Origin of the sequence: Enterobacter cloacae (assembly GCF_011078175.1) — a bacterium.
Lineage (GTDB): Bacteria > Pseudomonadota > Gammaproteobacteria > Enterobacterales > Enterobacteriaceae > Enterobacter > Enterobacter cloacae_Q.
Genome location: NZ_JAALCJ010000004.1, coordinates 393,542 through 476,960 on the forward strand (window position 1 = coordinate 393,542; position 83,419 = coordinate 476,960).

Below are 83,419 nucleotides of genomic sequence, written 5' to 3' on the forward strand. Positions count from 1 at the left end.
CCTTCAGCCTGTGGAAGAAACGCTCTGTCTGGCTGTTGCTGCTGTTTGTTGCGGAAGCATATACCAGTTCCGTGATCCAGCATTTTGAAGAGGCGCTGGAATCTGCCATCGCGCTGGCGTTCTTTATTCCCCTGCTGATTGGCACCGGCGGAAATAGCGGGACGCAGATCACCTCGACGCTGGTGCGTGCCATGGCGCTGGGTGAAGTCCACCTTCGCGATGTGGGTCGCGTGCTGCGCAAAGAGATGAGCACCTCGTTAATGATTGCCGCCACGCTGGGCCTGGCGGGCTGCGTTCGCGCCTGGATGATGGGCATTGGGATGGAAATCACGCTCATCGTTAGCCTGACGCTGGTCTGCATTACGCTGTGGAGCGCCATCGTCTCGTCGGTGATCCCGATGGTACTGAAACGCTGCAAAATCGATCCGGCGGTGGTCTCCGCACCGTTTATCGCCACGCTAATCGACGGCACCGGGCTGATTATCTACTTCAAAATCGCGCAGTATACGCTGGGGCTGGAATAACGAAAAAACCCTGCGATATTGCTATCGCAGGGTTTTCGAATTTGGCGGAAGCGTAGAGATTCGAACTCTAGAACCCTTTCGGGTCGCCGGTTTTCAAGACCGGTGCCTTCAACCGCTCGGCCACGCTTCCAAAGTGAGGCGCACTATAAACATCTCTGAGCATGATGTAAAGCATGAAATTGCATTACGTTAAGCATCTTCGTCATTCTCTTCCAACCCGCTGACTTTTTCATCATCGACTGGCTAATAAGCGTGATGACATTGTTCTGATGCATGAGACAAAAGCCAACCGCACGGTGAGAATCGTTAATATTATCTGTTCGCCGATGCATTTTACGGCTCACCCTTTTCTGCAACTGATGCACTTTTATCGGGCGTTCAGGGCGGCAAAACAGAACGCAAACGCGAGCAGGCTCTTTTTCATCCACACTATCCCGGGTCAGAAATCTTATTTTTATCAGGTAACCCACGTATCCCAGGTGGGTATGTTGCGAATACTCCAGCCTTTCGTTTCTACAACAAGCGACGGTGAGCGTGTTGCTCTCAGCCATAATATATGTATTATGTTATAACATAACAATTTCGGATTGTGTTCTATGTTACTAAAACAAGGGTTATTTCTGGCTTCACTGCTCTCCATGGCGCCTGCCGCTTTCGCAGCACCCTCCTGGCCACGCACAATAGAAAATTGCGGCGTAGAGCAGACCTTTGCGCAGCCTCCTCAGCGCGTCGTGACCGTAGGTCAGCATGAAACAGAGGTATTGCTGGCTCTGGGGCTGGAGAAAACGATCGCTGCGACGTCGGTCTGGTTCGGTGAACTTCCGGCTCCTCTGGCGGATGCCGGGAAAAACGTTCCCCGGCTTACAGAAAATTCGCCCTCCTTTGAAGCCGTGGTGGGACAGAAACCTGAGCTCGTTCTCGCGCAGTATCACTGGCACATTGGTCCGCAGGGTGAAGTGGGAACACGTGAGCAGTTTGCGTCGCTGGGAATTAATACGTGGATTTCCCCTGCCGACTGCACGGATAAAGCGGTAACGGAAACTTCAAACGCAGACGGGGCACGAAGCGTGCCGTTTTCACTGGCGGAAATTACGCGAGAAGTGACCGAACTGGCGGCGATTTTTGATGTTTCCGCGCGAGGTGAACAGCTCAATCATGCGCTGGCGGAACGTATCGAAAAGGCCCGGGCGCGCGTCTCAGCGAAACCGCTTCACGTCGTATTCTGGTTCTCCAGCAGCCGTCTGAATGGCGACCCCTGGGTGGCGGGAAATTACGGCGCGCCTGGCTGGATCAGCCGCACGCTGGGGCTAAAGAACATTATTGACTCTCACGACGAATGGCCAGCTGTAACGTGGGAACATATTGCCCAGTCGCAGCCGGACGTGATTGTTATCGCTGAGATGTCCCGCAGACTCTACCCTGCCGATGACGTTGCAGTAAAAGAAGCATTCTTGCGCAGTGATCCGGTGACGAAGAACATGCCTGCGGTCAGGAACAACCACATTATTGTGGTGCCGGCGATGTCGTTAAATCCTTCACTGCGTAACGTCGATGCGGTTGAGCTTATCAGCGATCGGCTGGCTTCTTTCCGGGATGAACAATGAGCCTTTTTGCTTTTGACCGCCGCCAGCAAACATTACTTGCGACAGGCATCATGGCGCTGCCGCTGATGCTGGTTTTTGCCGCCAGTATCGGTGATATGCCGGTGTCGTATGCCGGGACCGGGAAAGCGATCCTCAACGGACTGGGGTTGACCTCTTATGTATTGCCTCTAACGGAGGAAGGTATCGTCTGGCAATATCGCATGAGCCGGGCAGTGATGGCTGCGTGCAGCGGTGGCGGCCTGGCGCTGTGCGGGCTGGTGTTACAGTCGATACTGCGTAACCCTCTGGCTGAGCCGTACCTGCTGGGGATTTCGGCGGGCGCATCGTTGGGTGCTGTCTGTGTAATGCTGCTCGGTATCGGGGGAAGCGTGATTGGCGTGAGCAGCGGCGCGTTTGTCGGCTCGTGCGTCGCCTTTGCGCTCATCATGGCGATTACAAACGGAATGAGTGAAAGCCCGTCGCGCATTTTACTGGCCGGCATTGCGGGAACTCAACTCTTCAACGCCATGACCGCGTACGTTGTCAGCACGTCCGCCAATGCCGAGCAGTCCCGTAGCGTCATGTTCTGGCTACTGGGGAGTCTGAGCGGCGTGCGCTGGCCTGACGCGCTGCTGGCGCTGGCCGTTACGCTTGCGGGTTTACTGGTGGTATTGCTCTTTTCACGGGCGCTGGACACCTTCACCTTCGGGGATGAGGTCTCCACTACGCTGGGGATCCCGGTTACCGCCGTGCGCATTGTTTTATTGCTGACCTGTGCCGTCGTCACCGCAACGATGGTGAGCGCCATAGGCGCAGTGGGGTTTGTGGGACTGGTCATTCCCCACGTGACGCGCATGCTATGCGGGCCGGGTCATCGTCGCTCGATCCCGCTGACGTTTCTCATCGGCGCTCACTTTATGATCCTCGCCGATATTGTCTCACGCACGCTGATTGTGCACCAGGTTTTGCCCATCGGGGTGGTCACTGCGCTGGTGGGCGCTCCCGCCTTTGTGGCGTTGCTTTATCAAAACCGAAAGGAGCATCCATGAATATTACCGTGGCCGGGTTAACCGTAACCCGACAGGCGCAGACGGTGCTGAAGGATATCGATCTCGACCTGCCATCCGGGCAGATTGTCGGCCTGTTAGGGCCAAACGGCTCGGGCAAGTCGACGCTGCTGCGCTGTCTCGCCGGACTGTTTCCACGACTCAGCGAACGCGTGGCGCTTAATGGCACAACGCTTGGCATGATGCCGCTGAAAACACGCGCACAGAACATGGCGTTTGTTCCGCAACATGCTGAAGTCGACGGAGAACTGACCGTTGAGGAAATCGTTAGACTGGGGCGGACGCCCTACCGGAAAATATTCCAGCGGACCACTCGCGACGATGAGGCTGCGGTTGAACAGGCGATGACCCTGATGCAGTTATGCAGCTTACGCCAGCGCCAATGGCAGTATTTGTCTGGCGGAGAGCGTCAGCGAAGCCAGATAGCCCGCGCGCTGGCCCAGCAGCCGCGGGTGCTGTTGCTCGATGAACCAACGAACCACCTTGACATTCAGCACCAGCTGGAGCTGATGCGGCTCGTTTCACAGCTGCCGCTTACGGTGGTAGTTGCACTGCACGATCTCAATCTTGCGGCCAATTATTGCCAGCGACTGATCCTCCTGAAGGCCGGGCAGATCGCAGCCACGGGCGCGCCCGAAGCGGTGCTGACGCCGGCACACATCGAAGATACCTGGTGCGTGAAAGCGCAGGTCTGCAAGGCCGACGCCGGGATCACGATAAGCTACAACATGGTGGCATGACGGAAGACTGACGCAAAAGCAAAAACCCCTGCGATATTGCTATCGCAGGGGTTTCGAATTTGGCGGAAGCGTAGAGATTCGAACTCTAGAACCCTTTCGGGTCGCCGGTTTTCAAGACCGGTGCCTTCAACCGCTCGGCCACGCTTCCTAAGTGAGGCGAACTATAAACACCTCACCGCGCGCTGTAAAGAGTGCGCGCATTCGTTCGCTTTAAAAATAGCCAAAATGCGTTTAATCGGTTGAATAGACGACAGATTGGCCATTTTGACAGCACAATATCCACCGCGGATCGTTAGTGCTTTTTGATGTACATATCTTTGGTGTAGTAGTACCCGAGCTTGTCTGGCGTGAAGCCCCCTACCCACGGTTTCACCAGGTGCGTGCGCACGTAATGATAGACCGGGATCGCCGGTACATCGCGTCCCAACAGATCTTCTGCCTGCTGGTAGAACCTACCGCGCTCCTCCGCCGTTTTCGATTTCGCCGCGTTCACCAGCGCCCGATCGTAGTCCGGATTGCTGTACTGAGTGGTGTTCTGGCTATCCCCGGTACGGAAGGTGTTCAGGAAGGTTGCCGCATCGTCGTAATCGGCAATCCAGGCGTAGCGTACCGCGTCAAAGTTATGGGTGTGCATGGTATCAAGCATGGTTTTCCACTCCTGATTTTGCAGCTTCGCCTCCACCCCGAGGTTCTTCTTCCACATTGAGCTGGCGGCAATGGCAATACGCTGGTGCGATTCCGAGGTGTTATAGAGGAGATTAAAGCTGAGCGGATGACTGTCGTTAAATCCGGCTTCGGCCAAGAGCTTTTTCGCCTCGGCAATGCGTTTATCCATCGGCCAGCTGGCATAATCCGGGTTCTGAAGCTTAACGCCGCCAATATCCGGCTGGCTGATGAGCCATGCCGGGCGCTGCCCCTGCCCTAATACTTTCCCGGCGATAATCTCTTTATCCAGCGCCAGGTTCAGCGCCTTGCGCACGCGGGCGTCGTTGAACGGTGGCCGGGTGGTGTTGAACTGATAATAATAGGTGGCAAGCTGCGGTGAAACGTCCAGCTCGCTCCCCAGCGTTTTCTTTAACTGTGCAAACTGGTTGATCGGCACCGTGTAGACAATGTCGATTTCGCCCGCTTTATAGCGGTTTACGTCTGCGGCTTCAGAGGAAATGGGCAGATAGGTCACCTTGTTAATGACGGTATGTTCGTTATCCCAGTATTTCGGGTTCCGCACCGCCACAATGCGTTCGTTAACCACCCACTGTGACAGTTTATAGGCCCCGCTGCTGACGAAGTGCTCCGGTTTGGTCCACTTATCACCGAAACGGCCTACCAGGACTTTATCAATTGGCACCAGAGACGGGTGAGCCAGCATCGCCAGAAAAGCGGCATTTGGCTGCGTGAGCGTCACTTCCAGCGTGGTGTCATTGATGGCTTTCACGCCCAGCGACTCGGGGGCTTTTTTGCCTTCTGCGATATCAGTGCCGTTGACGATACGCATACTGCCGGGGTAGCTGGCATACGGAGAGGCGGTTTTCGGGGCGACCAGTCGCTGCCAGCTCCAGACAATATCTTCCGCGGTGATGGGCGTTCCGTCGCTCCAGGTAATGCCCGGGCGCAGATGGAAAGTCCAGACGGTGTTGTCTTTATTTTCCCATTTCTCCGCCAGGCGCGGCTGGATTTCACCTGCCGGAGAGACGCTGACCAGCCCGTCGAATAAATCGCTGATAATATTGAATTCGATATCGCTTTCGACTTTATGCGGGTCGAGCGAGGCGGGTTCACTTCCGTTGTTCCTGACCAGTTCCTGCTTATCTGCCAGCTGGGTTCCTGCCGGCACGTTAGCCGCCCAGGTTGCCGTGCTGGCGCACAGGATCCCTGCGGTTAACAAAGAGAGCGTAAAGTGTATGCGTGTTTGTGGTTTCATTTCCTTCGCCTTATTGTCTGTTTTTATGACGATCCGGAAATAACTCTTAGCGGCCTTAGGGAAATAACGCAATATTTTTCAGTAACCTATAAGAGGTTGATCTGAATACGCATTGCAAACCGCATTTCATTCTAAAGAAAAATGCTTTATCAGAATAAAAAACCAGCATAATCCCCAGGCGGCTGAGTAAAGATGGGTAAAACCACTTTGCGTCTGCCGCGCCGTTTCCTATTCTTTGCGCTAATTACATCTGTCATAAGAGAGTGACTCATGGATCGTATAATTACTTCTTCACGCGACCGCACATCGCTACTCAGCACCCATAAAGTGCTGCGCAACACCTATTTCATGCTCAGCCTGACGCTGGCGTTTTCGGCAATCACTGCGACGGCCAGCACCGTGCTGATGCTGCCTTCTCCGGGCCTGATCCTGACGCTGGTGGGTATGTATGGTCTGATGTTCCTGACCTACAAAACCGCAGATAAACCAGTAGGTATACTCTCCGCGTTCGCCTTTACGGGCTTCCTGGGCTACATCCTGGGGCCAATTCTGAACGCCTATCTGTCTGCCGGAATGGGCGACGTGATTGGTATGGCGCTGGGCGGTACCGCACTGGTGTTCTTCTGCTGCTCGGCCTACGTGCTGACTACCCGTAAGGACATGTCCTTCCTTGGCGGTATGCTGATGGCGGGTATCGTGATTGTGCTGGTCGGTATGCTGGCGAACATTTTCCTGCAATTGCCTGCGCTACATCTGGTAATTAGCGCGGTGTTCATCCTGATTTCATCCGGCGCAATCCTGTATGAAACCAGCAACATCATTCACGGCGGTGAGACCAACTACATCCGCGCGACCGTGAGCCTGTATGTGTCGCTGTACAACATTTTTGTCAGTCTGCTGAGCATCCTGGGCTTCGCCAGCCGCGATTAACCCACCGTGCTGTGAACATGGCCCCGCTTATGCGGGGCTTTGTTTTTTTGGTAAACTGATGCGGTTTTTGACTAACGCGTGAATGAATATGTTGAGTTTTGAAGGCAAAGAGATCGAAACCGATAACGATGGTTATCTGAAAGAGAGCAGCCAGTGGAGCGAAGCGCTGGCGGAGAAAATTGCGGAAAACGAAGGAATTACCCTCTCCCCGGAACACTGGGAAGTGGTGCGCTTTGTGCGAGAATTTTACCTTGAATTCAACACGTCGCCGGCTATCCGCATGCTGGTCAAAGCCATGGCGAATAAATTTGGCGAAGAGAAAGGCAACAGCCGTTATCTGTATCGCCTGTTTCCTAAAGGCCCGGCTAAACAGGCGACAAAAATTGCCGGCCTGCCAAAGCCGGTTAAATGCATTTAATAGCGAATACTGAAGTCAGCGTATTCCCGGCCGGGTTGATGCGGTTCCGTTAAGACCTTATCAACCCGCGCGCTGCGCGGCCCACCTGCTTTCAGCCACGCCACCAGCTTGTCGACCTGCTCCGCTTCGCCGCAGGCAACCACTTCGACGCTTCCATCATCCATATTTCGCGCGTATCCCGTTAGCCCAAGCTGAAGAGCCTCACGCTGGGTGCTGTAGCGGAAACCCACGCCCTGAACAACGCCGTGAACCCAGGCAATAGTGCAGACTTTAGACATTCTTCTTCTCCTTAACGTAGCGTTTTCGGTAAACAGCCGTAGTGTTGCCGAAAACGGGCGGTGAAACGAGAGCTGGACAGATACCCACATTGTAATGCGATTTCGCCGATCGGTAATCGGGTTGACTGTAGCTGTGACAGCGCCACGCCCATCCTCACCTCCTCCACAATCTGGCGAAAACTCTGTGACTCCTCGCGTAACCGCCTGCGCAGCGTCGGTACGCTTAAGGCCAGACGGCTGGCGACATCCTGCGCGGTCCAGGCTCTGGCGGGCGACAGCATAATGAACTGTCTGACCTGCTCGGTCAGGTTATTGTTTCGCTCAATAAGCAGCGGACCTGCCACGCCGTCATGCAGCAACGCCAGCAAAAGACCGAAGGCCTGATGTTTTTGCAGCGCCTCCGGTAAATCCTGACGCACGGCGTGCAGCAGGTTACCCCACATAAACACCAGCCCCTCGCTCAGCGGAGCGCAGAGCGAATGCAGCGTCGTGCGCGGCCAGGATTTCAGATAATGCGCTTTAAACTCAGCAATAATTTCCGGGGATAACATCAGCAAGTCCGAGTGGAACAGACCGTTTACAGGCTGGTTAATGATCTCCATCGCCGTATTGGCAGGGATAATAATGAGCTCACCCCGGGTTGCCACCAGGCGGCTGTCGTCCTGCACAATCACCTTACTGCCGTGAGTGATATGGCAAATCGCCGGAAAAAAGAGTTTAACCTGGTGCAGGCGATGCATTTTACTGGCACTCACTTCACCCGCCGTGAGATGTTTATGTCGAAAATGGAACTCCTGCACCCCGCCATCCTTATCTGCTGTAGGTTGCTGTTAACTGAGCCTTTGCCAGAGCGTGACTATTGAGCATAAAGCCGACCAGTGCGCCGCTGGCATTCTTGTCGACGGGCAGTTTATCTACGTCCAGTGCCCAGACGGTCATCTGATAACGGTGAGGCTTATCGCCTGCGGGCGGACATGCGCCGCCGAATCCAGAATAACCGAAATCATTACGCCCCTGCACAGCGCCAGCAGGTAATTTTTCGCCATTAGGGTTACCGGCATCAGTGAGCAGCGTCATTGTCTTTGCGGGAATGTTAGCTACGGTCCAGTGCCACCAGCCGCTGCCGGTAGGCGCATCCGGGTCATATACCGTGATAGCAAAACTTTTCGTACCGGCAGGCGGATTTTTCCACGCCAGCTGTGGGGACTGGTTACCACCGCGGCAGCCGAATCCCTCAAACACCTGCTGTGGCGCCAACCGCCGGTCGCCGGAAATATCCCGGCTGGTCATGCTGAAAGGCGTTGCGGCTAAAACCTGAAAACTCATTGCCGCCAGAGCGGCTATTGTGATGACGCTGTGCTTTTTCATGGGGGTTTCCTTTGATGAACCGGAATCCCACTGTATATCCCGCCGCGGTGCCGTAATGTGCTTAAGCGATTTGATTTTGTGCCGAAACGCTCAACGGCATCCGCAGATGATTGCGCCTTGCTGAATGTGGTAATCTACGCGCCATTTCCCTGAAATCGACAGAACAGCAAATTATGAGTGTACGTTTAGTGTTAGCCAAAGGGCGCGAGAAATCCTTACTGCGCCGTCATCCCTGGGTCTTTTCCGGCGCGGTTGCCCGTATGGAAGGCAAAGCCAGCCTCGGTGAAACCATTGATATCGTTGACCATCAGGGGAAATGGTTAGCGCGAGGCGCCTACTCGCCATCCTCCCAGATCCGCGCCCGCGTCTGGACGTTCGATAAAGATGAAACCATCGATATCGATTTCTTCGTCCGTCGTCTGCAACAGGCGCAGCAGTGGCGCGAGTGGCTGGCAAAGCGTGACGGGCTGGACAGCTATCGTCTGATTGCCGGAGAGTCCGACGGACTGCCGGGCGTGACCATCGACCGCTTCGGCAATTTCCTGGTGTTGCAGCTGTTGAGCGCCGGGGCGGAATACCAGCGTGCCGCGCTGATTAGCGCCCTGCAAACCCTGTTCCCGTCATGCGCCATTTACGACCGCAGCGACGTGGCGGTGCGCAAAAAGGAAGGCATGGAGCTGACGCAAGGCCCGGTCACCGGCGAACTGCCGCCTGCCCTGCTGCCTATCGAAGAACATGGCATGAAGCTGCTGGTGGATATCCAGGGCGGCCATAAGACCGGTTATTACCTCGACCAGCGTGACAGCCGTCTGGCAACGCGCCAGTACGTTGCCGATAAGCGCGTGCTGAACTGCTTCTCCTATACCGGCGGCTTTGCGGTCTCTGCCCTGATGGGCGGCTGTTCTCAGGTAGTGAGCGTCGACACCTCCCAGGAAGCGCTGGACGTGGCAAAGCAGAACGTCGAGCTGAACAAGCTGGATCTGAGCAAAGCGGAGTTTGTGCGCGACGACGTGTTCAAACTCCTGCGTAAATACCGCGACCAGGGCGAGAAATTTGACGTCATCGTAATGGACCCGCCGAAGTTTGTGGAAAACAAAAGCCAGCTGATGGGCGCCTGCCGTGGCTATAAAGACATTAACATGCTGGCGATCCAGCTGCTGAACCCGGGCGGCGTGCTGCTTACATTCTCCTGCTCTGGCCTGATGACGACAGATTTATTCCAAAAAATCATCGCCGATGCCGCAATAGATGCGGGTCGTGATGTACAATTTATAGAGCAGTTCCGTCAGGCCGCCGATCACCCGGTGATCGCTACCTACCCGGAAGGGCTGTATCTGAAAGGGTTTGCCTGTCGCGTCATGTAACTTGAAAAGAGAAATATTGCCCGCACATAGTGTGTATGTAATGTTTCCCGGGAGGTGACTATGATTGCCAGCAAATTCGGTATCGGCCAGCAGGTCCGCCACACCTTGCTTGGATATTTGGGTGTGGTCGTGGATATCGACCCGGAGTATTCCCTTGATGAACCGTCAGCAGACGAGCTGGCGGTTGACGCAGAGCTTCGCGCCGCGCCCTGGTATCATGTAGTCATGGAGGGCGACGATGGTCAGCCTGTCCACACCTATCTTGCCGAGGCGCAGCTGAGTGGTGAACTACAGGATGAGCATCCGGAACAACCCACGATGGACGAGCTTGCTCAGACCATCCGCAAACAGTTACAGGCACCAAGACTGCGAAACTAAAGGTGTAAAAAAGCCCGTCAAGCGGGCTTTTTTTTTATTTTGCCAGCCCCAGACGGGGGATATCGATTGCCGGACAGCGATCCATCACCACCTTTAACCCGGCATCGCGCGCCAGCACAGCCGCCTGCTCATTAATCACGCCCAGCTGCATCCATAGCGTTTTCGCGCCGATGGCGATCGCCTCCTGCGCCACGCCCCAGGCCGCCTCTGAATTACGGAAAACGTCCACCATATCGACCTTTTCCGGCACATCCCCAAGCGTCGCATAGCCCTGCTGACCCAGCAGCGTTTTCCCCGCCACTTTCGGAGAAACCGGGATCACGTGGTACCCCTGATCCAGAAGGTATTTCATGACCCGATAGCTTGGACGATCCGGTTTATCGCTCGCGCCGACCAGCGCGATAGTGCGCGTGGACGTCAGAATCTCGACAATGTCGTTCTCTTTCATGCTCTTCCTCCTGGCTTTTTTTAAAGTGTACGTCAAAGCGGTTAGCTCAACCACGCATCCCATTCAGAAGTATGAGGGCAAAACGGCAGAATATGTCTATATGTTAGTAAACGTGATTACCGAAAACTTTTGATACATTCTTACCGGGTAGTTTGTCTACAGGAGTCTGCTATGAAAACCGGCATTGCCTCGGCTGTGGTTGCGTTAATCATGCCGGTTTGTGTTTTCGCAACCACCCTCAGACTCTCAACCGACATAGACCTGCTGGTGCTGGACGGGAAAAAAGTCTCCAGCTCCCTGCTGCGGGGCGCAGACAGCATCGAACTGGATAACGGTCCGCATCAGGTGGTTTTTCGGGTAGAAAAAACGATTCGCCTCGCCGACAACGAACAGCAGGTGTACATTTCGCCTCCGCTGGTGGTGAGCTTTAATACTCAGCGTATCAGCCAGGTCAATTTCAGTCTTCCGCGTCTCGAAACAGAAAAAGAGTCACTGGCGTTTGATGCTTCCCCGCGCATTGAACTGGTGGACGGGGATTCCATGCCCATCCCGGTAAAGCTGGATTTCCTGGCGCTGACAAAAAGGCCAAAAGGTATAGATTACGAAGCAGACACGGAGATCTATAACAGGGCCAGCAGGCGCGCCTCCCTGCCCCAGTTTGCCACCATGATGGCGGATGACAGTACCCTGCTTTCGGGCGTATCGGAGCTGGATGTACTCCCCCCTCAGTCGCAGACGCTTACTGAGCAACGCCTCAGGTTCTGGTTCCAGAATGCCGATCCGGACACGCGCGCGCGTTTTCTGCAATGGGCAAAACGACAACCTTCGTCATGAGCCACATTTTTTTGTCCTTTCTCTTGCAGCATCAGTCAGTTCCCGTCATCGTGTAGCGAGGTAACCTCACGGATATGATTATGGAACTGACAACACGCACACTTCCGGCGCGCAAGCACATTGCTTTGGTTGCGCACGATCACTGTAAACAAATGCTGCTTAACTGGGTTCGTCGCCATCAGCCTCTGCTACAGCATCATGCCCTTTCTGCCACAGGGACAACCGGCAACCTCATCCACCGCGAAACCGGGCTGGAAGTGAATGCCATGCTGAGCGGCCCGATGGGGGGGGACCAGCAGGTAGGCGCTCAGATTTCGGAAGGCAAAATTGACGTTCTGATTTTCTTCTGGGATCCGCTGAATGCGGTTCCGCATGATCCGGACGTTAAAGCGCTGCTGCGTCTGGCGACGGTGTGGAACATTCCGGTTGCCACCAATCTTTCAACGGCAGATTTCATCATTGGATCGCCGCAGTTTAACGATCCGGTTGAGATTTTGATCCCGGATTATCCGCGTTATCTTGCGCAGAGACTGAAGTAGTTTTTTTGCCCGGTGGCGCTGCGCTTACCGGGCCTACAGAATTTGCCCGCGTCGTTACGGCTTTCTCGCCACCGGTACGTCAATACGCTTTAAAATATCGACAAACACCGACGGCTCCTCCTTGTTGAACAACAGCCACACGCGATGGCGCGCGCGGGTTATCGCCACGTACAGTAAACGCCGCTCCTCGGCATCCGGGAAATCTTCCGGAACAGGTAATAACGCCTCTTCCATCACGGATTCCCGCGCCGGGGCCGGGAAACCGTCGCTGCCCTCTTTTAGCCCCACCACAATCACGTAGTCGGCCTGCTGCCCTTTACTGGCGTGAATGGTCATAAAATCGAGCTGTAGTTTTGGCCAGCGCGTCGCCGCTTTTTCCAGCGCCGTCGGCTTGAGGTGGTGATAACGCGCCAGCACCAGAATTCGTTCATCCGGTTTCGCATAGCCGCTCAGTTTATCCAGCAGCGGTTCCAGCTGATCGTCCGCCAGCAGCGTGACGGCCTTTTTATCCCCCGACATCAGGCTGTTAAGCGGCTTCGACAGCTGATGCGGGTTCTGCTGAATAAAACGGTTGGCAATTTCACCAATCCGCGAGTTGAAGCGGTAGGTGGTGTCCAGATCGCTGCGATCGCCTTCCCCAAAATAGTGGTGGAAGGCCGTCGTGAGGGAAAGTTGCGCCCCGCTGAAACGGTAGATAGCCTGCCAGTCATCGCCCACGGCAAACAGCGACGTGTGTTTATTCTGCGCCCGCAGCGCCGAAAGCAGCGCAGCGCGCTGCGGCGAGATATCCTGAAACTCATCCACCAGAATGTGTTTCCACGGGCTGACGAAGCGCCCTTTCTCCAGAATGATAATGGCCTGATGGATCAGCCCGGAAAAATCGACCGCGTTTTCGTCTTTTAGCGCGGTTTTCCACGCTTTCAGCAACGGCGCCATCAGTTTAACCCGCTTAGAAAACACGGCGCGGATAGACTCCGGTGCGCTTTCTATCATCTCCGCCTGAGAGCCGCCGTGCATGCGCATCAGGCTTACCCACCGGTCAAGACGAGAGCCCAGCCGGCGCGCCAGCTTTTCATCCTGCCAGAAGCTGCCCTCCGGCACCTCCCAGTTGAGCTCCTCTTCAAGCCACTGACGCCAGCCTTTCGCCTGCGCCTTTTTTTCACTGCACTGCTGACGCCATGCCTTGATAAACAGCGCCTGGCGAGCCTGAGCGTCGTTCTCCAGCTTGCTGACAACAGGGACTTTTTTGCTGCCCTGTTGAATGATGTGTAAAGCGAGGGAGTGGAACGTGCGCGCCGAGATATCCTGGGTATGCAAACGCGCCTGAATGCGCTCATCCATTTCCTGTGCCGCCTTGCGACCAAAGGCCAGCAGCAAAATCTGGTCGGCAACCGCCTCGCCCGTTGTCAGAAGCCAGCCCGCGCGGGCCACCAGCACCGACGTTTTGCCGCTCCCGGCGCCTGCAAGTACTAATAAAGACTGCTCGCCATTCACCACGGCGCGCGCCTGGGCAGGATTGAGGGGCGATGACTCCACCGTACTGAAGAAATCGGCATATTGCGTAAGCATCGCCTCAGTCCAGGCCTGGTTATGCGCCAGACGGCTTTTCTCGATATCACTCAGCCATGCCTGACACTTCCGCCACGCCTCGCGGCAGTGATCAAATTCCTCAAGCCGCGCCACGGGTAAAGGTAACGCCGTCAGCGCCTGAGCGATTTTTTGCTGAAGCCCTTCAGTGTGCTGGCGCGTCAGCCACCTCTGTTGCGTTTTGCTTAGCGCGATATCGTCCAGCACCTGATGCAGCACCTGTGCGGCAATCACGCTCATCTCCTGGCTCCACTCTTGCCAGCGCGTGTTCAGATGATGGTGGAAGCGTTGGGTTTCCGCCCACTCGGTCCCGTGGAGTCGCACCACTTTCTCTGCCGGCAGAACGAACTCGAGCTCCCCCCATACCAGACCTCGCTTGCAGTGTATGGCCAATAGCTGATTAAACGGAATAAGGTATTCGTGGCGCTCACCGGAGACTTTCACTCCCGCATTGAGGAGGACAACCTTGTCGTAAGGGTGCTGCGCCAGGCGTTTGCCCATTGAAGTTGCTTTCAGTTCCATATCCTGCCGGATCCACGAGGTAATAATTTGTCAGACAGTTTAACTGCCAGTTTTAAGGTGCTCCAGCCCAAAAAACGTTACAATCACCGGGCGTTAATCATATCGAAGGAAATGAGGGTTTATGCGTACCGTTCTGAATGTGTTGAATTTTGTCCTTGGCGGTTTTGCCACCACCCTTTCCTGGCTTTTTGCCACCCTGGTGAGCATCGTGCTCATCTTCACCCTTCCGCTGACGCGCTCCTGCTGGGAAATCACCAAACTTTCCCTCGTTCCTTATGGAAATGAGGCCGTACACGTGGATGAGCTGGAGCCGGAAAGAAAAAATGCCCTGATGAATACCGGCGGCACGCTGTTGAATATTCTGTGGCTAATCTTCTTTGGCTGGTGGCTGTGTCTGATGCATATTTTCGCCGGTATCGCCCAGTGCATTACGATTATTGGCATTCCGGTTGGCATCGCGAATTTCAAAATTGCCACCATCGCCCTGTGGCCGGTAGGACGCCGTGTTGTCCCGGTCGAAGTGGCACAAGCTGCGCGTGAAGCTAATGCCCGTCGTCGTTTTCAGTAAAAAGGACTGGCCGCTCTCATGCTAAGCCCCCTGCTTCGTCGCTATACGTGGAACAGTAACTGGCTATATAACGTCAGGATCTTTATTGCCCTCTGCGGCACCGTCGCTCTACCGTGGTGGCTGAATGATGTGAAGCTCACTATCCCCCTCACGCTTGGGGTGGTGGCCGGCGCGCTGGCGGATCTCGACGACCGCCTGGCCGGTCGCTTGCGTAATCTGGTCATCACGCTGGTCTGCTTCTTTATTGCCTCCGCGTCCGTCGAGCTGCTATTCCCCTGGCCCTGGCTGTTTGCCTTAGGGTTGACGGTCTCCACCAGCGGCTTCATTTTGCTCGGTGGTCTCGGGCAACGCTACGCCACTATCGCGTTCGGCGCCCTGCTGATTGCCATTTACACCATGCTGGGTGTCTCACTTTACGATCAGTGGTATCAACAACCAGTCCTGCTGCTGTTGGGCGCTATCTGGTATAACCTGTTGACCTTAACCGGGCATCTTATTTTTCCGGTCCGTGCATTACAGGACAACATTGCCCGCAGTTACGAACAGCTGGCCCACTATCTGGAGCTGAAATCCCGGCTGTTCGATCCGGATATCGAAGAGGATAGCCAGGCGCCCCTGTACGATCTGGCGCTGGCAAATGGCCAGCTGGTCGCCACGCTGAATCAGACCAAAGCCTCTCTGCTCACCCGTCTGCGCGGCGATCGCGGTCAGCGCGGTACCCGGCGCACACTACACTACTATTTTGTCGCCCAGGATATCCACGAGCGCGCCAGCTCATCGCATGTACAGTACGCTGACCTGCGCGAGAAATTCCGCTATAGCGACGTGATGTTCCGTTTCCAGCGTCTGCTGTCGATGCAGTCTCAGGCCTGCCAGCAACTTGCGCGCTCAATACTGCTGCGCACGCCCTATCAGCACGATGCTCGCTTTGAACGCGCATTCAGTCATCTGGATGCGGCGCTCGATCGCGTTCAGGCCAGTGGGACATCGCCGGAACAGTTCAAAGCCCTGGGATTCCTGCTCAACAATCTGAGAGCCATTGATGCTCAGCTCGCCACCATTGAGTCTGAACAGGCGATGGCGATGCCCGGCAATGACGCTGAGAACCAGCTTGCCGATGACAGTCTGAACGGCTTCAGCGATATGTGGCTGCGCCTGAGCCGTCATTTTACCCCGGAATCCGCCCTCTTTCGCCATGCGGTGAGGATGTCGCTGGTACTTTGCGTGGGCTATGCCTTTATCCAGATAACGGGACTGCACCACGGCTACTGGATCCTGCTGACCAGCCTGTTCGTCTGCCAGCCGAACTATAACGCTACCCGCCATCGGCTCGCGCTGCGTATTGTCGGGACATTAGTCGGGGTCGCCATCGGGCTGCCGGTGCTCTACTTTGTGCCGTCCGTAGAAGGGCAACTGATCCTGATTGTGATTACCGGTGTACTGTTCTTCGCCTTCCGCAATGTGCAGTATGCCCACGCCACGATGTTCATCACGCTGCTGGTACTGCTCTGCTTCAATCTGCTGGGTGAAGGCTTTGAGGTGGCCCTCCCCCGCGTGATCGACACGCTTATCGGCTGCGCCATTGCCTGGGCGGCGGTGAGCTTTATCTGGCCGGACTGGCGTTTTCGAAATTTACCACGCGTGTCAGACAGAGCCATGAACGCCAACTGCCGCTATCTTGATGCCATTCTTGAGCAGTATCATCAGGGTCGCGATAATCGTCTGGCCTATCGGATTGCCCGTCGCGACGCGCATAACACGGACGCAGAGCTGGCTTCAGTTGTCTCAAATATGTCAACAGAGCCGCGCGCCACGGCAGAAATCCGGGAAACGGCCTTCCGCCTGCTGTGCCTGAACCACACGTTCACGAGCTATATCTCTACCCTTGGCGCCCACCGAGAGAAGCTGACGAATCCGGGGGTTCTGGCGCTGCTGGACGATGCCGTTTGCTACGTTGATGATGCGCTTCATCATCAACCTGCGGATGAGCCACGGGTGCACCAGGCACTGGATGAACTGGCGCAGCGTATCGCACACCTTGATCCAGGCACCGACAACAAAGCTCCGCTGGTCCTACAGCAAATTGGCCTGCTTATCGCTTTGCTGCCGGAAATTTGTCGACTGCGACAGCAGATCGCTACCTGGCGGAATGATGGCCCTGTGACTCAGGCAGCGCATTAAACCACTCCGTAAGCTCCCGGCGAATATCCGCCGGGAGTGCCGCTTCATGTAACCCTTCGATGGCGCCTTCAAGCGCGAACAATACCCGGATACTCAGCGCTTTATTCTTAGAGCGCATTTTCAGCCAGCTCGTCTTCGCCCCCAACTGTCGTAGCATTTCTTCATTGGTGATGCCCGCCTCCATAAGCAGGACCTCAATTTGAAAGGTCAGGTTCGGCAGATCTTTAAGCCGGTTACGCTGATGGCGCTGGTAGCGCTCTTTCCTGGCGGCATCGAGCGCAAATGAGGAGAGCTGAAGCAGTTTTTCCCTGTTTTGCCATAGACCTTCATCCACACGGTAGTAATTCAGCAGCACAGGGCGTCCTCGTTTCATCAGGGTCAGAAAAGAGGAGGCATTTTTTACACAGTATTTTGCACTTTGCTCACACGCGCGAAGGTACAACTCGCCATCAGACACCATCGCGAACACAGCTTCATCTACGGCAAGGGTATAACCGCCAAACAGGGCGCGATGATGAATTTCACCCAGCGGAGAGAGGTATTCCTGCGATTGATAAATCCGCTCATAGGATATCTTTTTCATGATAATTCCATTAAAAATCATACAGTAAACACGATATTTCTCACTAACGGATCCGTTAGCAGGAAAATAGGCAACTTATTGCCGTTGGGCAAGATGATTTTTTCAGGTTCAGCAGGAATGGATGAAATTTGCGAGTCGCTTTCCGAAAATTAGATTGATCTTTATGCATACAGGGGTTACTGTATATCCATACAGTAACTACAGGGCTGGAATGAATATGTACACTTCAGGCTATGCAAATCACTTAACACCTTTTTCTTCTGCCGCGGGCAATGCTGCGCAGAATTCTATCGGGCGTGTATCGACAGGGCTTATCAGTGAAGTGGTTTACCGTGAAGACCAGCCGCTGTTAACACAACTCTTACTCCTGCCGCTTTTGCAGCAGCTCGGGCAACAGTCTCGCTGGCAGCTCTGGCTGACGCCACAGCAAAAATTAAGTCGCGAATGGGTTCAGTCGGCTGGCCTGCCGTTGGCGAAGGTGATGCAGATTAATCAACTCTCCCCTTGCGATACGGTCGAGTCGATGGTCCGGGCATTACGTACCGGGAACTATAGCGTCGTGATTGGGTGGCTGCCTGAGGATCTGTCCCAAGAGGAACATTTACGTCTGACTGAAGCTGCTGAAGAAGGTAATGCAATGGGTTTCATCATGCGGCCGGTTCGTGGAGATTCCTATCGCAGAGGACAACATCCCGGGCTAAAAATTCACTCAAATGTATACCATTGAGTCATTTTAAGAGTTTTCCTGGAATTTTTTTCGACCGCAGTATGCAAAAAAAGTTCAACGCGCCAAAACTGCGGCAAGGCTTGTCTGACGCGGTTCTCGTTAATTTTACTGCACAAAATTCATTCAAAAATTGTTAAATATTAGGTATACGGAACTTTTTTTTTCATATGCCTGACGGACTTCACACTTGTAAGTTTTCAGCTACGTTGTAGACTTTACATCGCCAGGGGTGCTCGGCCTAAGCCGAAGATATCGGTAGGTTTATATTTGACCACGCCCCCCGGTGAAGGATTTAACCGTGATTCCTCCGTTGGAGATATTCATGGCAAATTTTGGATGATAACGAGGCGCAAAAAATGAAAAAGACAGCTATCGCGATTGCAGTGGCACTGGCTGGCTTCGCTACCGTAGCGCAGGCCGCTCCGAAAGATAATACCTGGTATGCAGGTGGTAAACTGGGTTGGTCTCAGTTCCATGACACCGGTTGGTACAACAGCAGCCTGAACAACGATGGCCCTACTCACGAGAGCCAGCTGGGTGCAGGTGCGTTCGGTGGCTATCAGGTTAACCCGTATGTTGGCTTTGAAATGGGTTACGACTGGTTAGGTCGTATGCCTTACAAAGGCGACAACGTAAATGGCGCTTTCAAAGCTCAAGGCGTACAGCTGACCGCTAAACTGGGTTACCCAGTAACTGACGATCTGGACGTGTACACCCGTCTGGGCGGCATGGTATGGCGTGCAGACTCCAGCAACAGCATCGCTGGTGACGACCACGACACTGGTGTTTCTCCAGTATTCGCTGGCGGCGTTGAGTGGGCAATGACCCGTGACATCGCTACCCGTCTGGAATACCAGTGGGTTAACAACATCGGTGATGGTGCTACCGTTGGCGTTCGTCCAGACAACGGCATGCTGAGCGTTGGTGTTTCTTACCGTTTCGGTCAGCAGGAAGATGCGCCAGTCGTAGCTCCAGCACCGGCTCCAGCTCCAGAAGTACAGACCAAGCACTTCACTCTGAAGTCTGACGTTCTGTTCAACTTCAACAAAGCGACTCTGAAACCAGAAGGTCAGCAGGCACTGGATCAGCTGTACACCCAGCTGAGCAACCTGGATCCAAAAGACGGTTCTGTAGTGGTTCTGGGCTTCACCGACCGTATCGGTTCTGACGCTTACAACCAGGGTCTGTCTGAGAAACGTGCTCAGTCTGTAGTTGATTACCTGGTATCTAAAGGTATCCCAGCTAACAAGATCTCCCCACGTGGTATGGGCGAATCTAACCCAGTGACCGGCTCTACCTGTGACAACGTGAAACCACGCGCTGCACTGATCGACTGCCTGGCACCAGATCGTCGCGTAGAGATCGAAGTTAAAGGTATCAAAGACGTTGTAACTCAGCCTGCGGCATAAGTTATCGTCTTATAAAAAAACCCCGCCATGCGGGGTTTTTTATTATCTGAAGAAAGGCAAAAACGTTATTTTTTACCTAACAGTGCCTGTAGATCGTTCTTCAGCGTCGACATCTGGCTGGCATACTTCTCTTTGTGCTCGGCATCTTCAATCAGCTGCACCACTGTTTCCGACAGGGTTTTCCCGCGCCGTTGCGCAAGCCCGGCCAGACGCTGCCAGACCATAAACTCCAGGTCGATGGATTTCTTACGGGTGTGCTGATGCTCGGCATTGAAATGCCGTTTACGACGCGCACGGATAGTTTGCTTCATCCGGTTCAACAAGGCCGGATTAATGTGTTTATCAATCCAGCCGTTAACCTGTACCGGTTCGTTTTCGAGGGTCAGCAACATATCCACAGCTTCTTGTGCCGCACTGGCTTCGATGTAGCAGGTGATCAGCTCCCCTTCTCGGTGCTTTTTGACCAGGTACTTCCATTTCCAGCCGCTTTCGAGGTTTTCCAGTTGTTGATATTTCATTGCGATCTCAGTGTTACCGTGTAACTCTGTTCAGAATATCAGTTTTTTGGCAATCTGCTGAAAAGAAATCATATCCTGTGAAACACAGCAAGCGATCCGCATGACGAAAACCCGAATCCTGATTGGGCAGAGTGCGCCGCTTACGGTATACTCCACGCTTTTACTTCTGACTAAAAAACATCAACTTTGACCATTACGAAACTTGCATGGCGTGACCTGGTTCCGGATACCGAGAGCTATCAGGAGCTGTTTGCACAGCCAGACCTCACAAAAGAACACAAATACATACTTAGCGATACACAACCGCGTTTGCATTACGCGCTGGAACAGATGTCGTCCCCATGGGCTACATCTCCTTTCATGCTGCTCAAAGCCCCGGAAGAAGCCGAGTATCTGACGCTTCTCGGTGATGCCATGCGCCAGTTGCAGCCAAAAACGAACGCCGTTTTTGGTGGTCAGTATCATATTGCCGGACGTGACGTGACGTACGAACCTGCCACGCAGCCAGACGGACTGTTCGCTGCAAAAGGCGAGGTGATCACCGCCAACTGGGTGGAAGCAGAACAGCTGTTCGGCTGCCTTCGTCAGTTCAATGGCGATGTATCACTGCAACCGGGGCTGGTACACCGAGCGAATGGCGGCGTGTTGCTCATCTCCCTTCGCACCCTGCTCGCACAGCCTCTGCTGTGGATGCGCCTGAAAATGGTGGTGACGCAGCAACGTTTCGACTGGGTAGGCTACGACGATTCGCGTCCGCTGCCTGTTTCCATTCCGTCTATGCCGCTGTCGCTGACCGTCGTGCTGACGGGTGACCGTGAATCTCTGGCGGATTTCCAGGAAATGGAGCCAGAACTCGCGGAGCAGGCGGTTTACAGCGAATTTGAAGACAATATTCAGATCGCCGATGCGGATGACATGGCGCAGTGGTGTCAGTGGGTTATGGCCGTGGCGGAACGTTTCTCGCTCCCTTCCCCTGCGGAGGATGCGTGGCCTGGCTTAATTCGCGAAGCCGTACGCTACACTGGCGATCAGGAAACCCTGCCGCTCTGCCCGCTCTGGATCGGTAAACAGCTGCGTGAAGTGGGCGTTATCTGCGGCAACGGTCCGTTTACCGGTGAGCAGCTTAGCCAGATGCTGGCCCAGCGTGAATGGCGTGAAGGTTATCTTGCTGACCGTATGCAGGATGAAATTCTGCTGGAACAGATTCTGGTGGAGACCGAAGGCGAACGTATCGGGCAAATCAACGCCTTGTCCGTCATCGAGTTCCCCGGACACCCGCGCGCCTTTGGCGAGCCTTCCCGCATCAGCTGTGTCGTGCACATTGGCGACGGCGAATTTACCGATATTGAACGCAAGGCCGAACTGGGCGGAAACATTCATGCCAAAGGCATGATGATCATGCAGGCATTCCTGATGTCTGAACTTCAGCTGGAGCAGCAGATCCCCTTCTCTGCCTCGTTGACCTTTGAACAGTCCTACAGTGAAGTCGACGGCGACAGCGCCTCAATGGCGGAGCTGTGTGCCGTGATCAGCGCGCTTGCGGACGTGCCGATTAATCAGAATATAGCGATTACCGGGTCCGTGGACCAGTTTGGTCGTGCCCAACCGGTGGGTGGACTGAATGAGAAAATCGAAGGCTTCTTCGCTATCTGCCAGCAGCGCGGTTTAAACGGTAAACAGGGCGTGATTATTCCGGCGCCTAACGCTCGCCATTTGAGCCTGAGCCAGGCGATTCTGGATGCGGTTGAGCAGGAACAATTCACCGTCTGGGCCATCGAAGGGGTTGAGGATGCACTACCCTTACTGACGAACCTAGTCTGGGACGGCGAAGGCCAGACAACCCTGATGCAGACCATTCAGGAACGTATAGCTCAGGCGACACAGCAGGATGCTCGTCATCGTTATCCGTGGCCGTTACGCTGGTTAAGTTGGTTTAGTGCGAACTGATCGGACTTGTTCAGCGTACACGTGTTAGCTATCCTGCGTGCTTCACTAAAATAAGGCTTACTGAGAACATGGTAGATAAACGCGAATCCTATACTAAAGAAGACCTTCTTGCCTCTGGTCGCGGTGAACTGTTTGGCGCGAAAGGCCCACAGTTACCGGCCCCAAATATGCTGATGATGGACCGTGTCGTGAAAATGACCGAAACCGGCGGCAACTTTGATAAGGGTTACGTAGAAGCAGAACTCGATATCAACCCGGACCTGTGGTTCTTCGGTTGTCACTTTATTGGCGATCCGGTAATGCCTGGCTGTCTGGGCCTCGATGCCATGTGGCAGCTGGTTGGCTTCTATCTGGGCTGGCTTGGCGGTGAAGGCAAAGGCCGTGCGCTGGGCGTCGGCGAAGTGAAATTCACCGGTCAGGTTCTGCCTACCGCGAAGAAAGTCACCTACCGTATCCATTTCAAACGCATCGTTAACCGTCGCCTGATTATGGGCCTGGCGGACGGTGAAGTGCTGGTAGATGGTCGTCTGATCTATACCGCGAACGACCTTAAAGTGGGTCTGTTCCAGGATACCTCTGCTTTCTGATAAGCGCTTTTAGCCCCCTCCAGAAAGGCGAAACCTCCGCATTGCGGAGGTTTCTTTTTAAAGAGACGGTATCAAGCAAGTACTGCCCTGTCTCCGATGGCTTCTCGCCAGCCCCCTAGCCATTGGGACCTTTGATTCAGGGCCTGATAGGGACACATTTCTTTAGAACGTCCGGCGATGCCAGCCTGATAACCACGTTGATGAGCCCTTTCCAGGCGATCTCGTTTCTGTCTCTTCATGCCTCGTTTCCCTCATTCTTTTGTCTGGTGGAAAGAAAACAGTGGTTGCAATATGTGCAAGCACAGTTAACGAATACCCCGAATCGACGTCAGCGTCAACGTTCAAAATTCATACGGGTGTCATATTTGTGAGCTACATGGAAGATCGTTTGTACAAAAAATGTGACGCGGGACAAGTAACAACCTGAACGCAAAACGAAAAAAAAGCCGCAATCAGCCAGAAGCTGAGTGCGGCTTTCGTCGATGAATTTTACTTATGGCAGCCGGGAAATCTCTCTTGCGATAGCAGCCGACTCCTGTGCCCACCCCTGCGCAAGCACTTTCACCATGTCGTCATAGCCATCTTTCTGCTGCTTCAGTTCCAGATGGAAAGGACGCTTAATCAGCTGACCCTGGTGATTCAGCAGCCATTCCCCGCTGATAACAACGGCACCATCATAGCGGCCATGGAATCCCGTCACGTTAACATTCAGGGTGTCCTGATCGCTTCCCAGAGGCTGCGAGGCGACTACCCAACCAGGGAGCTGGCTGCTCAGATTCGCCACCAGCGTATTGCGTAGCTGCTGATCCAGCGGGCTGGCCCACAGGTTATTGTTGGCGATAACGTACTGCACATCGCTGGTCTGGTAGACCACCCCGTTGCCCGCCAGATAATCTGGTACGGCAACCTGTTCAACCCACAGCAGACGGCTGCCCTGCGAGGCGCTGCTCTGCGCACCGGACTGGGCGCTTAACGGCAGCTGGTAGTAGCTTTTGTTATCGCTTCCAGAGCTACAGGCCGTTAATACCAGCGCGCCTGCGATGATTAGCCATTTTTTCATTGTTTCGCCCTCTTAGGCTCAGGATCCTTTTTGTCTTTCGCTTCAAATACCAGCGCGTTGCTCTTTTCATTGAGCGTTTTCAGAACGGGCTGTAGCTCGCGTAAAACCTGATCAAGACGTTGCATATCCGCCACCATCTTGTTGTAGGCCGCTGAACCCGGCTGGAAGCCCTGCATACTGCGATTCAGTTCGCGCAGCGTTTTCTGCATATCCTGCGGCAGCTGCTGCATGGACTGGTTGGCAGTGATCTTGTTGATATTATCCAGCGTGGTTTGCAGACGTTGCATCGTCGCCTGGCTCTGACGCAGTGACCCTGTCGCAGCCTCAAGCATTGGATTTAGCGGCAGATTGTTGATCTTATCCAGCGTTTCCATCAGGCGCTGTTGGATCTGCGCCAGGCCACTGCTGACCGTAGGAATGATTTTGTAGCCGCCAAATTCACGGATCCCCGTCATTGGTGGCGCTTTTGGATAGAAGTCCATATCGACATACAACGCCCCTGTGACCAGGTTGCCGGTTTTCAGCGAGCCGCGCAGACCGCGATTCATCAGATCGCTGATATGATCTCCAATATCCTGATCCTGACCAATCTGGTTTATCAAACGCTCAGGCTCAATGCGGATCAGCACCGGAATACGATAATCATCATCAAGCATCTGCTTAAGTCCCGGAACAAAGTAAGGCACTTGTCCCACTGTCCCCAGACGGATACCGCGGAACTCAACTGGCGCCCCTGGCTGCAAGCCGCGTACTGAGTCCTTAAAGAACATCAGGTAGTCGATGTGATCGGTATAGAGTGCATCCTGAATGCTTTTTTGATCGTCAAACAGTCTGAAGGCGGTTTTCTCCGCCACCGGTTGTCCCAGATCCATGCCTTCCGGCACGTCAAAACTGACGCCTCCACCAAACAGCGTGGTGAGGGAGCCCATCTCAACGCGCATCCCCGCAGAGGTGAGATCTACCGCGATCCCGCTGTCTTTCCAGAAACGAACGTTGCTTGTCACCAGGCGGTCATTAGGCGCATTGATAAAAAGCTGATAGCTGATGGTCCGTTTTTGCGGATCGAAGGTGCTGGTTTCAACCGAACCGACGCGATACCCACGGAACAGCACCGGATCGCCCGGCGTGAGCTGGCCCGCTTTTTTGCTGTCCAGAATAACGCGGATCCCTTTTGCATCCGGCGGCGCAAGCGGCGGTGAATCCAGCAGCTGATAGTTTGCTGGCTGGACGCCTTTGTTGCCGGGCTGGAGTTCAATGTAAGCCCCTGACAGCAACGTCCCTAATCCGCTTATCCCCTCTCTACCGACCTGCGGTTTTACTACCCAAAAAACGGAATCTTCATGGAGCAGTTTTTCCATGCCGGCATTCAGGCGGGCCTTGATTTCAACATGCGTCAAATCATCCGTCAGGGTCGCGCTTTCCACGACACCCACATCCACGCTACGGCTCTTGATGGTGGTTTTCCCCCCCTCAATCCCCTCTGCGTTGGTGGTAATTAGCGTGACTTCCGGTCCCTGATGGCTGTAATGATAAAACAGGATCCATGCACCGATCAGCGCGGTCACGATGGGGAAAATCCACACCGGCGACCAGTTTCTGACCTTCTGCACTTTAGCCTCTCCACTCTTATTTTCCATGCTCTTACTCTTCCTCATGGCTTGAATCGGGCTCACGATCCCACGATAAACGAGGGTCGAAGGTCATGGCCGCAAACATGGTCATAATGACGACCAGCGCAAACATCAGCGCTCCCATCGCGGGATAAATACTCATCAGCCCCCCCATGCGCACCAGCGCTGAGAGAACCGCAATCACGAACACGTCAATCATCGACCAGCGGCCAACAAATTCCACGACCTCATAAATCAGATGCATGCGCTCGCTGTCTCGCTTACCGTGTCCTTTTGCATCCCAGCAAAGCCAGGCAATGGCAATCATCTTTAAGGTCGGAACCATAATACTGGCGAGGAATATGACGCCTGCTACAGGGTAAGACCCCTCGCTCCACAGCAAAATCACCCCGGCCAGTATGGTCGAGGGCATTCTGTCGCCGAGCAGATCGGTGATCATGATCGGCAAGATATTGGCGGGCAGATAGAGCATGACAGAGGTCACCAGCAGCGCCATGGTCCATTGCAGGCTATTTTTACGCCGGACGTGACCTTTTGTTTCACAGCGCGGACACACCTCAACATCCGCGGGCAGCACGGCGGTGCAGCACGAGCAGGAGCGAAGCCCCTGACGGATACCCGGTACGCCCACCTTTACCGTCTGCGAGAGCGTCGGCGCCGGGGCAATATCGTCCCAGGCCCAGCGTCGGTCAACGCACTGGAACGCGCGCAGTTGTAGCACGCAGTACAGACACCACGGAATAAAGCTGCTGCCAATCCCCACATCGCCGTAGGCCATCAGCTTCACGAAGCTGACCAGAATACCCGCGAGAAAAATTTCCGCCATCCCCCAGCTTTTCAGCTGGAACAGGATCCGCGCGAGCTTGATTTTAAGGACAGTGGGCATCCTGACGCGGTTGACCAGCAGCAGAATGACGACCAGGCAAAAAGCCGGAACGATCTGCACGAAAAGAAGAAAGAAGGTGCCAAGGCTGGCGTAATCTTCCGAGAACATCACGCCTGGAATTTCCAGTAAATCCACCTGGCTGGTCATCCCGCCCACTTTCATATAGATGAAAGGGAAGAGATTGGAGAGCAGTAACATGAATAAGGCTGCCAGCGCATAAGCAGTAGGACGCTGCCTTGGCGCGTCCCACTCGGTCGTCAGCGTAGCGCCGCAGCGCGGGCAGGCAGCCTTATGTCCGTGACCAAGCTCTGGCAACGCCACGAGCATATCGCATTGCGAGCATAATATATGCCGATCGGCATGGTGCTGGTCACACATAGATTATCCCTGTTTATGCGCCGTTTTTCAGAGACTCAAGGTACTCCCAGCGCTCAAATGCCTCTTCCAGCGCCTGTTCAGCCTGGGAGAGCTCAGCCAATACTTTCTGAGTATAGTCGTGAGGCTGCGTAAAGAATGACGCATCAGCGACCTGAATTTGCAGTGCTTCCAGTGCAGCTTCCAGCGCTTCCAGACGCTGCGGCAGCCCCTCCAGCTCGCGCTGCAAGTTATAACTCATTTTAGCCGGAGACTTTTTGACAGTTTCTGCTTTTGCAACAACAGGTTCAGCGACATTTTTCGTCTTCGCCTGTTTTTGCGCCAGCGACTGTGATTGCTGTCCACGCGCGTCATGATAGCCGCCCACATATTGACCGATGCGTCCTTCACCTTCGAAGATCCAGCACTCGGTCACGGTGTTATCGACAAACTGACGATCGTGGCTGACCAGCATCACGGTTCCCTGATAACCATCAATCAACTCTTCCAGCAGTTCCAGCGTTTCGACATCCAGATCGTTAGTCGGTTCATCGAGAATCAATAAGTTACTGGGTTTCAGGAACAGACGCGCGAGCAAAAGACGGTTACGCTCTCCGCCGGACAGCGCGCGCACCGGCGTCATGGCGCGTTTCGGGTGGAACAGGAAGTCCTGAAGGTAGCCCAGCACGTGACGCGGCTTGCCGTTAACCATTACCTCCTGTTTACCCTCAGCGAGGTTATCCATCACCGTACGGTCGGGATCCAGCTCAGCGCGGTGCTGGTCGAAGTACGCCACTTCCAGTTTAGTACCGCAGTGGATACGACCGCTGTCGGCCTGGAGTTGGCCGAGCATCAGTTTCAGCAGCGTGGTTTTACCGCAGCCATTCGGGCCGATCAGCGCAATTTTGTCGCCGCGCTGAACCTGAGCGGAGAAATCGTTCACCAGCACTTTGCCGTCAACGGAATAGTTCACGTTTTCCATTTCGAAGACAATCTTGCCCGAGCGGGACGCCTCTTCCACCTGCATTTTGGCGCTTCCCATGACTTCACGGCGTTCGCTACGTTCGCGGCGCATCGCCTTAAGGGCGCGAACGCGGCCTTCGTTACGGGTACGACGCGCTTTGATGCCCTGACGGATCCAGACCTCTTCCTGCGCCAGCTTGCGGTCGAACTCGGCGTTTTGCAGCTCTTCCACGCGCAGGTTCTCTTCTTTCTCCAGCAGATAGGTATCGTAATCGCCCGGGTAGGTCACCAGCTTGCCGCGGTCGAGATCGACAATGCGCGTGGCCATGTTACGAATGAACGAACGGTCGTGGGAGATGAAGATAATGGTGCCATTGAAGGTTTTCAGGAACCCTTCCAGCCAGTCAATCGCTTCGATATCCAGGTGGTTCGTCGGTTCGTCCAGCAGCAGCACCTTAGGCCCGCTCACCAGGGCACGGCCCAGCGCCGCTTTACGCAGCCAGCCGCCGGAGAGTGCCGACAGCTCCATATCCGCTTCCAGGCCAAGCTGGGCCAGCACTTCGTTAATGCGGTTTTCCAGCTGCCACAGGCCGTGGTGATCGAGCATCTCCTGCACTTTTGCCAGCTCGTTGAGATTTTTGTCGCTCGGGTCCGTCATCACCAGATGCGAAATCTCGTGGTAACGCTTGAGGTATTCTGCCTGCTCTGAAATTCCTTCGGCCACAAAATCGTACACGCTGCCGGTGACGTTGCGCGGCGGATCCTGTTGCAGACGAGAGACAATCAGATCCTGCTCGTAAACAATACGGCCGTCGTCCAGCCCCTGCTCACGGTTAAGGATTTTCATCAGCGTCGATTTACCTGCCCCGTTACGGCCGACCAGACAGACGCGCTCGTTATCTTCGATATGCAGCTCTGCATTATCGAGTAGCGGTGAGTCGCTAAAAGAGAGCCACGCGCCGTGCATACTAATTAAAGACATTTATTTTTCCTTTCAGACCGCGGAAATTAGCCAGCAGTTGTGGATTTGACGGTTACGGGCAAAGTCCTGAGACAGCGTTTTTTGGCTGATTTCTTGTGCTTTCAATCCCAGTTCGGCCAGGCCGTCGTGATCCATGCGGAATCCGCGCTTGTTGTTCGAGAACATAATGGTGCCGCCTTTACGCAGCAGACGCTTCAGGTCGGTCATCAGGCGCAGGTGGTCGCGTTGAACATCAAAGCTATCCTCCATACGCTTAGAGTTAGAGAAGGTCGGCGGATCGATAAAGATCAGGTCAAACTGCTCGTCGGTATCACGCAGCCAGCCCAGCACGTCGGCCTGCAACAGGCGATGCTGACGGCCGGTTAAGCCGTTAAGACGCAGATTGCGCTCTGCCCACTCAAGATAGGTGCGAGACATATCTACCGTGGTGGTGCTACGCGCGCCGCCGAGCCCCGCATGAACGCTGGCGCTGCCGGTATAGGAGAACAGGTTAAGGAAGTCCTTACCTTTGCTCATCTGGCCCAGCATACGGCGGGCAATACGGTGATCGAGGAACAGGCCGGTATCAAGGTAATCGGTCAGGTTAACCCACAGGCGCGCGTTATATTCGCCCACTTCGATGAAGTCGCCCTTCTCGCCCATCTTCTGATACTGGTTTTTGCCTTTCTGACGCTCACGGGTTTTCAGCACCAGCTTGTTTGGCGAAATGCCGAGTACGGCGATGGTGGCCGCAATCACATCCAGCATACGCTGACGCGCTTTTTGCGCATCGACGGTTTTCGGCGGGGCGTATTCCTGAACCACCACCCAGTCTGCATAGCGGTCAACCGCCACGTTGTATTCCGGCAGGTCAGCGTCGTACAGGCGATAACATTCGATGCCTTCCTGCTTCGCCCACTTCTCAAATTTCTTCAGGTTTTTGCGCAGGCGGTTGGCGTAATCTTCCGCCACGCCTGACGGTTTGCTGTCCGCTGCAATCTCTGCCAGATGGTAGTTTTTCTGCACGCAGTCCAGCGGGCCGTTTTTCGCCTTGAACTGGCGATCGGCACGCAGTTGCAGGCAGCTCAGCAGCTCCGGCGAGGCGCTAAACAGAGAGAGGTTCCAGCCGCCAAAATGCGTTTTCATATTGCGTCCCAGCAGACTGTGCAGCGCAATCAGCGCCGGCTCGCTGTCCAGACGCTCACCATACGGCGGGTTGCTGATCACCGTACCGTACGGGCCTTTTGGCAGCGGGTTGGTCAGGTTCGCCACGTCTTTCACCTCGAAGGTCACCAGTTCACCGATACCGGCGCGACGGGCGTTGCTGCGCGCGCGTTCAATCACACGTGCGTCGCTGTCCGAACCGTAAAAGTGAGAGGTGTACTCCGCCAGCCCTTTACGGGCGCGGGTCTGCGCGTCGTCTTTGACCTCTTTCCAGATAGCTTCATCGTGCTGCGCCCAGCCTTTGAAGCCCCACTGTCCACGATGCAGTCCTGGCGCACGGTCGGTGGCCAGCATCGCGGCTTCAATCAGCAGCGTACCGGAACCACACATCGGATCGAGCAGCGGCGTACCTGGCTGCCACCCGGAGCGCATCACGATAGCGGCAGCCAGCGTTTCTTTGATCGGTGCCATCCCGGTGCGATCGCGATAGCCGCGCAGATGCAGGCCTGCGCCGCTCAGGTCCAGGGAAACACTGGCCGTATCGCCGTTCAGCCAGACGTTGATACGCAGATCCGGGTTTTCACGGTCAACGTTCGGACGTTCTTTATTACGACGCGTGAAGCAGTCCACAATGGCGTCTTTGACGCGCAGGGCACCGTACTGGCTGTTGCGGATCTCGTCGTTGACGCCGTTGAAATGCACCGCAAAGGTGGCGTCCGGCGTGAAGATCTCTGTCCAGTCGATCATCTGTACGCCGGTGTAGAGATCAAGATCGCTGTAGACCTTGCACTCTTTCATCGGCAGCATGATGCGCGACGCCAGACGGCTCCACATCAGGCTCTGGTAAATAAGCCGCGTGTCGCCCTCAAAATGGACACCACCCTGAACCACCCGGCACTCTTTCGCGCCCAGGGCTTCCAGTTCAGTTTTTAACAGCTCTTCCAGCCCACGGGCCGTACTGGCAAACAGAGAATTCATATCGTCACTTTTACTCATAGAAAATTGTCGCGCATTATAGCTAATATGGCGTGTATGTCATAAAGTTGAAGGCTTATTTTCTTTAGCGGGAGTGTACAGTGGCGACGTTATCCAGGCTTTTTATTCATCCGGTAAAATCGATGCGCGGTATCGGCGTTTCTCACGCGCTGGCCGATATGAGCGGATTCGCCTTCGATCGGATTTTTATGGTCACCGAGCCCGACGGTACGTTTATCACCGCACGTCAGTTCCCGCAGATGGTTCGCTTTATCCCTTCCCCGCTTCATGACGGTTTGCATTTGACCGCGCCGGACGGCTCAAGCGTCGTGATCCGCTTTGCTGATTTTGCGCCAGTTGATGCGCCAACGGAAGTGTGGGGCAATCACTTTACCGCGCGTATTGCGCCAGATAACATCAACCATTGGCTGAGCGGCTTTTTCTCCCGTGACGTTCAGCTGCGCTGGGTTGGGCCCGCGTTGACCCGTCGCGTAAAACGGCACGACGCGGTTCCTCTCTCCTTCGCGGATGGTTTTCCCTTTCTGCTAACCAGCGAGGCCTCACTGCGTGATTTACAGCATCGTTGCAAAGCCAGCGTGCAAATGGAACAGTTTCGCCCGAATCTGGTGGTGACCGGAGCGGATGCCTGGGAGGAAGATACCTGGAAAGTGATCCGTATCGGCAGCGTTATTTTTGATGTCGTGAAGCCGTGCAGCCGCTGTATTTTGACCACCGTCAGCCCGGAGAAAGGCCAAAAACACCCTTCCGGCGAACCGCTGAAAACCTTGCAGTCATTTCGTACCGCGCAGGATAACGGTGATGTCGACTTCGGCCAGAACCTGATCCCCCGCTCCAGCGGCGTGATCCGCGTGGGCGATGAAGTCGAAATTCTTACCCGCGGGCCTGCCAGAGTGTACGGTGCAGGTCAGGAAGAAGAGAGGGTTGACGTTGTGACCAACGTCGCTACCGCAGTAGATATTCACTGGGAAGGCAAAGTTATCCGTGGTAACAATCAGCAGGTACTGCTGGAACAGCTGGAGCAGGCGGGTATCCGCGTACCGTATTCCTGTCGCGCGGGAATTTGCGGATGCTGTCGCATCAAACTGGTCGATGGTGAAGTGAGTGCCCTGAAGAAATCGGCAATGGGCAGTGACGGCACGATCCTGTGCTGTAGCTGCGTGCCAAAGACGAACGTACAGCTGGAAGCTTAAACCGCCTGTTCAAGGCTGAAGGAATCGACGCGCAGTTGTGGTTTCAGCCTGTCATTCATCACTTTGATAGCATCACCTAACTGCATGACTCGCCCGGCAATAGTCACCCCGGGTTGGGCCAGCAGACAGAGCGCGGCATTTTCACCGGGTTCAACCACCAGCAAATTCACCTCTTCTTCGGTATCGCTCAGATTGACGCTCGCCGCATCGCCGGTAGCCGGGTTCCAGCTCATGCCGTGCGCGAGGAAATGCCAGCTTTTCGGCATTTGTGGTTTCAGAAAACGGATCGCCACCAGCGCATTAAGTACCAGTTCAGCGCGCTGTTCTTTGGAGAGATCGAAGTCGCGGCATTTTTCTTCAAAAGAGAAATAGAGGGCAGCGTCGTCAACGCAAAAGCCTGAGGGAGCAAACGCGTCTGGCGTTAACATTCGGCGCGCAAAACGAGAGCGAAACAACATGCCATTGGCTAAGTCAAGCATCATACGGTCATGCTCGTCACAAAAATACCAGCGCCAGTTATCGTCAGGTTTAATTCGCATGTTTTTCTCCCGTCCCCTAAACGTCCTGTACTAAAAATGTCCTGTTTGCCGCTTCGCTTATAACCCTAGTAATAAAAGACTATAATGCCTAAATAAGCAACAATGACGGAATATAAAACAACCAGGGCTGGAAATAAAGCCCTGGTTGTCTGATTAAGAGAAAAGATTAGATATACGTGACGATTTCTTTAATCAACGGCGGACCTTTAAAAATAAAGCCAGAATAAATTTGTACCAGTGATGCACCTGCTGCCATTTTCTCACGTGCAGCGATGACGGAGTCAATGCCACCCACGCCAATAATCGGCAGTTGGCCTTTTAATTCCGCGGAGAGTGCGCGAATAATTTCGGTGCTTTTTAATTGTACTGGACGACCGCTTAATCCACCCGCTTCGTCACAGTTTTTCATTCCCTGAACGAGAGAGCGATCGAGTGTCGTATTGGTCGCAATCACACCATCAATATTATGGCGAACTAAACTGTCGGCAACCTGGATCAATTCTTCTGCCGAAAGATCCGGGGCGATCTTAACCGCCACCGGGACATATTTATGGTGGATAGCCTGTAGCTCCGCTTGTTTATTTTTAATGGCGCTAAGAAGATCGTCGAGCGCTTCGCCATATTGCAGGGAACGCAGCCCTGGGGTGTTAGGCGAGGATATATTCACCGCGATATAACCGGCATAGGCATAGATTTTTTCCATACAAATCAGATAGTCATCTTTGCCTTGCTCAACCGGCGTATCTTTATTTTTGCCAATATTAATACCCAGCACGCCATCAAAATGGGCTTTCTTGACGTTCTCAACCAGATGATCGACGCCAAGGTTATTAAAGCCCATGCGGTTGATCAGCCCCTCGGCTTCAACCAGGCGGAACAAACGTGGCTTGTCATTTCCCGGCTGCGGACGCGGCGTCACCGTCCCGATTTCGATCGAGCCAAAGCCCATCGCACCGAGTGCATCAATGCATTCGCCATTTTTGTCCAGACCGGCCGCCAGACCCAGTGGATTTTTGAACGTGAGGCCCATGCATTGAACGGGTTTTTCTGGCACGTTTTGACGCACCAGTGCGGCCAGTGGCGTTCCTGTAATACGGCGTAACTGCTGAAATGTAAATTCATGAGCGCGCTCAGGATCGAGCTGGAAAAGGGCTTTACGAACGAAGGGGTAGTACATGAACTCTCCTGGATTCCCGGTGTGCAAACCGGGAGGGGATTATGTGCGATCCCGCCCGGAAAGGAAATTGACCTGTGGCAAAAAAAGCCTTCTAAAACGCAATCGTTTACTTATCGGCAAGCTTCTTATGCATTTTTCTGCATTCATCCTGAGGATAAATCATTTAGTGGAATAACCACGCAATGTCACACTCCTGAAAATTGTTATGAATGTTAGGCAAAAGCACACAATTAGTTATAAGGAGCAACCATGCGCGTCATTACCCTGGCCGGAAGCCCCCGCTTCCCCTCTCGCTCCAGCGCTCTGCTGGAATACGCTCGCGAAAAGCTTAATGCTCTGGATGTGGAAGTGTGTCACTGGAATTTGCACAATTTCGCGCCTGAAGATCTGCTCTACGCCCGTTTCGACAGCCCGGCGCTGAAAACCCTGATCGAACAACTTAAGCGTGCTGACGGGCTGGTCGTCGCGACACCGATTTATAAAGCCTCGTTTTCCGGCGCACTGAAAACGCTGCTCGATCTGCTGCCCGAACGCGCGCTGGACGGCAAGGTCGTCCTGCCGCTGGCCACAGGCGGTACGGTAGCCCATTTACTGGCGGTGGATTATGCCCTCAAGCCGGTTCTGAACGCGCTGAAAGCGCAGGAGATCCTGCATGGCGTCTTCGCTGACGACTCACAGGTAATCGACTACCAGCATAAACCGCATTTCACGCCGAATCTCCAAACCCGGCTCGACGTTGCGCTCGAAACCTTCTGGCACGCCCTGAACCGTCGGGATCGCCACGCGTCGGCATTGCATCAATCACAAGGAGTGGCGCATGTTTAAAACCGTTACTCGCATCGGGCTGGCAGGTCTGCTGGCAGTGACGTCGCTGGCTCAGGCGGCGGAGAAAGTGCCGGATAGCCTGCGTATCGGTTATCAGAAGGGTAGCGTCAGCATGGTGCTGGCGAAAAGCCATGCGTTGCTGGAGAAGCGTTTCCCGGAGACCAAATTCTCCTGGGTCGAGTTCCCTGCCGGACCACAAATGCTGGAGGCGCTGAACGTCGGAAGTATAGATTTAGGCAGCACCGGCGATATCCCGCCGATCTTTGCGCAGGCTGCCGGGGCGGATCTGGTTTACGTTGGCGTTGAGCCCGCTAAGCCGAAGGCAGAGGTTATTTTGGTGCCGGAAAATAGCGAGATCAAAAGCGTCGCCGATCTTAAAGGCCATAAGGTTGCCTTCCAGAAAGGTTCGAGCTCGCACAACCTGCTGCTGCGGGCGCTACAGGAGGCCGGCCTTAAATTCACCGATATCCAGCCTGTTTACCTGACGCCTGCCGATGCGCGCGCGGCGTTTCAGCAAAAGAATGTGGATGCCTGGGCCATCTGGGATCCGTACTACTCCGCCGCACTGTTGCAGGGCGGTGTGCGGGTGCTGAAAGACGGCACCTCCCTGAAACAGACCGGTTCGTTCTACCTTGCGGCACGTCCTTACGCTGAAAAAAATGGCGCATTTATTCAGCAGGTGCTGGATACCTTCTCTCAGGCCGATGCGCTGACCCAAAGCCAGCGTCAGCAGAGCATCACGCTGCTGGCAAAAACTATGGGCCTGCCTGAACCGGTGATCGCCACCTATCTTGACCACCGTCCTCCCACCACCATCGCACCGGTTGACGCCCACGTTGCCGCTCTTCAGCAGCAAACGGCAGATCTCTTTTATCAAAACCGCCTGGTTCCAAAGCAGGTGAATATTCGCGAACGCATCTGGCAACCCGCTGGCATTGAAGGAAAAAAATCATGAGCTTGAATCTTTTCTGGTTTTTACCCACCCACGGTGATGGACACTATCTTGGCACAGAAGAAGGCGCCCGCCCGGTCGATCACGGCTATCTACAGCAGATCGCCCAGGCGGCAGACCGCATCGGTTTTACCGGGGTGCTGATCCCGACGGGCCGTTCATGCGAGGATGCGTGGCTGGTTGCCGCGTCGATGATCCCCGTCACCCAGCGCCTGAAATTCCTGGTCGCCTTGCGCCCGAGCGTGGTGTCGCCCACCGTCGCGGCACGCCAGGCGGCAACGCTGGACAGGCTTTCCAACGGCCGCGCGCTGTTCAACCTGGTAACGGGTAGCGATCCGCAGGAGCTGGCGGGCGATGGCGTTTTCCTCGATCATACCGAGCGCTATGAAGCTTCCGCGGAGTTCACCCGCGTCTGGCGACGTCTGCTGGAAGGGGAAACCGTCACCTTCGAAGGAAAACATATCCACGTTCGCAATGCGCAGCTCTACTTCCCGCCGGTACAGCAGCCGCGCCCTCCCCTCTATTTCGGCGGATCGTCGGACGTGGCGCAGGAGCTGGCGGCTGAGCAGGTCGATCTCTATCTGACCTGGGGCGAGCCACCGGAGCTGGTGAAAGAGAAAATTGCTCAGGTACGCGCTAAAGCCGCAGAACATGGCCGTACGGTACGCTTCGGCATTCGCCTGCACGTAATCGTACGCGAAACCAACGACGAGGCCTGGCAAGCCGCTGACCGTCTGATCGCTCATCTGGACGACGACACCATCGCCAAAGCACAGGCGGCGTTTGCCAAAACCGACTCCGTGGGGCAGCACCGGATGGCCTCCCTGCACAACGGCAAGCGTGAAAATCTTGAGATCAGCCCGAACCTGTGGGCCGGGGTGGGTCTGGTGCGCGGCGGCGCCGGTACGGCACTGGTCGGCGACGGTCCAACCGTAGCGGCACGCATTAATGAATACGCGGCGCTGGGGATCGACAGCTTTATTCTGTCTGGCTACCCGCATCTGGAGGAGGCGTACAAGGTGGGTGAACTGCTGTTCCCGCATCTGGATGTCGCTATCCCGGACATTCCGCAGCCACGTCAGCTTCAGTTGCAGGGCGAAGCCGTGGCGAACGCGTTTATTCCGAGAAAAGTCGCGCAAAGTTAAGGAGCCACCATGTCTGCAACCGCACAAAAATGGCTGCTGCGCGCCGCGCCGTGGTTTCTGCCCGTCAGCATTGTCCTCGTCTGGCAACTGGCGTCTTCAACCGGCTGGCTGTCGAGCCGCATTTTGCCCTCTCCGGAGGGCGTGGTGGAAGCGTTCTGGTCGCTAAGCGCCAGCGGTGAGCTGTGGCAACATCTTGCCATCAGCTCCTGGCGCGCGGCGATCGGCTTTTCGATTGGCGGAAGCATCGGCCTGACGCTGGGGCTGATCAGCGGCTTGTCCCGCTGGGGTGAGCGGCTGCTGGATACCTCCGTTCAGATGCTGCGTAACGTGCCGCATCTGGCGCTTATTCCGCTGGTTATTCTGTGGTTCGGCATTGATGAGAGCGCCAAAATCTTCCTCGTGGCGCTGGGGACGTTGTTCCCTGTTTATATCAATACCTGGCATGGGATCCGCAATATCGATCGCGGCCTGGTTGAGATGGCCCGCAGCTATGGTCTGTCAGGTTTTGCCCTGTTTACCCACGTGATCCTGCCGGGCGCCCTGCCCTCCATTATGGTTGGGGTGCGTTTTGCGCTCGGCCTGATGTGGCTGACCCTAATCGTGGCGGAAACCATTTCGGCTAACTCCGGCATTGGTTATCTGGCAATGAACGCCCGCGAGTTCCTGCAAACGGACGTGGTGGTGGTTGCCATTATCCTTTATGCCCTGCTCGGCAAACTGGCGGACGTCAGCGCCCAGTGGCTGGAACGTAGCTGGCTGCGCTGGAACCCGGCCTACACCGCTCTGGAGGCGAAAGCATGAATACTGCACGACTGAACCAGGGAACACCGTTACTGCTGAACGGCGTGACCAAACGCTACGGCGACAACACCATTCTGAACGCACTGGATCTGCATATTCCTGCCGGACAGTTTGTGGCCGTTGTCGGCCGCAGCGGTGGCGGCAAGAGTACCCTGCTGCGTCTTTTAGCCGGGCTGGAAGCGCCAAACAGCGGTGACATTCTGGCCGGCACAACGCCGCTGGCCACGATTCAGGATGATACGCGCATGATGTTTCAGGACGCACGTCTGCTGCCGTGGAAAACGGTGATGGATAACGTCGGGCTGGGGCTCAAGGGACAGTGGCGGGATGAAGCCCGTCAGGCGCTGGCCGCCGTTGGGCTGGAAAATCGTGCGGGAGAATGGCCTGCGGCGTTATCGGGTGGGCAGAAGCAGCGCGTGGCGCTGGCGCGGGCGTTGATTCACCGTCCCGGCCTGCTGTTGCTTGATGAGCCGCTCGGCGCGCTTGATGCCCTGACGCGGATCGAGATGCAGGATCTGATTGAATCCTTGTGGCAAGCGCATGGCTTTACGGTTCTTCTGGTCACGCATGACGTGAGCGAAGCCGTGGCGATGGCCGACCGGGTGCTGTTAATAGAGGAAGGGAAAATAGGTCTGGATCTGACGGTGGATATCCCGCGGCCTCGCCGCGTGGGATCGGCCCGACTGGCGGAGCTGGAAGCCGAAGTGCTGGATCGGGTGATGAAGCGTGGGGAAGCGGAGATTCAGCGGATAAAGGCTAATGCCTGATGCCCTCACCCCGGCCCTCTCCCACAGGTCTGAGGGTTCTCCACAAAATAATGCCTGCACAGACGGCTCCCTCTCCCTTGTGGGAGAGGGCTGGGGTGAGGGGGAACATACGGCTCTGGTGGTCATTCCGTTCACGTTATGTTCCTTGCTACTCTGTCACAACATAACCTGTGAACATGCCAGGGTGGCTCAGCGCATCGCTGAAAGCCTTCAGTCGTTCTCAAACCAGTTTATTGCTTTGCGTTAAAAAAATTACTGGGGAACCCTCAGCCCACAGGGAGAGGGAGAAAACCGATGCCCCGCGACCCCACGTAAGCCCGGTAAGCGTAGCGCCACCGGGCTTTTTTACCTCAGGCCAGCGCCTTAGCAATCTTCTCGTACAGATCGCCAGACAGATTTTCCAGCCCTTTCAGCTGCTCAAGCGCGGCGCGCATTTTCGCCTGACGCTGCGCATCGTAGCGTTTCAGGCGGATCAGCGGCTCAATCAGACGAGACGCCACCTGCGGGTTACGGCTGTTCAGTTCGGTGAGCATTTCAACCATGAACTGATAACCGCTGCCGTCTTCGGCATGGAATGCGGCCGGGTTGCTGCTGGCGAAGGCACCAATCAGAGAGCGGACGCGGTTCGGGTTGCTCATGGTGAACGAGCGGTGCTTCAGCAGGCTGCGAACCTTGCTGAGTACATCGGCTGCCGGGCTGGTGGCCTGAAGAATAAACCACTTGTCCATCACCAGACCATCCTGATGCCACCTGTCGTCGTACTCCTGCATCAGCGCATCGCGGCACGGCAGCTCGGCGGCAACGCTTGCAGCCAGCGCGGCCAGTGCATCCGTCATGTTATCGGCTTCGTGGTACTGCTTGCTGACCAGCGTGTTCGCCAGCTCTGCCTCACCAAACGCAAGATAGCGCAGGCAGGTATTGCGCAGGGAACGTTTACCGATATCCGCATGTTCCACCCGATACGCGTCCAGCTTGTTGGCGTTGTAAATGGCGAGGAACTCATCTGCCAGCTCGGTCGCCAGCGTGCGGGTCAGCGCTTCACGTACGGCGACGATCGCAATCGGGTCGATGATGTCAAACAGCTCGGCAATTTCAGTCGCAGACGGCAGCGTTAAAATTTCAGCCGCCAGCGCCGGGTCAATCTTCTCATCCAGCAGGATGGCACGGAACGCGTCTGCCACATGAACCGGCAGCGTCAGCGGCTGGCCCTGCTGGTAACGGTTGACGTTCAGCTTGATGTAGGTCGCCAGCAGGCTTTGTGCCGCATCCCAGCGCGAGAAATCGTTGCGCGCGTGACGCATCAGGAACGTCAGCTGCTGATCGCTCCACTTGTATTCAAGTTTAACCGGCGCAGAGAATTCACACAGCAGGGCTGGCACCGGCTGGAAATAGACGTTATCGAAGATAAAGGTCTGCTCTGCCTGGGTCACGTTCAGCACGTTATGTACCGGGTGACCGCCCTTCTGTAACGGGATCACGTTGCCTTCGTTGTCGTACAGCTCAACGCTGAACGGAATGTGCAGCGGATGTTTCTCTTCCTGCTCGGCCGTTGGCGGCGTGCGCTGGCTGATGGTCAGCGTGTACTGCTCGGTTTCCGGGTTGTAGTCGTCTTTGACCGTCACAATCGGCGTACCGGCCTGGCTGTACCAGCGGCGGAAATGAGACAGATCGACGTTAGAGGCGTCCTCCATCGCCTGGACGAAATCGTCGCAGGTGGCCGCACTGCCGTCGTGACGCTCGAAGTAAAGCTGAATCCCTTTCTGGAAATTCTCTTCGCCCAGCAGGGTGTGGATCATGCGGATAATTTCTGCGCCTTTTTCATACACCGTCAGGGTGTAGAAGTTATTCATCTCAATGACTTTATCCGGGCGGATCGGATGGGCCATTGGGCTGGCATCTTCTGCAAATTGCAGACCACGCATGGTGCGCACGTTGTTGATGCGGTTCACCGCCCGCGATCCCAGATCGGAGCTGAACTCCTGATCGCGGAAGACGGTTAAGCCTTCTTTCAGGCTCAGCTGGAACCAGTCGCGGCAGGTGACGCGGTTCCCGGTCCAGTTGTGGAAATATTCGTGGCCGATAACGCGTTCAATATCGAGGTAATCTTTATCCGTTGCGGTATCGGTACGCGCCAGCACGTATTTTGAGTTAAAGATATTAAGACCTTTGTTCTCCATCGCGCCCATGTTGAAGAAATCGACAGCAACGATCATATAGATGTCGAGGTCATATTCGAGGCCAAAGCGCGTTTCATCCCACTTCATGGAGTTGATGAGGGAGGTCATTGCCCACGGCGCGCGGTCAAGGTTGCCACGGTCCACGAACAGTTCCAGCGCGACTTCACGGCCAGAGCGCGTTTTGAAGGTGTCGCGCAGAACATCGAAATCTCCCGCCACCAGCGCAAACAGATAGCAAGGTTTCGGGAACGGATCCTGCCACTGTACCCAGTGACGGCCATTCTCCAGTTCCCCCTCGCCAATCCGGTTGCCGTTGGAAAGCAGGTACGGGTACAGCGTTTTGTCGGCAATAATTTTGGTGGTAAAGCGCGCCAGGACATCCGGGCGATCGAGATACCAGGTAATGTGGCGGAAACCTTCGGCTTCGCACTGGGTACACAGGGCTACGCCTGACTGGTAAAGCCCTTCCAGCGCGGTATTGGCGGCAGGGCTAATTTCATTCACGATGCGCAGGGTAAAGCGTTCCGGCAGGTTGTCGATGACCAGCTGGTTGCCTTCTTCTTTATAGTCTGACCAGGCTTCATCATTAATATGCAGGGAAACCAGTGCCAGGTCTTCACCATCCAGACGCAGCGGCACGGCTGTCGCGCTCTGGCGCGTCACCTGGCTTACCGCCGTCACGACGGTTTTTGTGGCATCCAGGTCGAAAGTCAGATCGATATCGCTTATCAGGTAATCCGGCGCACGGTAGTCGTGGCGGTATTTAGCTTGTGGCTGTTGTGTCATAGAAAACCTTATGCATCGTTTGTCGAGTAACGATTCAATATATTCCTGTTGTGTAAAACGCGCTATGCAGAATGTTCATCTTTTCAGGCACAACGCCCTTTTTAGCTACATTTTTATAACACGAGGCACGAAATGCACTCGACCATAAAGTGTGCTTATGTTGTGATCGGGGTTCAATAAATCACTAAACAAGGTATACTCCGGAGTTGTTTATTGTACTAAACGCTCCCGTGAGAGGATGCTACAGCGCACCTATGACTCAATTCGCTTCTCCGGTTCTGCATACGTTGCTGGATACCGACGCGTACAAGCTGCATATGCAGCAAGCCGTGTTTCACCACTATCATGATGTTCATGTTGCGGCGGAATTTCGCTGCCGGGGTGACGACTTGCTGGGTATTTACGCAGATTCCATTCGTGAACAGGTCGATGCTATGCAGCATCTGGCGCTCAACGATGACGAATATCAATGGCTTTCTGGCCTGCCTTTCTTTAAAGCGGACTACCTGAACTGGCTGCGTGAGTTCCGCTATAAGCCGGAACAGGTCACCGTCACCAATGATAACGGTAAGCTGGACATTCGCCTGACCGGCCCGTGGCGCGAAGTGATCATGTGGGAAGTGCCGCTTCTGGCCGCGATCAGCGAGCTGGCCCACCGCTATCGCTCCCCTGAAACCGGTGTGACGCAGGCGGTTGCCGCGCTGGAGAATAAACTCGTTGAGTTTTCCAGACTGACCGAAGGGCTGGATATGTCCCGCTTCCGTCTGATGGACTTTGGCACGCGCCGCCGCTTCTCTCGCGAGGTTCAGGAAGCCATTGTCAGACGTCTGCAACAGGAGCCGTGGTTCGTTGGCACCAGCAACTACGATCTGGCGCGTCGCCTTGATTTAACGCCGATGGGCACCCAGGCGCACGAATGGTTCCAGGCGCACCAGCAGATCAGCCCTGACCTTGCCAACAGCCAGCGCGCCGCCCTCGCCGCGTGGCTTGAGGAATACCCGAATCATCTGGGTATTGCCCTGACGGACTGCATTACCATGGACGCGTTCCTGCGCGACTTTGGCCCTGAGTTTGCCGAACGCTACCAGGGTTTACGCCATGATTCCGGGGACCCGGTTGAATGGGGTGAGAAAGCCATCGCCCATTACGAAAAACTGGGCATCGACCCCATGAGTAAGGTGCTGGTCTTCTCCGATAACCTTGACCTGGCGAAAGCCGTCGACCTTTATCGCCATTTCTCATCGCGGGTGAACCTGAGTTTCGGGATTGGTACGCGGTTAACCTGCGATATCCCTCAGGTGAAACCGCTGAACATCGTCATAAAACTGGTGGAATGTAACGGTAAGCCGGTCGCGAAGCTCTCCGACAGTCCGGGCAAAACCATCTGCCATGACAAAGCGTTTGTCCGCGCATTACGTAAAGCCTTCGATCTGCCTCAGGTTAAAAAAGCCAGTTAACGGCTTCGGGGGAGCCTTCATGGCTCCCCTTCTCTTATTAATTTCTTATTTCTTCTCTTAAGACGGTGAAATTTACTTGTCTGATAGCGGATGGCAGGTAACATAGATATCCCCCCTATAAGGGCGGACAAGTGTTTATTTTTTCCGACTATTAACAGAGAGAATATTATGAGCGTTGTGCCTGTAGCCGACGTACTCCAGGGCCGTGTCGCCGTTGACCAGGAGGTCACCGTGCGCGGATGGGTGCGTACTCGCCGAGATTCTAAAGCTGGCATCTCCTTCCTCGCCGTCTATGACGGTTCCTGCTTTGATCCTGTACAGGCCGTCATTAATAATTCTCTGCCCAATTACAATGATGACGTTCTGCACCTGACAACCGGCTGTTCCGTGATCGTCACCGGTGTTGTGGTGGCCTCTCCGGGCCAGGGTCAGAGCTACGAAATTCAGGCGACCTCGGTGGAAGTGACCGGCTGGGTTGAAGATCCTGACACCTACCCGATGGCTGCAAAGCGTCACAGCATCGAATATCTGCGTGAAGTCGCGCATCTGCGTCCGCGCACCAACCTGATTGGTGCGGTTGCCCGCGTGCGTCATACGCTGGCGCAGGCGCTGCATCGCTTCTTTGACGAGCAGGGTTACTTCTGGGTTTCTACTCCGCTGATCACGGCTTCCGATACCGAAGGCGCAGGTGAAATGTTCCGCGTTTCAACGCTGGATATGGAAAACCTGCCGCGTACGCCGGAAGGTAAAGTCGATTACGACAAAGACTTCTTTGGTAAAGAAGCCTTCCTGACGGTTTCCGGCCAGCTCAACGGCGAAACCTACGCCTGTGCGCTGTCTAAGATCTATACCTTCGGCCCAACCTTCCGTGCAGAAAACTCCAACACCAGCCGTCACCTGGCGGAATTCTGGATGCTGGAGCCGGAAGTGGCCTTTGCCGACCTGAATGACGCGGCAGCCCTGGCAGAAGCGATGCTGAAATACGTGTTTAAAGCCGTTCTCGAAGAGCGCGCAGACGACATGAAATTCTTCGCTGAGCGTGTCGATAACGACGCCATCGCCCGTCTTGAGCGCTTCGTCTCCGCAGACTTCGCACAGGTGGATTACACCGACGCGGTCGCTATCCTGGAAAAATGCGGTGAGAAATTCGAAAACCCGGTTTACTGGGGCGTGGATCTCTCCTCCGAGCACGAACGTTATCTGGCAGAGAAGCACTTCAAAGCACCGGTTGTGGTGAAAAACTATCCGAAAGACATTAAGGCGTTCTATATGCGCCTTAACGAAGACGGTAAAACCGTTGCCGCGATGGACGTGCTGGCGCCGGGCATCGGTGAGATCATCGGTGGCTCCCAGCGTGAAGAGCGCCTGGATGTGCTGGACGCGCGTATGCAGGAGATGGGCCTGAACCCGGCGGACTACAGCTGGTATCGCGATCTTCGTCGCTACGGCACCGTTCCACACTCCGGCTTTGGCCTGGGCTTCGAACGTCTGATTGCTTATGTAACAGGTGTTCAGAACGTACGTGATGTGATTCCGTTCCCACGCACACCGCGTAACGCAAGTTTCTAACCAACCAAATCATTAATGGCCAGCAAATGCTGGCCATTATTTTATCCTGCAATGTCAGTTTTCGTCAGTCAGAAGTAAGCGTCTTCAAACCACAACCCCGCTATTCCCTCTACCTGTTACGTTTTGTTTCCACGAAATATCCTGAGACAAAAAAATAACCACATTCTTATTGCGCTTAAAACAATTCTTACGTGATAGCATAAAAAACAACCAATTTCACAGCCATCTGGATGGCTTTTGTCGATTATAAGAAAAAATGAGTCGTTTAACTTCTGTTTATACGAAAGGCCTTTAGCTAAATTAAATATAAGGAAATCATATATATAAGAATAAAGCGGATGTTTATTTCGCCAGGCGGCACTGAAATTTGAGGTGCTTCACAAAGTTCCCAAAAATACATATTTGGTTACACATATTTTCTTTTGGTAACTGAATCTTGAAGATTGTAGCACTTTCAGTGTAGCGAAACGGTTCTATGAATGGAAAGATGCCTGTCAGACACATAAAGACACCTAACTCTCATCAATAGTTCCGGAAATATTTATTGACAGAATTTATTGGCGGCAGTGGCGAGTGTCATAAAAAAACCAATGAGGGTAATAAATAATGATGAAGCGCAATATCCTGGCAGTGGTAGTCCCTGCCCTGCTGGTAGCCGGTGCAGCAAACGCTGCTGAAATCTATAACAAAGACGGCAACAAATTAGATCTTTACGGGAAAGCAGTCGGCCTGCATTACTTCTCCGATAATGACAGCAACGATGGCGACAACACTTACGCACGTCTGGGCTTCAAAGGTGAAACTCAGATCAACGATCAGCTGACTGGCTACGGTCAGTGGGAATACAACTTCCAGGGTAACAACTCTGAAGGCGCTGATGCGCAGAACGGCAACAAAACCCGTCTGGCATTCGCAGGTCTGAAATTCGGTGACGCAGGCTCCTTCGACTACGGTCGTAACTACGGTCTGGTCTATGATGCAATCGGCATCACCGATATGCTGCCTGAGTTCGGTGGCGACACCGGCGCGAGCGATAACTTCTTCTCAGGCCGTACGGGTGGTCTGGCGACTTACCGTAACAGCAACTTCTTCGGCCTGGTTGATGGTCTGAACTTTGGCGTTCAGTACCTGGGTAAAAATGAACGTGGTGAAGCAGTACGTTCCAACGGCGACGGCTGGGCAACCTCTCTGAGCTATGATTTCGAAGGCTTCGGCATTGTGGGTGCTTATGGCGCCGCTGACCGTACCAACAACCAGCAGACGCTGGATTGGGGTAAAGGCGACAAAGCTGAACAGTGGGCGACCGGCCTGAAATATGACGCGAACAACATCTACCTGGCAGCGATTTATGGCGAAATGCGTAACGCAGCGCGTCTGGGCAGCCGTGGTTTCGCTAACAAGTCTCAGGACTTCTCTGTCGTCGCTCAGTACCAGTTCGACTTCGGTCTGCGTCCATCCATCGCTTACTACAAATCTAAAGCGAAAGACGTAGAAGGTATCGGTGACGAAGATTACATCAACTACATCGACGTGGGTGCGACATACTACTTCAACAAAAACATGTCTACCTATGTTGACTATCAGATCAACCAGCTGAAAGACGACAACAAGCTGAAGATCAACAACGACGACATCGTGGCTCTGGGTCTGGTTTACCAGTTCTAATCAGCACACCTCGTTGTTATATGCTTAATGAACAGGGCTTCGGCCCTGTTTTTTTATTCCTGAGAGAAAATAATAGCGACTTTTGAAAAGCCGCACGCTTTTCGTCGCAAACGGTTGGCATTTTGTAAATCTACCGTTAACCTGATAGCGGATTTCACTTCTGTAATCACAATGGAACTTCGTCATGTTTGAGAACATTACTGCCGCTCCTGCCGACCCAATTCTGGGCCTGGCCGATCTGTTTCGTGCCGACGACCGCCCTGGCAAAATCAACCTGGGTATTGGTGTATATAAAGATGAAACCGGCAAAACTCCGGTACTGACCAGCGTCAAAAAAGCTGAGCAGTATCTGCTGGAAAACGAAACCACCAAAAACTACCTCGGTATTGATGGTATACCTGAATTTGGTCGCTGCACCCAGGAGCTGCTGTTCGGCAAAGGCAGCATCATTGTGAGCGAAAAACGCGCCCGCACCGCGCAGACCCCAGGCGGTACCGGCGCACTGCGCGTGGCGGCAGATTTCCTGGCGAAAAACACCTCTGTGAAGCGTGTGTGGGTAAGCAATCCAAGCTGGCCGAACCACAAGAGCGTGTTCAATTCTGCGGGTCTGGAAGTGCGTGAATACGCGTACTACGACGCGGCAAACCACGCGCTGGATTTCGACGGCCTGCTGGCCAGCCTGAGCGAAGCCCAGGCGGGCGATGTGGTGCTGTTCCACGGCTGCTGCCATAACCCAACCGGTATCGATCCTACGCTTGAGCAGTGGGAACAGCTGGCTAAGCTGTCCGTTGAAAAAGGCTGGCTGCCGCTGTTCGACTTCGCTTACCAGGGCTTTGCCCGTGGTCTGGAAGAAGATGCTGAAGGTCTGCGCGCCTTCGCCGCCGTCCATCAGGAGCTGATTGTCGCAAGCTCCTATTCCAAAAACTTTGGCCTGTATAACGAGCGTGTCGGCGCCTGTACGCTGGTGGCCGCTGACGATCAAACTGTCGATCGCGCATTCAGCCAGATGAAGTCCGTGATCCGCGCTAACTACTCTAACCCACCGGCACACGGCGCGTCTGTGGTCGCGACGATCCTGAGCAACGATGCGCTGCGCGCAATCTGGGAACAAGAGCTGAACGATATGCGTCAGCGCATTCAGCGCATGCGTCTGCTGTTTGTGAACACGCTGGCTGAGAAAGGCGCCGATCGTGACTTCAGCTTCATCATCAAGCAGAACGGCATGTTCTCCTTCAGCGGCCTGACCAAAGAGCAGGTGCTGCGCCTGCGTGAAGAGTTTGGCGTGTATGCCGTTGCCTCTGGCCGCGTGAACGTTGCAGGTATGACGCCTGACAACATGGCGCCGCTGTGCGAAGCCATTGTCGCGGTGCTGTAACCTGCACCCATAAAAAAAGCCTGCATCGCGCAGGCTTTTTTATTTTACCGGGTTTACCAGACAGGCATCTCATCCTGAAGGAACGGGTTCTGCAACCGCTCATCCCCCAGCGTCGACATCGGTCCGTGTCCAGGGATAAAGGTCACATCATCACCTAACGGCAATAACTTCTGCTTAATCGACTGAATCAGCTGACCGTGATCGCCGCGTGGGAAATCACTGCGTCCTACGCCCCCTTTGAAAATCACGTCACCGGAAATCAGCAGGCGCGACGCCTCTTCAAAGAAGACAATATGGCCGGGCGTATGCCCTGGGCAATGCAACACCTGTAAAGTTACATTCCCTACGTTAACGCGATCGTCTTCGTTCAGCCAGCGGTCCGGTGTCAGTGGCTGACAGTCATCCAGACCAAACATACGGCTTTGGGCAGGCAGCCCCTGAAGCCAGAACTCATCTTCTTTTTCCGGGCCGATAATCGGCACACCGTAGTGTTCAGCCAGTTCAGCCGCTGCACCCACATGGTCGAGATGGCCATGGGTCAGTAAAATCTGCATCAGCGTTACGCCGCTGGCAGCGACTTCCTGCTTGATTGTCTCAGCGTCTCCGCCAGGATCGACAAGCGCGGCCAGTTTAGTTTGTTCACACCAGATCAATGAACAGTTCTGTGAGAACGCGGTAACCGGAATAATACGATAGTTCATACTGCTCCTGTGTTTCGTTATTACCAGTGCCGAACCGGCCCGGTATCAATATGCACAAAGTTGCTACGTGGGTAGTATCCTACACCACCTGCGCGCATAGATAACGCCGCTTTGCGAATATTGGCTAACGAAACGCCTTCAATATGGAAATCCATCGCCTGCCCTTTGGTGTGATAGCTTTTTTTCGCTACCCCACGGCTGTGGGCGCGCAGTTCATTGTTGGTATCCAGAGAGCGATAGCCAGAAATGAGTTGCACTGGCCTTTTGGTTCCCAGCAGTCCCTGCAAGCGGTAAAGCTGATCGAATAATCCAGGGTCGATGGCTTTGATTTTATTCGCGCGGAAATCACGGAAAAAGTGGTTGAGTCTTGCTAATTCATCCTGAATATAGCCTCTGCCATCGAAAAATTCCGCTTTAAGCGTCTCACCAGTGTGCAGATTGTTGAGCGTTAAAATACGCGGACGAGGTGTCGAGAGGGTGGCAAATGCTGGCGTCGGAAGGATGGCAGCTGCGCCCAGCGCAACACCACCTAACGCCAGCAATTTGCGGCGATTAGCGTCAAATTTGTCCATGATAATCAGGTCTACAGGTAAAAGAAATTGTCAATATGCTTAGCGCACGAAGGGCACCATAACTGGCAAAGCCTGTTACGTCAAGGCGCCCAACCCCAGTAAATACGCGGCTTGCAGCCAGATCGCCTCATATTCACCATAACTTACGACAATCGTTTTTACCGAACTACTTCATTTACCTGATTAATTGTTCCGCTTTTGGCAAAATTTGTGCGCCGGATCGCGCTGTCAGATCATAATTGTAAATATCTGTACGATACTGGGTACGACCGTCTGCCCCTACAAACGCCGTCAGATAGTACAGATTGACCGGAATATTGTGGCGGATATTGACGTAACGCGTATCTCCCTGCTTCAGCGCATCTGATATCCGCGTATCGTTCCAGCCTGCATCCTGCAACAGCATATTCGCCAGCTCGGAGGCCTTGTTCACGCGGACACAGCCCGAGCTAAGCGCGCGCGCGTCTTTCTGGAACAGATTATGGTTCGGGGTATCATGCAGGTAGATTGCATCCGAGCTTGGCATATTGAATTTATAACGTCCCAGCGAGTTATGCGCGCCCGGTGCCTGCTGGAAACGGAACGGCAGGTTCGAAGGCGTTATCGTTGACCAGTCCACCATCCACGGGTCAATCGCTTCTTTGCTGTTCCAGCCACGCATTACCGTATAGTTATGCCGCTCCAGATAACCCGGGTCATTCCAGACCTTAGGCAGAATATCTTTGCGCGCCAGCGTCGGCGGCACGTTCCACGGCGGGTTAACCACCACGTTATTCAGCGCGCTGCTCATCATTGGCGTTTTGCGGTCAGGTCGACCGACAATCACGCGGGACGCCAGCACTTCGCTACCGTCCTGATAGTAGACCAGGGAGTACGCCGGAATGTTGACCATTATGCCGGTGGATAACGTGCCCGGCAGCAAGCGCAAGCGCTGGATATTCAACGCCAGAACCCCTGCCCGCTGGGCCGGAGAGACGTTCAGCCAGTCGCGAGTAGATGGGCCAATCACGCCGTCAGCGCCCAGCCCCTGCGCGGCCTGGAACTGCTTCACTGCGGCGACCAGCTCGCGATCGTAAGCGGCGGGCTTATTGCTCAACGCAACGGCAGTTTTCTCTTTTACCGGCGCCGACGGGCTGACGACCGCATTTTGCGTCTCGTCACCGGGCAGCGCAATTTTAGGGCCGCTGTCGAGAATGCCTGAGCGTTTCATAATTTCGCGGATCGCAGGCACATCGCTGCTCCACTGCCCCGGACGTAGCGTTGTGGTGCCGCGCAGCTGAGGCCACGGGCGGGAATCCGCAACCAGCTCAAGAAGCGACTGATGCATCGTGGCATATTGTGGGTGGGCAGGCGCAAGGCTTGCGATAAAGCGCGGCAGTTCGCCGTTATCCAGCGACAGCTGCCACTGATTAATGACGGACAGCGCGGGCGTCGCCAGCTTATACGGTTTACTGCTGTATAACCAACGATTGCCGTTCACGGAAATGCCCGCCACAAACTGTAAGTAGCCCATCATGGCATCAGACAGCACCACGTCACGCGTCTGTCCGGTAACGGCCGGGTCGGTCAGGAGTTCAACCCAGGTCGTAAACTGCGGCTGAAAACCCGCAATCGCCACTTCAGCCAGCTGCTGCTGGAAGGCACGTATCGCCTCGCGATTTTCCCACATCGGTTTCATATCGCGCGCAGCGTAAAGCAGCGTGAGCTGATTAATGTAAGCAGGAGTATAGCCCGATGGCAGCCCGTTCATAAGCTGCTGGCGTAATGATTCAGTATCAATGCCTTCCGGCAGCGGTTTAATGCCGGCCATGATGGCCGTCGCCGGAGACTGATCCAGCGGTTGTGACAGCGACGTCGGCTGCGCGCCCATCGTTGCGGAGCTGTCAGTCGGTACAATTTCAGGCTCATCGGCCTGAGCGGTAAACAGTGGAGCAAACATCACTGTCAGGCACAAACTCAGCGCAGACAGCTGACGACCACGATTTCTATTAAGCAACATCCCTTGCCCCCTGTTTTCACGACATGCCCATTATTCTGGAGCTTTACTTCAGTATAGAAAGGCATATACGCTGCTGCCTTACCTTATGTAAAGAAGTTTAAAGATAACGCAGCCCTGAACACAAGTTAAGTGAATAAAAAAAGCGGCGCCTGAGCGCCGCCCTTTATCACACCCCGCGTTAAGAGGCGTCAGCCGTGCCCGGTAATGACTCCGGCGGCTGCGGGGCGAATCCGCGCAGGCCCACGACGTGTACGTGCTCGCTGTTCTGGAACACCTTACGCACCAGTTTGTAGGTTGTCCCTTTTTCCGGGCTGATGTTTTCCGGCGCCGCAATAATAAGCTGCATATCAAGGCGATCGCAAAGCTCAAACAGCGTGGCGATGGAGCGGGCGTCGAGGCGCGCGGCTTCATCGAGGAACAGCAGGCGGCATGGAGAGATGTCTTTGCCGCGCAGACGACGCGCTTCATCTTCCCAGCTCTGCACCACCATCACCAGAATCGACATACCGGTACCGATGGCTTCCCCGGTTGAGAGCGCACCGGATTCAGCGCGCAGCCAGCCGTCTGAGCCACGGTTAACCTCAACTTCCATTTCCAGATAGTTGCGGTAGTCGAGCAGCTCCTCACCGATGGTTTGCGGGGTACGCTGGCCCATGTCAATCTGCGGATTCAGACGCTGATACAGTTTCGCCAGCGCTTCGGAGAAGGTCAGGCGGTTACTGTTGAACAAATCCTGATGCTGCTCATGCTGTTCAGACAACACGTCCAGCAGCGTGGAGTGCGCCTCACGCACGTTAACGTTCAGCCGCACGCTATTGACCTGGCCAAACGACACGCTTTGCAGGCCCTGGTTCAGCTGACGGATACGGTTCTGCTCGCGCTGAATGGTTTTACGAATAATATTCGCCACGCTGCGAGAGCTGATTGCCAGCTTCTGTTCGCGGGAGGTCAGCTCCTCCGTCAGACGACCCAGTTCGATCTCCATCTGTTCGATCGCTTCCACCGGATCGTCAGTACGGATGATGTCCTGACGAATACGTTCGCGTAAGTGCTGATAAACCGCGACGAAGAACTGAATTTTACGCTCAGGACGCTTCGGATCTTCGGACATGCGCAGCACGTCGCGCAGGTGTTCATTGTCCGCTACGGCCAGACGCAGCGCACCCAGCGCTTTATCCGACATAGAGCGCAGTTCATCAGCTGACAGGTACGCCAGCTCGCGACGGTGCAGACGACGCTCCACGTTATTGTCTTTCACCATCCGCATGACCGCACACCAGCCTGCTTTCGCCATCACCACCTGCTCGCGCATTTCATGATAATCGCGCTCCAGCTTGCGCAGGCGACGCGTCAGGTTGTCCATCTCCGCTTCACAGAAGGTCAGCGCTTTTTCCAGCTGATTACGGCGAGCACGGTTGTTACTGAGCTGAGCATGCAGCTCATCGCGGCGAATACGCGCCCGCTCTTCTGCCCCGCTGTCGGCGCGCACGCCAATGTCCTGTAATTCTTTATGCAGATCGTTTAACAGCTCTTTCTTGGTGTCGAAGGAACTTTTCAGTGACGCCATGACCTGGCTGTACTGGCTCAGCTGTGCGGCGTGAGTACGCATCGCTTCACGCGCGCGGGTACGTTCTGCTTCGGCCTGCTCCAGACGCTGGCGCAGCTTGTCATTAAGATCGCTGTTTCCGCTTAGCATTTCTGCGGAATCGGAGTAGCCAAAGTGCGCGCGACGTTGCACCACTTCCGTCAGGGCAAACGCCTGCTGACGGGCTTCACGCTGCACCTGCTGTGACCAGGCGTAATCTTCTTTTAACTGCTCAAACTGTTCCGGATCGCTCTGGAGAACGGAAACCATCGGCTCCAGTTTTGCCAGCTGGTTGCCGTACTGCTGCACAAAGCGCGCGGCTTCCTGCGCTTCGTCCAGGCGTTCCTGAATTTCATCCACGCGGTCGGCGAGCGTATCATCCGCCAGCAGGTTCAGGCGCGGCAGGATACGATTTAGGGCCGCAACGCCCTCTTTTGCCTGCTCGAACTGCACGCGGCTTTGCTGGTTATCATTTTCATGGCTGGCAAGCGCACGCTCCAGCTCACCACGACGGGTATTGAGCTTGCGAATTTCGGCTTCCGGATCGGGCTCAAAGGCAACGCCCAGATGGCTGCCGATAAAGCGGCTGAACGCCTGATGCAGACGCTGCGTTTTCTGCACATCAAATGACAGGGTTGCGAAACGTTCGGAAAGCGTTTCGCGCTCGGCGTGCAAGCTTTCAATTCTGTTTTCACGCGCGGCGCGACCAAACAGCGGCAGTTCCGGGAAGCGCGAATAGCGCCACTGGCGATCGGCGATTTTCACCACCACCGCTTTTTCCAGCTCGTCGACGCTGAATACGCTGTCATCAAACGACTGCGGATCCCCTTCGATGAGATAGAGATCTTCCGGACAGTCTTCCAGCCCTGCAAGCTGGTCGGAGATCAGCGACAGGTCCGGCACCACAATCGCGTTACGGGACGGGCCGTACAGCGCGGAGAAGTACGGTGCATCGTCCAGACCAACGTCGTCGTAAATTTCAGACAACAGCACGCCGCCAAAACGCTCGGCTAAGGCATTCAGGCGCGGATCTTCCGAGCCGCCAGGCTGGCTTAAACGCTCAATTTCTTCATCGACGTCACGCTTGCGCGCGCCCACTTCGTCACGCTCAACAATCGCTTCGCGCTCGCGCTCCAGCAGCTGTTGCATGTATTCGGTGACGTCCTGGCTGGAGGCAAACTCCTGGCCACACTGTTCGCTGAGCTGGTTCAGGCTGCTTTGTGCGGCCAGCCAGATCGGCGCACGCTGTAAGAGCGTCTTCGAACGGGACTGAAGCTGTTCCAGCTCCTGACGCAGCGTCATGCGCTGTTCGCTGGCATTCGATACGGTATCGGACAGAGCCGCAATACGCGCTTCCAGCTCCTGGTGCAGGACCTCAAGCTCGTCGAAATCGTAATGTTTACCCTGACGTTTGCAGAATTCCGCCAGCAGACGCTCGGCTTCCTGCTGTTCACGCAGACGCTGTTCCAGCTCGTTCAGGCGCATGCGCAGCGGCTGCACCTGTTCGGCCAGATGGCGCTGATTGACGCCGTCGCGCAGCAGCTCACGGGCAACGTCCCACGCTTCGCTACGCGCCAGCGGACCATTAATCGCCACCACCAGCTGGTACGCCTGCTCAAACTGGCTGTGCGCCGTTTGCGCCACGCTCATTTTCTGGTCGAGAGAAAGCAGTTTTTCAGTGGCTTCCTGCTCTTTGGCCTGGAAGGTGTCCAGCCATTCATCAGCGCTTTCCGGTGTCAGGTCCGGCAGGTGGCACAGCTCTTTGGCACGCTGCAACGCCTGCAACGCCTGGTTGTACTGAATCGCACGCGTCTGCTGCACGTCCAGCGCCTGCTGGTAGTCAGCGAGCTGGCTTTTCAGCTCATCCACTTCCAGCTCGGCGGCTTCCGCGCGGGCTTCGTTCTCTTCCTGTAACTCGGCGGCTTCGGCCACCACTTCATTTTGCTCTTCAAGACGAATTTGCAGCTCGTCGAGATCGGCTTCATAGCGTTCGATTTTTTCCTGCTGACGCAGCGCGGTCTGCACCAGGTTCAGGTGATCGCTGGCCGCCTGGTAATCGGCTTCCAGATCCCCTTCCGCACCGTTGTGCTCGCCCAGTTCGCGCGCCATTTCGACATGCTTATACTGCTCGGCCACCAGCTGTTTGCGGGAGGTAAACAGCTCGCGGCGGTATTCCAGCGCCTGGTCGAGATGAATACGGCGCTCGTTGGCGTGGCGCATATAGTCCGCCGCCACGTAGTTGGTGGCTTCGCTGATCAGGTGCTTAAACAGGTCGCGGTCAGACTGTGTGACGCGAATCGCTTCCAGCGTCATGCGGTTTTCACGCAGCGCGGCTTCCATATCCTGGAAGGCCTTACGCACGCCGCTGTTTTCCGGCAGCAGGTAGTCGCGCAGGGAACGGGTAATGGCGCTGGAGATACCGCCGTACAGGGAGGCTTCAATCAGACGGTAGTATTTACTACGATCTGACGCGCTGCGCAGACGACGGGCTACCACACCGAGATCGAACATCAGAGAGTGGTAGTCGGTAATGGAGTTAAACTGCTTAAACTGCACGCCTTCGATGGCTTCCAGCTTGTCTTTCAGCTCCTGGAGCGTCAGGACGCGCGCCTGACGTTCATTCAGGGTTTCCGTCAGCAGCGCGGTCGGCTGCACAGAGGTTGGTAGCCCCTGGATCGCAAACGGTTTGATATCCACTTTACGGTCGCGGCCGGCAACCTGTTGCAGGCGCACGCCCACAACCACGCGCTGATGACGGGAGTTGATCACGTCCAGCACCGAATAACAGACGCCCGCTTTCAGCTTACCGTGCAGGCCTTTATCACGAGAGCCGCTCGTGGCGCCCGCTTCGGTGGTGTTACGGAAGTGCAGCAGGGTCAGGTCAGGGATCAGCGCCGTCACGAAGGCCGCCATGGTGGTGGATTTACCCGCCCCGTTACCGCCGGATAGCGTTGTCACCAGCTCATCCAGATCGAAAGTTCGGGCAAAGAAGCCGTTCCAGTTAATCAGCGTTAGTGAGCGAAATTTACCGCGTTCAATCATTATTCTTCCTCCCCGCTATCCGGCTGATTCTCTTCGTGCTCATCATTGAGCTGCAAATGGTTTTCCACCGGCATCGCTTCACCGTCACGGATCATGCGCAGCTGCGCTTCACGCGCATCGTCACCCGCACGCACGTCGGCGCCAAAGCGGAAGACCGATTCGGTAATGCGGAACTTGCTGCTGTCGTGCCCCATGAACCAGACCATTCCCAGACGGCGCAGACGGTTGAGGGAAGAGCGAACTTTTTCCTGTAATTTCTGACGGTCCAGATCGGATCCCGTCGAGCGATTATTCACCAGCTTGAGCAGCTTGCTTTCATCCGCCAGCGACAGCAGCTCATCGTAAAGCTCCTGCTGAGTGAAGATCCCTTCATTCGCCAGACGTTCCGGGCTGAGGTAGAGGTAGCAGAGGATTTTGCCGACCATCATATCCAGTTCGGAAAGCACCGAGCGCGGAATAAGCGTGGTAGAGCGCGGACGCAGGTAGAAAAACCCTTCCGGCGCGCGAATCAGCTCTACGTTATAGCGAGCGTAAAACTCTTCCAGATACTCCTGAAAGTCCATCAAAAAGGCGTGATTATCCAGCTCGTCAAGGCCAATGTGACGACCGGCACGCAGCTGGCTGTCCAGCGCCGGAAACAACGGATTCGCCAGCGCCTGTGCCAGCTTAACTGGCATCACGTGTTCAATATTTGTCAATGACATGCGCCTGTACCTTGGCTCCGTAATCGTTAATCGGCTGCCACTTCGGCGGCAGTCCGGTGAAATCGGCTTGTGCGATGCCCAGGCGCACCGCCTGGTCTACAACAATGCGGGCAACATCGAAGTGGCGCGCGCGCGGATACTGCGCCAGATAGTCGCGTACCACGAGGCCAAGATCCAGCGGCGCTTGTCTGGTTTTGTAGACAGCGAGCTGTTCTTCGATCATCGCCGCAAGCTGCTCGCGAATTTCGTTAAATTCTTCGTATTCCAGATCCGGCGGCAGTTCACCGGTGACCTCTTCATCGCGCAGCGCCATCTCTTCGTCGCGCATATCCAGCAGACGATCGGCGTTGGCGTAGGTCAGCGCCCACGGCGCATCGAAGTAGGTCTGTACCGACTGGCGCAGACGCTGAGCGAAGACGCGGTTTTTATCCATATCAATGGCGGTACGGATAAATTTATGCACGTGACGGTCGTAACCGATCCACAGGTCAATCGACTGCTGGCCCCAGCTAATAATGCGGTCAAGCTTGCTCTGCAAATCGAACACCAGACGGTCGATAAAATGCAGATCGTCGTGCGCCAGCGTTGCGTCCTGGATGCGCAGCAGGTTGGCCTGTAGCTTATCTCCCGCCGCCTCCAGCGTATCCTGCAACTCACGCAGCGTACCGGACGTTTCTGACAGCAGGAGCTCACAGCTGGAGATGGCCGCACGCCAGTCTTTATTAAGCAGTTGAGCGATATCGTCTTTCACCTGCTGCTGCTGTTCGTCCATCAGACGTTGAGTCAGATCGATACTGTCGAAAATCTCGGCGACCGAGTATTTCAGCGGCGCGTAAACGTTGCGATGCCAGTGGAATTCGTCACCGTTTTCATCAGCCGCGTCGGCGGCACGCTTCAGCTCGCCTGCAACAATAGAGAGCTGCATGGAGAGACGCAGCGTGGAAAATTCGCGCTGGCGGATGTAATAGTCGGTAATACCAATGCCCAGTGGCGTAAGACGATAGATGGCGTTTCCTTCCGCCTGCTCGCTGGTAAAGCGGTTCAGCAGACGTTGACGCACCATATCATTGATTGCGTTGTTGGCACGCACGCTAATGGTTTCGCTGGTTTGCTCAAACGCATCACTGACGTGGCGAAATGCATCCACCAGTTCGCCTTCACTCATTTCGCCATCCAGGCGTTCGCCGTTTAGCGTCGCAACCGCCAGCAGGAACGAGAGTCTGTCTACAGGCAGCGAGATGGAGAAATCGTTTTTCCTGGCCCAGGCAACCAGTTCGGGGACTGTCTGGGAAAATTCACTCATAGATTATCCTTGCATCTGCGGCTTGCGCGCGGTGACGTGTATATAGCGACCAAGGCTCAGATAGGGCTCCTGGCGGCAGTACCGCGTCTCTATTTCTGTTAAGGCGTCTAAACAGTCATCCTGTTTTTGTTTATCACGCAGATAATCATGAAACACCCTCACGCCGGTTTTGCCGGTAATTTCCCAACCAATCTCCTCCAGCCAGCCATAGACCTGCTGCGGCTCACGAGGGAAATCCGGTGAAAGCGTGCGTCGTTTCTTTTTATACATGCCCTGCTGTACGTAGCCAAAATTGCCGACCAGCACGTTTCGCATCAGCAGGCCGTTGGCATTGTAGAACATCAGCGATAATGCACCGCCCGGGCGCAACATCGACCACAGCGTTTTTAACATCGCCTGCGGTTCGGCGACCCATTCGAGCACAGCATGAAACAATATCAGATCAACCTGCGTTTCCAAATGCTGCGGAATGTCCTGAGCGGCGCAATGTATAAAATGCATGTTGTCGCTCACACCTTTCTCTTCTGCCGCTCGCCCGGCGCGGGCAACCATCTCGGCAGAAAGATCGCATAGCGTGACGTGATGTCCCCGCTGCGCCATCAGAATTGCAGTCTGACCTTCCCCACCGCCGGCATCCAGTACGCGCAACGGTCGGTCACCGAATTCAGCCAGCAGCTTGTCCAGATCCTGCCAGAGGATCGTCTGACGAAGCTGACCTTTAGTGGTGCCATAAATGTTGCGCGAAAACTTTTCCGCGATGTCATCAAAATTGCGATCCCGCATTGGGAGGGTTCCACTCACTGCAAAACCGCTATTTTGTCACACCCGCGCGGAGAATGAACCACTCTGGTGTAATATCACGGGCAATCGTCTGCTGTATGGTTAAAAAAGGAACCAAAAAGGATGCTTTTTACCCTAAAAAAATATATCGGAGGCATGATGCTTCCCCTTCCCCTGCTGCTGCTGCTTATCGCACTGGGGCTGGCATTGTTATGGTTCAGCCGCTTTCAGAAAAGCGGCAAATCCATCGTCACCGTGGGCTGGCTGGCGCTGCTGTTATTCAGCCTGCAACCGGTGGCTGACGGTTTATTGCGTCCGATTGAAAATACCTATCCGACGTGGCAGGAAAATCAGAAGGTAGACTATATCGTGGTGCTGGGCGGCGGGTATACCTGGGATCCGAGCTGGGCACCCAGCTCGAACCTGATCAACAACAGCCTGCCGCGTCTGAACGAGGGGATCCGCCTGTGGCTGGCCAATCCGGGATCAAAGATGATCTTCACGGGCGCTGCGGCAAAAACCAACCCGGTCAGTACCGCTGAAGCCGGGGCAAGAGTGGCAGAATCGCTTGGCGTACCACGCTCCGCCATCATCACACTGGAGAGTCCAAAAGATACCGAAGAAGAGGCTGCCGCGGTGAAACAGGCCATCGGTGATGTCCCGTTCCTGCTGGTGACTTCTGCTTCACACCTGCCGCGCGCAATGATTTTCTTTGAGCAGCAGGGCCTGCATCCGCTTCCTGCTCCGGCAAACCAGTTGGCGATTGACGCCCCGCTCAACCCATGGGAACGGATAATTCCCTCCCCGGTATGGCTGATGCACAGCGACCGCGTCGGCTACGAGACCCTTGGTCGCCTCTGGCAGTGGCTCAAAGGTTCCTCAGGCAAGCCAGGGCAGGAGTGATTTAGCGGCCAGATCGAAACCGGCGCGATTAAAGCGCCCGGTGTTTACCAGCTGCGCCACCTCATCCCAGAGCAGATAGAGCCAGCGCCGCCAGAGAAAGGCCTCCGCAACGGGGGCGCGCTGAAGATAGTGCCAGAGCAAATCTTCCGCCGCCCCGCTCTCGCTGAGCCTGAACAGTTCATACTCACGTGGCGCCCAGAGCATGATCCCCGGCCCCACCATCGCCAGCAGCTGGTCGCTGCGCGAGTCTTTAAGCATACTGCGCAGCGTGAAGTTGCCGTGAACCAGCACGCAGTTATCGTTAAAACCTTCAAACAGCGTCGGCAGACATTCCCGGGTGCGGAACAGAATACGTTTGTCCTGCATCGTTAATCCGGTGTTGTTGAACTGGTTCAGCGTGCCCCACAGCACTTCGACACGCTGGCGATACCACAGTGGCCACAGGTTTTCCTGGGTGCTGTCTACCGCGCCAACAAGACCCCGGCTGTCCTGCCGATGCCAGGCAAGCAAAGCTTCGACAATCTGATCTTTCAGCTGTTCCCAGCGCTCCGGTGTACGCGTCGGAGCTTCAACAGAAACCCCGCGTAAACGCTCGATAAGCAGAACGTCCGGACCGGGATGCTCCTCATGCGTCATCACGCCGTAGACCGTCGGCATACGAACCGTCCCTTCCCGCGCCAGCATCGACATTTTCCAGGCCAGCTGTCTGGCGACGCCCGGCGAGGTAAAACTTCTGGCCATCAGCGGCATGGGGTTTCCCTGACTGTCATACAACGACCAGAGTGCGGTATCGGCCTTTTCATTCACGCATTCCACCCGGCTTAGCTTTTCGCCCAGCAGATGGCTGAGTTCAGCACGCAGTTGTTCCATATGCGATTACTCCTATTGAAACTACTGCTTTTATAATGAGCGCGTGAACCCCGGATGTCACCGGATAGAGATCAATAATGAAAAAGAAAAGTAAAAAATAGCCAGGCGGGAGAGCATCCCCCCGAACGAGGGGACGCCAGCAAATTAACGCATTTCGACGCGTACGCGCTCAAGATCTTCAGGAGTATCCACGCCGGTGCCTGGGATTTCCTGGGCAACCGCAACGTGAATTTTCTCGCCGTACCACAGCACACGAAGCTGTTCGAGCATTTCAATATGCTCCAGCGGGCTTGGCGACCAGGCGACATAGCGACGAATAAAACCGGCACGGTAGCCGTAAATACCGATGTGGCGCAGGAAGGTTTCGCCGATTGTCTCTTTCGATTGCGCGAAACGATCGCGATCCCACGGAATGGTGGCGCGGGAGAAATAGAGCGCGTAGCCCTCTGCGTCCATAACCACTTTCACCGCATTCGGATTGAACGCCTCATCAGCGTGATGAATCGGCACCGCGAGGGTCGCCATGCCAACCTGACGCTGAGCCAGGTTGTCGGCTACCTGACGGATAATCGCCGCCGGGATCATCGGCTCATCGCCCTGCACGTTCACAATCACCGTCTCGTCGGTGAAACCGCATTTTTCGACGACTTCCGCCAGGCGCTCGGTGCCTGACTGATGATCGGCACGGGTCATGCACACTTCCCCTCCCGCGGCCTCAACCGCTCGGGCAACGTCCGGATGATCGGTGGCGACGATGACGCGCCCGGCGCCCGATTCGCGCGCCCGTTCAAGGACGTGCACAATCATCGGCTTACCGTTGATATCCACCAGCGGTTTACCCGGCAGGCGCGTTGAAGCATAACGCGCAGGGATAATGACAACAAAACTCATGGTTTGCTCTCTTCTGCCACCAGGGAACGGGCTTCATTTTCCAGCAGGACCGGAATACCGTCACGCAGCGGAAATGCCAGGCTGTCCAGTTTGCAAATCAGCTCCTGTTTATCCTGGCTGTAGTACAGTTTGCCGTTGCACACCGGGCAGGCAATAATTTCAAGTAAACGGTGATCCATAGTTCCTCCGTATGGGTAATCCCTAAAGCTTATCACATTCCGTTTTCAGGGAGTGTCTGTTTCCCAGCCACCTCGACAGGCCGTAAACAGCCCCGCAGGCACGCGGCCCAGTACAATTTCGTGCGCCCCCTGCCAGCGCGCGAAGTCACTGAGCGCGGTCGTTAATCCTTTTTCCAGGCCAGCCGTCACCTTTATATCCTCTTCAAGCCAGAGGGCGATAATTTCAAGCATCCCGGTTTTACGGTGCATTTTAGCGTCCATGCGTCCGACCAGCTGCCCTTTATGCAGCAGCGGCAAGACAAAATAACCGTACTGACGCCTTGGCGCCGGGGTGTAGCATTCCAGACGGTAGCTGAAATTAAACAACTGCCCGGCCCGCTTTCTGTCCCAGACAACGGGGTCAAACGGCGACAGCACGGCACTGTGGGTCGCATGGAGTTTGCCCTCTTGCGCCTGCGCCAGCAGAGGAAACAAATCCGCATGCAGCCACATCTCACCTAACGACTCCACCGAGACCGGCATGATGCGCTGTTCGCGCTGCCACGTTTCCAGCAGCGGTTTTAGCTGCGGCTGACGCAGACGATAATAATCCGCCAGCCACTGCGAGCGAAATATGCCCAGGCTACGGGCGCTGTTCCCGAGCATGATGGCTTCGGCTGCGTCCTGAGAAAGCAGGTCGCGCGTATCGTCCCAGTGCGGCATAACGCGGTGCGTGAGGTCATAGACACGCTGAAAATTGCGGCGCTCGACCACCATCACTTTGCCCGACGTAAACAACCCTTCGAGATGGCGTTTGTGCGGTTTCCACTCCCACCATCCGCTTGCGCCTTTTCGCGGGTGTTCAAAATCCGCGGAGCGTACCGGACCGTTTTCCTGAATATGGGCAATCAGTTGCTCTATTTCATCGGCGTGTTCCACCATCCACTCCTGGCGGTACTTCCAGCCCATTTTGTCCGGGGCGAGCATGCGGTGACGCACCAGTGCAAAATCGCTGCGCGGGAGAAAACAGGCTTCATGCGCCCAGTATTCCATCAGTTCGCCTTGGCTCAGCGCATTATCAAGCCATTGCGGAGGATAGTTCCCGAGGCGGCTAAACAGGACCAGATACGGGCTACGCGCGACGATGTTAATAGTGTCGATTTGCAGCAACGACATGCGTTGCACGGTTGAGAGGATATCCGCTGGCTGCGCGCGGCGGCGGGGCTTTTTCAGAAGCCCCTGGGCAGCAAGATGCAAGTTTCGTGCGGCTGCAAGTGAGAGTTGCGGTAGAGACATGCATTTTCCTGTCAGTCAAAGCGTCACCGGAACCGCGTTAAAGTTACTGCACTAATGCGAGCAGTTCCTTGAGCAAATGTTCCGGCTGTTCACCACTGAGTTCAGCATTAACCGGGAGATACCACCAGTTTTCTTTCGCAAAGGCCCGGCATTTTACCGCGTCTTTTTCCGTCATGATCAACGTCTGGCCCGGTGCTGCCAGCCTTTCAACCTCTTCGGCAACTAACGCCTGGTGGTCGGCCAGCGGCACCCGTTTTTCCAGCCGCGCGCCGCACTGCTCCAGCGTAGCGAAGAACCGTGGCGGATGACCAATCCCGGCCATCGCAACCAGTTGCCCCAGTTGCGCGACGTTTTTACGTTCGCCGGTCAGCATATTCACGGCCTGACCGGGACGAAGATGCATCGGGATTTCGCCCGCTCTGGCTTCACCGCCGTTAACAATCACGGCATCGACGCTCTTCAGGCGCGACGCACGCTCACGCACAGGCCCGGCTGGCAGCCACCAGCCGTTGCCTAAACGCCGCACGCCATCAATGACCACGATCTCTTTGTCACGCGCCAGCGCGTAATGCTGCAAACCATCATCAGTAATAATGATTTGCACATTATGCTTCGCAAGGAGTGCCTTCACCGCATCGCTACGCACCGGCGATACCGCAACCGGTGCGCCTGTGCGCTGGGAAATCAGTACCGGCTCATCACCGGCTTCAGCGGGCGTTGTGTCAGGGCTCAGCACCAGAGGATACTGAGCCGCTTTGCCACCGTAACCGCGTGAGACGACCCCCGGGCGTATGCCTCGCTTCTGGAGTTGTTCCACCAGCCAGATCACTACCGGGGTTTTGCCGTTTCCACCCGCCGTCAGGTTACCGACTATCACTACCGGTACCGGTGCGCGCCAGGCGCGCTTGAGCCCGAGGCGGTAAAGCAGACGAATAGCACCGCTCGCCAGGCCATACAGCAAGGAGAGAGGGAGAAGCAGCACCCACAGAGGGGACTCACCTGACCAGATGCGTGCAATCATTGACCGAACTGCATTTTATGAAGCTGCGCGTAAACACCACGCTGTTCCAGCAGGTCCGCATGGCTGCCGCGTTCAACGATCACGCCATCTTCCACCACCACGATTTCGTCAGCCTGTTCGATGGTCGACAGACGGTGCGCGATAACCAGCGAGGTACGGTTTTTCTGTAATTCATCCAGAGCAGACTGGATAGCGCGTTCAGATTCCGTATCCAGTGCGGACGTTGCTTCGTCGAGGATCAGAATCGGGCTGTTGCGCAGCAGCGCACGGGCAATCGCGATACGCTGACGCTGACCACCGGAAAGCAGCACCCCGTTTTCGCCAATGATCGTATCCAGACCGTTGTCCATTTTGTTAATGAAGTCCATCGCATAGGCCATACGCGCCGCATTCTCGATCTCTTCACGGCTGTACTCTTCGGTACGGGCATAGGCAATATTGTTCGCCACCGTATCGTTGAACAGATGCACGTTCTGCGATACAAGCGCCACCTGGTTACGCAGCGACTGTAGGGTATATTCCCGCAGGTCATGACCATCCAGCAGGATCTCGCCCTGATCGATATCGTAGAAACGGGTGATCAGGCTGGCAATGGTCGACTTGCCCGAACCGGAACGACCGACCAGCGCGACGGTTTTACCCGCCGGGATAGACAGGCTGATATCACGCAGCGCCGGCACTTCACGGCCTGGATAGGTAAAGGTGACGTTACGGAATTCCAGATCGCCTTTAGCGCGCTCGATCACGCGTGTACCTTCATCTTTTTCCTGTTCGGAATCGAGGATGCTGAACAGCGTCTGACAGGCTGCCATCCCGCGCTGGAACTGGGCGTTGACGTTAGTCAGCGATTTCAGCGGACGCATCAGCGCAATCATGGATGAGAACACCACCGTAATGGTACCCGCAGTCAGGGTTTCCATGACGCTCGGGAAGCTGGCGGCATACAGGACGAAGGCCAGGGCCAGAGAGGCAATCAGCTGAATGATCGGATCGGAAATCGACGAGGCCGACACCATTTTCATCCCTTGCAGGCGCATTTTGTTGCTGACCTTATCGAAGCGTTTGGTTTCGACTTCCTGACCGCCGAAAATCAATACTTCCTTGTGGCCTTTCAGCATCTGCTCGGCGCTGGTCGTCACCTGCCCCATCGTATTCTGCATATTTTTACTGATATTGCGAAAACGCTTTGATACCACGCGAATAGCGATGGAGACAATCGGCGCCAGCACAATTAGGATCAGCGACAGTTGCCAGCTGTAATAGAACATCATCGCAAACAGGCCGATGATGGATGCGCCTTCGCGTACAACGGTAATCAGTGCGCTGGAGGAGGACGACGCCACCTGCTCTGAATCGTAGGTAATACGTGACAGCAGGGTACCGGTTGATTGTTTATCAAAGAATGAGACTGGCATCCCCATCATATGGCTGAACAGTCGACGGCGCATGGTCATCACCACTTTACCGGATACCCAGGAGATGCAGTAGCTTGATACATAGCTGGAGATGCCGCGTAAGATCATCAGCCCAATAACCACCAGCGGCATCCATAGCAGCACTGAACGATCCGTTTTACCAAAACCGTCATCCAGTAACGGTTTGAGAAGCGATAACATAAACGTATCGCTGGCTGCGTTGAGGATTAACGCTACGCCCGCCACGATCAAGCCTGCTTTGAAAGGAGCAATCATCGGCCAGAGCCGGCGGAACGTTTGCCACGTGGAGAGATCTTTGTCGTTATGCATTCAAAAAACCAGCATTTGTTGAAATAGCCGCATATTCTACCCGTTATCTACGGGCGCGCCAAACCACTGATGATACCAACGCGGTAAATAGTGTTCGCGTAAGCGGCGAATTTGCCGACCATGGTGCGAAAACGTCACAGATATCTGCCCGGACTGTGGAGTATCAAGCCAGCGATAACCCTCATTTCGATAGCGCCGGACCACTTTGACGGAAGGGAAACGCCACGCGTTATAGCGGGCCATTGAGGCCAGCGAAACCTGTCCCTCCACGCGCTGTAGCAGCGGTGTTGAGGATGACGTATTACTTCCATGATGCGGCACCTGAATCAGTGTAGACGTAAGTTGTCGCCAGCGGTGACTCAGCATTCCCAGTTCTGCCTGCGCTTCAATATCCCCGGTCAGTAAAACGCTCTGTTCGCCGTCATCAATTTTTACCACGCAGGAGCGGTTGTTACCTTTCGCCGAGGTGTTTTCGGGTGGCCAGTGCACGGAGAACGTTAACTCCTGCCACTGCCATCGCTGCCCACGAAAGCAGGGAAGATGCCCCGCCCAGGCTAAGGGGCTTCTGATCCATATTGCGGGCCAGGCAGCTTTTAGCGATGCCAGTCCCCCCGCGTGATCGAGATGCTCATGGCTCAGAATCACCCCTTCCGGCCTCAGATGATGCCAGCGTAGCCAGGGGATGATCAGCTGCTGCGCGCTGTCCCCTCCGGGCCATGCCAACCCGGTATCATACAGAATCGCCTTACCGTGACGCTCAATGACCAGCGCCAGCCCCTGCCCTACATCCAGCATATGCAGGGACCAGCTGTCGGTTTTAACCCTGTGCCAGAAGGGAAATGCCAGCACCACACAGCCTGCCAGACAGACTGCGGGTACTGTGTTGAAGGCCCTGAATCGCCAGCCAACGATCATCAGCCACGGCAGTAACGTCAGGTATTGCCAGCGTTCATCAACATCCTGCCAGCCATTCGGTAAACGCATCAATAGCCAGAAAAGCCCTGCCAGAGATTTGTCGGCAGCCAGCCAGACGATACTTTCCAGCGCCGCCACCGGAAACAGATGCAGAAACATGCCGAACAGGATTAGCGGAACTGAAATAAAGGTCACCAGAGGAACAGCAAACAGATTCGCCACTAGCGAGGAGAGACTGAAACCATGGAAAATCAATACCTGAAGCGGCAACAGAAGCAGCAGCATTCCCACCTGCAAATACAACAGCGTAACCAGTGGCCGCATGCACCGGCCCCGTTGCCAGTGCGCGAGAGGCAGCCATTGATACCAAAAAATAAGCGCGGCGACCGCAAACGCTGATAACGCCAGGCTTTGTGACAGTACCGCCAGTGGGTCGAAAAACAGGATCGCCGCCACGCAGGTTAGCCATACCTGCCAGGGCGACCACTGGCGACCGCTCGTTTTTAATGCGGCCAGTACCACAAGCGCGATAACCGTACGCAGTGCGGGTGGCTGCAAGCCCGTTAACCATGCGTAAAACGCGGCAAAAACCAGCCCTGCCAGCAAGGGGATTTGCCAGATAATCCAGCGGCACGGCAGGAAAAACTGGATGCCCCGCGCCAGAAACCAGATAACGGAAGCGGCCAGCGCAATATGTAATCCTGAGATTGCCATCAGATGCATCGTACCGGTCTCACGCATCAGGTTTTTTATCTCGCGCGAGACCGACAGTCGCTCTCCCATTCCCAGCCCCAGGATCATGTCCCCCCACTGATATGCTGAAAGGGTATCCTGTAGTGATGTGAGGTATTGCGAACGCAGACTACAGTGTGCGTCAACAATCTCCGCGTGGGTAAACCGTCCGCTCAGCGTCTGGTGTCGGGCGAAGGCATTTTTTTGCGAATCATAGCCGCCATCGTTGAGTTCTCCGTGTACCGCCCTGAGCCGCAGGGTCATTGCCCATCGTTGACCCACGCAGACGTTTTGCGGCAAATAGTTGCCATACAGCGCCACGCCCATGGCAGCCCACACGCGTTCTCCATTGAGGCTGACAATCCTTCCCTGATGCATCGTTGCCCCGTCCGTTGCGGTAATGACCACCTCGGCCTGCTGCGGTGCTTTCGTTAAATGGTTCATCGGCCACACGCTTTCCTGAGCGGACAGGATCCCCCAGCACATAAAAAGCAATGCAAGGCCTGAAAACTTAAGCCATTTTCTCTGCTGTAGGGATAACGCAATTCCTGTGGCAATCAGCATCCAGACGGTCTGCAAATCTGGCAAAACGGGTAACCAATAGAGCGGAATTATGGCCAGAATGGCGAAAATACTGATGACGTGGATCCCCATATTCACCTCCATGTTTCAGGCGATTATGCGACGGAACAGATGCGTCGTCAGACAGAAAAGGCGTGATTTACAGCGGGCGCTGCAACGTTTTTAAGCGTTAACAGCAAAGAGAAAACTTAAATGCGGCGCGTATTCAGAAATGCAGGGGCGGGATACAAAAAAAGCACCCTAAGGTGCTTCCTTTAAACTCAGTTTAACCTTAATGATTAAACTCAGTTACCGTAAATATTGGCGCGATCGCGCAGTTCTTTACCCGGCTTAAAGTGCGGAACATACTTTCCTTCCAGCTCCACTTTATCGCCAGTCTTCGGGTTACGCCCGGTACGTGGTGCACGATAGTGCAGAGAAAAACTACCGAAACCGCGGATTTCAATGCGCTCGCCCTGGGCAAGAGTGGTAGCCATATGCTCCAGCATCTCTTTAACGGCATCTTCCACAGCCTTGGCAGGGATATGCGGTTGCTGACTGGCAAGTCTTTCAATCAATTCTGACTTGGTCATGATTCCTCCGGTTCCTTTCAAACCCATTAGCTGAACAGCCTATTAAACAAGGGCGGCCGTAGCCGCCCTTTGTTATTGATTACAGGACGAAACCTGCAATCTGTCAAGTCTGCTCTCCATCCTTCGCGCTGTAAATGCGTTACAGCTCAAATGATGGTGCGAACCTGAACTTACTCGCCTTTAGCTGCTTTGAAAGCTTCAGCCATTGCGTTGTTAGAGAAGTTTGCATCTTCCTGTTTGTTCACAGTTGCGATTGCATCTTTCTCATCAGCTTCGTCTTTAGCACGAACAGACAGGCTGATAGCACGGTTCTTACGGTCAACACCGGTGAACTTAGCTTCAACGTCGTCGCCAACGCTCAGAACCAGAGTGGCATCTTCAACGCGGTCACGTGAAGCTTCGGAAGCGCGCAGGTAACCTTCAACGCCGTCAGCCAGTTCTACGGTTGCGCCTTTAGCGTCAACAGCAGTCACTTTACCGTTTACGATTGCGCCTTTCTTGTTCAGTGCAACCCAGTTGTTGAACGGATCTTCTGCGAGCTGTTTAACGCCCAGGGAGATACGCTCACGCTCTGCGTCAACTTGCAGAACAACTGCTGCGATTTCGTCGCCTTTTTTGTATTCACGAACTGCTTCTTCGCCTGCAACGTTCCAGGAGATGTCAGACAGGTGAACCAGGCCATCGATGCCGCCGTCCAGGCCGATGAAGATACCGAAGTCAGTGATAGACTTGATTTTACCTTCAACACGGTCGCCCTTGTTGTGGGTTTCCGCGAACTGCTGCCATGGGTTGTTTTTGCACTGCTTCAGGCCCAGGGAGATACGACGACGTTCTTCGTCGATATCCAGAACCATCACTTCCACTACATCACCAACGTTAACAACTTTGGATGGGTGGATGTTTTTGTTGGTCCAGTCCATTTCGGAAACGTGTACCAGACCTTCAACGCCTTCTTCGATTTCAACGAAGCAGCCGTAGTCAGTCAGGTTGGTAACGCGACCAGTCAGTTTAGTACCTTCTGGGTAACGCTTAGCGATAGCTACCCATGGATCTTCGCCCAGCTGTTTCAGGCCGAGGGATACACGAGTACGCTCGCGGTCGAACTTCAGCACTTTAACAGTGATTTCGTCGCCCACGTTCACGATTTCGCTTGGGTGCTTAACGCGTTTCCACGCCATGTCGGTGATGTGCAGCAGGCCATCAACGCCGCCCAGGTCAACGAATGCGCCGTAGTCAGTGAGGTTCTTAACGATACCTTTGACTTCCATGCCTTCCTGCAGGTTTTCCAGCAGCTGATCGCGTTCTGCGCTGTTTTCGGATTCGATAACGGCACGACGGGAAACAACAACGTTGTTACGCTTCTGGTCCAGCTTGATGACTTTGAACTCAAGCTCTTTGCCTTCGAGGTGCAGGGTGTCACGGACTGGACGAACGTCTACCAGTGAACCTGGCAGGAACGCACGAATACCATTCAGCTCAACAGTGAAGCCACCTTTAACTTTGCCGTTGATAACACCGACCACAGTTTCAGCTTCTTCGTAAGCTTTTTCCAGGGTGATCCATGCTTCGTGACGTTTCGCTTTCTCACGAGAAAGCAGGGTTTCACCGAAGCCGTCTTCTACTGCGTCCAGCGCAACGTCAACTTCGTCACCAACCTGGATTTCCAGCTCGCCCTGGGCGTTTTTGAACTGCTCTGCCGGAATGGCAGACTCAGATTTCAGACCGGCGTCAACCAGTACTACGTCTTTGTCGATAGCAACAACAACGCCACGAACGATGGAACCCGGACGGGTTTCGATTTCTTTTAAGGATTCTTCAAACAGTTGAGCAAAAGATTCAGTCATGTTTAATCTTCAGGTTAATATTAACGTCCACCTGGCTCCGTGCCGGATGGGGTTGTTTCACATACCCGCCGTCAATCCATTGCAGCGGGGGTACTGCTAAATCGGTCGCGATTACGCGAGTGCCAGTTTTTGGCGCGCATATTGTAGCGCTTTTTCAATCACTTGCTCAATAGTTAAACTGGTTGAATCCAGCACTAATGCGTCTTGCGCGGGAACAAGTGGAGCGACGGCACGGTTACGATCGCGGTCATCGCGCTCTTTTATCTCGGATAAAAGGCGATCAAAGTTAACACTAAACCCCTTTTCCTGCAACTGAAGCATACGGCGTTGAGCACGTTCTTCCGAGGAGGCATCAAGGAAAATTTTCACTGGTGCATCAGGGAATACCACGGTTCCCATGTCGCGGCCGTCGGCGATCAATCCCGGCGCTTCACGGAAACCGCGCTGGCGACGTAACAGCGCTTCACGAACGCGTGGGAAAGCCGCCACCTGAGAGGCTGCATTGGCCACTTCCTGCGTACGGATTTCACCGCTGACATCTTCCCCTTCCAGGATCACTTCAAGGTTGCCATCAGTAGAGACAAAGCGGACATCCAGATGCGCAGCCAGCGGTACCAGCGCTTCTTCAGACGCAACATCCACATGATGATGCAGCGCAGCCAGCGCCAGCACACGATAGATTGCTCCCGAATCTAAAAGATGCCATTGCAATGCTTCCGCCATCGCTTTGCACAGAGTACCTTTCCCTGCGCCACTTGGCCCATCAATGGTGATTACCGGGGCAATTGCCGTCATCTTTTTCTCCTTAATTAAGGCATACCGTTTACATGAACGCCGCGCATTATACGCGCCAACGCGCGCAACTGTTACCTTTGCGTGCAAATTACGGAATGATTGAAGCAGAGTGTAGAAGAAATGAAAGAGGATGACTGTCAGAAAGCGTAAGTAAATGCCGCATCGGATGATGCGGCATACGATCATCAGGCCAGGGTGCTAATGCGCGCCAGCTGTTCGAAGTAGTCCGGGAAGGTTTTTGCCGTACACTTCGGATCGAGAATAGTCACAGGTGTATCGGACAGCGCCACCAGCGAGAAACACATCGCCATGCGGTGATCGTTGTAGGTGCCAATTTCTGCAAATTGCAGTTTCGCCGGCGGCGTGACGCGAATAAAATCTTCGCCCTCTTCTACCTCCGCCCCCACTTTACGCAGCTCGGTTGCCATCGCGAACAGGCGGTCCGTCTCTTTCACGCGCCAGTTGTAGATGTTGCGTAGAGTGGTGGTACCTTTGGCGAACAGCGCTGCCGTGGCAATAGTCATCGCCGCATCCGGAATATGGTTCATGTCCATATCAATGGCATTCAGCTCGCCGCGGGTGCAGGAGATGAAATCATCACCCCAGGTAACAGTGGCGCCCATTTTCTCCAGCACGTCGGCAAAACGGATGTCGCCCTGCACGCTGTTACGGCCAATCCCGGTCACCTTCACGGTGCCGCCTTTAATCGCACCAGCGGCAAGGAAATAGGAGGCGGATGAAGCATCGCCTTCAACCAGGTAGTGGCCCGGGGACTGATACTGCTGCGCTCCGCGCACCACGAAGCGCTGATAAGACTGGTTTTCCACCTCAACACCAAAGGTGTTCATCAGGTGCAGGGTGATATCAATGTACGGTTTAGAAACCAGCTCGCCTTTAATGCTGATGACGGTGTCCTGTGGTGCCAGCGGTGCGGTCATCAGCAGCGCAGTGAGGAACTGGCTGGAAACGCTACCGTCAACCTCAACATTGCCGCCAGTGAATCCCCCGCGCAGACGCAGGGGCGGGTAATTTTCCTGCTCAAGATAATCAATCTGCGCGCCGCCCTGGCGCAGGGCATCCACCAGATGGCCGATCGGACGCTCTTTCATTCGCGGCTCACCGGTCAGCACAATATCGTTACTCCCCAGACACAGCGCAGCGGCCAGAGGACGCATCGCGGTACCGGCGTTACCCAGGAAAAGCTCCAGCGCCTCAGCAGAATGTAACGCGCCGCCGTTTCCGGTGACTTCACAACGGGTACGATCGTCAGACAGCGCGTACTGAACGCCCAACGCTTTCAGTGCATTGAGCATATGGCGCACGTCATCGCTGTCCAGCAGATTAGTGAGGACGGTGGTGCCGTTTGCCAGAGCTGCCAGCAGCAGAGCGCGGTTCGAGACACTTTTTGAACCAGGCAGATTAATGGTGCCATCTACCCGCGCGATAGGTTGTAACGTCAGGGATTCCATGAAACTCAACTCTCAACTCAACATAATAAAAACCCCGCAGGAACGCTGCGGGGGTGAAAAACAGCGAATTAACCGTGACGACGTTCGAAGTCGATCATGAAATCAGTCAGGGCTTTAACGCCTTCCAGCGGCATGGCGTTATAGATTGAGGCGCGCATCCCACCTACTACTCGGTGGCCTTTCAGCGCATGCAGACCCGCCGCGAAGGACTCTTCCAGGAACACGTTATCCAGGTTGCTGTCCGCCAGCTGGAACGGCACGTTCATGCGCGAACGGTTAGTTTTGGCAACATCGTTACGGTAGAAATCGCTCTTGTCGATCACGCCGTACAGCAGTTCAGCTTTTTGCTGATTAATCTTGTCCATCTGCGCCACGCCGCCTTTTTGCTTCAGCCATTTGAAGACCAGGCCGGAGAGATACCAGGCAAAGGTTGGAGGGGTGTTGAACATGGAATCGTTGTCGTTCAGGACGGTGTAATCCAGAATTGACGGGCAAGTCTTATGGGCTTTCCCCAGCAGATCTTCACGCACGATAACGATAGTCAAACCCGCAGGACCGATGTTTTTCTGGGCACCCGCGTAGATGACACCGTAGCGGCTGACATCCAGCGGGGTGGACAGAATGGTTGAAGAGAGATCCGCCGTCACAACGACATTTTCGCCAAAGTCTGGCTCTTCGTGAATGGCAATACCGTCGATGGTTTCATTTGGGCAGTAGTGAAGATACGCGGCGTTGTCAGAAAGCTGCCACTCACTCATCGGCATCACGGCGCGCAGACCGTCAACGGTCACTTTGGCATCGATGACATTCGGGGTACAGTATTTATGCGCTTCTTTTACCGCACTGGCCGCCCAGTAGCCGGCATCAACGTAATCAGCGGTGGTTTTGTCGCCCAGCAGATTGAGCGGGATACCCGCAAACTGGCCGCGTCCACCGCCGTGACAGAACAATACTTTGTAGTTCGAGGGAATGTTCAGCAGATCGCGAAAATCCTTTTCTGCTTCTTCCGCCACCTGAATAAACGCTTTACCCCGGTGGCTGACTTCCATCACCGACGTACCCAGACCGTTCCAGTCACACAGCTCCTGTTGAGCCTGTTTAAGTACGTCTGCCGGTAACATTGCCGGACCTGAACTGAAATTAAAGACTTGAGCCATTTCCCCTCACCACGCTAAAAGCCATAAGTTATAACTGTGGATATCGGTTTTATCATTCAGTGACACGCGCCGCAATGTCTAAAACTTATGGTCGAAGAAATGTGCCCCTCGTCACACAAAACAATCTGCCATTACGTTGTCACAAAACCGACAAAATCGCTGTCAGGTGATGCGTTTAGCCCGGCTTACCTTCGTCCATTCTGGATTCGTACAGCGGGGGCATAATTGATGATCGCCCGCCTGCATGACCACGACATGACTACATTTTATGCAGGCGTACTCCCCCGCTTCAGGTACAGTTTTGTATCGCTCGATGAGCATATCCGGCAGGATACACAGGCCGGGCTTTACCTCATCGTCTGAATAGTAATAGACGCTGATTTGACCGTTCGTTTCCATAATCGCCAGACGCACCTGCCCCAGTTGCTCAACGCTGCTCAAACGCAGTTCCATAAAAAACTCAAACTCCGTCATATTGGCGCTTTGCACATTCTCCCAGGCCAGTTGACCATCTTCGACAATCACCACCGGCTTCCCTTCGAACAGATCTTCCAGTTTCTCACTTTTCGACATCAGCCACATGACCATCCGGTACAGCAACGCAAGCGTCACGAAGACGATAAAGACCGGCACCATCGGCACATCGTCATAAAAGGCAACGTCCCCTGCCGCCGACCCCAGCGTCAGGATGATCAGCACTTCAAACAGCGACATCTGACGCACGCCACGGCGCCCGGTGATTTTCAGAAACAGGAAAACAAGAACAAAGGTGTACAGGCTGCGCAACGCCACTTCGCCTAAAAACTCTGGAGGAACTTTATCAAACGCCATCCGCTGGAGATCAAATGCTTTCATTTTTCTACGCCTTAACAGTAGGTTACTGCTTATAAGCATAGCCCAGCCATTTATTTTCGCCGGAGATAGCACCCGTCACGCAAAACCCGTATCATTGCGCGCTTTACGTACGATAAAAGTGAACGCCATGACTCAAACGTTTATCCCCGGCAAAGACGCCGCTCTGGAAGATTCCATCGCTCGCTTCCAGCAGAAACTGACCGACCTGGGCTTTAATATCGAAGAAGCCTCCTGGCTGAATCCGGTGCCTCACGTCTGGTCCGTGCATATTCGCGACAAAGACTGTGCGCTGTGCTTTACAAACGGTAAAGGCGCAACCAAAAAAGCGGCGCTGGCCTCTGCGCTGGGTGAATATTTTGAGCGTCTGTCCACCAACTACTTCTTCGCCGATTTCTGGCTGGGTGAAACGATAGCTAACGGCCCGTTCGTTCACTATCCGAACGAAAAATGGTTCCCGCTGACCGAAGACGATGAACTGCCGGAAGGTATTCTTGATGCCCGCCTGCGCGCGTTCTACGATCCGGAAAATGAACTGACCTCCAGCATGCTGATCGATTTGCAATCCGGCAATGAGGATCGCGGGATCTGCGCCCTGCCGTTCACCCGTCAGTCTGACGAGCAGACCGTTTATATCCCGATGAACATCGTCGGTAACCTGTATGTGTCTAACGGCATGTCAGCGGGTAACACACGCAACGAAGCGCGCGTGCAGGGGTTGTCTGAAGTTTTCGAGCGTCATATCAAAAACCGCATTATTGCTGAATCTATCAGCCTGCCGGAGATCCCGTCAGACGTGCTGGCACGCTACCCGGGCGTGGTGGAATCCATCGCCAAACTGGAAGCGGAAGGTTTCCCCATCTTTGCTTATGACGGCTCGCTGGGCGGCAAATATCCGGTTATCTGCGTGGTACTGTTCAACCCGGCAAATGGCACCTGCTTCGCCTCCTTCGGCGCGCACCCGGACTTCGGCGTGGCGCTGGAGCGTACCGTGACCGAACTGCTGCAAGGCCGTAGCCTGAAAGATCTTGATGTCTTTACCCCGCCAACCTTCGATGATGAAGAAGTCGCCGAGCACACTAACCTCGAAACGCATTTCATCGACTCCAGCGGTTTGATCTCCTGGGATATGTTCAAGCAGGACGCGGACTATCCGTTCGTGGACTGGAGCTTTGCCGGTACGACGGAAGAAGAGTTCGCTACCCTGATGGCGATTTTCAACGCAGAAGATCAGGAAGTCTATATTGCCGACTATGAACACCTCGGCGTATACGCGTGTCGTATTATTGTGCCGGGCATGTCGGATATTTATCCGGCAGAAGATCTGTGGCTGGCGAACAACAGCATGGGCGCGCATCTGCGTGAAACCCTGCTGGCCCTGCCAGGCAGCGAGTGGGATAAAGAAGATTATCTGAACCTGATCGCCCAGCTGGACGAAGAAGGACACGATGATTTCACCCGCGTACGCGAACTGCTGGGTCTGGCGACAGGGAAAGATAAAGGCTGGTACACCCTGCGCATCGGCGAGCTGAAAGCGATGCTGGCGCTGGCCGGCGGCGATCTGGATCAGGCTTTGGCCTGGACCGAGTGGACGATGGAGTTTAACCAGTCCGTCTTCTCCGCCGAGCGCACTAACTATTACCGTTGCCTGCAAACGCTACTCCTGCTTTCTCAGGAAGACGATCGCGAGCCATTGCAGTATCTGAACGCCTTTGTGCGTATGTACGGTGCAGAAGCCGTTGAAGCGGCCAGCGCGGCGCTGAGCGGTGAAGAGCCGTTCTATGGTCTGCAAGCGGTTGATAGCGATCTGAAAGCCTTCCCGGCACATCAGTCGTTGCTGAATGCATACGAAAAATTGCAGAAGGCAAAAGCCGCTTACTGGTCAAAATAAACGCATATAACATTAATGGCTGTAGGTGTATTTAATTACCTGAGCTATATTACGGGGCAATTTCATTGCCCCTTTTTTTTATTTTTTTCGCAATGACGTTCAATTGTAATAATTAAGTTAACTGCGGGTAAATATAAAAACAATCACCTGCAATTTATTGTTGCTTATTATAATAAATACTCCATTTTAATTAACTATCCAACGGGAGGTGAAAGAAAAAATTCAACTCTTTTCATAACTTTTAAAATTTATTTTTATACGGATAATCAAAAACTTACTCCGCTTTCGCTGTAAAACCATACACACTGCGGGCCTATAAGCCAGGCGAGATATGATCTATGTCAATTTCTCTTCTATAATGCTTTGTTAGTATCTCGTCGCCGACTTAATAAAGAGAGAGTTAGTGTGAAAGCTGACAACCCTTTTGATCTATTACTCCCCGCTGCGATGGCGAAAGTTGCCGAAGAAGCGGGTGTCTACAAAGCAACGAAACATCCGATGACCACGTTCTTTCTGGCCATTACGGCTGGGGTGTTCATCTCCATCGCTTTCGTCTTCTATATCACCGCCACCACCGGTACTGCCGGGATGCCTTTCGGCATAGCGAAACTGATTGGCGGTATTTGCTTCTCACTGGGCCTGATTCTCTGCGTCATCTGCGGCGCCGACCTCTTCACCTCCACGGTGTTGATTGTTGTGGCAAAAGCCAGCGGTAGAATTACCTGGGGTCAACTGGCGCGCAACTGGCTCAACGTCTACGTTGGCAACCTGATTGGCTGTCTGCTCTTTGTTCTGTTGATGTGGCTTTCTGGCGAGTACATGACCGCCAACGGCGGCTGGGGGCTAAACGTCCTGCAAACCGCCGACCACAAAATGCACCATACGTTTATCGAAGCCGTTGCTCTCGGCATCCTCGCAAACCTGATGGTCTGCCTGGCGGTCTGGATGAGCTACTCTGGCCGTAGCCTGATGGATAAAGCCATGATTATGGTTCTGCCGGTTGCGATGTTTGTTGCCAGCGGCTTTGAGCACAGTATTGCGAATATGTTCATGATCCCAATGGGGATCGTTATCCGCAACTTTGCAAGCCCGGAGTTCTGGACCGCAGTTGGTTCAACCCCGGAAAGTTTTTCACACCTGACTATTATGAATTTCATTACTGATAACCTGATCCCCGTCACCATCGGGAACATTATCGGTGGGGGTCTGTTAGTTGGGTTGACATACTGGGTCATTTACCTGCGTGGCGGCGATCATCATTAATGGTTGTCTCAGGCAGTAAATAAAAAATCCACTTAAGAAGGTAGGTGTTACATGTCCGAGCTTAATGAAAAGTTAGCCACAGCCTGGGAAGGTTTTGCGAAAGGTGACTGGCAGAATGAAGTCAACGTCCGTGACTTCATTCAGAAAAACTATACCCCGTATGAAGGTGACGAATCCTTCCTGGCTGGTGCGACTGACGCAACCACCAAGCTGTGGGACAGCGTAATGGAAGGCGTTAAACTGGAAAACCGCACTCACGCGCCAGTTGATTTTGACACCTCCGTTGCTTCTACCATCACTTCTCACGATGCTGGCTATATCAACAAAGCTCTTGAGAAAATTGTTGGTCTGCAAACTGAAGCACCACTGAAACGCGCAATCATCCCGTTCGGTGGTATCAAAATGGTTGAAGGTTCCTGCAAAGCGTATAACCGCGAGCTGGACCCAATGCTGAAAAAAATCTTCACCGAATACCGTAAAACCCATAACCAGGGTGTTTTCGATGTTTACACCAAGGACATTCTGAACTGCCGTAAATCAGGCGTCCTGACCGGTCTGCCAGATGCCTATGGCCGTGGCCGTATCATCGGTGACTACCGTCGCGTTGCGCTGTACGGTATCGACTTCCTGATGAAAGACAAATACGCACAGTTCGTCTCTCTCCAGTCTGACCTGGAAAACGGCGTAAACCTGGAAGCGACTATCCGTCTGCGTGAAGAGATCGCTGAACAGCACCGTGCGCTGGGCCAGATCAAAGAGATGGCAGCGAAATACGGCTGCGATATCTCTGGTCCTGCAACCAATGCTCAGGAAGCTATCCAGTGGACCTACTTCGGCTACCTGGCCGCTGTTAAGTCTCAGAACGGTGCAGCAATGTCCTTCGGCCGCGTATCCACCTTCCTCGATGCGTACATCGAACGTGACCTGAAAGCAGGCAAAATCACTGAACAAGACGCTCAGGAAATGATTGACCACCTGGTCATGAAGCTGCGTATGGTTCGCTTCCTGCGTACCCCGGAATATGATGAGCTGTTCTCTGGTGACCCAATCTGGGCAACCGAATCTATCGGCGGTATGGGCGTAGATGGCCGTACTCTGGTAACCAAAAACAGCTTCCGCTTCCTGAACACCCTGTACACCATGGGGCCTTCTCCGGAGCCGAACATCACCGTTCTGTGGTCTGAAAAACTGCCTCTGAACTTCAAGAAATTCGCCGCTAAAGTGTCCATCGACACCTCTTCTCTGCAATACGAGAACGATGACCTGATGCGTCCGGACTTCAACAACGACGACTACGCTATCGCGTGCTGCGTAAGCCCAATGGTTGTTGGTAAACAAATGCAGTTCTTCGGTGCGCGTGCAAACCTGGCGAAAACCATGCTGTACGCAATCAACGGCGGCGTTGATGAAAAACTGAAAATGCAGGTTGGTCCTAAGTCTGAACCTATCAAAGGCGACGTGCTGAACTATGACGAAGTCATGGAGCGCATGGACCACTTCATGGACTGGCTGGCTAAGCAGTACGTGACCGCGCTGAACGTTATCCACTACATGCACGACAAGTACAGCTACGAAGCCTCTCTGATGGCGCTGCACGACCGTGACGTGGTTCGCACCATGGCGTGTGGTATCGCAGGCCTGTCCGTTGCGGCTGACTCCCTGTCTGCAATCAAATATGCGAAAGTTAAACCAATTCGTGACGAAGACGGTCTGGCTATCGACTTCGAAATCGAAGGCGAATACCCGCAGTTTGGTAACAACGACGCTCGCGTTGATGACATGGCGGTTGACCTGGTAGAACGTTTCATGAAGAAAATTCAGAAACTCACTACCTACCGTAACGCTATCCCGACTCAGTCTGTTCTGACCATCACCTCTAACGTTGTGTATGGTAAGAAAACCGGTAACACCCCAGACGGTCGTCGTGCTGGCGCGCCATTCGGCCCAGGTGCTAACCCGATGCACGGACGTGACCAGAAAGGTGCGGTTGCCTCTCTGACTTCCGTTGCTAAACTGCCGTTTGCTTACGCGAAAGATGGTATCTCTTACACCTTCTCTATCGTGCCAAACGCGCTGGGTAAAGACGACGAAGTACGTAAAACTAACCTCGCGGGTCTGATGGATGGTTACTTCCACCACGAAGCGTCCATCGAAGGTGGTCAGCACCTGAACGTGAACGTGATGAACCGTGAAATGCTGCTCGACGCGATGGAACATCCTGAGAAATACCCTCAGCTGACCATCCGTGTATCTGGCTACGCAGTACGTTTTAACTCCCTGACGAAAGAACAGCAGCAGGACGTTATCACCCGTACTTTCACGCAGTCCATGTAAGTGGAATTGACTGAAATCACGCGGTAAAAAGCGTACAATAAAGGCTCCACGTCAGTGGGGCCTTTTTAGCACCCTCTCCAACTCAGTCTCTTTTGTCCGCTATCTATACTTTATGGATATCAGCCAAAACAGACTTAAACACAGCCGGCTTTGAGCTGTGCATACTCAGGCCCCGGACGGGCCGATGCTGGAGATATCACCGCAATGTCAACTATTGGTCGCATTCACTCCTTTGAATCCTGTGGCACCGTCGATGGCCCGGGGATCCGCTTTATTACTTTTTTCCAGGGCTGCCTGATGCGCTGCCTGTACTGCCATAACCGTGACACCTGGGATACCCATGGTGGGAAAGAAGTCACCGTGGAAGATCTGATGAAAGAGGTGGTGACCTATCGCCACTTCATGAATGCGTCCGGCGGTGGCGTGACGGCATCCGGCGGTGAAGCTATCCTTCAGGCTGAGTTTGTTCGCGACTGGTTCCGTGCCTGCCGCAAAGAGGGCATCCATACCTGTCTCGACACCAACGGCTTTGTGCGCCGTTACGATCCGGTTATTGATGAACTGCTTGAAGTGACCGATCTGGTGATGCTCGATCTCAAGCAGATGAATGATGAGATCCACCAGAATCTGGTTGGCGTTTCAAACCACCGTACGCTGGAATTTGCCAAATACATTGCCAACAAAGGCGTCAAGACCTGGATCCGCTATGTGGTCGTACCGGGCTGGTCAGATGATGATGATTCCGCGCATCGTCTCGGTGAATTTACCCGTGATATGGGGAACGTCGAGAAAATTGAACTCCTGCCCTATCATGAGTTGGGTAAACATAAATGGGTGGCAATGGGCGAAGAGTACAAACTGGATGGCGTGAAGCCGCCGAAAAAAGAGACGATGGAGCGCGTCAAAGGTATTCTTGAGCAGTATGGCCACAAGGTCATGTATTAACGAAAAGGCCCGGTGAACACCGGGCCTATTTATATTCTATTTAAAGACCCCGTTAATAACGGAAGTCACAATGGCCGTACTCAGCGCAATTAACACCAGGTCATCACCTACTACGCGCCATTCATAGCCCGGATAGGAAGGAAGCTGGCCCAGCATCGCGGCTGGCACGGTTTTCTTCGCAATGCCCGGAGGCAGTGGCTTACCGCGAGCCAGGTTTTTCGCAATACCCGGTGGCAGAGAGTCATAGCCCGTTAAGCCGTAATTCAGTGCCAGATGGCGAGCATGATCGAAGCTCACGCGCGCATCCACATCGTTCCCGACATCTTTGCTGTTTTTAAAGCTCTTGCCCGAGTTTCCCGGGTTATCTTGTCCGTTATTGTGCTTATTACCATGGTTTCCGGCATTCCCGTTACCATGATTGCCGCTATTACCCTGTCCGCCACCATTACCGTGACTACCGCCATTCCCGTTTCCAGGATTAGCCATGACCGGAGCCGTTGCAAACGTTAAAGACAACACTACGGCAAGTGCGGTAGTGGAAAGACGACGTGTAGACATGATTGCTGCCTTTTAGTGAGAGAACTCAATTGAATTATCGCCGGGCGGGGAAAACAAACAATACGTAAAAGTCTTATATGTGACAGGGACAAAAAAGCCTGTCATAGACAGGCTTTTATTTAATCAGGCATGTGCTACTGGCGTTGGATGCTCGCCCACTTTGCGCAGCAGCATTAGCAGATAAATAAACGACACGCTGGCGATCATAATAAACAGCAAATTGTCGGAATAATTCTGCATGAGCATCGCGGTAAATGTCGGCCCCAGCAGGCTGCCGATGGTATAGCTTAATAACAGCGCCTGATTCATCGCCACCAGCTGGTGGTGCTCAACTTTTTCGCAGGCCCAGGCCATCGCGACCGGGTAGAGCGTAAAGCCCGCAGCCCCCAGAATGAACAGCGCAGGCGCCATCGCGGCGTTGCTGAGCATGGCGAGACAGCCCATGATCACCACAAAAACTTGCACACGCAGCACCAGCAGACGACCAAAGCGGTCCGCCAGGCGGCCAATCGGCCACTGGCCGACAATCCCCGCGCTGACCATCACCGCCATCCAGAAACCGATCCCGGAATCACTGACGCCCTGATGGTTAAGATAGAGCGGCATCAGGCCATAGAGCGAGCCCAGCACAATCCCGGATATAATGCAGCCGTTAACCCCCAGACGCGCCTGGCGCAGTCTCAGCATTGGCCAGACGTGAGTGGCTTCCTGATGTTCGCTGTTTTGGTTCACAATACGGGTAAAGAGCAGCGGCAGGATCGCCGCCAGCACCATGCCCGTCACCCACGGCAGCACGCTCATCAGGTCGGTTGGCAGTTTGCTGACCATCAGTTGTCCCAAAACGGTACCGACGTAGTAAACCATCATATAGGCCGCCAGCAGACGCCCGCGATTACGGGACGTGCCGCTGCACATCAGCGCACTTTCAACCACCACCCAGATCATGGCGCAGCCGACGCCCGCAATAAAGCGCCAGACCATCCAGCTCCAGAAGCCGACCATAAGGCCTAAACCGGCGCAGCCGACGGCAAAGATCAGCGACGCCAGATAATAACTGCGGTTAAAACCAAAGCGCTTAATAAGGCTCCCCGTTAATAAGGTGCCCAGCAGGTTGCCCGTAAAAAAGGACGAGCTAACCATACCCACCTGCCAGGTCGGTAAGTTTTCATGGGCGAGCCATAGCGGGACGAGCGTGTTTAACACCGCGATCGCCAGGGTCAGCAAAAGCAGGCCACAGAGCAACAAAAGCACCGGGCGGGTATAGGTGGTCATGGATTAAAAACCGTGAGGAAGTTCAGATTTCGTGCGCATCATGCCACTGGAATAAACAAAGTCAATCCACTGATTCCGGCGTCACGCACGTTATGCGCCTTGTCGATTTAAAAAACTCATCCTGCTAATGCAAAGCCTGCTAGCAATATTAATTATCTATTTGTTTTTATTTATTTCCGGGAATTTTTACAACGAAACATCAGTCGAAAAATTTCATGAATGAAAAAAGAAAAGCCGGGCGCTATGTCCCGGCTTTTTATAACAAAATTTAAAATTAGCTGGCGATAGCCATACCGACCGTCATATGCAGTCCGTAAAATACGCCGCGACCAATCAACTCTCCGGCCAGCACCAGCACAAAGGCCAGTGACAGCAACGGCAGCGCAGGCGAGTAACCTTTAAGCTGAGGGGCAATCCAGCACACCAGCGCCACCGTCAGCAGTACCACACGCCAGGCCATCAGCGAACCGTAATCTGGCACCAGCGCCGACGCCTGCTGGATAGAGCTTTGAATGGTCGCCAGCTCCGCCCCCTGCATCAGCGCCACGACGGTACTGACTACCAGCGCCAGCAGCGAGACCGCGGGCAGCAGGCGCATTGCCCAACCATTAATGCCAGCCACACGCAGCAGCAGATAACCCAGCAGCGGCCCGCCAATAAACATGGTCAGGAAGAAGCTCATCGGCGTCCAGACGCTGTACCAGGTTGGAACGGTATCGATGGTGTTGTACACCCGGACCATCATCCAGACGAAGACAACGCCCAGTACCATGGTGACGATGAGCCACAACGCGCGTAACCCTGAAGGCAGCTTTTTCATCGCTGCCAGTAACCACCCCAGCCCGCCAACTGCAAAGAAGATTGCGCCGCTGGCAATCTCGTTACTCAGCGAAGAGGCACCGACGCGGTTCAGGGAATTAAACGCGCGCATCGGTGAGCCCAGGTGCAGCGTAGAGGCGATAAACCCAATCCCCATCAACACCCACAGGCCAAACATGCTCAACACCAAACGCTGCTGCTGTTCAGCATTGAGGTTCCCTTTTAACAGCGCCAGCGCAAGGACGATAAACCCGCCCGCCACGCACTGCCCAAAGACCGTGAAGATCATCAGCGGCCATTCATGCCATCCACTTCCCATCTCACACCTCCTTCGGGTTTGCCAGGTAGCCGGTGGTGTCACCCGTCGGACGGCTGTTGGCGTTAGGCT

At 54.6% G+C, this 83,419-nt stretch carries 71 protein-coding genes, 2 tRNA genes and 1 pseudogene (1 of these 74 only partly in view); 31 read left to right on the plus strand and 43 right to left on the minus strand.

What is annotated here, in order from left to right; translation table 11 throughout:
• Positions 1-524, plus strand: the 3' portion of a protein-coding gene (locus G6Q29_RS11640) for a magnesium transporter (RefSeq protein WP_165465715.1). The gene continues 478 nt to the left of window position 1, outside the view; the window shows 524 of its 1,002 coding nt (coding positions 479-1,002); the start codon falls outside the window, past its left edge; its stop codon occupies positions 522-524.
• Between the two features lie 42 nt (positions 525-566).
• On the opposite strand, the gene G6Q29_RS11645 is transcribed toward G6Q29_RS11640, so the two are convergent.
• Positions 567-654, minus strand: a tRNA-Ser gene (locus G6Q29_RS11645).
• A gap of 466 nt (positions 655-1,120) precedes the next feature.
• Here G6Q29_RS11645 and G6Q29_RS11650 point away from each other — a divergent pair.
• The 3 genes from G6Q29_RS11650 to G6Q29_RS11660 are packed head-to-tail and all read left to right on the plus strand — an operon-like array spanning position 1,121 to position 3,914.
• Positions 1,121-2,128 carry an ABC transporter substrate-binding protein gene (locus tag G6Q29_RS11650; RefSeq protein ID WP_165465716.1) on the plus strand — a complete coding sequence of 336 codons (1,008 nt, stop codon included), beginning with the start codon at positions 1,121-1,123 and terminating at the stop codon, positions 2,126-2,128.
• A complete protein-coding gene (locus G6Q29_RS11655) occupies positions 2,125-3,156 on the plus strand; it encodes a FecCD family ABC transporter permease (protein WP_165465717.1) in 1,032 nt (343 codons plus the stop codon). The genes G6Q29_RS11650 and G6Q29_RS11655 overlap by 4 nt, the downstream gene beginning before the upstream one ends.
• On the plus strand, positions 3,153-3,914 hold the full coding sequence (locus G6Q29_RS11660; protein WP_165465718.1) for an ABC transporter ATP-binding protein: 762 nt from the start codon (positions 3,153-3,155) through the stop codon (positions 3,912-3,914). Before G6Q29_RS11655 ends, G6Q29_RS11660 begins: the two co-directional genes overlap by 4 nt.
• Positions 3,915-3,974: 60 nt before the next feature.
• On the opposite strand, the gene G6Q29_RS11665 is transcribed toward G6Q29_RS11660, so the two are convergent.
• Positions 3,975-4,062 (minus strand) — tRNA-Ser (locus G6Q29_RS11665).
• A gap of 144 nt (positions 4,063-4,206) precedes the next feature.
• Positions 4,207-5,835, minus strand: coding sequence for an ABC transporter substrate-binding protein (locus G6Q29_RS11670; RefSeq protein WP_165465719.1), 1,629 nt, complete (start codon positions 5,833-5,835; stop codon positions 4,207-4,209).
• A gap of 270 nt (positions 5,836-6,105) precedes the next feature.
• Here G6Q29_RS11670 and yccA point away from each other — a divergent pair, with 270 nt between their 5' ends.
• Positions 6,106-6,765, plus strand: coding sequence for an FtsH protease modulator YccA (gene yccA, locus G6Q29_RS11675; RefSeq protein ID WP_165465720.1), 660 nt, complete (start codon positions 6,106-6,108; stop codon positions 6,763-6,765).
• 88 nt (positions 6,766-6,853) lie between these two features.
• Entirely contained in the window at positions 6,854-7,183 is a 330-nt protein-coding gene (gene tusE / locus G6Q29_RS11680; protein WP_003858129.1) for a sulfurtransferase TusE, read from the plus strand.
• On the opposite strand, the gene yccX is transcribed toward tusE, so the two are convergent.
• From yccX to G6Q29_RS11695, 3 genes are read right to left on the minus strand one after another with little or no spacing between them, the layout of a single operon-like run.
• On the minus strand, positions 7,180-7,461 hold the full coding sequence (gene yccX / locus G6Q29_RS11685) for an acylphosphatase (RefSeq protein ID WP_165465721.1): 282 nt from the start codon (positions 7,459-7,461) through the stop codon (positions 7,180-7,182). The genes tusE and yccX overlap by 4 nt on opposite strands.
• Positions 7,462-7,472: 11 nt before the next feature.
• The gene (locus tag G6Q29_RS11690; RefSeq protein ID WP_165465722.1) at positions 7,473-8,261 is read right to left on the minus strand and encodes an AraC family transcriptional regulator; all 789 of its coding nucleotides are present in this window, start codon (positions 8,259-8,261) and stop codon (positions 7,473-7,475) included.
• Between the two features lie 10 nt (positions 8,262-8,271).
• A complete protein-coding gene (locus tag G6Q29_RS11695) occupies positions 8,272-8,829 on the minus strand; it encodes a kinase inhibitor (protein WP_165465723.1) in 558 nt (185 codons plus the stop codon).
• A 173-nt stretch (positions 8,830-9,002) separates the two neighbouring features.
• Here G6Q29_RS11695 and rlmI point away from each other — a divergent pair, with 173 nt between their 5' ends.
• Both rlmI and hspQ read left to right on the plus strand, forming a co-directional pair.
• Complete coding sequence (gene rlmI / locus G6Q29_RS11700; protein ID WP_165465724.1) at positions 9,003-10,193, plus strand: 23S rRNA (cytosine(1962)-C(5))-methyltransferase RlmI; 1,191 nt, start codon at positions 9,003-9,005, stop codon at positions 10,191-10,193.
• A gap of 60 nt (positions 10,194-10,253) precedes the next feature.
• On the plus strand, positions 10,254-10,571 hold the full coding sequence (hspQ, locus tag G6Q29_RS11705; protein WP_006809336.1) for a heat shock protein HspQ: 318 nt from the start codon (positions 10,254-10,256) through the stop codon (positions 10,569-10,571).
• 34 nt (positions 10,572-10,605) lie between these two features.
• Here hspQ and G6Q29_RS11710 read toward each other — a convergent pair whose 3' ends face one another.
• Positions 10,606-11,019, minus strand: a complete 414-nt coding sequence (locus G6Q29_RS11710; protein WP_207309793.1) for a CoA-binding protein — start codon at positions 11,017-11,019, stop codon at positions 10,606-10,608.
• A gap of 171 nt (positions 11,020-11,190) precedes the next feature.
• Here G6Q29_RS11710 and csgI point away from each other — a divergent pair, with 171 nt between their 5' ends.
• Both csgI and mgsA read left to right on the plus strand, forming a co-directional pair.
• A complete protein-coding gene (gene csgI, locus G6Q29_RS11715) occupies positions 11,191-11,853 on the plus strand; it encodes a curli synthesis inhibitor (protein ID WP_165465726.1) in 663 nt (220 codons plus the stop codon).
• An 80-nt stretch (positions 11,854-11,933) separates the two neighbouring features.
• The gene (gene mgsA / locus G6Q29_RS11720; protein WP_165465727.1) at positions 11,934-12,392 is read left to right on the plus strand and encodes a methylglyoxal synthase; all 459 of its coding nucleotides are present in this window, start codon (positions 11,934-11,936) and stop codon (positions 12,390-12,392) included.
• Between the two features lie 54 nt (positions 12,393-12,446).
• Here mgsA and helD read toward each other — a convergent pair whose 3' ends face one another.
• Positions 12,447-14,501 (minus strand): DNA helicase IV, encoded by a 2,055-nt coding sequence (helD, locus tag G6Q29_RS11725; protein ID WP_165465728.1) that lies wholly within the window; start codon positions 14,499-14,501, stop codon positions 12,447-12,449.
• Positions 14,502-14,622: 121 nt separating this feature from the next.
• On the opposite strand from helD, the gene G6Q29_RS11730 reads away from it, so the two are divergent.
• Both G6Q29_RS11730 and yccS read left to right on the plus strand, forming a co-directional pair.
• Positions 14,623-15,069, plus strand: coding sequence for a YccF domain-containing protein (locus tag G6Q29_RS11730; RefSeq protein WP_003858149.1), 447 nt, complete (start codon positions 14,623-14,625; stop codon positions 15,067-15,069).
• Positions 15,070-15,087: 18 nt separating this feature from the next.
• The gene (yccS, locus tag G6Q29_RS11735) at positions 15,088-17,250 is read left to right on the plus strand and encodes a YccS family putative transporter (protein ID WP_165465729.1); all 2,163 of its coding nucleotides are present in this window, start codon (positions 15,088-15,090) and stop codon (positions 17,248-17,250) included.
• Here yccS and G6Q29_RS11740 read toward each other — a convergent pair.
• Positions 17,207-17,833, minus strand: a complete 627-nt coding sequence (locus tag G6Q29_RS11740; protein WP_032673551.1) for a TfoX/Sxy family DNA transformation protein — start codon at positions 17,831-17,833, stop codon at positions 17,207-17,209. The genes yccS and G6Q29_RS11740 overlap by 44 nt on opposite strands.
• Before the next feature lie 217 nt (positions 17,834-18,050).
• Between G6Q29_RS11740 and sulA the strand changes: the two genes are divergently transcribed.
• Together sulA and ompA are read left to right on the plus strand one after the other, a co-directional pair.
• A complete protein-coding gene (gene sulA, locus G6Q29_RS11745; RefSeq protein WP_032673744.1) occupies positions 18,051-18,560 on the plus strand; it encodes an SOS-induced cell division inhibitor SulA in 510 nt (169 codons plus the stop codon).
• A 356-nt stretch (positions 18,561-18,916) separates the two neighbouring features.
• Entirely contained in the window at positions 18,917-19,969 is a 1,053-nt protein-coding gene (gene ompA, locus G6Q29_RS11750; protein WP_017694761.1) for a porin OmpA, read from the plus strand.
• A gap of 65 nt (positions 19,970-20,034) precedes the next feature.
• Here ompA and matP read toward each other — a convergent pair whose 3' ends face one another.
• On the minus strand, positions 20,035-20,487 hold the full coding sequence (matP, locus tag G6Q29_RS11755) for a macrodomain Ter protein MatP (RefSeq protein WP_165465730.1): 453 nt from the start codon (positions 20,485-20,487) through the stop codon (positions 20,035-20,037).
• A 186-nt stretch (positions 20,488-20,673) separates the two neighbouring features.
• On the opposite strand from matP, the gene G6Q29_RS11760 reads away from it, so the two are divergent.
• Positions 20,674-22,434: an AAA family ATPase gene (locus G6Q29_RS11760; protein ID WP_165465731.1), complete on the plus strand. Its 1,761-nt coding sequence runs from the start codon at positions 20,674-20,676 to the stop codon at positions 22,432-22,434.
• Between the two features lie 68 nt (positions 22,435-22,502).
• A complete protein-coding gene (gene fabA / locus G6Q29_RS11765) occupies positions 22,503-23,021 on the plus strand; it encodes a bifunctional 3-hydroxydecanoyl-ACP dehydratase/trans-2-decenoyl-ACP isomerase (RefSeq protein WP_000227926.1) in 519 nt (172 codons plus the stop codon).
• Between the two features lie 71 nt (positions 23,022-23,092).
• Here the strand turns inward: fabA and rmf are convergent, their stop codons facing one another.
• The 6 genes from rmf to rlmKL form a co-directional block, all read right to left on the minus strand.
• Positions 23,093-23,260 carry a ribosome modulation factor gene (rmf, locus tag G6Q29_RS11770; protein WP_003858162.1) on the minus strand — a complete coding sequence of 56 codons (168 nt, stop codon included), beginning with the start codon at positions 23,258-23,260 and terminating at the stop codon, positions 23,093-23,095.
• A gap of 254 nt (positions 23,261-23,514) precedes the next feature.
• Positions 23,515-24,081, minus strand: coding sequence for a membrane integrity-associated transporter subunit PqiC (gene pqiC, locus G6Q29_RS11775; protein ID WP_165465732.1), 567 nt, complete (start codon positions 24,079-24,081; stop codon positions 23,515-23,517).
• A complete protein-coding gene (gene pqiB, locus G6Q29_RS11780) occupies positions 24,078-25,718 on the minus strand; it encodes an intermembrane transport protein PqiB (RefSeq protein WP_165465733.1) in 1,641 nt (546 codons plus the stop codon). The genes pqiC and pqiB overlap by 4 nt, the downstream gene beginning before the upstream one ends.
• Before the next feature lie 4 nt (positions 25,719-25,722).
• The gene (gene pqiA, locus G6Q29_RS11785; protein ID WP_017693685.1) at positions 25,723-26,976 is read right to left on the minus strand and encodes a membrane integrity-associated transporter subunit PqiA; all 1,254 of its coding nucleotides are present in this window, start codon (positions 26,974-26,976) and stop codon (positions 25,723-25,725) included.
• Between the two features lie 13 nt (positions 26,977-26,989).
• Positions 26,990-28,897: an ABC transporter ATP-binding protein gene (locus tag G6Q29_RS11790; protein WP_165465734.1), complete on the minus strand. Its 1,908-nt coding sequence runs from the start codon at positions 28,895-28,897 to the stop codon at positions 26,990-26,992.
• Positions 28,898-28,909: 12 nt separating this feature from the next.
• Positions 28,910-31,018, minus strand: coding sequence for a bifunctional 23S rRNA (guanine(2069)-N(7))-methyltransferase RlmK/23S rRNA (guanine(2445)-N(2))-methyltransferase RlmL (rlmKL, locus tag G6Q29_RS11795; protein ID WP_165465735.1), 2,109 nt, complete (start codon positions 31,016-31,018; stop codon positions 28,910-28,912).
• 98 nt (positions 31,019-31,116) lie between these two features.
• On the opposite strand from rlmKL, the gene G6Q29_RS11800 reads away from it, so the two are divergent.
• Entirely contained in the window at positions 31,117-32,226 is a 1,110-nt protein-coding gene (locus G6Q29_RS11800) for a YcbX family protein (RefSeq protein WP_165465736.1), read from the plus strand.
• Here G6Q29_RS11800 and zapC read toward each other — a convergent pair.
• Both zapC and pyrD read right to left on the minus strand, forming a co-directional pair.
• A complete protein-coding gene (gene zapC, locus G6Q29_RS11805) occupies positions 32,223-32,765 on the minus strand; it encodes a cell division protein ZapC (RefSeq protein ID WP_165465737.1) in 543 nt (180 codons plus the stop codon). The genes G6Q29_RS11800 and zapC overlap by 4 nt on opposite strands.
• 166 nt (positions 32,766-32,931) lie before the next feature.
• Complete coding sequence (gene pyrD, locus G6Q29_RS11810) at positions 32,932-33,942, minus strand: quinone-dependent dihydroorotate dehydrogenase (protein WP_165465738.1); 1,011 nt, start codon at positions 33,940-33,942, stop codon at positions 32,932-32,934.
• A gap of 249 nt (positions 33,943-34,191) precedes the next feature.
• On the opposite strand from pyrD, the gene ssuE reads away from it, so the two are divergent.
• The 5 genes from ssuE to ssuB are packed head-to-tail and all read left to right on the plus strand — an operon-like array spanning position 34,192 to position 38,432.
• Entirely contained in the window at positions 34,192-34,767 is a 576-nt protein-coding gene (ssuE, locus tag G6Q29_RS11815; protein WP_165465739.1) for an NADPH-dependent FMN reductase, read from the plus strand.
• Positions 34,760-35,722, plus strand: coding sequence for a sulfonate ABC transporter substrate-binding protein (locus G6Q29_RS11820; RefSeq protein WP_165465740.1), 963 nt, complete (start codon positions 34,760-34,762; stop codon positions 35,720-35,722). The genes ssuE and G6Q29_RS11820 overlap by 8 nt, the downstream gene beginning before the upstream one ends.
• Positions 35,719-36,864, plus strand: coding sequence for an FMNH2-dependent alkanesulfonate monooxygenase (ssuD, locus tag G6Q29_RS11825; protein WP_165465741.1), 1,146 nt, complete (start codon positions 35,719-35,721; stop codon positions 36,862-36,864). The genes G6Q29_RS11820 and ssuD overlap by 4 nt, the downstream gene beginning before the upstream one ends.
• Before the next feature lie 9 nt (positions 36,865-36,873).
• Complete coding sequence (ssuC, locus tag G6Q29_RS11830; RefSeq protein ID WP_165465742.1) at positions 36,874-37,665, plus strand: aliphatic sulfonate ABC transporter permease SsuC; 792 nt, start codon at positions 36,874-36,876, stop codon at positions 37,663-37,665.
• On the plus strand, positions 37,662-38,432 hold the full coding sequence (gene ssuB, locus G6Q29_RS11835) for an aliphatic sulfonates ABC transporter ATP-binding protein (RefSeq protein WP_165465743.1): 771 nt from the start codon (positions 37,662-37,664) through the stop codon (positions 38,430-38,432). Before ssuC ends, ssuB begins: the two co-directional genes overlap by 4 nt.
• A gap of 350 nt (positions 38,433-38,782) precedes the next feature.
• On the opposite strand, the gene pepN is transcribed toward ssuB, so the two are convergent.
• Complete coding sequence (pepN, locus tag G6Q29_RS11840) at positions 38,783-41,395, minus strand: aminopeptidase N (protein WP_165465744.1); 2,613 nt, start codon at positions 41,393-41,395, stop codon at positions 38,783-38,785.
• Between the two features lie 254 nt (positions 41,396-41,649).
• Between pepN and pncB the strand changes: the two genes are divergently transcribed.
• From pncB to G6Q29_RS11860, 4 genes are all read left to right on the plus strand, one after another.
• Positions 41,650-42,852 (plus strand): nicotinate phosphoribosyltransferase, encoded by a 1,203-nt coding sequence (pncB, locus tag G6Q29_RS11845; protein WP_165465745.1) that lies wholly within the window; start codon positions 41,650-41,652, stop codon positions 42,850-42,852.
• 168 nt (positions 42,853-43,020) lie between these two features.
• Complete coding sequence (gene asnS / locus G6Q29_RS11850) at positions 43,021-44,421, plus strand: asparagine--tRNA ligase (protein ID WP_015570955.1); 1,401 nt, start codon at positions 43,021-43,023, stop codon at positions 44,419-44,421.
• Positions 44,422-45,027: 606 nt separating this feature from the next.
• On the plus strand, positions 45,028-46,086 hold the full coding sequence (gene ompF, locus G6Q29_RS11855; protein ID WP_278186980.1) for a porin OmpF: 1,059 nt from the start codon (positions 45,028-45,030) through the stop codon (positions 46,084-46,086).
• Between the two features lie 184 nt (positions 46,087-46,270).
• Complete coding sequence (locus G6Q29_RS11860) at positions 46,271-47,461, plus strand: amino acid aminotransferase (RefSeq protein WP_165465746.1); 1,191 nt, start codon at positions 46,271-46,273, stop codon at positions 47,459-47,461.
• A gap of 53 nt (positions 47,462-47,514) precedes the next feature.
• On the opposite strand, the gene G6Q29_RS11865 is transcribed toward G6Q29_RS11860, so the two are convergent.
• The 7 genes from G6Q29_RS11865 to cmoM form a co-directional block, all read right to left on the minus strand.
• A complete protein-coding gene (locus G6Q29_RS11865) occupies positions 47,515-48,162 on the minus strand; it encodes an MBL fold metallo-hydrolase (protein ID WP_165465747.1) in 648 nt (215 codons plus the stop codon).
• A gap of 20 nt (positions 48,163-48,182) precedes the next feature.
• Complete coding sequence (locus G6Q29_RS11870; protein ID WP_003858202.1) at positions 48,183-48,734, minus strand: YcbK family protein; 552 nt, start codon at positions 48,732-48,734, stop codon at positions 48,183-48,185.
• Between the two features lie 175 nt (positions 48,735-48,909).
• Entirely contained in the window at positions 48,910-50,733 is a 1,824-nt protein-coding gene (gene ldtD / locus G6Q29_RS11875) for a L,D-transpeptidase (protein WP_165465748.1), read from the minus strand.
• 178 nt (positions 50,734-50,911) lie between these two features.
• Positions 50,912-55,360: a chromosome partition protein MukB gene (mukB, locus tag G6Q29_RS11880; RefSeq protein ID WP_165465749.1), complete on the minus strand. Its 4,449-nt coding sequence runs from the start codon at positions 55,358-55,360 to the stop codon at positions 50,912-50,914.
• Entirely contained in the window at positions 55,360-56,064 is a 705-nt protein-coding gene (gene mukE / locus G6Q29_RS11885) for a chromosome partition protein MukE (protein WP_017384823.1), read from the minus strand. Before mukE ends, mukB begins: the two co-directional genes overlap by 1 nt.
• Positions 56,045-57,367 carry a chromosome partition protein MukF gene (mukF, locus tag G6Q29_RS11890; RefSeq protein ID WP_041910621.1) on the minus strand — a complete coding sequence of 441 codons (1,323 nt, stop codon included), beginning with the start codon at positions 57,365-57,367 and terminating at the stop codon, positions 56,045-56,047. The genes mukE and mukF overlap by 20 nt, the downstream gene beginning before the upstream one ends.
• Before the next feature lie 3 nt (positions 57,368-57,370).
• Positions 57,371-58,150: a tRNA uridine 5-oxyacetic acid(34) methyltransferase CmoM gene (gene cmoM / locus G6Q29_RS11895; RefSeq protein ID WP_006809373.1), complete on the minus strand. Its 780-nt coding sequence runs from the start codon at positions 58,148-58,150 to the stop codon at positions 57,371-57,373.
• 120 nt (positions 58,151-58,270) lie between these two features.
• On the opposite strand from cmoM, the gene elyC reads away from it, so the two are divergent.
• Positions 58,271-59,050 (plus strand): envelope biogenesis factor ElyC, encoded by a 780-nt coding sequence (gene elyC / locus G6Q29_RS11900; protein ID WP_165465750.1) that lies wholly within the window; start codon positions 58,271-58,273, stop codon positions 59,048-59,050.
• Here the strand turns inward: elyC and G6Q29_RS11905 are convergent.
• The 13 genes from G6Q29_RS11905 to G6Q29_RS11965 form a co-directional block, all read right to left on the minus strand.
• Positions 59,027-59,920, minus strand: coding sequence for a YcbJ family phosphotransferase (locus G6Q29_RS11905; RefSeq protein ID WP_165465751.1), 894 nt, complete (start codon positions 59,918-59,920; stop codon positions 59,027-59,029). The genes elyC and G6Q29_RS11905 overlap by 24 nt on opposite strands.
• 144 nt (positions 59,921-60,064) lie before the next feature.
• Positions 60,065-60,811: a 3-deoxy-manno-octulosonate cytidylyltransferase gene (gene kdsB, locus G6Q29_RS11910; RefSeq protein WP_165465752.1), complete on the minus strand. Its 747-nt coding sequence runs from the start codon at positions 60,809-60,811 to the stop codon at positions 60,065-60,067.
• Positions 60,808-60,990, minus strand: coding sequence for a protein YcaR (ycaR, locus tag G6Q29_RS11915; protein WP_006174474.1), 183 nt, complete (start codon positions 60,988-60,990; stop codon positions 60,808-60,810). Before ycaR ends, kdsB begins: the two co-directional genes overlap by 4 nt.
• Positions 60,991-61,035: 45 nt before the next feature.
• Entirely contained in the window at positions 61,036-62,265 is a 1,230-nt protein-coding gene (locus tag G6Q29_RS11920; protein WP_165465753.1) for a winged helix-turn-helix domain-containing protein, read from the minus strand.
• A 43-nt stretch (positions 62,266-62,308) separates the two neighbouring features.
• Positions 62,309-63,286, minus strand: a complete 978-nt coding sequence (lpxK, locus tag G6Q29_RS11925; RefSeq protein ID WP_165465754.1) for a tetraacyldisaccharide 4'-kinase — start codon at positions 63,284-63,286, stop codon at positions 62,309-62,311.
• Positions 63,283-65,031, minus strand: a complete 1,749-nt coding sequence (msbA, locus tag G6Q29_RS11930) for a lipid A ABC transporter ATP-binding protein/permease MsbA (protein ID WP_023299725.1) — start codon at positions 65,029-65,031, stop codon at positions 63,283-63,285. The genes lpxK and msbA overlap by 4 nt, the downstream gene beginning before the upstream one ends.
• 36 nt (positions 65,032-65,067) lie before the next feature.
• Positions 65,068-67,332 (minus strand): ComEC family protein, encoded by a 2,265-nt coding sequence (locus G6Q29_RS11935; RefSeq protein ID WP_165465755.1) that lies wholly within the window; start codon positions 67,330-67,332, stop codon positions 65,068-65,070.
• A 212-nt stretch (positions 67,333-67,544) separates the two neighbouring features.
• Positions 67,545-67,832 (minus strand): integration host factor subunit beta, encoded by a 288-nt coding sequence (gene ihfB / locus G6Q29_RS11940; RefSeq protein WP_003858233.1) that lies wholly within the window; start codon positions 67,830-67,832, stop codon positions 67,545-67,547.
• A 170-nt stretch (positions 67,833-68,002) separates the two neighbouring features.
• Positions 68,003-69,676: a 30S ribosomal protein S1 gene (gene rpsA, locus G6Q29_RS11945; protein ID WP_003858235.1), complete on the minus strand. Its 1,674-nt coding sequence runs from the start codon at positions 69,674-69,676 to the stop codon at positions 68,003-68,005.
• 111 nt (positions 69,677-69,787) lie between these two features.
• On the minus strand, positions 69,788-70,471 hold the full coding sequence (cmk, locus tag G6Q29_RS11950; RefSeq protein WP_015570968.1) for a (d)CMP kinase: 684 nt from the start codon (positions 70,469-70,471) through the stop codon (positions 69,788-69,790).
• A gap of 185 nt (positions 70,472-70,656) precedes the next feature.
• The gene (gene aroA, locus G6Q29_RS11955) at positions 70,657-71,940 is read right to left on the minus strand and encodes a 3-phosphoshikimate 1-carboxyvinyltransferase (RefSeq protein WP_165465756.1); all 1,284 of its coding nucleotides are present in this window, start codon (positions 71,938-71,940) and stop codon (positions 70,657-70,659) included.
• A 68-nt stretch (positions 71,941-72,008) separates the two neighbouring features.
• Positions 72,009-73,097 (minus strand): 3-phosphoserine/phosphohydroxythreonine transaminase, encoded by a 1,089-nt coding sequence (gene serC / locus G6Q29_RS11960; protein ID WP_165465757.1) that lies wholly within the window; start codon positions 73,095-73,097, stop codon positions 72,009-72,011.
• 162 nt (positions 73,098-73,259) lie between these two features.
• Positions 73,260-73,952 carry a DUF421 domain-containing protein gene (locus G6Q29_RS11965; RefSeq protein WP_165465758.1) on the minus strand — a complete coding sequence of 231 codons (693 nt, stop codon included), beginning with the start codon at positions 73,950-73,952 and terminating at the stop codon, positions 73,260-73,262.
• A gap of 127 nt (positions 73,953-74,079) precedes the next feature.
• Between G6Q29_RS11965 and ycaO the strand changes: the two genes are divergently transcribed.
• From ycaO to pflA, 4 genes are all read left to right on the plus strand, one after another.
• Entirely contained in the window at positions 74,080-75,840 is a 1,761-nt protein-coding gene (gene ycaO / locus G6Q29_RS11970; RefSeq protein ID WP_165465759.1) for a 30S ribosomal protein S12 methylthiotransferase accessory factor YcaO, read from the plus strand.
• Positions 75,841-76,245: 405 nt separating this feature from the next.
• Positions 76,246-77,103, plus strand: a complete 858-nt coding sequence (gene focA, locus G6Q29_RS11975; protein ID WP_165465760.1) for a formate transporter FocA — start codon at positions 76,246-76,248, stop codon at positions 77,101-77,103.
• A 51-nt stretch (positions 77,104-77,154) separates the two neighbouring features.
• Complete coding sequence (gene pflB, locus G6Q29_RS11980) at positions 77,155-79,437, plus strand: formate C-acetyltransferase (RefSeq protein WP_045282257.1); 2,283 nt, start codon at positions 77,155-77,157, stop codon at positions 79,435-79,437.
• Positions 79,438-79,641: 204 nt separating this feature from the next.
• Complete coding sequence (gene pflA, locus G6Q29_RS11985) at positions 79,642-80,382, plus strand: pyruvate formate lyase 1-activating protein (protein ID WP_006809389.1); 741 nt, start codon at positions 79,642-79,644, stop codon at positions 80,380-80,382.
• Positions 80,383-80,418: 36 nt separating this feature from the next.
• Here the strand turns inward: pflA and G6Q29_RS11990 are convergent, their stop codons facing one another.
• The 4 genes and pseudogenes from G6Q29_RS11990 to G6Q29_RS21595 all read right to left on the minus strand — a co-directional run.
• On the minus strand, positions 80,419-80,940 hold the full coding sequence (locus tag G6Q29_RS11990) for an anti-virulence regulator CigR family protein (protein ID WP_165465761.1): 522 nt from the start codon (positions 80,938-80,940) through the stop codon (positions 80,419-80,421).
• A gap of 123 nt (positions 80,941-81,063) precedes the next feature.
• Entirely contained in the window at positions 81,064-82,212 is a 1,149-nt protein-coding gene (locus tag G6Q29_RS11995; RefSeq protein WP_003858254.1) for an MFS transporter, read from the minus strand.
• Between the two features lie 274 nt (positions 82,213-82,486).
• Positions 82,487-83,350: a dimethyl sulfoxide reductase anchor subunit family protein gene (locus G6Q29_RS12000; RefSeq protein WP_165465762.1), complete on the minus strand. Its 864-nt coding sequence runs from the start codon at positions 83,348-83,350 to the stop codon at positions 82,487-82,489.
• 1 nt (position 83,351) lies between these two features.
• Positions 83,352-83,419, minus strand: a pseudogene (locus tag G6Q29_RS21595) (dimethyl sulfoxide reductase subunit B); the annotation flags it as partial.

What these genes read in the sequence shown, in the direction of transcription:
- mukE (WP_017384823.1), bottom strand. Translation starts at nt 56,064, where the DNA reads ATGTCATTGACAAATATTGAACACGTGATGCCAGTTAAGCTGGCACAG.
- ycaO (WP_165465759.1), top strand. Translation starts at nt 74,080, where the DNA reads ATGACTCAAACGTTTATCCCCGGCAAAGACGCCGCTCTGGAAGATTCC.
- G6Q29_RS11730 (WP_003858149.1), top strand. Translation starts at nt 14,623, where the DNA reads ATGCGTACCGTTCTGAATGTGTTGAATTTTGTCCTTGGCGGTTTTGCC.
- G6Q29_RS11650 (WP_165465716.1), top strand. Translation starts at nt 1,121, where the DNA reads ATGTTACTAAAACAAGGGTTATTTCTGGCTTCACTGCTCTCCATGGCG.
- fabA (WP_000227926.1), top strand. Translation starts at nt 22,503, where the DNA reads ATGGTAGATAAACGCGAATCCTATACTAAAGAAGACCTTCTTGCCTCT.
- helD (WP_165465728.1), bottom strand. Translation starts at nt 14,501, where the DNA reads ATGGAACTGAAAGCAACTTCAATGGGCAAACGCCTGGCGCAGCACCCT.
- G6Q29_RS11905 (WP_165465751.1), bottom strand. Translation starts at nt 59,920, where the DNA reads ATGGAACAACTGCGTGCTGAACTCAGCCATCTGCTGGGCGAAAAGCTA.
- pncB (WP_165465745.1), top strand. Translation starts at nt 41,650, where the DNA reads ATGACTCAATTCGCTTCTCCGGTTCTGCATACGTTGCTGGATACCGAC.
- csgI (WP_165465726.1), top strand. Translation starts at nt 11,191, where the DNA reads ATGAAAACCGGCATTGCCTCGGCTGTGGTTGCGTTAATCATGCCGGTT.
- pqiA (WP_017693685.1), bottom strand. Translation starts at nt 26,976, where the DNA reads ATGTGTGACCAGCACCATGCCGATCGGCATATATTATGCTCGCAATGC.
- sulA (WP_032673744.1), top strand. Translation starts at nt 18,051, where the DNA reads ATGTACACTTCAGGCTATGCAAATCACTTAACACCTTTTTCTTCTGCC.
- mgsA (WP_165465727.1), top strand. Translation starts at nt 11,934, where the DNA reads ATGGAACTGACAACACGCACACTTCCGGCGCGCAAGCACATTGCTTTG.
- ssuE (WP_165465739.1), top strand. Translation starts at nt 34,192, where the DNA reads ATGCGCGTCATTACCCTGGCCGGAAGCCCCCGCTTCCCCTCTCGCTCC.
- cmk (WP_015570968.1), bottom strand. Translation starts at nt 70,471, where the DNA reads ATGACGGCAATTGCCCCGGTAATCACCATTGATGGGCCAAGTGGCGCA.
- hspQ (WP_006809336.1), top strand. Translation starts at nt 10,254, where the DNA reads ATGATTGCCAGCAAATTCGGTATCGGCCAGCAGGTCCGCCACACCTTG.
- G6Q29_RS11965 (WP_165465758.1), bottom strand. Translation starts at nt 73,952, where the DNA reads ATGAAAGCATTTGATCTCCAGCGGATGGCGTTTGATAAAGTTCCTCCA.
- G6Q29_RS11860 (WP_165465746.1), top strand. Translation starts at nt 46,271, where the DNA reads ATGTTTGAGAACATTACTGCCGCTCCTGCCGACCCAATTCTGGGCCTG.
- pqiC (WP_165465732.1), bottom strand. Translation starts at nt 24,081, where the DNA reads ATGAAAAAATGGCTAATCATCGCAGGCGCGCTGGTATTAACGGCCTGT.
- pyrD (WP_165465738.1), bottom strand. Translation starts at nt 33,942, where the DNA reads ATGTACTACCCCTTCGTTCGTAAAGCCCTTTTCCAGCTCGATCCTGAG.
- tusE (WP_003858129.1), top strand. Translation starts at nt 6,854, where the DNA reads ATGTTGAGTTTTGAAGGCAAAGAGATCGAAACCGATAACGATGGTTAT.
- G6Q29_RS11935 (WP_165465755.1), bottom strand. Translation starts at nt 67,332, where the DNA reads ATGGGGATCCACGTCATCAGTATTTTCGCCATTCTGGCCATAATTCCG.
- G6Q29_RS11695 (WP_165465723.1), bottom strand. Translation starts at nt 8,829, where the DNA reads ATGAAAAAGCACAGCGTCATCACAATAGCCGCTCTGGCGGCAATGAGT.
- kdsB (WP_165465752.1), bottom strand. Translation starts at nt 60,811, where the DNA reads ATGAGTTTTGTTGTCATTATCCCTGCGCGTTATGCTTCAACGCGCCTG.
- G6Q29_RS11820 (WP_165465740.1), top strand. Translation starts at nt 34,760, where the DNA reads ATGTTTAAAACCGTTACTCGCATCGGGCTGGCAGGTCTGCTGGCAGTG.
- cmoM (WP_006809373.1), bottom strand. Translation starts at nt 58,150, where the DNA reads ATGCGGGATCGCAATTTTGATGACATCGCGGAAAAGTTTTCGCGCAAC.
- ssuC (WP_165465742.1), top strand. Translation starts at nt 36,874, where the DNA reads ATGTCTGCAACCGCACAAAAATGGCTGCTGCGCGCCGCGCCGTGGTTT.
- G6Q29_RS11865 (WP_165465747.1), bottom strand. Translation starts at nt 48,162, where the DNA reads ATGAACTATCGTATTATTCCGGTTACCGCGTTCTCACAGAACTGTTCA.
- asnS (WP_015570955.1), top strand. Translation starts at nt 43,021, where the DNA reads ATGAGCGTTGTGCCTGTAGCCGACGTACTCCAGGGCCGTGTCGCCGTT.
- ihfB (WP_003858233.1), bottom strand. Translation starts at nt 67,832, where the DNA reads ATGACCAAGTCAGAATTGATTGAAAGACTTGCCAGTCAGCAACCGCAT.
- ompF (WP_278186980.1), top strand. Translation starts at nt 45,028, where the DNA reads ATGATGAAGCGCAATATCCTGGCAGTGGTAGTCCCTGCCCTGCTGGTA.
- mukF (WP_041910621.1), bottom strand. Translation starts at nt 57,367, where the DNA reads ATGAGTGAATTTTCCCAGACAGTCCCCGAACTGGTTGCCTGGGCCAGG.
- aroA (WP_165465756.1), bottom strand. Translation starts at nt 71,940, where the DNA reads ATGGAATCCCTGACGTTACAACCTATCGCGCGGGTAGATGGCACCATT.
- G6Q29_RS11670 (WP_165465719.1), bottom strand. Translation starts at nt 5,835, where the DNA reads ATGAAACCACAAACACGCATACACTTTACGCTCTCTTTGTTAACCGCA.
- ompA (WP_017694761.1), top strand. Translation starts at nt 18,917, where the DNA reads ATGAAAAAGACAGCTATCGCGATTGCAGTGGCACTGGCTGGCTTCGCT.
- G6Q29_RS11790 (WP_165465734.1), bottom strand. Translation starts at nt 28,897, where the DNA reads ATGTCTTTAATTAGTATGCACGGCGCGTGGCTCTCTTTTAGCGACTCA.
- ssuD (WP_165465741.1), top strand. Translation starts at nt 35,719, where the DNA reads ATGAGCTTGAATCTTTTCTGGTTTTTACCCACCCACGGTGATGGACAC.
- ssuB (WP_165465743.1), top strand. Translation starts at nt 37,662, where the DNA reads ATGAATACTGCACGACTGAACCAGGGAACACCGTTACTGCTGAACGGC.
- yccX (WP_165465721.1), bottom strand. Translation starts at nt 7,461, where the DNA reads ATGTCTAAAGTCTGCACTATTGCCTGGGTTCACGGCGTTGTTCAGGGC.
- G6Q29_RS11655 (WP_165465717.1), top strand. Translation starts at nt 2,125, where the DNA reads ATGAGCCTTTTTGCTTTTGACCGCCGCCAGCAAACATTACTTGCGACA.
- serC (WP_165465757.1), bottom strand. Translation starts at nt 73,097, where the DNA reads ATGGCTCAAGTCTTTAATTTCAGTTCAGGTCCGGCAATGTTACCGGCA.
- G6Q29_RS11990 (WP_165465761.1), bottom strand. Translation starts at nt 80,940, where the DNA reads ATGTCTACACGTCGTCTTTCCACTACCGCACTTGCCGTAGTGTTGTCT.
- msbA (WP_023299725.1), bottom strand. Translation starts at nt 65,031, where the DNA reads ATGCATAACGACAAAGATCTCTCCACGTGGCAAACGTTCCGCCGGCTC.
- pflA (WP_006809389.1), top strand. Translation starts at nt 79,642, where the DNA reads ATGTCAACTATTGGTCGCATTCACTCCTTTGAATCCTGTGGCACCGTC.
- lpxK (WP_165465754.1), bottom strand. Translation starts at nt 63,286, where the DNA reads ATGATTGCACGCATCTGGTCAGGTGAGTCCCCTCTGTGGGTGCTGCTT.
- pqiB (WP_165465733.1), bottom strand. Translation starts at nt 25,718, where the DNA reads ATGGAAAATAAGAGTGGAGAGGCTAAAGTGCAGAAGGTCAGAAACTGG.
- G6Q29_RS11870 (WP_003858202.1), bottom strand. Translation starts at nt 48,734, where the DNA reads ATGGACAAATTTGACGCTAATCGCCGCAAATTGCTGGCGTTAGGTGGT.
- G6Q29_RS11710 (WP_207309793.1), bottom strand. Translation starts at nt 11,019, where the DNA reads ATGAAAGAGAACGACATTGTCGAGATTCTGACGTCCACGCGCACTATC.
- rlmKL (WP_165465735.1), bottom strand. Translation starts at nt 31,018, where the DNA reads ATGAATTCTCTGTTTGCCAGTACGGCCCGTGGGCTGGAAGAGCTGTTA.
- matP (WP_165465730.1), bottom strand. Translation starts at nt 20,487, where the DNA reads ATGAAATATCAACAACTGGAAAACCTCGAAAGCGGCTGGAAATGGAAG.
- yccA (WP_165465720.1), top strand. Translation starts at nt 6,106, where the DNA reads ATGGATCGTATAATTACTTCTTCACGCGACCGCACATCGCTACTCAGC.
- elyC (WP_165465750.1), top strand. Translation starts at nt 58,271, where the DNA reads ATGCTTTTTACCCTAAAAAAATATATCGGAGGCATGATGCTTCCCCTT.
- rlmI (WP_165465724.1), top strand. Translation starts at nt 9,003, where the DNA reads ATGAGTGTACGTTTAGTGTTAGCCAAAGGGCGCGAGAAATCCTTACTG.
- mukB (WP_165465749.1), bottom strand. Translation starts at nt 55,360, where the DNA reads ATGATTGAACGCGGTAAATTTCGCTCACTAACGCTGATTAACTGGAAC.
- pepN (WP_165465744.1), bottom strand. Translation starts at nt 41,395, where the DNA reads ATGACACAACAGCCACAAGCTAAATACCGCCACGACTACCGTGCGCCG.
- G6Q29_RS11660 (WP_165465718.1), top strand. Translation starts at nt 3,153, where the DNA reads ATGAATATTACCGTGGCCGGGTTAACCGTAACCCGACAGGCGCAGACG.
- rpsA (WP_003858235.1), bottom strand. Translation starts at nt 69,676, where the DNA reads ATGACTGAATCTTTTGCTCAACTGTTTGAAGAATCCTTAAAAGAAATC.
- G6Q29_RS11740 (WP_032673551.1), bottom strand. Translation starts at nt 17,833, where the DNA reads ATGAAAAAGATATCCTATGAGCGGATTTATCAATCGCAGGAATACCTC.
- yccS (WP_165465729.1), top strand. Translation starts at nt 15,088, where the DNA reads ATGCTAAGCCCCCTGCTTCGTCGCTATACGTGGAACAGTAACTGGCTA.
- G6Q29_RS11995 (WP_003858254.1), bottom strand. Translation starts at nt 82,212, where the DNA reads ATGACCACCTATACCCGCCCGGTGCTTTTGTTGCTCTGTGGCCTGCTT.
- pflB (WP_045282257.1), top strand. Translation starts at nt 77,155, where the DNA reads ATGTCCGAGCTTAATGAAAAGTTAGCCACAGCCTGGGAAGGTTTTGCG.
- ldtD (WP_165465748.1), bottom strand. Translation starts at nt 50,733, where the DNA reads ATGTTGCTTAATAGAAATCGTGGTCGTCAGCTGTCTGCGCTGAGTTTG.
- ycaR (WP_006174474.1), bottom strand. Translation starts at nt 60,990, where the DNA reads ATGGATCACCGTTTACTTGAAATTATTGCCTGCCCGGTGTGCAACGGC.
- rmf (WP_003858162.1), bottom strand. Translation starts at nt 23,260, where the DNA reads ATGAAGAGACAGAAACGAGATCGCCTGGAAAGGGCTCATCAACGTGGT.
- G6Q29_RS12000 (WP_165465762.1), bottom strand. Translation starts at nt 83,350, where the DNA reads ATGGGAAGTGGATGGCATGAATGGCCGCTGATGATCTTCACGGTCTTT.
- zapC (WP_165465737.1), bottom strand. Translation starts at nt 32,765, where the DNA reads ATGCGAATTAAACCTGACGATAACTGGCGCTGGTATTTTTGTGACGAG.
- G6Q29_RS11920 (WP_165465753.1), bottom strand. Translation starts at nt 62,265, where the DNA reads ATGTCTCTACCGCAACTCTCACTTGCAGCCGCACGAAACTTGCATCTT.